Origin of the sequence: Bradyrhizobium stylosanthis (assembly GCF_001641335.1) — a bacterium.
In the GTDB taxonomy this organism is placed as follows: domain Bacteria; phylum Pseudomonadota; class Alphaproteobacteria; order Rhizobiales; family Xanthobacteraceae; genus Bradyrhizobium; species Bradyrhizobium stylosanthis.
This window is the reverse complement of the sequence record NZ_LVEM01000004.1, coordinates 515,153-625,928: the sequence shown is the minus strand read 5'-3', so window position 1 is coordinate 625,928 and position 110,776 is coordinate 515,153. Positions and strand designations below refer to the sequence as shown.

The 110,776-nt window shown below is 65.0% G+C and carries 109 protein-coding genes, 2 tRNA genes, 1 pseudogene and 1 riboswitch (2 of these 113 cut by a window edge); of the genes and pseudogenes, 62 read left to right on the top strand and 50 right to left on the bottom strand.

The window, feature by feature from the left end; translation table 11 throughout:
* A protein-coding gene (locus A7X65_RS29385) for a CaiB/BaiF CoA transferase family protein (RefSeq protein ID WP_063691857.1) crosses the window boundary here: on the bottom strand, positions 1-121 show its 5' portion. The gene continues 1,073 nt to the left of window position 1, outside the view; 121 of the gene's 1,194 nt are visible here — the first part of the coding sequence; the start codon lies at positions 119-121; the stop codon falls past the left edge of the window.
* A gap of 159 nt (positions 122-280) precedes the next feature.
* A complete protein-coding gene (locus A7X65_RS29380; protein ID WP_063691854.1) occupies positions 281-1,210 on the bottom strand; it encodes a glycine/sarcosine/betaine reductase selenoprotein B family protein in 930 nt (309 codons plus the stop codon).
* Positions 1,211-1,242: 32 nt separating this feature from the next.
* Here A7X65_RS29380 and A7X65_RS29375 point away from each other — a divergent pair.
* Positions 1,243-2,109 (top strand): annotated as a pseudogene (locus A7X65_RS29375) (IS5 family transposase); the annotation flags it as partial.
* Between the two features lie 264 nt (positions 2,110-2,373).
* On the opposite strand, the gene A7X65_RS29370 reads toward A7X65_RS29375, so the two are convergent.
* The 4 genes from A7X65_RS29370 to A7X65_RS29355 form a co-directional block, all read right to left on the bottom strand.
* Positions 2,374-2,955 (bottom strand): NUDIX hydrolase, encoded by a 582-nt coding sequence (locus A7X65_RS29370; RefSeq protein WP_063691850.1) that lies wholly within the window; start codon positions 2,953-2,955, stop codon positions 2,374-2,376.
* Between the two features lie 183 nt (positions 2,956-3,138).
* The gene (locus A7X65_RS29365) at positions 3,139-3,579 is read right to left on the bottom strand and encodes a GNAT family acetyltransferase (RefSeq protein WP_063691848.1); all 441 of its coding nucleotides are present in this window, start codon (positions 3,577-3,579) and stop codon (positions 3,139-3,141) included.
* Complete coding sequence (locus A7X65_RS29360; RefSeq protein ID WP_063691846.1) at positions 3,576-5,003, bottom strand: FAD-binding oxidoreductase; 1,428 nt, start codon at positions 5,001-5,003, stop codon at positions 3,576-3,578. The genes A7X65_RS29365 and A7X65_RS29360 overlap by 4 nt, the downstream gene beginning before the upstream one ends.
* A gap of 23 nt (positions 5,004-5,026) precedes the next feature.
* Positions 5,027-6,112 carry an L-threonylcarbamoyladenylate synthase gene (locus A7X65_RS29355; protein WP_082885100.1) on the bottom strand — a complete coding sequence of 362 codons (1,086 nt, stop codon included), beginning with the start codon at positions 6,110-6,112 and terminating at the stop codon, positions 5,027-5,029.
* Between A7X65_RS29355 and A7X65_RS29350 the strand changes: the two genes are divergently transcribed.
* Both A7X65_RS29350 and A7X65_RS29340 read left to right on the top strand, forming a co-directional pair.
* Positions 6,085-6,161: transfer RNA gene (locus A7X65_RS29350), tRNA-Pro, on the top strand. The two genes, A7X65_RS29355 and A7X65_RS29350, sit on opposite strands and share 28 nt — an antisense overlap.
* An 830-nt stretch (positions 6,162-6,991) precedes the next feature.
* Positions 6,992-11,314: a hypothetical protein gene (locus A7X65_RS29340; protein ID WP_063691837.1), complete on the top strand. Its 4,323-nt coding sequence runs from the start codon at positions 6,992-6,994 to the stop codon at positions 11,312-11,314.
* A 44-nt stretch (positions 11,315-11,358) separates the two neighbouring features.
* On the opposite strand, the gene A7X65_RS29335 is transcribed toward A7X65_RS29340, so the two are convergent.
* Together A7X65_RS29335 and A7X65_RS29330 are read right to left on the bottom strand one after the other, a co-directional pair.
* Complete coding sequence (locus A7X65_RS29335; RefSeq protein WP_063691834.1) at positions 11,359-11,685, bottom strand: hypothetical protein; 327 nt, start codon at positions 11,683-11,685, stop codon at positions 11,359-11,361.
* A gap of 313 nt (positions 11,686-11,998) precedes the next feature.
* Positions 11,999-12,223, bottom strand: coding sequence for a hypothetical protein (locus A7X65_RS29330; protein ID WP_063691831.1), 225 nt, complete (start codon positions 12,221-12,223; stop codon positions 11,999-12,001).
* A 250-nt stretch (positions 12,224-12,473) separates the two neighbouring features.
* On the opposite strand from A7X65_RS29330, the gene A7X65_RS29325 reads away from it, so the two are divergent.
* The 5 genes from A7X65_RS29325 (at position 12,474) to A7X65_RS29305 (ending at position 17,574) form a co-directional block, all read left to right on the top strand.
* Positions 12,474-13,430 carry an N-carbamoyl-D-amino-acid hydrolase gene (locus A7X65_RS29325; RefSeq protein WP_063691828.1) on the top strand — a complete coding sequence of 319 codons (957 nt, stop codon included), beginning with the start codon at positions 12,474-12,476 and terminating at the stop codon, positions 13,428-13,430.
* Between the two features lie 1,347 nt (positions 13,431-14,777).
* A complete protein-coding gene (locus A7X65_RS29320) occupies positions 14,778-15,398 on the top strand; it encodes a TetR/AcrR family transcriptional regulator (RefSeq protein ID WP_063691825.1) in 621 nt (206 codons plus the stop codon).
* Positions 15,399-15,451: 53 nt separating this feature from the next.
* Entirely contained in the window at positions 15,452-16,645 is a 1,194-nt protein-coding gene (locus A7X65_RS29315) for an MFS transporter (RefSeq protein WP_063691822.1), read from the top strand.
* 161 nt (positions 16,646-16,806) lie between these two features.
* Entirely contained in the window at positions 16,807-17,226 is a 420-nt protein-coding gene (locus tag A7X65_RS29310; protein WP_063691819.1) for a hypothetical protein, read from the top strand.
* Between the two features lie 138 nt (positions 17,227-17,364).
* A complete protein-coding gene (locus A7X65_RS29305) occupies positions 17,365-17,574 on the top strand; it encodes a hypothetical protein (protein ID WP_063691816.1) in 210 nt (69 codons plus the stop codon).
* A 236-nt stretch (positions 17,575-17,810) separates the two neighbouring features.
* Here the strand turns inward: A7X65_RS29305 and A7X65_RS29300 are convergent, their stop codons facing one another.
* Positions 17,811-18,788, bottom strand: a complete 978-nt coding sequence (locus A7X65_RS29300; RefSeq protein ID WP_063691813.1) for a LysR family transcriptional regulator — start codon at positions 18,786-18,788, stop codon at positions 17,811-17,813.
* A gap of 119 nt (positions 18,789-18,907) precedes the next feature.
* Between A7X65_RS29300 and A7X65_RS29295 the strand changes: the two genes are divergently transcribed.
* The 11 genes from A7X65_RS29295 to A7X65_RS29245 all read left to right on the top strand — a co-directional run bounded on the left by A7X65_RS29295 (position 18,908) and on the right by A7X65_RS29245 (position 31,245).
* Positions 18,908-19,945 carry a class 1 fructose-bisphosphatase gene (locus A7X65_RS29295; RefSeq protein ID WP_063691810.1) on the top strand — a complete coding sequence of 346 codons (1,038 nt, stop codon included), beginning with the start codon at positions 18,908-18,910 and terminating at the stop codon, positions 19,943-19,945.
* Between the two features lie 12 nt (positions 19,946-19,957).
* A complete protein-coding gene (locus A7X65_RS29290) occupies positions 19,958-20,833 on the top strand; it encodes a phosphoribulokinase (RefSeq protein WP_063691808.1) in 876 nt (291 codons plus the stop codon).
* Between the two features lie 16 nt (positions 20,834-20,849).
* Positions 20,850-22,871, top strand: coding sequence for a transketolase (tkt, locus tag A7X65_RS29285; RefSeq protein ID WP_063691805.1), 2,022 nt, complete (start codon positions 20,850-20,852; stop codon positions 22,869-22,871).
* A gap of 14 nt (positions 22,872-22,885) precedes the next feature.
* Complete coding sequence (fba, locus tag A7X65_RS29280) at positions 22,886-23,971, top strand: class II fructose-bisphosphate aldolase (protein ID WP_063691802.1); 1,086 nt, start codon at positions 22,886-22,888, stop codon at positions 23,969-23,971.
* A 38-nt stretch (positions 23,972-24,009) separates the two neighbouring features.
* Complete coding sequence (locus A7X65_RS29275) at positions 24,010-25,470, top strand: form I ribulose bisphosphate carboxylase large subunit (protein WP_063691799.1); 1,461 nt, start codon at positions 24,010-24,012, stop codon at positions 25,468-25,470.
* An 11-nt stretch (positions 25,471-25,481) separates the two neighbouring features.
* On the top strand, positions 25,482-25,889 hold the full coding sequence (locus A7X65_RS29270; RefSeq protein WP_063691797.1) for a ribulose bisphosphate carboxylase small subunit: 408 nt from the start codon (positions 25,482-25,484) through the stop codon (positions 25,887-25,889).
* A 98-nt stretch (positions 25,890-25,987) separates the two neighbouring features.
* The gene (gene cbbX / locus A7X65_RS29265; RefSeq protein WP_063691794.1) at positions 25,988-26,920 is read left to right on the top strand and encodes a CbbX protein; all 933 of its coding nucleotides are present in this window, start codon (positions 25,988-25,990) and stop codon (positions 26,918-26,920) included.
* Positions 26,917-27,654, top strand: a complete 738-nt coding sequence (rpe, locus tag A7X65_RS29260; protein WP_063691792.1) for a ribulose-phosphate 3-epimerase — start codon at positions 26,917-26,919, stop codon at positions 27,652-27,654. The genes cbbX and rpe overlap by 4 nt, the downstream gene beginning before the upstream one ends.
* 179 nt (positions 27,655-27,833) lie before the next feature.
* Positions 27,834-28,985 (top strand): FIST signal transduction protein, encoded by a 1,152-nt coding sequence (locus tag A7X65_RS29255; protein WP_063691790.1) that lies wholly within the window; start codon positions 27,834-27,836, stop codon positions 28,983-28,985.
* A gap of 2 nt (positions 28,986-28,987) precedes the next feature.
* The gene (locus tag A7X65_RS29250) at positions 28,988-30,859 is read left to right on the top strand and encodes a putative bifunctional diguanylate cyclase/phosphodiesterase (protein WP_245323970.1); all 1,872 of its coding nucleotides are present in this window, start codon (positions 28,988-28,990) and stop codon (positions 30,857-30,859) included.
* A gap of 173 nt (positions 30,860-31,032) precedes the next feature.
* Entirely contained in the window at positions 31,033-31,245 is a 213-nt protein-coding gene (locus tag A7X65_RS29245; RefSeq protein WP_063692594.1) for a hypothetical protein, read from the top strand.
* A gap of 19 nt (positions 31,246-31,264) precedes the next feature.
* Here the strand turns inward: A7X65_RS29245 and A7X65_RS29240 are convergent, their stop codons facing one another.
* Positions 31,265-32,101: a universal stress protein gene (locus tag A7X65_RS29240; RefSeq protein ID WP_063691784.1), complete on the bottom strand. Its 837-nt coding sequence runs from the start codon at positions 32,099-32,101 to the stop codon at positions 31,265-31,267.
* 214 nt (positions 32,102-32,315) lie between these two features.
* Here A7X65_RS29240 and A7X65_RS29235 point away from each other — a divergent pair, with 214 nt between their 5' ends.
* Both A7X65_RS29235 and A7X65_RS29230 read left to right on the top strand, forming a co-directional pair.
* Positions 32,316-33,872, top strand: coding sequence for a Do family serine endopeptidase (locus A7X65_RS29235; RefSeq protein ID WP_063691780.1), 1,557 nt, complete (start codon positions 32,316-32,318; stop codon positions 33,870-33,872).
* Positions 33,873-34,116: 244 nt separating this feature from the next.
* Positions 34,117-34,479, top strand: a complete 363-nt coding sequence (locus A7X65_RS29230) for a hypothetical protein (RefSeq protein ID WP_026312964.1) — start codon at positions 34,117-34,119, stop codon at positions 34,477-34,479.
* Positions 34,480-34,491: 12 nt separating this feature from the next.
* On the opposite strand, the gene A7X65_RS29225 is transcribed toward A7X65_RS29230, so the two are convergent.
* Together A7X65_RS29225 and A7X65_RS29220 are read right to left on the bottom strand one after the other, a co-directional pair.
* Positions 34,492-34,773 (bottom strand): DUF6496 domain-containing protein, encoded by a 282-nt coding sequence (locus A7X65_RS29225; protein WP_063691777.1) that lies wholly within the window; start codon positions 34,771-34,773, stop codon positions 34,492-34,494.
* 86 nt (positions 34,774-34,859) lie between these two features.
* Positions 34,860-35,054: a DUF3072 domain-containing protein gene (locus A7X65_RS29220; protein WP_063691774.1), complete on the bottom strand. Its 195-nt coding sequence runs from the start codon at positions 35,052-35,054 to the stop codon at positions 34,860-34,862.
* Positions 35,055-35,169: 115 nt separating this feature from the next.
* Between A7X65_RS29220 and A7X65_RS29215 the strand changes: the two genes are divergently transcribed.
* Together A7X65_RS29215 and A7X65_RS29210 are read left to right on the top strand one after the other, a co-directional pair.
* Complete coding sequence (locus tag A7X65_RS29215; RefSeq protein ID WP_063691772.1) at positions 35,170-35,388, top strand: hypothetical protein; 219 nt, start codon at positions 35,170-35,172, stop codon at positions 35,386-35,388.
* Between the two features lie 18 nt (positions 35,389-35,406).
* The gene (locus A7X65_RS29210; RefSeq protein WP_063691769.1) at positions 35,407-35,616 is read left to right on the top strand and encodes a hypothetical protein; all 210 of its coding nucleotides are present in this window, start codon (positions 35,407-35,409) and stop codon (positions 35,614-35,616) included.
* Positions 35,617-35,709: 93 nt separating this feature from the next.
* On the opposite strand, the gene A7X65_RS29205 is transcribed toward A7X65_RS29210, so the two are convergent.
* Both A7X65_RS29205 and A7X65_RS29200 read right to left on the bottom strand, forming a co-directional pair.
* Entirely contained in the window at positions 35,710-35,943 is a 234-nt protein-coding gene (locus A7X65_RS29205) for a hypothetical protein (RefSeq protein WP_063691767.1), read from the bottom strand.
* 94 nt (positions 35,944-36,037) lie between these two features.
* Positions 36,038-36,307 carry a hypothetical protein gene (locus tag A7X65_RS29200; RefSeq protein ID WP_063691764.1) on the bottom strand — a complete coding sequence of 90 codons (270 nt, stop codon included), beginning with the start codon at positions 36,305-36,307 and terminating at the stop codon, positions 36,038-36,040.
* A gap of 56 nt (positions 36,308-36,363) precedes the next feature.
* On the opposite strand from A7X65_RS29200, the gene A7X65_RS29195 reads away from it, so the two are divergent.
* The gene (locus A7X65_RS29195) at positions 36,364-36,669 is read left to right on the top strand and encodes a hypothetical protein (RefSeq protein ID WP_245323928.1); all 306 of its coding nucleotides are present in this window, start codon (positions 36,364-36,366) and stop codon (positions 36,667-36,669) included.
* On the opposite strand, the gene A7X65_RS29190 is transcribed toward A7X65_RS29195, so the two are convergent.
* Positions 36,666-38,156 carry an HWE histidine kinase domain-containing protein gene (locus A7X65_RS29190; RefSeq protein WP_063691759.1) on the bottom strand — a complete coding sequence of 497 codons (1,491 nt, stop codon included), beginning with the start codon at positions 38,154-38,156 and terminating at the stop codon, positions 36,666-36,668. The genes A7X65_RS29195 and A7X65_RS29190 overlap by 4 nt on opposite strands.
* Before the next feature lie 14 nt (positions 38,157-38,170).
* A complete protein-coding gene (locus tag A7X65_RS29185; protein ID WP_063691757.1) occupies positions 38,171-44,464 on the bottom strand; it encodes a HAMP domain-containing protein in 6,294 nt (2,097 codons plus the stop codon).
* A gap of 297 nt (positions 44,465-44,761) precedes the next feature.
* Between A7X65_RS29185 and A7X65_RS29180 the strand changes: the two genes are divergently transcribed.
* Positions 44,762-45,058, top strand: coding sequence for a hypothetical protein (locus tag A7X65_RS29180; protein WP_063691755.1), 297 nt, complete (start codon positions 44,762-44,764; stop codon positions 45,056-45,058).
* A 6-nt stretch (positions 45,059-45,064) separates the two neighbouring features.
* Here A7X65_RS29180 and A7X65_RS29175 read toward each other — a convergent pair whose 3' ends face one another.
* Positions 45,065-45,574, bottom strand: a complete 510-nt coding sequence (locus A7X65_RS29175; protein WP_063691753.1) for a DUF4142 domain-containing protein — start codon at positions 45,572-45,574, stop codon at positions 45,065-45,067.
* Between the two features lie 94 nt (positions 45,575-45,668).
* Between A7X65_RS29175 and A7X65_RS29170 the strand changes: the two genes are divergently transcribed.
* From A7X65_RS29170 to A7X65_RS29165, 3 genes are all read left to right on the top strand, one after another.
* On the top strand, positions 45,669-45,863 hold the full coding sequence (locus A7X65_RS29170) for a hypothetical protein (protein ID WP_063692592.1): 195 nt from the start codon (positions 45,669-45,671) through the stop codon (positions 45,861-45,863).
* 119 nt (positions 45,864-45,982) lie between these two features.
* The gene (locus tag A7X65_RS43640; RefSeq protein ID WP_257787559.1) at positions 45,983-46,114 is read left to right on the top strand and encodes a hypothetical protein; all 132 of its coding nucleotides are present in this window, start codon (positions 45,983-45,985) and stop codon (positions 46,112-46,114) included.
* 81 nt (positions 46,115-46,195) lie between these two features.
* A complete protein-coding gene (locus A7X65_RS29165; protein WP_063691750.1) occupies positions 46,196-46,402 on the top strand; it encodes a hypothetical protein in 207 nt (68 codons plus the stop codon).
* 152 nt (positions 46,403-46,554) lie between these two features.
* Here the strand turns inward: A7X65_RS29165 and A7X65_RS29160 are convergent, their stop codons facing one another.
* The gene (locus tag A7X65_RS29160) at positions 46,555-46,803 is read right to left on the bottom strand and encodes a hypothetical protein (RefSeq protein ID WP_063691747.1); all 249 of its coding nucleotides are present in this window, start codon (positions 46,801-46,803) and stop codon (positions 46,555-46,557) included.
* A gap of 171 nt (positions 46,804-46,974) precedes the next feature.
* On the opposite strand from A7X65_RS29160, the gene A7X65_RS42830 reads away from it, so the two are divergent.
* The 4 genes from A7X65_RS42830 to A7X65_RS42825 all read left to right on the top strand — a co-directional run bounded on the left by A7X65_RS42830 (position 46,975) and on the right by A7X65_RS42825 (position 48,170).
* The gene (locus tag A7X65_RS42830) at positions 46,975-47,133 is read left to right on the top strand and encodes a hypothetical protein (protein ID WP_167358297.1); all 159 of its coding nucleotides are present in this window, start codon (positions 46,975-46,977) and stop codon (positions 47,131-47,133) included.
* The gene (locus tag A7X65_RS29155; protein ID WP_063692589.1) at positions 47,117-47,308 is read left to right on the top strand and encodes a hypothetical protein; all 192 of its coding nucleotides are present in this window, start codon (positions 47,117-47,119) and stop codon (positions 47,306-47,308) included. The genes A7X65_RS42830 and A7X65_RS29155 overlap by 17 nt, the downstream gene beginning before the upstream one ends.
* A gap of 294 nt (positions 47,309-47,602) precedes the next feature.
* Positions 47,603-47,977: a PRC-barrel domain-containing protein gene (locus A7X65_RS29150; protein WP_063691744.1), complete on the top strand. Its 375-nt coding sequence runs from the start codon at positions 47,603-47,605 to the stop codon at positions 47,975-47,977.
* A 34-nt stretch (positions 47,978-48,011) separates the two neighbouring features.
* A complete protein-coding gene (locus tag A7X65_RS42825) occupies positions 48,012-48,170 on the top strand; it encodes a hypothetical protein (protein WP_167358296.1) in 159 nt (52 codons plus the stop codon).
* A 187-nt stretch (positions 48,171-48,357) separates the two neighbouring features.
* Here the strand turns inward: A7X65_RS42825 and A7X65_RS29145 are convergent, their stop codons facing one another.
* Positions 48,358-48,822, bottom strand: coding sequence for a winged helix-turn-helix transcriptional regulator (locus A7X65_RS29145; RefSeq protein WP_063691740.1), 465 nt, complete (start codon positions 48,820-48,822; stop codon positions 48,358-48,360).
* A gap of 155 nt (positions 48,823-48,977) precedes the next feature.
* Between A7X65_RS29145 and A7X65_RS29140 the strand changes: the two genes are divergently transcribed.
* The 5 genes from A7X65_RS29140 to A7X65_RS29120 all read left to right on the top strand — a co-directional run bounded on the left by A7X65_RS29140 (position 48,978) and on the right by A7X65_RS29120 (position 54,163).
* A complete protein-coding gene (locus A7X65_RS29140; protein WP_063691737.1) occupies positions 48,978-49,715 on the top strand; it encodes an SDR family oxidoreductase in 738 nt (245 codons plus the stop codon).
* A gap of 62 nt (positions 49,716-49,777) precedes the next feature.
* On the top strand, positions 49,778-50,779 hold the full coding sequence (locus A7X65_RS29135) for an NAD(P)H-dependent flavin oxidoreductase (protein ID WP_063691734.1): 1,002 nt from the start codon (positions 49,778-49,780) through the stop codon (positions 50,777-50,779).
* 108 nt (positions 50,780-50,887) lie between these two features.
* A complete protein-coding gene (locus A7X65_RS29130; RefSeq protein WP_063691731.1) occupies positions 50,888-51,310 on the top strand; it encodes a hypothetical protein in 423 nt (140 codons plus the stop codon).
* Between the two features lie 197 nt (positions 51,311-51,507).
* A complete protein-coding gene (locus tag A7X65_RS29125; protein WP_063691730.1) occupies positions 51,508-53,082 on the top strand; it encodes an alkaline phosphatase D family protein in 1,575 nt (524 codons plus the stop codon).
* Positions 53,083-53,344: 262 nt separating this feature from the next.
* Positions 53,345-54,163 carry an aldo/keto reductase gene (locus tag A7X65_RS29120; protein WP_063691727.1) on the top strand — a complete coding sequence of 273 codons (819 nt, stop codon included), beginning with the start codon at positions 53,345-53,347 and terminating at the stop codon, positions 54,161-54,163.
* A 66-nt stretch (positions 54,164-54,229) separates the two neighbouring features.
* Here the strand turns inward: A7X65_RS29120 and A7X65_RS29115 are convergent, their stop codons facing one another.
* Both A7X65_RS29115 and A7X65_RS29110 read right to left on the bottom strand, forming a co-directional pair.
* Positions 54,230-54,457 (bottom strand): hypothetical protein, encoded by a 228-nt coding sequence (locus A7X65_RS29115; RefSeq protein WP_063692588.1) that lies wholly within the window; start codon positions 54,455-54,457, stop codon positions 54,230-54,232.
* A 153-nt stretch (positions 54,458-54,610) separates the two neighbouring features.
* On the bottom strand, positions 54,611-55,063 hold the full coding sequence (locus tag A7X65_RS29110; RefSeq protein ID WP_063691725.1) for a hypothetical protein: 453 nt from the start codon (positions 55,061-55,063) through the stop codon (positions 54,611-54,613).
* Between the two features lie 157 nt (positions 55,064-55,220).
* Here A7X65_RS29110 and A7X65_RS29105 point away from each other — a divergent pair, with 157 nt between their 5' ends.
* Complete coding sequence (locus tag A7X65_RS29105) at positions 55,221-55,493, top strand: helix-turn-helix domain-containing protein (protein ID WP_018648688.1); 273 nt, start codon at positions 55,221-55,223, stop codon at positions 55,491-55,493.
* A gap of 18 nt (positions 55,494-55,511) precedes the next feature.
* Positions 55,512-56,366: a 3,4-dihydroxyphenylacetate 2,3-dioxygenase gene (hpaD, locus tag A7X65_RS29100; protein WP_063691723.1), complete on the top strand. Its 855-nt coding sequence runs from the start codon at positions 55,512-55,514 to the stop codon at positions 56,364-56,366.
* Between the two features lie 7 nt (positions 56,367-56,373).
* On the opposite strand, the gene A7X65_RS29095 is transcribed toward hpaD, so the two are convergent.
* Positions 56,374-57,606: an aminotransferase-like domain-containing protein gene (locus tag A7X65_RS29095; protein WP_063691721.1), complete on the bottom strand. Its 1,233-nt coding sequence runs from the start codon at positions 57,604-57,606 to the stop codon at positions 56,374-56,376.
* Between the two features lie 82 nt (positions 57,607-57,688).
* Positions 57,689-58,216, bottom strand: coding sequence for a DUF3124 domain-containing protein (locus A7X65_RS29090; RefSeq protein ID WP_063691720.1), 528 nt, complete (start codon positions 58,214-58,216; stop codon positions 57,689-57,691).
* A 67-nt stretch (positions 58,217-58,283) separates the two neighbouring features.
* Between A7X65_RS29090 and A7X65_RS29085 the strand changes: the two genes are divergently transcribed.
* The 4 genes from A7X65_RS29085 to A7X65_RS29070 all read left to right on the top strand — a co-directional run bounded on the left by A7X65_RS29085 (position 58,284) and on the right by A7X65_RS29070 (position 63,775).
* Positions 58,284-60,014, top strand: a complete 1,731-nt coding sequence (locus tag A7X65_RS29085; RefSeq protein WP_063691717.1) for a cation:proton antiporter — start codon at positions 58,284-58,286, stop codon at positions 60,012-60,014.
* A 187-nt stretch (positions 60,015-60,201) separates the two neighbouring features.
* Positions 60,202-61,278: a 3,4-dihydroxy-2-butanone-4-phosphate synthase gene (ribB, locus tag A7X65_RS29080; RefSeq protein WP_063691715.1), complete on the top strand. Its 1,077-nt coding sequence runs from the start codon at positions 60,202-60,204 to the stop codon at positions 61,276-61,278.
* A 192-nt stretch (positions 61,279-61,470) separates the two neighbouring features.
* The gene (locus tag A7X65_RS29075; protein ID WP_063691712.1) at positions 61,471-62,685 is read left to right on the top strand and encodes an acyl-CoA dehydrogenase; all 1,215 of its coding nucleotides are present in this window, start codon (positions 61,471-61,473) and stop codon (positions 62,683-62,685) included.
* A 169-nt stretch (positions 62,686-62,854) separates the two neighbouring features.
* Positions 62,855-63,775 (top strand): MBL fold metallo-hydrolase, encoded by a 921-nt coding sequence (locus tag A7X65_RS29070; RefSeq protein ID WP_063691710.1) that lies wholly within the window; start codon positions 62,855-62,857, stop codon positions 63,773-63,775.
* Positions 63,776-63,886: 111 nt separating this feature from the next.
* Here A7X65_RS29070 and A7X65_RS29065 read toward each other — a convergent pair whose 3' ends face one another.
* Positions 63,887-64,741 (bottom strand): DUF1499 domain-containing protein, encoded by an 855-nt coding sequence (locus tag A7X65_RS29065; RefSeq protein ID WP_063691708.1) that lies wholly within the window; start codon positions 64,739-64,741, stop codon positions 63,887-63,889.
* A 193-nt stretch (positions 64,742-64,934) separates the two neighbouring features.
* Here A7X65_RS29065 and A7X65_RS29060 point away from each other — a divergent pair, with 193 nt between their 5' ends.
* Positions 64,935-66,143, top strand: a complete 1,209-nt coding sequence (locus A7X65_RS29060; RefSeq protein ID WP_063691705.1) for an HTTM domain-containing protein — start codon at positions 64,935-64,937, stop codon at positions 66,141-66,143.
* 63 nt (positions 66,144-66,206) lie between these two features.
* Here the strand turns inward: A7X65_RS29060 and A7X65_RS29055 are convergent, their stop codons facing one another.
* Positions 66,207-67,835 carry a fatty-acid--CoA ligase gene (locus A7X65_RS29055; RefSeq protein WP_063691702.1) on the bottom strand — a complete coding sequence of 543 codons (1,629 nt, stop codon included), beginning with the start codon at positions 67,833-67,835 and terminating at the stop codon, positions 66,207-66,209.
* 65 nt (positions 67,836-67,900) lie between these two features.
* Between A7X65_RS29055 and A7X65_RS29050 the strand changes: the two genes are divergently transcribed.
* Entirely contained in the window at positions 67,901-68,983 is a 1,083-nt protein-coding gene (locus A7X65_RS29050; protein WP_063691699.1) for an extensin family protein, read from the top strand.
* A 36-nt stretch (positions 68,984-69,019) separates the two neighbouring features.
* Here A7X65_RS29050 and A7X65_RS29045 read toward each other — a convergent pair whose 3' ends face one another.
* Positions 69,020-69,706: a L,D-transpeptidase gene (locus A7X65_RS29045; protein ID WP_063691696.1), complete on the bottom strand. Its 687-nt coding sequence runs from the start codon at positions 69,704-69,706 to the stop codon at positions 69,020-69,022.
* 337 nt (positions 69,707-70,043) lie between these two features.
* Here A7X65_RS29045 and A7X65_RS29040 point away from each other — a divergent pair, with 337 nt between their 5' ends.
* Together A7X65_RS29040 and A7X65_RS40965 are read left to right on the top strand one after the other, a co-directional pair.
* The gene (locus A7X65_RS29040) at positions 70,044-71,021 is read left to right on the top strand and encodes a magnesium transporter CorA family protein (RefSeq protein ID WP_063691694.1); all 978 of its coding nucleotides are present in this window, start codon (positions 70,044-70,046) and stop codon (positions 71,019-71,021) included.
* 205 nt (positions 71,022-71,226) lie between these two features.
* Positions 71,227-71,460 (top strand): hypothetical protein, encoded by a 234-nt coding sequence (locus tag A7X65_RS40965; RefSeq protein WP_082885098.1) that lies wholly within the window; start codon positions 71,227-71,229, stop codon positions 71,458-71,460.
* Between the two features lie 78 nt (positions 71,461-71,538).
* On the opposite strand, the gene A7X65_RS29035 is transcribed toward A7X65_RS40965, so the two are convergent.
* The 3 genes from A7X65_RS29035 to pdxH are packed head-to-tail and all read right to left on the bottom strand — an operon-like array spanning position 71,539 to position 73,774.
* Positions 71,539-72,312: a class I SAM-dependent methyltransferase gene (locus A7X65_RS29035; protein ID WP_063691691.1), complete on the bottom strand. Its 774-nt coding sequence runs from the start codon at positions 72,310-72,312 to the stop codon at positions 71,539-71,541.
* Positions 72,313-72,329: 17 nt separating this feature from the next.
* Entirely contained in the window at positions 72,330-73,082 is a 753-nt protein-coding gene (locus A7X65_RS29030) for an SDR family NAD(P)-dependent oxidoreductase (protein ID WP_063691688.1), read from the bottom strand.
* Between the two features lie 50 nt (positions 73,083-73,132).
* Positions 73,133-73,774 carry a pyridoxamine 5'-phosphate oxidase gene (gene pdxH / locus A7X65_RS29025; protein ID WP_063691685.1) on the bottom strand — a complete coding sequence of 214 codons (642 nt, stop codon included), beginning with the start codon at positions 73,772-73,774 and terminating at the stop codon, positions 73,133-73,135.
* Between the two features lie 125 nt (positions 73,775-73,899).
* Between pdxH and A7X65_RS29020 the strand changes: the two genes are divergently transcribed.
* Positions 73,900-74,295 carry an RT0821/Lpp0805 family surface protein gene (locus tag A7X65_RS29020; protein WP_347336396.1) on the top strand — a complete coding sequence of 132 codons (396 nt, stop codon included), beginning with the start codon at positions 73,900-73,902 and terminating at the stop codon, positions 74,293-74,295.
* A 110-nt stretch (positions 74,296-74,405) separates the two neighbouring features.
* On the top strand, positions 74,406-75,374 hold the full coding sequence (locus A7X65_RS29015; protein WP_063691681.1) for a DnaJ C-terminal domain-containing protein: 969 nt from the start codon (positions 74,406-74,408) through the stop codon (positions 75,372-75,374).
* A 314-nt stretch (positions 75,375-75,688) separates the two neighbouring features.
* Here A7X65_RS29015 and A7X65_RS29010 read toward each other — a convergent pair whose 3' ends face one another.
* Together A7X65_RS29010 and A7X65_RS29005 are read right to left on the bottom strand one after the other, a co-directional pair.
* Entirely contained in the window at positions 75,689-76,462 is a 774-nt protein-coding gene (locus tag A7X65_RS29010) for an anti-sigma factor family protein (RefSeq protein ID WP_063691678.1), read from the bottom strand.
* A gap of 106 nt (positions 76,463-76,568) precedes the next feature.
* The gene (locus tag A7X65_RS29005; RefSeq protein WP_063692584.1) at positions 76,569-77,057 is read right to left on the bottom strand and encodes a sigma-70 family RNA polymerase sigma factor; all 489 of its coding nucleotides are present in this window, start codon (positions 77,055-77,057) and stop codon (positions 76,569-76,571) included.
* A 173-nt stretch (positions 77,058-77,230) separates the two neighbouring features.
* On the opposite strand from A7X65_RS29005, the gene fabI reads away from it, so the two are divergent.
* The 4 genes from fabI to A7X65_RS28985 all read left to right on the top strand — a co-directional run bounded on the left by fabI (position 77,231) and on the right by A7X65_RS28985 (position 81,262).
* Positions 77,231-78,046: an enoyl-ACP reductase FabI gene (gene fabI / locus A7X65_RS29000; protein ID WP_063691675.1), complete on the top strand. Its 816-nt coding sequence runs from the start codon at positions 77,231-77,233 to the stop codon at positions 78,044-78,046.
* A 13-nt stretch (positions 78,047-78,059) separates the two neighbouring features.
* Positions 78,060-78,659: a histidine phosphatase family protein gene (locus A7X65_RS28995; RefSeq protein WP_063691672.1), complete on the top strand. Its 600-nt coding sequence runs from the start codon at positions 78,060-78,062 to the stop codon at positions 78,657-78,659.
* Positions 78,660-78,903: 244 nt separating this feature from the next.
* Complete coding sequence (gene aroC, locus A7X65_RS28990; RefSeq protein ID WP_063691669.1) at positions 78,904-79,992, top strand: chorismate synthase; 1,089 nt, start codon at positions 78,904-78,906, stop codon at positions 79,990-79,992.
* A gap of 79 nt (positions 79,993-80,071) precedes the next feature.
* Positions 80,072-81,262 (top strand): adenylate/guanylate cyclase domain-containing protein, encoded by a 1,191-nt coding sequence (locus A7X65_RS28985; RefSeq protein WP_063691666.1) that lies wholly within the window; start codon positions 80,072-80,074, stop codon positions 81,260-81,262.
* Between the two features lie 6 nt (positions 81,263-81,268).
* Here A7X65_RS28985 and A7X65_RS28980 read toward each other — a convergent pair whose 3' ends face one another.
* From A7X65_RS28980 to A7X65_RS28950, 7 genes are all read right to left on the bottom strand, one after another.
* Complete coding sequence (locus A7X65_RS28980) at positions 81,269-82,612, bottom strand: FAD-dependent oxidoreductase (RefSeq protein WP_063691664.1); 1,344 nt, start codon at positions 82,610-82,612, stop codon at positions 81,269-81,271.
* A complete protein-coding gene (locus A7X65_RS28975; protein ID WP_082885097.1) occupies positions 82,609-83,619 on the bottom strand; it encodes an ABC transporter substrate-binding protein in 1,011 nt (336 codons plus the stop codon). Before A7X65_RS28975 ends, A7X65_RS28980 begins: the two co-directional genes overlap by 4 nt.
* A 275-nt stretch (positions 83,620-83,894) precedes the next feature.
* The gene (gene clpS / locus A7X65_RS28970; protein ID WP_063691661.1) at positions 83,895-84,200 is read right to left on the bottom strand and encodes an ATP-dependent Clp protease adapter ClpS; all 306 of its coding nucleotides are present in this window, start codon (positions 84,198-84,200) and stop codon (positions 83,895-83,897) included.
* A gap of 44 nt (positions 84,201-84,244) precedes the next feature.
* On the bottom strand, positions 84,245-84,586 hold the full coding sequence (locus A7X65_RS28965; protein WP_063691659.1) for a DUF190 domain-containing protein: 342 nt from the start codon (positions 84,584-84,586) through the stop codon (positions 84,245-84,247).
* Positions 84,587-84,588: 2 nt separating this feature from the next.
* On the bottom strand, positions 84,589-85,017 hold the full coding sequence (gene crcB, locus A7X65_RS28960; protein WP_063691656.1) for a fluoride efflux transporter CrcB: 429 nt from the start codon (positions 85,015-85,017) through the stop codon (positions 84,589-84,591).
* A 6-nt stretch (positions 85,018-85,023) separates the two neighbouring features.
* A complete protein-coding gene (gene crcB / locus A7X65_RS28955; RefSeq protein WP_063691652.1) occupies positions 85,024-85,413 on the bottom strand; it encodes a fluoride efflux transporter CrcB in 390 nt (129 codons plus the stop codon).
* Positions 85,414-85,432: 19 nt separating this feature from the next.
* Entirely contained in the window at positions 85,433-86,569 is a 1,137-nt protein-coding gene (locus tag A7X65_RS28950; protein WP_347336397.1) for an MFS transporter, read from the bottom strand.
* 157 nt (positions 86,570-86,726) lie between these two features.
* A riboswitch (Fluoride riboswitch) is annotated at positions 86,727-86,802 on the bottom strand.
* A gap of 325 nt (positions 86,803-87,127) precedes the next feature.
* Here A7X65_RS28950 and A7X65_RS28945 point away from each other — a divergent pair.
* Together A7X65_RS28945 and A7X65_RS28940 are read left to right on the top strand one after the other, a co-directional pair.
* Complete coding sequence (locus A7X65_RS28945; protein WP_063691646.1) at positions 87,128-87,997, top strand: DUF1194 domain-containing protein; 870 nt, start codon at positions 87,128-87,130, stop codon at positions 87,995-87,997.
* A gap of 148 nt (positions 87,998-88,145) precedes the next feature.
* Positions 88,146-88,781, top strand: a complete 636-nt coding sequence (locus A7X65_RS28940; protein WP_063691644.1) for a hypothetical protein — start codon at positions 88,146-88,148, stop codon at positions 88,779-88,781.
* Positions 88,782-88,804: 23 nt separating this feature from the next.
* Here the strand turns inward: A7X65_RS28940 and A7X65_RS28935 are convergent, their stop codons facing one another.
* Positions 88,805-89,578, bottom strand: coding sequence for an enoyl-CoA hydratase/isomerase family protein (locus tag A7X65_RS28935; RefSeq protein ID WP_063692580.1), 774 nt, complete (start codon positions 89,576-89,578; stop codon positions 88,805-88,807).
* 148 nt (positions 89,579-89,726) lie between these two features.
* Positions 89,727-90,368: a carboxymuconolactone decarboxylase family protein gene (locus A7X65_RS28930; protein ID WP_245323923.1), complete on the bottom strand. Its 642-nt coding sequence runs from the start codon at positions 90,366-90,368 to the stop codon at positions 89,727-89,729.
* Between the two features lie 133 nt (positions 90,369-90,501).
* Here A7X65_RS28930 and A7X65_RS28925 point away from each other — a divergent pair, with 133 nt between their 5' ends.
* Positions 90,502-90,885, top strand: a complete 384-nt coding sequence (locus A7X65_RS28925) for a bleomycin resistance protein (RefSeq protein ID WP_063691639.1) — start codon at positions 90,502-90,504, stop codon at positions 90,883-90,885.
* 27 nt (positions 90,886-90,912) lie between these two features.
* Here A7X65_RS28925 and A7X65_RS28920 read toward each other — a convergent pair whose 3' ends face one another.
* Entirely contained in the window at positions 90,913-91,971 is a 1,059-nt protein-coding gene (locus tag A7X65_RS28920; protein WP_063692578.1) for a class I SAM-dependent methyltransferase, read from the bottom strand.
* 201 nt (positions 91,972-92,172) lie between these two features.
* Between A7X65_RS28920 and A7X65_RS28915 the strand changes: the two genes are divergently transcribed.
* A complete protein-coding gene (locus tag A7X65_RS28915; protein ID WP_063691636.1) occupies positions 92,173-92,775 on the top strand; it encodes a hypothetical protein in 603 nt (200 codons plus the stop codon).
* Between the two features lie 88 nt (positions 92,776-92,863).
* On the opposite strand, the gene A7X65_RS28910 is transcribed toward A7X65_RS28915, so the two are convergent.
* From A7X65_RS28910 to A7X65_RS28875, 8 genes are all read right to left on the bottom strand, one after another.
* Positions 92,864-94,111 carry a class I SAM-dependent RNA methyltransferase gene (locus A7X65_RS28910; protein ID WP_063691634.1) on the bottom strand — a complete coding sequence of 416 codons (1,248 nt, stop codon included), beginning with the start codon at positions 94,109-94,111 and terminating at the stop codon, positions 92,864-92,866.
* Positions 94,104-94,838 (bottom strand): TlyA family RNA methyltransferase, encoded by a 735-nt coding sequence (locus A7X65_RS28905; RefSeq protein WP_063691631.1) that lies wholly within the window; start codon positions 94,836-94,838, stop codon positions 94,104-94,106. The genes A7X65_RS28910 and A7X65_RS28905 overlap by 8 nt, the downstream gene beginning before the upstream one ends.
* A gap of 26 nt (positions 94,839-94,864) precedes the next feature.
* Complete coding sequence (locus A7X65_RS28900; protein WP_063691628.1) at positions 94,865-95,419, bottom strand: nucleoside 2-deoxyribosyltransferase; 555 nt, start codon at positions 95,417-95,419, stop codon at positions 94,865-94,867.
* Between the two features lie 37 nt (positions 95,420-95,456).
* The gene (dxs, locus tag A7X65_RS28895) at positions 95,457-97,385 is read right to left on the bottom strand and encodes a 1-deoxy-D-xylulose-5-phosphate synthase (protein ID WP_063692577.1); all 1,929 of its coding nucleotides are present in this window, start codon (positions 97,383-97,385) and stop codon (positions 95,457-95,459) included.
* Positions 97,386-97,970: 585 nt separating this feature from the next.
* Positions 97,971-98,222 (bottom strand): exodeoxyribonuclease VII small subunit, encoded by a 252-nt coding sequence (locus A7X65_RS28890; RefSeq protein ID WP_014497196.1) that lies wholly within the window; start codon positions 98,220-98,222, stop codon positions 97,971-97,973.
* Between the two features lie 73 nt (positions 98,223-98,295).
* Positions 98,296-99,225 (bottom strand): histone deacetylase family protein, encoded by a 930-nt coding sequence (locus tag A7X65_RS28885; RefSeq protein WP_063691625.1) that lies wholly within the window; start codon positions 99,223-99,225, stop codon positions 98,296-98,298.
* 134 nt (positions 99,226-99,359) lie between these two features.
* The gene (locus A7X65_RS28880) at positions 99,360-101,015 is read right to left on the bottom strand and encodes a bifunctional metallophosphatase/5'-nucleotidase (protein ID WP_063691622.1); all 1,656 of its coding nucleotides are present in this window, start codon (positions 101,013-101,015) and stop codon (positions 99,360-99,362) included.
* Between the two features lie 228 nt (positions 101,016-101,243).
* The gene (locus A7X65_RS28875) at positions 101,244-102,002 is read right to left on the bottom strand and encodes an enoyl-CoA hydratase-related protein (RefSeq protein WP_063691620.1); all 759 of its coding nucleotides are present in this window, start codon (positions 102,000-102,002) and stop codon (positions 101,244-101,246) included.
* Positions 102,003-102,241: 239 nt separating this feature from the next.
* On the opposite strand from A7X65_RS28875, the gene A7X65_RS28870 reads away from it, so the two are divergent.
* On the top strand, positions 102,242-103,495 hold the full coding sequence (locus A7X65_RS28870) for an MFS transporter (RefSeq protein ID WP_063691618.1): 1,254 nt from the start codon (positions 102,242-102,244) through the stop codon (positions 103,493-103,495).
* 191 nt (positions 103,496-103,686) lie between these two features.
* Here the strand turns inward: A7X65_RS28870 and A7X65_RS28865 are convergent, their stop codons facing one another.
* Positions 103,687-105,465: an acyl-CoA dehydrogenase family protein gene (locus tag A7X65_RS28865; protein WP_063691617.1), complete on the bottom strand. Its 1,779-nt coding sequence runs from the start codon at positions 105,463-105,465 to the stop codon at positions 103,687-103,689.
* 260 nt (positions 105,466-105,725) lie between these two features.
* On the opposite strand from A7X65_RS28865, the gene A7X65_RS28860 reads away from it, so the two are divergent.
* The 4 genes from A7X65_RS28860 to A7X65_RS28845 all read left to right on the top strand — a co-directional run.
* Positions 105,726-105,800, top strand: a tRNA-Gln gene (locus A7X65_RS28860).
* Positions 105,801-105,936: 136 nt separating this feature from the next.
* Positions 105,937-107,451 (top strand): metallophosphoesterase family protein, encoded by a 1,515-nt coding sequence (locus A7X65_RS28855; protein WP_082885095.1) that lies wholly within the window; start codon positions 105,937-105,939, stop codon positions 107,449-107,451.
* A 65-nt stretch (positions 107,452-107,516) separates the two neighbouring features.
* A complete protein-coding gene (locus A7X65_RS28850; RefSeq protein WP_063691614.1) occupies positions 107,517-109,448 on the top strand; it encodes an effector-associated domain EAD1-containing protein in 1,932 nt (643 codons plus the stop codon).
* On the top strand, positions 109,445-110,776 hold the 5' portion of the coding sequence (locus A7X65_RS28845; RefSeq protein ID WP_063691613.1) for a pentapeptide repeat-containing protein. Its footprint extends 681 nt past the window's final position; 1,332 of the gene's 2,013 nt are visible here — the first part of the coding sequence; the start codon lies at positions 109,445-109,447; the stop codon falls past the right edge of the window. The genes A7X65_RS28850 and A7X65_RS28845 overlap by 4 nt, the downstream gene beginning before the upstream one ends.

The window sequence follows — 110,776 nt, the reverse complement described above, 5'->3', positions numbered from 1 at the left end:
CCTCGCGCCGCTCGACCTTGATGACGTCCGCGCCTAACAACGCCAGTTGGTAGCTGGCATAAGGACCGGCCAGCACTTGCGTGAAGTCCAGGATCTTCACACCCTCGAACGGTCGCGTCACGTCGCTCTCCCCATTTTGTTTTCGTTGTCGGAGGACGTTAAAGCATGATCCGGACCCGGAGGGCCGCGTTAGCGCAAAGTGCGAAGCGGTTTTCCGGAAAGATCATGCGCAAACAACAATCTAAAGCGCGATGACGATCCATCCGAATCTCATCGCGCTTTAGGCGGCGCGGTTGCCGCGCGCGATCTCCTTCTGCTTGTCGAATTCGGCACGGCGGCGCGCCAGCTCTTCAGGAGAGAGCTGCGCGACGTTGTTGTAGTCGAGCTTCCAGGAGGCGTCCTCGCTCCAGCGCAGCGGCGACTGCATCGTGGTCTGCGGTCCGCTCGCGCTCTCCAGCAGCTTCAACGCGAGCTCCAGCGTCTGCGCCTGGGAAGCGACATCGTGCGGCTTGCCGGCGGAATTGCCGAGCGGGAAATCCGAGAACAGGAAGCGCGGCACGGCGGCGTGCTCGATGATGTCCTTGGCGCAGCCCATGATCACGGTCGGAATGCCGTTGCGCTCGAGGTGCCGCGCCACCAGCGCCGTGGTCTGGTGGCAGACCGGGCAGTTCGGCACCAGCACGGCGACATCCACCTTGTCCGCGAGGCAGCGCGCCAGGATCTCCGGCGCATCGGTGTCGAGCGTGACGCGATGGCTGCGATTGGTCGGTGCGCCGAAGAAGCGCGGTGCCACTTCGCCGATGCGGCCGGAGGCAGACGCCTTCAGGAGCTGCGGCAGCGGAAACCAGGTGCCGTTGTCGGTGGCCGAGGTGTGCTTGCGGTCGTAGCCGATGTGGGAGATGCGAAGGTCGTGCTGTTGCGAGGTGTCGCCGTCATAGACCTGGTAAAACTTCGCGCTGCCGTTATAGGCCGCGCCCGGCCCCTGGTCGCCCTTGGTGGGATCGTAAGGCGCCGCCGTGGTGATGATGGTCACGCGCGACTTCGCCAGCGGCTTCTTCAACGGCTGGAACGGCGCCTCGGTGTAGTGCGCCCAGCGGTAAGCCGTGGTGTAGCCGATCGCCGCGTAATAATCGCGCGTGCGCTGCATGTAGGGGACGGGGGAGTCGTAGTCGGGCGCAAAGCCGAATTCATCGTCGCGCGGAGCGGACATGGGCGCGTCTCCTGGTTCTTGGTTGGGGCCAGATGGTGAAGTGGTATCGGTTCGAGAAGCTGATCGGCCATTTGCGGGACGAGAAAGGACCCGGTCAGCCGGGATACCCGGTGTTGGTGCTGTTTCGGGCGCTGCTGTTGCAATCACTCTATGGTCTTTCGGAACGCGAGCTCGAGGAAGCGCTGGGCGACCGGCTCTCGTTCAAGCGTTTCGTCGGTCTGAGCCTTGAGGATGCGACGCCCGACCATACGGTTCTGAACCGCTTCCGGAACCAGCTCGTCGAACAGGGTCTTCTGGAGAAGTTATTTGGCGAGTTGGATCGCCAGCTTGAGAATGCTGGCGTCATCCTCAAGCGCGGCACGATGCTCGATGCAACCTTGATCCAGGCCGTCTCAGCTCCTCCAAAGGAGGATCGTCCATCAAACGACCCAGATGCCCGGTTCACTAAGCGTCAGGGCAAGGGTGGTTCGACCTTCGGTTACAAGGCCCATATGGGCGTCGATGAGGGATCTGGCCTGATCCGGGCAGTCCTGACGACGCCCGCCAATATCAACGATACAACGCCGGCCGACGAACTGATCCGCGGTGATGAGGCCGTGGTGTGGGCCGATGCGGCTTAYGACACCCATGCCCGGCGGGCTCGGMTAAAAGCGGAAGGCAAGAAGCCCCGCATCGCCCGTCGTCCGAACCGGCATCATCCGGAGTTGTCGCCGAGGCTCAAACGCTACAACCGTCTCATCGCACGACGGCGGGCAACGGTAGAGACCACCTTTGCGACCCTCAAACGCCGGATGCGGCTCACTTGCATCCGCTACGTCGGAATCACCAAGGCAAGCGGACAAGTCCTGCTTGCCTCCATCGCCTTCAACATGAGGCGGTGGGCCACGATCGCCGCGTGAGACGCCCGCCAAGGGCGCCGACTACCGTCTCGGCCTCACAAAAAGACGCAGACGCAGCCCTCTCTCGACGTTTCCTGCCCCAAAAATGCAGTAGCGCAACAGGCCCCTTGTGGGAGAGGGTGGCTCGCCGCGCAGCGGCGAGACGGGTGAGGGGTCTCTATCCTCACGAACGGTCTCGTACGTGGAGAGATACCCCTCATCCGGCGCTTCGCGCCACCTTCTCCCGCAAGGGGAGAAGGTGAAGAAAGGCAGCTCGTCCGGCTCTCACCTGAAAATATGCAGCGCCGCGTATTGCAGCAGCATGATCGCCTTGGCGTCGATGATGCGGCCATCGGCGATCATCGCCAGCGCTTCGTCGATGGAGAGCTCCAGCACCTCGATGTCCTCGCCCTCGTGCTCGAGGCCGCCGCCGTCGCTCACCCGCATGTCCGGCTCGTATTCGGCGACGAAGAAATGCAGCTTCTCGGTCACCGCGCCGGGGCTCATGAAGGCCTCGAACACCTTGTGGACGTGGTGCAGGCGGTAGCCGGTCTCCTCCTCGGCCTCGGCGCGGATGCGCTCTTCCGGCGAGGCATTGTCCAGCACGCCGGCGGCCGCCTCGATCAAGAGGTCGTCGTAGCCGCGGATGAAGGCCGGCAGGCGGAATTGCTTCACCAGGATCACGGTGCGCCGGGCGAGGTTGTAGGGCAGCACGGCGGCGGCGTTGTCGCGCTCATAGGTCTCGCGGTGCTGCGTCTGCCAGGCGCCATCGGCGCGCCGGTACTCGAACGTCGTGGTCTTGAGCGGCGTCCAGTTGTCCGAGAGCACGCGGACGTCCTTGATGCGGACGCGGTCGGAAATGGTCATGAGGTCTCTCTCTTCTTCACCTCTCCCCGCTTGCGGGGAGAGGTCGGATTGCGCAGCAAGCCGGGTGAGGGGGTACAGGTCCCGTCGACGATCTCACGTGCGGAGAGAGGCCCCTCACCCCAACCCTCTCCCCGTAAGAACGGGGCGAGGGGGCGCAGTTGCGTTCGCGGCGGCATCTCGATCTCAGTTGCTGGGCGTGGCGCGGCCGTCGAGCCACTTCTGGAACATCACGGAGGTGGAGAGCTCGAAGCCCAGCGAATTGTAGAACGCATTGGCCTGCTCGTTCTCGCGGCGGACCAGCAGCTGGAGCTTCGATATCCCGGCCGCCCGCAGCCAGTCCTCCGCCGCCGCCATGATCGCTCTTCCATAGCCGCGCTTGCGTCCATCCGGATCGACCGCGACGTAATAGACCCAGCCGCGATGACCGTCATGGCCGACCATGACGGTCGAAACGATAGCGCCGCCATCGCGGCCGACCAGAACAGTGGAATTGTCGCGCCGCCGCGCCAGCGCGATGTCGGCATGCGGATCGTTCCAGGGCCGCGTCAGCCCGCAGCGCTGCCACAGCGCCACGACCGGCTCGACATCGGCGTCGTTGATCGCGTCGATCCTGAGAGCGCTCACAGCACCTTCCCCGGATTCATGATGCCCTGCGGATCGAGCATTGCCTTGATCGACCGCATCAGCTCGATCGCGGTCTTGTCCTTGACCTCGGGCAGCTCGTCGCGCTTGAGCACGCCGATACCGTGCTCGGCCGAGATCGAGCCACCCATGCGCAGCACGATCTCGAACACGACCGCGTTCACCTCGTGCCAGCGCGCCAGATAGTCCGCCGTGTTGGCGCCGATGGGCTGGCTGACATTATAATGAAGGTTGCCGTCGCCGAGATGGCCGAACGGCACCGGCCGCGCGCCCGGGATCAGCTTGACCACGGCGGCATCGGCCTCCGCGATGAAGGCGGGCACGGCGGCGACGGGCACGGAGATGTCGTGCTTGATCGAGCCGCCCTCGGGCTTCTGCGCCGCCGACATCTCCTCGCGCAGCTTCCAGAAATTGTTGCGCTGGGCGAGGCTGGCCGCGATCACGGCGTCGTCGACGATCTCTTCTTCCATGGCGCGGCCGAGGATCGTCTCCAGCGGCGTGCGGGCATCGTCGCCGGGGGAGGACAGTTCCATCAGCACGTACCAGGGATGCTTCTCGGCGAGCGGGTCGCGCACGTCGATGCCGTGGCGGACCGAGAAATCCACCGCCATCTCCGACAGCAGCTCGAAGCTCGTCAGCGTGTTGGCGGCCTCGCTCTGCGCAATCGTCAGCAGCTTCAAGGCGGCCGCCGGCGATTTCAGCCCGACATAGGCGGTCTCGACCGCCCGCGGCTTCGGAAACAGTTTCAGGGTCGCCGCCGTGATGATGCCGAGCGTGCCTTCGGCGCCGATGAAGAGGTTGTGCAGATTGTAGCCGGTGTTGTCCTTCTTCAGCTTCGACAGCACGTTGAGCACGCGTCCGTCGGCGAGCACCACTTCCAGCCCCAGTGCCATCTCGCGCGCGACGCCATAGGCGAGGGCGGCGGTGCCGCCGGCATTGGTCGAGAGATTGCCGCCGATGGTGCAGCTGCCTTCCGCGCCCAGCGACAGCGGAAACAGCCGGTCGACGTCGGACGCCTTCTGCTGCGCGATCTGCAGCACCACGCCGGCTTCGACCGTCATGGTGTTGGAGGCGGTGTCGACCTCGCGGATCTTGTCGAGGCGCCGCAGCGACACCACCACCTCGCCATTGTGCGGCGTCTGCCCGCCGACGAGGCCGGTGTTGCCGCCCTGCGGCACCAGCGCGATGTTGTGCGCGGAGGCGAGCTTGCAGATTTCGGAGACCTCCGCGGTCGAGCCCGGGCGCAGCACCAGCGGCGAGCGGCCGTGGAACAAATTGCGCTCCTCGGTGACATAGGGCTCGATGTCGGTCGCGTCCGTGATCGCGTGGCGATCGCCGACGATCTTGCGGAATTGTTCGATCAGCTCGGGCGCAAGCGGAGGGATGGCGGATTTGTTTATGTTCATTCTCTGGTCTCTTCTCAAGCTTCTTATCGCGCCACCGCCGCCCGGCGCAGCCGGTCGTTGATCGCCTCGCCCAGATCGACTTCGGGAATCGGCATCACTGCGATCGACCGCGGGCTCTTCGCATCCAGGCTGCGAAGATAGCCGAACAGATTGGCGGCGGCTTCATCGAGATCACCGGCGGGCGACAGATTCATGACGGCCGAGGCAGCGTCAAGGCCGGGCAGGCGTGCGGGGCCGAACGCCAGCAGCGCTTCATCAGGCGCAACATCCCGCGCGTTGAGCCGCACATTGGCGCGCGGTGCGTAGTGCGAGGCCAGCATCCCCGGCGCCAGCGGCTGGCTGTCGTCGCTGCCGGCCTCCACCGGGGGCCGCGCCAGCGGCACGCCCAGAACAGCCTCGATTCGCTCGCGCGACAGCCCGCCGGGCCGGAGCAGCATCGGCTCCTCGAAGCAGCCGACGATGGTCGATTCGACGCCGACCGTAACCGGCCCGCCGTCGACGATCAGGTCGATCCGCCCGGCAAGGTCGCTTTCGACGTGCCCCGCCTCGGTCGGGGAGACATGGCCGGAGATATTTGCCGACGGCGCCACCACCGCCCCGCCGAACGCGCGCAGGATCGCCTCGGCGACCGGATGGGCGGGAACGCGGATCGCGAGGGTGTCGAGGCCGGCGGTGGCGAGATCCGCCACCGGGCAGTCGTCGGTCTTCGGCACCACCAGGGTCAGCGGCCCCGGCCAGAACGCCTCCGCAAGCCTTCTGGCGCGGGCATCGAACCGGCCGATCCGCTCCGCGGCCGCGAGATCGGCGACGTGGGCGATCAGCGGATTGAAGGCCGGCCGCCCCTTGGCGCTGTAGATATGGGCAACGGCCGTGGCATTGGCGGCATCCGCGCCGAGCCCGTAGACCGTCTCGGTCGGAAACGCGACCAGCCCGCCGGCGGCCAAGGTCCGGGCGGCGGCTTCCGCGCCGGCCGTGCCGGCCGGTAAAATCAGCGTTTCAAGACCCGTTTTCACAGGGACAAAATTCCTCAACTCGGCCGCTTGCGGTGCGCCAAACCCGACGCTATAAGCCGCCTTCTTGTCGGAGTGTGGCTCAGCCCGGTAGAGCACTGCGTTCGGGACGCAGGGGTCGCAGGTTCGAATCCTGCCACTCCGACCATTCTTCCAAAAGTCGACGTTTTCCAAAGGCTTGGCGGACCGGCCGCCAGGGCCTTGGGACGCCTTTCTGCAACGATTTTCGGGGCGGGTCCACGGCCGATTTGGCTGGGCAGGACGGCATTTGCGGAAAGCACGGCTCCGCGCCGGATCCGACAGCGCGGCTGTTGAGCCAGCGTCGCCGCCTCCGCTCTTGCCGCGGTAGGTCAGAGGACGACCGCCGCGCCAGCCGGCACTTCGATCCGCAACACCATCATCCAGCGTCCGCGCCGGCCCCGTGCACCTTGCCGCGCGCGATCACCATCCAGTGCTGCGTCCGGAACCGGCCTCGTCCACCTGCCATCAACCATCCACTCAATCCGAGGTGAGGTCATCATCTCACTTCGCGCCTCGCGCGAATTGAGGCAAACGTATAGGTTTACAATCTCCGATTGCTCACGCCGCGCGACGACCATCGCGCCTCGCGATCGCCAGCGCAAAGACATCTCGACGTCACGGGATCATCACTCTCTGCGCAAAGTGACATGCGATGGATGTCAGCAACGGGGTGGCGGACAAGATCGGTTCCCTACATCGCTGAAATGATCAGGCTGCTTGCGCAGCAGCGCATTCGGCGTGCCGTCGCATCGGCACAGCGGTGCGTCGATTCGCGCGCGAAGCGAATCTGAATCGTGACAGTTTTGTTCCGTCGCGGAACTCGAATGAAGGAGCATCATAGATGTGCGCGAACAGCTGAAAATTTAGGCGATAGCCTGACAATTTTAGCTTTCTTCAAGTCGGTTTTCTTTAGGAGTGACTGCCAGTCTGCGCTCCATGGAAATGGGGGCGTTCTAAATGTCGAACGAGACGGTTACCACTGCATCGAGCTTTCTGAATTCTCTCGGTATCAACACCAATGCGGGCGCCTACACGGACGCCTACACAAACTCCAGTCTGATCATCAACAGCCTGAACTATCTGGGCATCAGTCACGTCCGCGACTCCTACAACGCAATGGGGCACGCAAACGCTGTCATCGACGCGCTTGCCAATGCGGGTGTCTCCTTCGATTTTCGCGTGGCCTACACGCTGCCGGAGACGGGCAGCGCCGGGCTGGCCGCCTATGTCGCCGCTCTTGCCGAGTTCAAGGCGGAGCACCCGGGCATGCTGCTGTCGATCGAAGGCATCAACGAAGCCAATCTCAACGACTTCTCCTATAACGGGCTGACCTCGCTCGAAGGCGCCGCGGCATTCCAGCAGGCGCTCTACACGGCCGTGAAGGGCAACGCTACGCTCAGCGACGTCACCGTCGTCAATTTCAGCATCGGCTACCAGACCGATGCGACGAACGCCCAGGTCGGCGACATGAGCGCCTATTCGGACGCGGCGAACGCCCACGTCTACGTGCAGACCGGCGCGCTCGCCGACGCCCAGATCGAGGACGACCTCCGTCTGGCGGAAGAAATCTCGACGAACGATCCGGTCATCGTGACGGAAACCGGCTATACGACGTTGACGAGCACCACCGGCATCGGCGCGAACGAGGATGCGCAGGCGAAGCTGGTGCTCTCCAACCTGCTGCTGGCGTATGAGAATGGGTCATCCGCCACGTATATCTACGAGCTGTTCGACTCGCCGTCGTCGGCGACCCGCGGCGACAAGGAAGCCCATTTCGGTCTCTTCAACACCGATGGCACGCCGAAGGAAGCCGCTGTCGCTCTTCACAATCTGACGACCATCCTCGGCCACGGCGACAACGGCACCGCCCATACCGGCACGGATCTGAGCTACACGCTTTCCAACGCGCCCAGCAACACCCATACGATGGTGATGAACAAGTCGGGCAGCGTCAGCGACCTCGTCGTTTGGGCCGATACGCGCGTCTGGGACAGCGCGAGCCAGACCGAGATCGTCACGCCGGTAACGTCCGTGACCATCCAGTTCGGGCAGGTGGAAGGCGTCGTCTACGTCTATGACCCGCTGCAGGGTACGGATCCGATTGCGACCTATTACAACACGAGCTCGATCCAGGTCGGCCTCAGCGATCATCCGCTGGTGATCGAGGTTCGCGCGTCGTCGGCCGTGGGCGAAGCCCCGACGACGGTCGACAGCGAGCTCACGATGACGTCGGCCCAGTTCGTCGCGCAGATGGACACCCTGGTGAATACCAGCGGGCTGGAAAAGGTGACATTGAGCGACTCGCATGTTCTGGCCGTCTCGTCGACCGAGACCATGCAATATGCCATCGCCCATTATGGCAGCCTGCTGTCGAAGATCGACGGCGGCTTTTCCTTCTCCGTCACCTGGAGCGGCGTCGGCTGGACCAAGGAGCAGGATTTCGATGCCGCGGGTACCCTGACCGAGACCACCGTTTGGGGCTACGACAGCAGCGGCGCTCTGGTCTCGAAAAGCATCACGATGGCCGACGGGCAGCTCGACTATTACCACTACGGCATCACCGGCGAGGCCTACACGTCGCAGCACACGGCCTACGACGCGAGCGGCAATGTCACGGTGATCGAGCGCTTCCACGCCGATGGCAGCTATCAGTACAAGGCGACATACAACGCCGACGGTTCCAAGGTTTACGACTATTACAACAGCGCCGGTGCGCTGACCTCGGAAGTCAGCCTGACCTCGTCCAGCACGGTCACGACCACCTATGACGCCGCGACCGGATACAAGCTCCAGGTCCATACCGCCAATGCCGACGGCAGCGCCGACAACAAGGTCTATGCCAACGGCGTGCTGATGAAGGACAACGTCCTTCACACGGACGGCTCGTCCGAGGTCTATGTCTACAACATCGCCGGCCAGGCCTACACGTCGACCCATCAGGTCACCGACGCCAGCGGCAAGGTGACGCTGATCGAGCGCTTCCATTCCGACGGCAGCTACCAATACAAGGCTGCCTATAACAGCGACGGTTCCAAGGTCTACGACTACTACACGAGCACGGGTGTTCTGAGCTCCGAGGTGATCATCACCTCGACCGCCACCACGACGACGACCTATGACACCGCGACGGGCAACAAGCTCGTCGTCTACACGGCCAACGTGGACGGCAGCGCCGACAACAAGGTCTACACCAACGGCGTGCTGACGAAGGACAACGTCCTCCACAAGGACGGCTCGGCCGAAGTCTATGTCTATCAAATCACCGGGCAGTCCTACACCTCGACCCATCAGGTCACCGACGCCAGCGGCAAGGTGACGCTGATCGAGCGTTTCCACGCCGACGGCAGCTACCAGTACAAGGTGACCTACAATTCGGACGGCTCGAAGGTCTACGATTACTATACGAGCGCGGGCGCTCACAGCAACCAGGTGGTCACCACTTCGACCGGCACCACGACGACGACCTATGACACGGCGACCGGCAACAAGCTCGTCGTCTACACGGCCAATGTCGACGGCAGCGCCGACAATAAGGTCTATACCAACGGCGTGCTGATGAAGGACAACGTCCGCAACAAGGACGGCTCGTCCGAGGTCTACATCTACAACATCGCTGGCCAGTCCTACACGACGACCCACCAGGTGAGCGACGCGAGCGGCAAGGTGACGCTGATCGAGCGATTCCACGCCGACGGCAGCTACCAGTACAAGGTGACCTACAACGCTGACGGCTCGAAGGTCTACGACTACTACACCAGTGCAGGCGTTCGCAGCTCCGAGGTGGTGGTCACCTCGACCGCCACCGCGACGACGACCTATGACACGGCGACGGGCAACAAGCTCGTGGTCTACACGGCCTATGTCGGGGGCGGCGCCGACAACAAGGTCTATACCAACGGCGTGCTGATGAAGGACAACGTCCTCCACAAGGACGGCTCGGCTGAAGTCTACATCTACAACATCACCGGCCAGTCCTACACGTCGACGCATCAGGTGGGCGATGCCAGCGGCAATGTGACGCTGATCGAGCGTTTCCACGCCGACGGCAGCTATCAGTACAAGGTGGCCTACAATGCCGACGGCTCCAAGGTTTACGACTACTACACGAGCGCGGGGCTCCACAGCTCCGAGGTGACCGTCACGTCGGCCAGCACCACGACGACGACCTACGACACCGCGACCGGCTACAAGGTCACGGACTACATTGCCTATGCGGACGGCAGCGCGGAAAACAAGACCTACACCGGCGGCGTGCTGACGAAGGACAACGTCCTTCACAAGGACGGCTCGTCAGACGCCTATGTCTACCAGATCACCGGCCAGTCCTACACCTCGACGCATCAGACCAGCGACGCCAGCGGCAACGTCACGCTGATCGAACGCTTCCATGCCGACGGCAGCTACGACTACAAGGCGGTGTACAATTCGGACGGCTCCAAGCTCTACGACTACTACAACAGCGGCGGAAAATTGAGCACGGAGGTCTCGGTCATCTCGACCGGCACCACGACGACGACCTATGACACGGGGACGGGCAACAAGCTGACCGAGTACACGGCCAATGTGGACGGCAGCGCGGAGAACAAGACCTATACGGGCGGCGTGCTGACCAAGGACAATATCGTCCACAAGGACGGCGCGACTGACGCCTATGTCTATCAAATCACCGGCCAGTCCTACACCTCGACCCACCAGGCCTACGATGCCGGCGGGAACGTGACGCTCATCGAGCGGCTCCATGCCGACGGCAGCTACGACTACCTCGAGAAGCACAACACGGACGGCAGCAAGGACATCTCCAACTATTCCAGCACCGGGGCGATCCTCAACCACACGCTGGTCAAGGCCGACGGCTCCCGTGCCGTCGACTATTACAGCCAGGATGGGACCGGCGATGTCCGCACCGACACAATGGATGTCAGCGGTAATCTGACGATGCGCGAATATACGCACACAAGCGGGGCCCACGAGGTCTATGCCTATGCGGACAATCTGAAGCTTGACGGCGGTACGGGCAACGACACCTTCTACTTCCGCACCACCAACGGCGGCACGGTGACCTATCAGGGCGGCAACGACACGATCTACAGCTTCAACACCGATACCTCCGCCGGCACGGACAAGATCGCGATCAGCACCTCGCTAGCCGCGAGCTTCAACGATCTTCACATGGCCCAGCAGGGTACGGATGTGCTGATCACGCTGGACAGCCACGATACGATCTTGATCAAGGGATCCACGGTCGCCAACCTTCACAGCGACTACTTCATGTTCTCGTAACGGCGGGCCGGTACCATGGCCCGGCGCTGTGCGCCGGGTCGGAGTTACCGCCGCGCCACCAGCACGCCGACCAGGAACGCCACCATCAGCGACGGCAGCGGTGCCTCGCGCACCATGCCGCGCACGATGTCGGTCCAGTGCTGCTCCGGAACCAGCCTTGGCGACCTGACTTCAGGCGTCGGCGGAATGTCCCAACTCGAGGCGAGCTCGGCGATCTCGCTTTGCGCCAGCCGCACGCCGTCGCGCACGCGGAAGACGGCGGCCTCCGATCGTTCGCGCGGCGCCAGCGCCATCAGCGTCGCGATCGCCGTGCGCAACGTCATCTCGCCAAAGCCCTGCAGCCTGACCGATTCCTCGGGGTCGGACGTCATGTGATCATCCCCTCACAGCGCGAAGTGGCGCGCGATCGTGAAGGCTGCGGTCGCGCACAGGACCAGCGTGGATACCGCGCCGGCCACGCCGCGCGCGAGATGGGCTCGCGTCAGGTGCCTGGTCATGATCTTGCTCCATGCTCAGCATGGAAATGGCCGTCCGCGCCGTTGGTTCCTTGCGCCAATCGCGGAATCGCTATCCTCGTAGGATGGGTAGAGCCCTTGCGAAACCCCTCAGCTTCGTGCTCTTGCGAGAGGCCGATGGGTTTCGCTTCGCTCTACCCATCCTACGCGCTGATTCGCCTGGGTCAGGCTACTTCCGCAGCAATTCGCTCAACGCGGCCGTCGCCTCGGCGCAGCGGATGTCGTCGATCTCGCGCGAGAGGTTGATCGCGCTCGATCTGAGCTCTTCGAGCCTCCAGCTGGACGGGTGCTGATTTTCGAGTTGGCTGAGACGCTTGTTCAGATCGTCCAGCCTGGACTGGAGCTGCCCGATGCTGGCGGCCCCATTCACTTTCCAAACGCGTTGTGCGCGCATCGTTATTCCCCTGATAGTCTCACGGCGTTGTGAGAGCGGTTCATGGCCGCAATGGGAGTTTCTCTTGTCCGGCTTCAGACAGTGGGGAACCGTTGCAGATTGGCAACGAAAGTTCCTGGACGGCGTGTGCAGGCCGGCTCTCGGTTGCGCGGTGGGCCTCGTCGGCGCGGAATCTGCATGTGCGCGGTCGCGGCGGCGCGGGTAGCGCAGGTCCTGAAGAGCGAAGGCCGGAAGAGCAAAGGAAAGACGCGTGGCGAGATTTGTGAACGTCGCGGCCGGCCAGCTTGGCCCGGTTGCGAGGCGTGAGAGCAGGACCGAGGTCGTGGCGCGCCTGATGGCACTAATGCGGCAGGCCGCGGCCAACGGTTGCGACCTGATCGTCTATCCCGAGCTTGCGCTCACCACCTTTTTTCCGCGCTGGTATTTCGAGGATCAGGCCGAGATCGACCGCTTTTTCGAGCGCGAGATGCCGGGGCCGGAGACGCGCGCGCTGTTCGAACTCGGCCGCGAGCTCGGCATCGGATTTTACCTCGGCTATGCCGAGCTGACGGTCGAGGCCGGTATCGTCAGGCGCTACAATACCTCCATTCTCGTCGACAAGAGCGGCGCGATCGTCGCGAAGTACCGCAAGGTCCATCTGCCCGGCCATGCCGAGCATGAACCGTGGCGCGAATTCCAGCACCTGGAGAAGCGCTATTTCGAACCCGGCAGCGGCTTCGGCGTGGTCGAGGCCTTCGGCGGCGTGATGGGAATGGCGATCTGCAACGACCGCCGCTGGAGCGAGACCTACCGCGTGATGGGCTTGCAGGGCGTCGAGATGGTGATGATCGGCTACAACACGCCGGTGCACAATCCGCCGGCACCGGAGCACGACGATCTCTCGCTGTTCCACAATCATCTGGTGATGCAGTCCGGCGCCTATCAGAACGGCACCTTCGTGGTGGGCGTGGCCAAGGCCGGCGTCGAGGAGGGCGTCGACCACATCGGCGGCAGCTGCATCATCGCGCCCTCGGGCGAGATCATCGCGCGCTGCACGACCAAGGGCGACGAGATCGCGCTTGCCCGCTGCGATCTCGATCTCTGCAATTCCTACAAGCGCACGACGTTCAATTTCGACGTCCACCGCCAGCCGCAGGCCTATGGCATGATCGTGGAGCGGAAGGGTGTGACGACGATGGCGGATGGGACGGCGGTGCGGAAGGGGTGATGCTCTCGTAGCCTGGGTGAGCGCAGCGATACCCCGGACGTCGCTCGCAAAGCTCCCGGATGTCGCTGCGCTCATCCGGGCTACGGACTGGGCTGTATCGCCTCCGGTCAATCCCATCGTGCAAAAATATTCCACTTTACCGAAATTCGGAAATGGCGTACGTGTCGCCCATCCCGGCTCATTCTTGAGGGGCGATCATGTGGTCGTCATTGTCGCGAGCCGGGCTTGCGGTGGACGCGGCAGCGTCGGGCGCGAAGGCCTGAGGGCAGGGCGGATTGCTCTCCGTGAGGCCTCGGCATCGCGCAGACGAACGGCGCTGACAGGTTCGTCTCGTCTGCAGGTTTCCGGCCTTGTCGACAGGGCTGGAAAAACTGCGGCGAACATGGCGGACCGCGCGTACGGCAAAACCGTGTGGTCCTGGCCGTCGTTGCTACGGCCAAGCTCTTGCGGAGGCGGCGATCGCGTCAACTGGCGCGGCGCCGGTGAATTTCGTGAGAGCGAGGGAGGCCAGAAGGAATTCGGCTCCCGGGAGAGCACGGCATAAGCCGTCCGACCATCGCGCAGGGAAGGCCGAGTGATTGGCACCACCTGTATGCTGCTGTGCGGTTCTTCCTGCGCGTGCCTTTTGCGCAGCGGACCGCGGGTGCGAGGTCAGCACCCGGCCTTCCCTGCGCCCTCTTAGCTCAAGAGGGTGGAGTGACCAGGCAAAGCTCGGGCGAATTGCGCCGCGAGGCCGCGAAGGCATGTCTGCACCCAGCCACTCACCGTCATCGCCCGCCTTGTGCGCACTTGCGCACTGGGGCGGGCGATCCAGTACTCCGAGGCGGCAGTCGTAGGATGGGTAGAGCGAAGCGAAACCCATCATTGCATCCGCAGGACCGAGAGTTGATGGGTTTCGCTTCGCTCTACCCACCCTACAAGTGCATGTCGGAGAACCGCAGTGCTGCCACAAACTCCGGCATCGTAGGGTGGGCAAAGCGAAGCGTGCCCACGACTTTGCGTATCGTTACCGGCACGTGGGCGCGGCGCTTTGCGCCTTTGCCCACCCTACGGCACCGCCGTTGCGGAAAGACTCTGGATTGCTTCCGCCTTCGCCAAAGGCTTCGGCGGACAAGTCGCTACGCTCGCAATGACGCGGAGGAGAAAGCGAGCGTCTGACCCCACTCTCGTGCCCCGGACGCAGCGCATCACGGAGTGGTGCGCTGCAGAGCCGGGGCCCATGCATCCGCCTCTTCCCGTGTCGCTGTGGGTCCCGGGAGCAGGCACCGCTGCTAAAGATTCGTCCCATCCCTCCCAATCACAACTCCGTGTCTTTATTCGGAAACGATCATTCCCTATTATCCCGCAATGCAAAAAGTCGCTCGCCGATCGCAAGCTGTCGCCCGTCCGCCCGGTCGTCCCCGGGAGTTCGACATGGATACCGCGCTTGACCGCGCCGTGCGGGTGTTTTGCGAGCGCGGCTATCATGCCACCTCGATCGGCGACCTCACCGCGGCGATGCGGCTTGCCACCGGCAGCGTCTACAAGGCGTTTCGCGACAAGCAGGCCGTGTTCCTGGCCGCGTTCGAGCGCTACGCCACGGTGCGCCGGGAGCAGACCCGCAGTGCCGCCGCACGGGGCGCCAATGGCCGCGAGCGGCTGCGCCACATGCTGCTGTCCTACGTCGAGCACTCCCAGGGCATCGAGGGGCGCCGCGGCTGCATCGTGGTCGGCGGTGCGGTCGAGCTCGCCGCGCTCGATCCGGAAGTCCGCGCCCGCGTCAACGCCCAGCTCGAGACCAACGAAAGCTTCATCGCCGGCCTCATCCGCGAAGGACAGGCCGACGGCTCGATTCCTCGCCATGTCGATGCGGACGATACCGCGCGGCTGATGATCTGCATCACGCAAGGGATGCGCGTCGTCGGCAAGGCGCGCCTGCCGCTCGACGGGGAGCGTCTGGTCGGCGTCGCGCTGAAGCTGCTCGCCTGAATTCATGCCTTATTAGGGAATGAACGTTCCCGATCTTTCGGAGACTGCTTGAAATGACGATGAATGCCACGATCGAGACCGCACCCGAGCCGGATGCGGTGTCGCAGCGACTGACCTTCGTGCTTGCCGCGGCCTGTGGCATGGTCGCCGCCAACATCTACTATGCCCAGCCGTTGATCGCCCCGATCAGCGCCGCGCTCGGCCTGTCGCATGCGGCGGCGGGGCTGATCGTGACCATGACGCAGATCGGCTATGGCGTCGGGCTGCTCTTCATCGTGCCGCTCGGCGACCTCGTCGAGAACCGCGCCCTGATCTGCTCGGTCATCATGCTCGGCGCTGCCGCGCTGCTAGCCGCCGCGTTCTCGACCCATGCACTGCCCTTCCTGGCGGCCGCGCTGTTCATCGGTATCGGTTCGGTCGCGGTGCAGATCATCATTCCCTATGCGGCGCATCTGGCGCCGGAAGCGATCCGCGGCCGCGTCGTCGGTAACGTCTCGACCGGCCTGATGCTCGGCATCATGCTGGCGCGTCCGGTGTCGAGCTTCGTCACGGCGGCCTCGTCATGGCATGCGGTGTTCTTCGCCTCCGCTGCGCTGATGATCGTGCTCGCGACGGTGCTCTGGATGACGCTGCCGCGGCGCAAGCCCGTCGCGCGCATGCATTACGGCACGCTTCTGCTGTCGATGCCGCATCTGGTGCGTACCACGCCGCTGCTGCGGCGCCGGGCGCTCTACCAGGCGAGCCTGTTCGGCTGCTTCACCCTGTTCTGGACGGTGGCGCCGCTCCAGCTTGCCGGCGCATTCGGCTTCTCCCAGCAGGGCATTGCGCTGTTCGCCCTTGCCGGCGTCGCCGGCGTGTTCGCAGCTCCCATCGCCGGCCGGCTCGCCGACCGCGGCCACAGCCGCATCGCGACGCTGGTGGCGATGCTGCTGGCGGCCCTGGGCTTCCTGGCGACCTATATCGGCGCGCCCGGCTCGATGCTGAACCTCGCCTGCCTGGTCGTCGCCGCGATCGCCATCGATATCGGCGTGCAGGGCAACGTCGTGCTCGGCTTCCGCGCCATCTTCGTGCTCGGGCACGAGCAGCGCAGCCGCCTGAACGGCCTCTATATGGCGACGTTTTTCGCCGCCGGCGCGGCCGGCTCCGCGGTCGGCGCCTGGGCCTTCGCACAGGGTGGCTGGACGCTGGCCTCGGCCATTGGCCTTGCGCTGCCCGTCGCGGGACTGCTCTATGCGGTAACCGAGTAACCGCCCGAGGGGCGGGATTGCGCGAGGTGGATGTTTACCAATCCGCGGAGACGTGGGCCCGCCGGGCCTTCGGGGGTGCAATTTCCATCTCGCGGCCGGCCCGCGCTTGTAGTACTTTCGTCGCAAGCGGACCTGGTTAACGGGCTGGCAGGGGGAGGCTGATGAGGCGTGCGGGGCTGTTTGGCGTACCGCGGGTACGGCCATGGTCGTGGCAGGCGTTCCTGCTCGGATTCGTCGTTGTTGCAATGTCGGCCCTGCTCCAGGGCGTCTGCGTCGCGCTCGGCGCGAAGCTCTATTTCGCGGCGTTTCTGCCCAGCCTGTTCGTGCTCGCATTGGTCGCGGGCGCGCCGGCGGCGGCATTCGCCGCGTTGCTCACCATTCCGCTGGTGTGGTGGGCGTTCATACCGCCCTTCTTCGAGTTCGCCCCGCTGACCAGCGCGAATGCCGATTCCGTCAACCTGTTCTGCCTGCTCGCCGTGCTGCTGATCGGCCTTGCCGATCTCTGCCGCGAGACGATGTCGATGATCAGCCGCGGCGGGCTGAAGCCGTCGGGCGAGAGCGCGGCAACGAATTCGCAATAGATCCGTGTTGCGTGGGCGTGCGCGTTGCGCGCGCGCAACAGTCCGGCAACCATGCGCGAGCATGCCGCGCGCCGCTAACTTTTCGAAAAAGATTTGGCCGCAATTTCTCCCCCGGGAATGACGAGGGAGTTTTGAGACATGAACGGCCAGATCAACGGACACGCCATCCTCGAGAACGTGCGCCGCTATCGCGGCATCGCATCGCTCTATCGCCAGACCGCAGCATTCCGCCCGGGCCAGAGCTGGTCGCTGCTGGAGCAGGCGAGGGATTGGGAAGAGCGGGCGCTGTCGGAGCTCGAAGCCTATTTCGCTGCGCGTATCGACTACGCTGCACCGCTCGCGGCCTGATCGTCTGCCGCGTTAGGGCGGGCGCGCGATCGGGGGCGGGCGACCCGGGGCGACTACGGAGTTGTCTCGATGCCCGCTTGTGCTAGCAACACCCCGATCAGGATCTCCTTTACGCAAGGCCCGGGGCGAGCGATGACCACCTTCAACCGCATCTTCACGACCGAGCGCCTGCTTCAGATCATCGTCATTCTGGCGGCGACGATCGCGATGAAGCTGATGGCCTGAGCGCCGGCTGCCTACCGCCCGCCGAACTCGGGCACGTCGGGCAGATAATTCGACCCTTCCGATCCCAGAAAATCGAACATCGCCTGCGCCGGCGGCAGCAGCACCTTGTCGCTGCGGCGGATCACGTACCATTGCCGGACGATCGGCAGGCCGGCGACGTCGAGCACGATCAGCCGGCCCTCCGCGAGTTCATGCGCGACCGTGTGGGCCGAGATGAAGGCGATGCCGAGCCCGGCGATCACCGCCTGCTTGATGGTCTCGTTGCTGCTCATCTCCATGCCGATGATCGGCTCGAGGTCCGACCTCTGGAACATGCCCTCCATCAGCGTGCGCGTGCCCGAGCCGGGCTCGCGGGTGAGGAAGGTCTCGTGCACGAGGTCGGTCAGGCTGAGGCCGGAATCCTTCTCCAGCCAGTGCCCCTTGCGCGCGACGATGACGTGCGGATTGCGCCCGAGCTGTCGGACGTCGACGCTGACGTCGGCCGGCGGCCGACCCATCACCGCGAAATCGAGATCGTAGCCGTGCATGGCCTCGCGGATCTCCTCGCGATTGCCGATGGTGAGCTTGATCTCGATCTTGGGATGCCGCTTCGAGAACGCCGCGATCGCATGCGGCACGAAATATTTCGCAGTGGAGACCGCGCCGAGATGCACCGTGCCGCCGGTGCGCCCCGCGAGCAGGTCGAGCGCGCCCTGGCAGTCCGTGATCGCGGCCTCGACGCGCTCGGCAAGCGCCAGCACTTCCTTGCCTGCCTCGGTGAGCAGCATGCCGTCGCCGGTCCGCTGCACCAGCGGCAGGCCGGCGAGGTCCTGAAGCTGCCGGAGTTGCTGGGTCACGGCCGGCTGCGTCAGGCCGAGATGGCCGGAGGCCGCCGTCACGCTGCCCTTGGCCGAGAGCGCCGCAAGCGAGCGAAGCTGCCGGATCGTCAGATGCCGGAGCTGGACCGCCGCATGGCCGGAGCCATTATAAGAAAATTCTTTGGCGCTCATTATGATTAGAAATTTTCCTTATTAAGTCGCCCCTGTCAATCTCCTGATGCCGGGACTGACCGCACCGACCTCCACCTGGAGGGCAATGGATGCGGCGCCGGCCCAGGGGATGGACGCAGATGACCGGGCAACTCAGGCTGGACGACCACCTTCAACGGTATTCAGAGACCGCACCCCGCGCGCTGGCGGTGGCGGCCGCAGTCGATGCCATCGCGGCGGCGGCGGTCGAAATCGCCGACCTCATCGCCACCGGCGATCTCGCGGACGCCTCGGGCCTGACCACGGGCCGCAACAGCGACGGCGACGTCCAGCGCGATCTCGACGTCCAGGCCGACGCGATCCTGCGCCGTTGCCTCAGCCGGCTGCCGGTCGCGGCGCTGGCGTCGGAGGAGATGCGCGAGCCCCAGATCGGCGACCGCGCGGCAAAGGTCTGCGTGGCGATCGATCCGCTCGACGGCTCCTCCAACATCGACATCAACATGACGGTCGGGACGATCTTCTCGATCCTGCCCGCGCCCGACGATCCCGCGCTCGCCTTCCACCAGCGCGGATCAGTGCAGCTCGCGGCAGGCTTCGTCACCTACGGGCCGCAGACCTCGCTGGTGCTGACGCTCGGCGACGGCGTCGACATCTTCACGCTCGACCGCAAGGCCGGCTGCTTCCGCCTCGCGCGCAGCGGCGTGCAGATCTCCGAGGCCTGCGAGGAGTTCGCCATCAACGCGTCGAACCGCCGGCACTGGGAGCAGCCGGTGCGCGCCTTCGTCGACGAATGCCTCGCCGGCGTCGAAGGGCCCGCCAACCACAATTTCAACATGCGCTGGATCGGCTCGCTGGTCGCGGAGGCCTATCGCATCCTCACCCGCGGCGGCGTGTTCCTCTATCCGTCGGACGCGCGCCCCGGCTATGGCGACGGCCGCCTGCGCCTCGTCTACGAGGCCCACCCGATGGCGATGATCATCGAGCAGGCCGGCGGCTCGGCCTCGACCGGGCGCGAGCGCATCCTCGACCTCTCCGCGCAGAGCCTGCACCAGCGCGTGCCGCTGATCATGGGCTCGAGCAACGAGGTGCGGCGGGTCGAGGAATTGCACTGCGACCCGCTGCTGGTCGCCAGCGTCTCCGCGCCGCTGTTCGCGCGGCGCGGATTCTTCCGGCTCTGAGCGAGGCGTCCCATGTCCAGGAAGCATCCCATCATCTCCATCACCGGCTCCTCCGGCGCCGGCACCACTTCGGTCAAGAAGACGTTCGAGCAGATCTTCTTCCGCGAGAAGGTCAACGCCGCCTACATCGAGGGCGACGCCTTCCATCGCTACGACCGTGCCGAGATGCGCACGCAGATGGCGAAGGAGGCCGAGCGCGGCAACAAGCATTTCAGCCATTTCAGCCCCGAGACCAATCTGTTCGAGGAGCTGGAGCGCGCCTTCCGCGACTACGGCGAGACCGGCTCCGCGGTGACGCGGCACTACGTCCACGACGCCGAGGAATCCGCGCTGCACGGCGCCGCGCCCGGGACCTTCACCGATTGGAAGCAGTTGCCGGAGAACTCCGACCTGCTGTTCTACGAGGGCCTGCACGGCGCCGTCGTCACCGACAAGGTCAACGTCGCGCGCTATGCGGACCTCAAGATCGGCGTCGTGCCGGTCATCAATCTCGAATGGATCCAGAAGCTGCACCGCGACCGCAGCGCGCGGGGCTATTCGACCGAGGCCGTCACCGACACCATTCTGCGGCGGATGCCCGACTACATCCACTACATCTGCCCGCAATTCACGGAGACCGACATCAACTTCCAGCGCGTGCCGACGGTGGACACTTCCAATCCGTTCATCGCGCGCTGGATCCCGACGCCGGACGAATCGATGGTCGTGATCCGCTTCAAGAATCCACGCGGCATCGACTTCCCTTACCTGCTCTCGATGCTGCCGCAGAGCTGGATGTCGCGCGCGAACTCGATCGTGTGCCCCGGAGCGAAGCTCGATCTCGCCATGCAACTGATCCTGACGCCGCTGATCATGCAGCTCATCGAGCGCAAGCGCAGCTTGAAGTGAACGAGGAGAGACCCTGATGAACATCTCCGTCCACGCCGAAGCCGACCTCTATGCCGTCGCGCACAGCGATCTCGCCAATGCGGTCCGCTTCCTCGCAGTCGACGCCATCGAGACCTCGCAGTCCGGTCATCCCGGCCTGCCGATGGGCATGGCCGACGTCGCAACCGTGCTGTTCTCGCGTTTCCTGAAGTTCGACTCGGCGCATCCCAACTGGCCGGACCGCGACCGCTTCGTGCTCTCGGCGGGGCACGGCTCGATGCTGCTCTATGCGCTGCTGCATCTCACCGGCGGCGATGTCAGCCTCGACGACATCAAGGCCTTCCGGCAGTGGGGCTCCAGAACGCCGGGCCATCCTGAGTATGGTCATACGCCCGGCGTCGAGACCACGACGGGACCGCTGGGGCAGGGGATCGCGACCGCTGTCGGCATGGCGCTCGCCGAGCGCATGGCCAATGCGCGGCATGGCGACGGGCTCGTCGATCACTTCACCTATGTCATCGCCGGCGACGGCTGCCTGATGGAAGGCATCAGCCAGGAGGCGATCTCGCTCGCCGGCCATCTCGGGCTCGGCCGCCTGATCGTGCTCTTCGACGACAACGGCATCTCCATCGACGGCCCGACGTCGCTTGCGACATCGGACGACCAGCTCGCGCGCTTCGCCGCCTCCGGCTGGTCGGTGCGCCGCGTCGACGGGCATGATCCCGAAGCCGTCGCTCAGGCGATTGCGGAGGAGCGCGAGACCGCGAGGCCGTCTTTGATCGCCTGCCGCACCATCATCGGCTATGGCGCGCCTGACAGGCAGGGCACCGAGAAGGCGCATGGCGCGCCGCTCGGCACTGAACAGACCGCCGCCGCGCGCCGCGCGCTCGGTTGGGACTATCAGCCCTTCGTGGTGCCGATCCCCGTCGCGAAGGCGTGGCGGATGATCGGGCAGCGTGGACAGGTCGATCGTCTCGCCTGGCTCGATCGCTACGAAGACGCGACGCCGGAGCAGCGCGATATGTTCGTCGAGGGCAAGGCCGTTGCTCTGCCGGCCGCCTATGCGCTGGCAGCGGCGAAACTGCGCGAGCGCTTTGCCAGCGAGCGTCCGAAGCTCGCGACGCGGCAGGCCTCGCAACAGGTGCTCGATGCCATCGCGGGAACGATTCCCGGCCTGGTCGGGGGCTCGGCGGACCTGACCCATTCGAATCTGACGCATGCCAAGGCGCAGGCGCCGGTCAAGAGCGGTGCCTTCGCCGGCGACTACATCCATTACGGCATTCGCGAGCACGGCATGGCGGCTGCGATGAACGGCCTCGCGCTGCACGGCGGCTTCCTCCCCTATGGCGGCACCTTCCTCGCGTTCTCCGACTATAGCCGGCCCGCGATCCGCCTTGCGGCCCTGATGCGGCTGCGCGTCATCCATGTGATGACGCACGATTCCATCGGTCTCGGCGAGGACGGCCCGACGCACCAGCCGGTCGAGCATCTTGCGGCGCTGCGGGTCATTCCGAACCTCCTGGTGTTTCGTCCCGCCGACGCGGTCGAGACGCTTGAAGCCTGGGACTGCGCGCTGGAAGCGGAGGATCGCCCCTCGGTGCTGTGCCTGTCACGGCAGGCGCTGCCGACCTTCCGCAGCGATGCCCGCGGCCGGAACCGCGTCGCGCGCGGCGCCTATCTCATCGTCTCGCCCGACGGCGGCCGTGACGTCACGCTGATGGCGACCGGCTCGGAGGTCTCGATCGCGCTGGAAGCCGCCCGCCTGCTCGCGACCGAGCACGTCCGTGCGGCCGTGGTCTCCGCACCGTGCTTCGCGCTGTTCGAGGAGCAGCCGGACGACTACCGCGCCGCCGTGCTCGGCACCGCGCCGCGCGTCGGCGTCGAGGCGGCCGTCGCCGGCGACTGGCATCGCTGGATCGGCGCCGACGGTGAATTCGTCGGCATGCGTGGCTTCGGCGCTTCGGCGCCGGCGCCGGTGCTCTACCGCGAATTCGGCATCACGTCGCAAAGCGTGGCCGAGGCCGCTCGCAGGGCAATCGCCCGCGCGCGCAAGCAATAACAGGAGGAATTGACGTGGCACGTATCACCCTTCGCCAACTGCTCGATCACGCCGCCAGCCACGGTTATGCCGTGCCGGCGTTCAACATCAACAACATGGAGCAGGGTATCGCGATCATGCAGGCCGCGGCCGAGGTCGACGCGCCCGTCATCATCCAGGCCTCGCGCGGCGCGCGCAGCTATGCCGGCGATCTCATGCTCTCGCACATGATCGACGCGCTGGAGCGGACCTATCCGGACATCCCGCTCTGCATGCACCAGGACCACGGCAATGACGAGGCGACCTGCGCCTCCGCCATCGCCCATGGCTTCACTTCGGTGATGATGGACGGCTCGCTCAAGGCCGACGCCAAGACGGCGGCCGATTACGACTACAACGTCGCGATCACCCGCCGTGTCGTCGATCTCGCCCATTGGACCGGTGCCTCCGTCGAAGGCGAGCTCGGCGTGCTCGGCTCGCTCGAGCATGGCGGCGGCGAGCAGGAGGACGGTCACGGCGTCGAGGGCAAGGTCAGCCACGACCAGTTGCTGACCGATCCGGACCAGGCCGTCGATTTCGTCCGCGCGACGAAGGTCGATGCGCTGGCGATCGCGATGGGCACCTCGCACGGCGCCTACAAGTTCAGCCGCAAGCCTGATGGCGACATCCTGGCGATGCGGGTGGTCGAGGAGATCCATCGCCGGCTGCCGAACACGCATCTGGTCATGCACGGTTCCTCCTCGGTGCCGCAGCCGCTGCAGGACATGTTCAACCAGTTCGGCGGCGAGATGCCGCAGACCTGGGGTGTGCCGGTCGAGGAGATCGTGCGCGGCATCAAGAGCGGGGTGCGCAAGGTCAATATCGACACCGACTGCCGCCTCGCGATGACCGCGGTGTTCCGGAAAGTCGCCGCGCAGACGCGCTCCGAGTTCGATCCGCGCAAGTTCCTCAAGCCCGCGATGGACGCGATGCGTGAGCTCTGTCGCGATCGCTTCGAGCAGTTCGGCACCGCGGGTCATGCCAGCAGGATCAAGGTCATTCCAATGAGCGAGATGGCGCGGCGGTACCGCGCCGGCGAATTGGACCCGCGCATCGGCGCCCGCGAGCCCGTGGCGGCCTAGTCAATCAGGAAGAGCAGAGAAAAGAACAGGAGAGAGACATGAACGTTCATACCGGCACTGTCCGCGGCAAGGAGCGTTATCGCTCGGGCGTGATGGAATACAAGCGCATGGGCTATTGGGAGCCCGACTACACGCCGAAGGACACCGACGTCATCGCGCTGTTCCGCGTCACGCCGCAGGAGGGCGTCGATCCGATCGAGGCATCCGCCGCTGTTGCGGGCGAATCCTCGACCGCGACCTGGACCGTGGTGTGGACTGACCGCCTGACAGCGGCCGAGAAATACCGCGCAAAATGCTATCGCGTCGATCCGGTGCCGGGCACGCCGGGCTCGTATTTCGCCTACATCGCCTACGATCTCGACCTGTTCGAGCCGGGCTCGATCGCCAACCTCTCCGCGTCGATCATCGGCAACGTGTTCGGCTTCAAGCCGCTCAAGGCGCTACGCCTGGAAGACATGCGCTTCCCGGTCGCCTATGTGAAGACGTTCCAGGGGCCGGCGACCGGCATCGTGGTCGAGCGCGAACGGCTCGACAAGTTCGGCCGGCCGCTGCTCGGTGCGACCGTCAAGCCGAAGCTCGGGCTTTCCGGCCGCAACTACGGCCGCGTCGTCTACGAGGCGCTGAAGGGCGGGCTCGACTTCACCAAGGACGACGAAAACATCAACTCGCAGCCCTTCATGCACTGGCGCGACCGCTTCCTCTATTGCATGGAGGCGGTGAACCGCGCGCAGGCCGCCTCTGGCGAGGTGAAGGGGACGTACCTCAACGTCACCGCGGGGACGATGGAGGACATGTACGAGCGCGCGGAGTTCGCCAAGGAGCTCGGATCATGCATCGTCATGATCGATCTCGTGATCGGCTACACCGCGATCCAGTCGATGGCCAAATGGGCGCGGCGCAACGACATGATCCTGCATCTGCATCGCGCCGGTCACTCGACCTACACGCGGCAGAAGAGCCACGGCGTGTCGTTCCGCGTCATCGCCAAATGGATGCGGCTCGCGGGCGTCGACCACATCCATGCCGGCACGGTGGTCGGCAAGCTCGAAGGCGACCCCAACACCACGCGCGGCTACTACGATGTCTGCCGCGAGGAGTTCAACCCGACCAGGCTCGAACACGGCATCTTCTTCGACCAGTCCTGGGCGAGCCTGAACAAGATGATGCCGGTCGCCTCGGGAGGCATCCATGCCGGCCAGATGCACCAGCTGCTCGACCTGCTCGGCGAGGACGTCGTGCTGCAGTTCGGCGGCGGCACCATCGGTCATCCCATGGGGATCGCGGCCGGCGCGATTGCCAACCGCGTGGCGCTGGAAGCGATGATCCTCGCTCGCAACGAGGGCCGCGACTACGTCCACGAAGGCCCGGAGATCCTGGCCAAGGCCGCGCAGACCTGCACGCCGCTGAAGTCCGCGCTCGATGTCTGGAAGGATGTCACCTTCAACTATCAATCCACCGACACGCCGGACTTCGTGCCGACGGCGCTGGAAACCGTCTGAGGAGTTTTGAGATGAAATTGACCCAGGGCTGCTTCTCGTTCCTGCCTGATCTCACCGACGACCAGATCACCAAGCAGGTGCAATACTGCCTCGCCAATGGCTGGGCGGTGAACATCGAGTTCACCGACGATCCGCATCCCCGCAACACTTATTGGGAGATGTGGGGGCTGCCGATGTTCGACCTCCAGGACGCCGCCGGCGTGATGATGGAGCTCGCCGAGTGCCGCAGGGTGTACGGCGACCGCTACATCCGCATCAGCGGCTTCGATTCCAGCCATGGCTGGGAATCGGTGCGGATCTCCTTCCTCGTCAACCGGTCGCCGCAGGAAGCGGAATTCGAGCTGGTCCGGCAGGAGGTGGGCGGCCGCGCGATCCGCTACACCACGGTGCGGAAGCCCGCCGCGCACGCCACGCAATAACGGTTCTCCCTCCGCGCGGAGCACTCCCTGCTCCGTTTCCTTGGCGGACCACTGCTTCGCCGCTTCCCCGCGGCGAAGCTCTTTTCTTCGAGGTACCCATGCTGGATGTCCCCCACGCAACCACGGCCGAACCAGGCGAGACCCAGTTCGATCTCCGCAAGGAGGCCGAGGCGGCCGGTATAACCGAGACGCTGCAACAGCTCGACCAGGAGCTGATCGGGCTCAAGCCGGTGAAGAACCGCGTGCGCCAGATCGCCTCGCTGCTGCTGATCGAGCGCATCCGCCAACGCGCAGGCCTCGCCGCGGCGCCGCCGACGTTGCACATGTCGTTCACCGGAAATCCCGGCACCGGCAAGACCACGGTGGCGCTGCGCATGGCCAAGATCCTGCACGGGCTCGGCTTCGTGCGGCGCGGGCAGGTGATCTCGGTGACGCGTGACGATCTCGTCGGCCAATATATCGGCCACACCGCGCCGAAGACGAAGGAGATCCTGAAGAAGGCGATGGGCGGCGTGCTGTTCATCGACGAGGCCTATTATCTGCATCGCCCGGACAACGAGCGCGACTACGGCCAGGAATCGATCGAGATCCTGCTCCAGGTGATGGAAAACCAGCGCGAGGATCTGGTCGTGATCCTCGCAGGCTATGGCGAGCGGATGACGAGCTTCTTTGCATCCAATCCCGGATTCCGTTCGCGCATCGCTCACCACATCGAGTTTCCCGATTATGCGGAAGCCGAGTTGCTCGTCATCGCCGAGCTGATGCTGAAGGAGCGGGGCTATCGCCTCCCGGCGGCCGCGCGCGAGGCGTTCGAGAAATATATTGCGCTCCGCCGCACCCAACCGTTCTTCTCCAACGCGCGCTCGATCCGCAACGCCGTGGACCGAATCCGTCTGCGGCAGGCCGATCGCCTGGTCTCAGATCTCGACCGCATGCTCGATGTCGCCGATCTCGAAACCATCGACCCCGCCGATGTCCTCGCAAGCCGCGTCTTCAGCGGCGGTGCCGACGCACGGAGCGCAAAGCCATGACGCGCGAAATCCTCATCGCCCCCTCGATCCTGGCTGCGGATTTCGCGCGTCTCGGCGAGGAGATCGCGGCGATCGACGCGGCCGGCGCGGACTGGATCCATTGCGACGTCATGGACGGACATTTCGTCCCGAACATCAGCTTTGGCGCCGACGTGATCAAGGCGATCCGGCCGCTGACGAAGAAGGTCTTCGACGTGCATCTCATGATCGCGCCGGTCGATCCCTATCTCGAGGCGTTCGCGAAGGCGGGCGCTGACGTCATCACGGTCCATGCCGAAGCGGGGCCGCACCTCGATCGGTCACTTCAAGCGATCCGTGCGCTCGGCAAGAAGGCCGGCGTCAGCCTGTGTCCTTCCACACCGGAGAGCACGATCGACTATGTGCTCGATCGTCTCGACCTCGTGCTGGTGATGACGGTCAATCCGGGCTTCGGCGGCCAGGCCTTCATCGAATCCCAGCTCGAAAAAATCCGGCGCATTCGCGGCGTGATCGGCGACCGGCCAATCCGGCTCGAGGTCGATGGCGGTATCACGCGCGACAATGCTGCCGCGGTCGCCGCCGCCGGTGTCGATACGCTGGTGGCGGGTTCCGCCGTGTTCCGCGGCAAGAGCAGTGCCGACTATGCCGGGAACATCGCGGCGATCCGCGTCGCGGCGGAGGCGGGGCGGGTTCCAAAATTGCAGGATAGTTCCGTGCATGCGCTGCGCGGCGGCGAGACCGCGCGCCTCCGGTAGATTACGGAGGCGCGGTACGCGCCCGCGAGATTTCTCCGGGCCGCTACGGGGAATTGATCGCGAATTCGCCGTCACCTTCATGCCGGGGTAACCAACGGTCGCGAAGCCGCGCCTCGATTAACACCGGCGCAATGCGCTGCGTCACAATCTGTGGTTCAAGTGCCGCGGAGACGCGTGGGATGCACATTCAATATCTTCACTGGAATGCGGCCCATGGCTGGCGCGGAGCGGATGCCCTGCGCGAGCCCGCCCAGCTTGTGCTCTATTTCGGCGGCCGGGAGGCGCTGGCGGACGGCGCGCGTTATCGCGAGCTGCGCGGTCTTCATCCCGAAAGCCACATCGTCGGCTGCAGCACCGGCGGCCAGATCCATGGCGACGACATCGCCGATGACGTGATCGTCGCAGTCGCCCTGCATTTCGCGCGCACGCAAGTGCGGGTCGTGAACGAGACGATCGAATCCCGCACCGCCTCGCGGGCCTGCGGCGTGCGTTTCGCCCGCCAGTTGGCGGCGCCTGATCTTGCGGGCGTGTTCGTGCTCTCCGATGGATTGAACGCGAACGGCAACGAGTTGATCGCCGGGATCAGCGACGTGCTGGGACCGGACGTGCTGGTGACAGGCGGGCTGGCGGGCGACGGCACCAAGCTCGAGCAGACATTGGTTGGCGCTGATGGCGAGGCATTGCCGAACCGCATCGCTGCGATCGGTTTCTATGGCGCGTCCTTCCGCTTCGCGCATGGCTGTGCCGGCGGTTGGGACGTGTTCGGCCCTCGCCGCAAGGTGACGAAGTCGGACGGCCCCGTGGTGGTCGAGCTGGACGGCGAGCCGCCGCTCGATCTCTACACGCGCTATCTCGGCGAGGAGGAAGCCGCGGCGATGCCGGGCTCGGGTCTCGCCTTTCCCTTGCGCATTCACGACGAGGCCGCGCCGGATCGGCAGATCGTGCGCTCCGTCTTCGCAGTGGATCGCAACGCCCGCACGCTGACTTTCGCGGCCGACATTCCGCAAGGGTGCACGGCGCAGCTGATGCGCGCGAATTTCGACAGTCTCGCCGCCGGCGCCGGCGAGGCGGGCAGGCAGGCACGCACCGCGCTCCCTGACGCGGTTGAAGGCGACAAGCTCGCGATCCTGGTCAGCTGCACCGGCCGCCGCAGGGTGATGGGGCAACGCACGCAGGATGAGCTGGACGCGGTCGCTGCCGAGCTCGGCGACGACGTCGTCCGCATCGGCTTCTACTCCTATGGCGAGATTGCTCCGCCGGTCGCGTCCGGCCGCTGCGAGCTGCACAACCAGACCATGACGGTGACCATGATTGCGGAGGCAGCCGCGTGAGCATGCATCGCCTGCTGGCAAGACAGATTCGCCAGGCGACCGACGAAGCCGGGCAGGTCGATCTGACCAGGCTCGGCGAGCTCGTCAGCGCGGCCTACGAGGAGAGCGATCGCGATCGCCGCCGCACCGACCGCGCGATCAAGCTGATGATCGAGGAACTCGAGCAGACGCACAAGCGCGCCGAGCAGGATCTGCTCCGGGCGCGCGAATTCCTCGACAGCATCATCGAGAACATTCCGATCGCGGTCTTCGCCAAGGACGCGAGGGACTCCCGCTATATCCTGCTCAACCGCGCCGGCGAAGAGTATTACGGCATGCCGCGCGAGGAGATGCTGGGCAAGACGCCGGAGCAGATCTTTTCGCGGGAGGTCGCCCGCGTCGTCAGCGAGCAGGACCGCCGCGTGGTCGACAGCGGCACCCCCATGGTGCTGGAGGGGCATTCGCTCGAGATCGGCGTCAAGGGCCACGACCGCCTGGTCAACTCGCGCAAGCTGCTGGTTCGCGACGGCAGCGGCGCGCCGCAATATCTCGTCGGCGTCATCGAGGATGTCACCGAGCGGATCACCAACGAGGCGCGGATCAGCCATCTGGCTCACCATGATGCATTGACCGACCTGCCGAACCGCAGCGCCTTCAACGCGGCGCTGGACGAGCGGCTGGAGCGGGCGCAGGAGGGCTCGACCAGCTTTGCGGTGCTCAGCCTCGATCTCGATCGCTTCAAGGAGGTCAACGACGTCTTCGGCCATCCCGTCGGCGACATGCTGATGCGGGCCGCAGCGGAGCGCATTGCTGCCGAAGCCGACGACGCCTTCGTCGCCCGCATCGGCGGCGACGAGTTCATGATCCTGATGCCCGAGGACGCCAGGCGCGAGGACGTGCTCACGCTCGCCGAGCGCCTGGTCGAAGTGATCGGCAAGGAGCTCGAGATCGACGACTATCTCTCCCAGGTGGGCGTCAGCGTCGGTATCGCCGTCTATCCCGACGACGGGGTGGATGCTGCGACGCTGCTCGCCAATGCGGATTCCGCGCTGTATCGCGCCAAGCGCGAGGGCAGGGGCAGGGTCTGCTTCTTCGAGTCCAAGATGGACCAGGAGCTGCGCGACCGCAGGCTGTTGCAGCACGATCTGCGGCAGGCGCTGGAGCAGAACCAGCTCCTGGTCTATTTCCAGCCGCAGGCGCGGATGGACGGCGAAGTGATCGGCTTCGAGGCGCTGTTGCGCTGGAACCATCCGACGCGGGGCTTCGTGCCGCCGGACCAGTTCATTCCGCTCGCCGAGGAGACCGGGCTGATCATCGAGATCGGCGAATGGGTGCTGCGCGAAGCCTGTCGCGAGGCGGCGTCCTGGCCGCGGCCGTTGCAGGTCGCGGTCAATCTGTCGCCGGTGCAGTTCCAGGCCGGCGATCTCGAACGCGCGATCCACCAGATCCTGCTGGAGACGGGCCTTTCGCCGACACGGCTCGAGGTGGAGATCACCGAGGGCGTGCTGATCGGCGATTTCACCCGGGCGCTGACTCTGCTGCGGCGGCTGAAGGCGCTGGGCATCCGCATCGCGATGGACGATTTCGGCACCGGCTACTCCTCGCTGTCCTATCTGCAGTCGTTTCCGTTCGACAAGATCAAGATCGACCGCAGCTTCATCTCCAATCTGGAGGCGAAGCCGCAATCGGCCGAGATCGTTCGTGCGGTGCTGAGTCTCGCCCACGCGCTGAATATCCCTGTCGTCGCCGAAGGGGTGGAGACGGAGGCGCAGCGTGCCTTCCTGGCGCACGAGGCTTGCGAGGAGATGCAGGGCTATCTCGTCGGCCGGCCCGAGCTGATTGAACGCTATCTCGATCTGGTCGGCGTGGCCGTGGAACGCCGGCTCTACGCTTAGCGCCTTCCGGGGCTGGAGTTCCACGCAGCCATCTGGAACTAAATTGCCTGTCGACGTTTCCCCAGAATTAACCGATGCTGGCCGCGTGGCGCCCGCAGCAAATGTTTTGCACAACCGCCATCGGCCTGACGCAAAATCAAGGCATTAAGCCTGTGCACGCGAGGGAGGGTCTCATGGAGAACGTACGTCGCTACCGGGCGCTGGCGTCCCTCTGTCGCCAGCAGGCGGCCTACAGGCCGCTTCAGAACTGGGAACTCCTCGGCCAGGCCGAACATTTCGAACATCTCGCCGAGGTCGCGCTGAAGGCGCATTTCGACGCTTGCAATGCGCAACGTAGCGATGATGCGATCGCCCCCGCGGCATGGGAGGCGCCCGTCGCGGCGTGAGAGCGCCGGGCCGTCTTCGCTAATGCGACATCAGCGTCGGCACTGTCATCGCCTCCAGCATGGCGCGGGTCACGCCGCCGAGGAAGCGCTCCTGCCAGCGCGCATGACCGTAACCGCCCATCACCAGCAGATCGAGGCCTTCGTCGGCTGCCAGCGACAGGATGGTCGGCTGAATCTCGGAGCGCGCCGCTGACAGGCCGACCCTGCGCGGCGTGAGCCCGCGCCGGCCGAGATGCCTCGCCAGCTGGCTTGCCGACACCTCGCCCGGGACCGCGTCGGCCTCGTTGATCGTGATGATCACGATCTCTTCGGCCCGTGCCAGGAATGGCGCTGCGTCGCGCACCGCGCGCGCGGCGAGGCGGCTGCCGTCCCAGCAAAGACCGATCCGCCGCGCCTTGAACGGGCCGCGGAAGGTATAGGGCAGGAACAGCACCGGGCCGCCGGCCTGGAACAGGATCTCGCCGGGCACGTCGTTGTCGAACGAGCCTTGCGCCGGGTCAGGCTGGAGCACGATGCTGAGGTCGTGCAGCCGCGCGATCTCGCCGAGCGCGCCGGCTGCATCCGCGGGAATCGCACCGAGCGGATGGCAGGCGTAGGAAATGCCGGCGTGCGCGGCTTCGCTCTTGAACACTTCGAGTGCGGCCTCGGCCCGCTCCACGGCGCGCTCGCGCTCCAGCTCGAACACGGCCGCCACGGCGGCGCCACCGTCCAGGACGTAGGCCGCGCTGCTTGCGACATAGCCGGCCGCGACCGCATCGAGGTGGGCGTTGAGGTGCTTCGCAAGCGAGATAGCGCCGTCGATCACGGGGCGCATCGGCCGCTCGGTCGGGATGTGGACGAGAATGTCTTTGTACATGGTGCTACCTCCGATCGATATCGTTCGGTGGCCGCAGTTTTTCATCGCCCGAACGCACCGCGTTGAGCTGCATCAAATCTGCATTGGCGATTTTCGCCGGCGGCCGCCGGCCGCGGGACTTTGCCAAGATTTAATCGTGTGGACGGGACGCCGTAAGGTGCGAACGCCCATGTTGGATGCAAGGCGACACCTGACCCAACATGGACATTTCGACATGAACGATCGCGTCAATTCCGACACCACCACGTCCCGGAAAATCCTGAGGCCGCGCCGGCTTGCGCTGCTCGGCACCGTGGCCGCGCTTGGCGTGGCCGTGCTTGCCGCGTCCCCCGGCTATTCGCCCTTCGGCATGACCTCCCTGGTCACGCCCGCGCATGCTGCGGAAACCGCCGCCTCGACGCCGCCGGGCTTTGGCGACCTCGTCGCCAAGGTCAAGCCCGCCGTCATCTCGGTGCGGGTCAAGATCGACCGGGACAACGACAAGAGCGCGATGCTGCAGCAGAACCGGATGGATTCGGACGAGGATTCTTCGCCGCTCGACCAGTTCTCGCGCGAATTCGGCTTCCGCTTCCCGGAGGGCAGGAACGGTGGCATGAACGGCATGCCGCGCCAGCGTCACCAGGTGATCACGGGCGAAGGCTCCGGCTTCTTCATCTCGCCTGACGGTTATGCCGTGACCAACAACCACGTCGTCGATCACGCCGAGTCCGTGCAGGTCACCATGGACGACGGCACGACCTACACCGCCAAGGTGGTCGGCACCGATCCGAAGACCGATCTCGCGCTGATCAAGGTGGACGGCAAGAAGGACTTCCCCTTCGTCAAGTTCGCCGAGCAGAAGCCGCGCATCGGCGACTGGGTGGTCGCGGTCGGCAATCCCTTCGGCCTCGGCGGCACCGTGACGGCCGGCATCGTCTCGGCCAGCGGCCGTGACATCGGCAACGGGCCCTATGACGACTTCATCCAGATCGACGCCCCCATCAACAAGGGCAATTCCGGCGGTCCGGCCTTCGACATGAACGGCAACGTGATCGGCGTGAACACCGCGATCTTCTCGCCGTCGGGCGGTTCGGTCGGCATCGGCTTCGACATCCCGGCGACGACCGCCAAGCTCGTCGTCGCGCAGTTGAAGGACAAGGGTGCGGTGATCCGCGGCTGGCTCGGCGTGCAGGTGCAGCCGGTGACCGCCGAGATCGCCGACAGCCTCGGCCTGAAGGAAGCGCGCGGCGCGATCGTCGACAATCCGCAGGACGGCAGCCCGGCGGCGAAGGCCGGCATTGCGGCGGGCGACGTCATCACCGCCGTCAACGGCACCGCGATCAAGGACTCCCGCGATCTCGCCCGCACCATTGCGACGCTGGCGCCGGGCACGTCCGTGAAGCTCGACGTCTACCGCAACGGCACCAGCAAGACGATGACGCTGGCGCTCGGCGAGTTGCCGAACGAGAAGCAGGCCCAGGGCGGTAAAGCCGACGAGGGCAAGGCGCAGCCGGGCACCCCGCGTCTCGGACTGAGCCTCGCGCCCGCCGCCGAGGTGCAGGGCGCCGGCCAGAAGGGCGTCGTCGTCACCGAGGTCGACCCGCAAGGACCGGCCGCGCAGCGCGGCATCCAGACCGGCGACGTCATTCTCAACGTCGGCGGCAAGGCCGTCGCCAATGTCGGTGAGGTCCGCGCTGAATTGGCGCAGGCCAAATCGTCCGGCAAAAACAGCGTGCTGCTCCAGGTCAAGAACGCCGATGCGACCCGGTTCGTCGCCGTGCCGCTCGCGTAAGTCTCTCGTCTTCAACAGCAATTCAAAAGGCGGCCTGCGGGCCGCCTTTTTCGTGCGCGTCTGGAAGATAGCCGAAGGCCGCCGATAACATTCTCGTCAACGGCAGCATTGGTGACGGGTTCGTCCGAAAAAGCCGCGTTCGCTCGTCAGACTTTGGACTCATATATGACCTGCAGGGGGTGGAGTTCCGAACGTCCGGCCGCTTCGTGGAACCGGCCGGTGTTCGCATTTGATCGGTGCCGACATGGATCGATTGAAGCTTTCGCTGAGACGCGCGCTGCTCGTGGCGCCCCTGGTGCTGTCGGCTGGAAGCGCCCTGGGGCGCGATGACGGCCGTTACGCCGATTCGCCGCTCAAGCCGTGGTTCGACAGTCTGCGCAGCCATCTCGGCCCGTGCTGCTCGGACGCCGACGGCTTTGCGGTCTCCGACCCCGATTGGGAGTCGCACGACGGACATTATCGCGTGCGTCTCGACGGTCAGTGGGTGGATGTGCCGGATGAAGCCGTCATCACCGAACCCAACCGGGCCGGGCGTACGATGGTCTGGCCGGTGAAGACGGCGTTCGGGATTTCGATCCGCTGCTTCATGCCGGGCAGCATGATCTGACGCCGGTCGGCGTCACCGCTTGCTGGATTTGCGCTTCGACGATTTCCTTGTCGTCTTCTTCTTCTTGGATGCCTTCTTCGCCGTCTTCCGCTTGGAGGCCTTCTTCGGGACCTTCTTGCCCTTCTTGCGGGCCTTGGACAGTCCGATGGCGATTGCCTGCTTGCGGCTCTTCACGCGTCCGCCGCGACCACCGCGGCCGCTCTTCGCGGTCCCCTTCTTGTAGCGGCGCATTTCGCTTTCGACATCGCTGCCGGCGCTGCGCGAGTAGCGGCGCTTCTTTGCCTTGCGTGCCATGCATGTTCTCCCTTCGTCGGAAGAAACCGCCCGACAAAGGCATCGTTCCGAAATTGCGTCAGCAAAGCTGCGGAAGTGCGCGCGGCCTAGAAGGAGTTCGCAAGCTCGATCTCCGCCTCCAGCACCTTGATACGCCGCGCGGCTTCGGCAAAGGACAGATCCCGCGCATATTGCGCGGGCTGATACGTCTCTTCGCTCAGCCGCTTCAGCTTCAACCCTTGCGCCCGGGTCATCTGCTCCATCAGAAAAGCCTTGGCGTCGTATTTACCCTGAACCTGCATGTCCGCTCTCCGTTCTGAAATCGTGACTTGACTATATGTTCTTATTTTGTTCTAACAAGACATGGACAACAGAATTAATCAAATCCGACGTAAAATCAGTGCCTTGCGGCTGGAGATGGCCGGCGTCGAGGCGACTGTGCGCGACCTCGTCAACCGCGATCGCGACTGCACGGAAAAGGCCCTGGCGCAGATGGAGCTGCGCCAGAAGATCAATCTGCTGATCGGCGAGTGGAAGGCGGCCGGCGGTAGCGATGTGCTGCCGGATGTCCGCGATCGTGTCCGGCTTCGTCCCCTCAAGAAAGTAGATCCGGCGCACGTGATCGCGCGCCGCTGAGAGCCTTGGGAGCGCGCCATGGAGGAAGACCCGGACACGTACCGGATCCTGAAGCTGCGCGCCGAGATTCTCGAACTGGGCTCCGCGATCCGCCAATTGCAGCGAGAGGGGCTCGACGATGCTGCGGCCCAGCTGCTGATCACGCGCAAGCGGGCGCAGCTCGATCACCTCGTGAAGATGAATTCCGCGAACGGCGGGCTGAACATCACCGCTACGCAACGCGGCTAGCGCGTGCGTGGACGACGTGACGTCAGACGCATTGTGTCGGACACCAAAGCGCGAAGGCCCCGCAGATACGGGGCCTTCGACAATTGTGGCGCCTCACTTCGCGGTGCCCGTGCCCTTGGTCATGGTGCCGCCCTGATCGGAGCCGGGGCCGGAGCCGCCCTGACCGGAAGCATCGGGGCTCTTGGTTTTCGTGTTGGCGCCCGTGGTCTGCGATGATGACATCGAGGATCCGTGTTTCGCCTTGTGCGACTTGGCCTGCGCGGCAAACGGAGCGGCGGCAAGGCCGGTTGCCAACATCACGGCGAGAGCGAGCTTGGTCGTCTTCATGCGCGGGAACTCCCTGGTTAAATTGACGCAGGCAGCCAACTGCCGTTTGTCACGGGAGTTCCCGACAAAGTCGCCCGCACGATTCACGCGCGCTTCAAGATTCCTTGTCCTCGTCGATGATGAACACGAGGCCCGTGAGCGTCGCACCGATCGCGAACGTGGTCACCAATGTGAGAGCGAAGACCAGCATCGCCTGGCTTCCGCCGTGATTGAGCAAATTGGCGACCGCCGGATTGGACAAGGTGAGCGCGAGACCGAATGCGAGCCCGAGAGCTGCGCCCATCATCGCATGCGTGACGAGTTTGATGACGCCAGTGGCAGAGATCAGGCTCGTCGGCTTCTTGGGTGTCTTGTTCGCACGCATGGAACCAACCCTCGATTGCACATGCAACGCGCATGGTGGCCGCGGGTTCCATTCGCATGAAGGAATTGTCATCGACGGCTTCATCCGACGTTCATGCCGGGCTTGCGAGGATGAAGGCCATCAACACGGGAACATTCGCTATGGGTAAGGTCGTCTATCTTTACCGTTCGCTGGCGTACCGGAATGCGGCCGCAGACATGTTGCGCAAGGCGCGCAAGCTGCCCCGCGGAGCCGAGCGCAGCGCCGCGCGCCGTTATGCGAAGGCACTACGTGATCTCGCGCGAACGGAAGCCTGGCTCGAAGGGCGGGTCGCTTGCGAGCCGCGATCGCTGCAGCAGATGACGACGGCCGCGTCCGGCTAACCGGATGCGCGCTGCAACTCGTCGGAGCCGGCGGCCTCGAATTTGTCCGACGTGCTCGTCGCCGCGCTCTTTCGGATCAAGGGCACCTCAAGGCGGCACAACAGGCCCTCGGCGCGCCAATCGAACTGCGCCTGGCCTCCGAGCTGGGACTCCACGCTCGCAAGCAGGCTCCGCGTGCCGAAGCCGCGGGACTTCGGTGTCCTCACCAGCGGACCTCCGGACTCTTCCCATGTCAGCGTGAGGTGGTCGTCCTCGACCTGCCAGCCGATCAGGAGCCGGCCTGACCGCGTCGAGAGCGCGCCATACTTGGCCGAGTTGGTGAAGAGCTCATGCAGCGCGAGCGCCAGCGTCTGCGCCGTCGCCGGCACCAGCTGAACCTCGGGACCTGCCAATCTGATCTGGCCGCCGAGCGAATAGGGCGCGAGTTCCTCGTCGATCAGCTTGGAGAGCTCGGCGCCCTGCCAGCTCGACAGCGACAGGATCGTGTGCACGCGCGCCAGCGCATTGATGCGCCCTTCGACGGCGTTGACATAGGCCTTGACCTCGTCGGCGCGGGTGAGGCGCACGATCGATTGCGCCAGCGCCAGCGCGTTCTTGGCGCGATGATCGACTTCCCGCGCCAGCAGGTTCTGCCGCTCCTCGGCGCGCTTCCGTTCGGTGATGTCCACGGTGACGCCGCTGACGCGCACCACGCGGCCGCTATTGTCGACCGTGGCGGCGGCCGTGCCGACACACCAGCGCACATCGCCGTCGGGCCTGATGATGCGGAACTCCGCCTCATAGGCGCGCGTGCCCTTGTTGAACTCGGCGACGGCCTTGCGCAGCTGATCGACGTCGTCGGGATGCAGCAGGGCCTGGACGTTGGCGGGGTTGACCTCGAAATTCTCCGGGCCGACGCCGAAGATGCGATACTGGCCCTCGTCCCACATCCAGTCGCCGGTGATCCAGTCCCAGTCCCAGGAACCCATCTTGCCGGCGGCGATCGCCATGCTGCGCCGCTCTTCGCTCTCGCGCAGCTTTGCCGTGGAGTTCTCCAGTTCCGCCGTGCGTGCGCGGACGCGATCCTCCAGATCCTGGTTCAACCGCTCGAGCTCGCGGGTCTTGCGGTAGAGCTCGGCAAACACCTTGACCTTGGCGCGCAACACCTCGGGAACGACGGGCACCGGCACGTAGTCGACCGCGCCCATCTCGTAGCCGCGCAAGCGGTCGATGTCGCTGACCTGGATGGCCGAGATGAAGATCATCGCGGTCTTCTGGAAGCGCGGATGCTCGCGGATCATGGCAGCGAGCTCGAAACCGTCGAGTTCGGGCATGCAGACGTCGACCAGGATGACGGCAATCTCGGTCTTGAGCAGCACCTCGAGCGCCTCGCGCCCCGACGAGGCGATCACGAGGTTCTCGCCGAGATCTTTCAAGATCACCTCATAGGCGAGCAGCTTGGCCGGCTGGTCGTCGACGAGGAGGATGTTGACCTTTTCGTGGTCCATTCGCGGATCCAAACTCAGCGATGCAGCCACATGCGGATCGCAAGCAGCAATTGATCGGTGTTGACGGGTTTGGCGAGGTAGTCGGACGCGCCGGCCTCCAGGCATTTCTCACGGTCGCCCTTCATCGCCTTGGCGGTCAGCGCGATGATCGGAAGCCGGGCGAAGGCCGGGTTCTCGCGAATGACGCCGATGGTCTGATAACCGTCCATCTGCGGCATCATGATGTCCATCAGCACGATGGCGATTTCCGGATTGGACTCGACCAGCGTCACCGCCTCGCTGCCGGTGGTCGCCGTCAGCACCTTCATGCCGCGCCGTTCCAGCACGCTCGACAGTGCGAAGATGTTCCGGGCATCGTCGTCGACCAGCAGGGCGGTCTTGCCGATCAGGTCCTCGTCGGAACTGTTCAGCTTCTCCAGCATGCGCTGCTTCTCGACCGGGAGTTCCGTGATCACGCGGTGCAGGAACAGCGCGGTCTCGTCGAGCAGGCGTTCCGGCGATTCCACGCCCTTGACCACGATGCTGCGCGCCATGGTGTGCAGCTCCGCGTCCTCCTCCGCCGAGAGCTCGCGGCCGGTGAAGACCACGACGGGAACGTTCGACAGGGCCTCGTCATTGCGGATCTGATCCAGCACTTCGAAGCCGCTCATGTCGGGCAGGCGGAGGTCGAGCACCACGCAGTCGCAAGGCGCCTCGCGCAGCATCGTGAGTGCGCCGGCTCCGGTGTCGGTCGCCACGATCTCGATGTCGTCGTGATGTAATAGCTCCCGGATCGACATCTGCTCGGCTTCGTTGTCCTCGACGATCAAGAGCCGCTTCCGCCGCGGCCGTGCATATTCCTTGATCTGCGTCAGCGCCGCGGCGACGCCTTCGGTCGTGGTCGGCTTGTTGACGAAGGAGAAGGCACCGCGCGCCAGCGCATGCTGGCGGTCCTCGTCGAGCGTGATGATCTGCACGGGGATGTGGCGGGTCAGCGGATTGTGCTTGAGCTGGCTCAGCACCGTCCAGCCGAGCATGTCGGGCAGGAACACGTCGAGCGAGACGGCGCGGGGCTGGTATTGCTTGGCGAGCTCCAGCGCTTCGGCGCCGCGCGCCGCGACCAGCACCTTGAAGCCCTTGTCGCGTGCGAGATCGACCAGGACGCGCGCGTAATGCGGGTCGTCCTCGACGATCAGCAGGATGGTATCGCCGGGTTCGAGGTTGAGCCGGTCGTCGGGCAGTTGCTCGATGACGCGCTGCTGCTCCGGTGCGGACGGCTGCAGCGCCGGCGGCTGGCTGTATTGTTGCGGCGAGGGCGCGCGCGGCGTCAGCGTCGGGCCGGAATATTTCAGCGGCAGATAGAGCGTGAAGGACGAGCCCTTGCCCGGCGAGCTGCGCAGATGGATCTCGCCGCCGAGCAGGCTGGCGAGCTCGCGGCTGATGGCAAGGCCAAGGCCGGTGCCGCCATATTTGCGGCTGGTGCCGGCGTCGGCCTGCTGGAACGCCTCGAAGATCAGCTTCTGCTTCTCCAGGGGAATGCCGATGCCGGTGTCGGACACCTCGAACGCGATCACGGCGGGTGCGGAGTTCAGCACCGGGTGGTCCGTTCCCCAGCCGCCGACAGCGCCGGCGACCTTCAGGCGCACCTCGCCTTCGGCGGTGAACTTGAAGGCGTTGGAGAGCAGGTTCTTGAGAACCTGCTGCAGGCGCTTGGAGTCGGTGACGATGCTGCGCGCGAGGTTCGGATCGACGTCGATCTTGAACGAGAGGCCGCGGTTCTCCGCCTCGTGGCGGAACGGCCGGCCGACGGTCTCGAGCAGGTTGGCGGTCAGGATCTCCTCGGCATCGACCGTCACCGTGCCGGACTCGATCTTGGAGAGGTCGAGGATGTCGCTGATGAGGTTGAGCAGGTCTGTGCCGGCGCCGTGGATGGTGCGGGCGAACTCGACCTGCTTGCCCGTGAGGTTGCCGTCCGGATTGTCGGTGAGCTGCTGGCCCAGGATCAGAATCGAGTTCAGCGGCGTGCGCAGCTCGTGGCTCATATTGGCGAGGAACTCGGACTTGTACTTCGAGGTCAGTGCCAGCTCGGTCGCCTTTTCCTCGAGCGCGCGGCGGGCCTGCTCGATTTCCTGGTTCTTGCGCTCGACTTCCACGTTGCGCTCGGCGAGCTGCTGCGCCTTCTGTTCGAGCTGGTCGTTGGTCTGCTGCAATTCGCGCTGCTGGGTCTGCAGCTCGCCGGCGAGCTGTTGCGACTGCTTGAGCAGGCCCTCGGTCTGCATCGTTGCTTCGATCGAGTTGAGCACGATGCCGATGGAGTCGGTGAGCTGCTCCAGGAAGGTCATCTGCGAGGTCGTAAAGGAGGTGAGCGAGGCAAGCTCGATCACGGCCTTGACCTGGCCTTCGAACAGCACCGGCAGCACCACGAGGTTCTTAGGGGCGACGCGGAACAGCGCGGAATTGATCGGTACCACGTCCGTCGGAATGTCCGCGACCACGCGCGGCCGCCGGTCGAGCGCGCACTGGCCGATCAGGCCTTCGCCGAATTGCAGCACGCGCTGGTAGGGGTAGATGCCATCGCCGGCGTAGGAGGCGAGCAGCAGGAGCTGCGGATTGTCCTCGTTCTCGATCTGGTAGATCACGCCGGTATGGGCGTTCACCAGCGGCGACAGTTCGGTGAGCAGCAGCCGGCCCACCGTGGCGAGGTCGCGCTGGCCCTGCAGCATGTTGGTGAATTTGGCGAGGTTGGTCTTCAGCCAGTCCTGCTCGGTGTTCACGTCCGTCGTGAGACGGAGATTCGTGATCATCGTGTTGATGTTGTCTTTCAGCTCGGCGAGTTCGCCGCGGGCGTCGACCTGGATCGACGGCGTCAGATCGCCCTTGGTCACAGCGGTCGCCACTTCCGCGATCGCGCGCACCTGCGAGGTGAGGTTGGCCGCCAAGAGGTTGACGTTGCCGGTGAGGTCCTTCCAGGTGCCGGCCGCGCCGGGCACGTCGGCCTGACCGCCAAGCCGTCCCTCGACGCCGACTTCGCGCGCCACCGACGAGACCTGATCGGCGAAGGTCGCGAGTGTCTCGGTCATGTTGTTGATGGTGTCGGCGAGCGCCGCGACTTCGCCCTTCGATTTCACGGTCAGGTTTTGCTTGAGGTCGCCGTTGGCGACCGCGGTCACCACCTTGACGATACCGCGGACCTGTTCGGTCAGGTTGGCCGCCATGAAGTTGACGGTGTCGGTGAGGTCCTTCCAGGTGCCGGCCACACCGGGCACCTGGGCCTGGCCGCCGAGCTCGCCTTCGGTGCCGACCTCGCGTGCGACGCGCGTGACTTCGCCCGCGAAGGCGTTGAGCTGGTCCACCATGGTGTTGATGGTGTTCTTCAGCTCGAGGATTTCGCCCTTCACGTCCACGGTGATCTTGCGGGACAAGTCGCCGCGCGCGACGGCGGTGGTCACTTCGGCGATGTTGCGGACCTGCGTGGTGAGGTTGGCAGCCAGCAGGTTGACGTTGTCGGTGAGGTCCTTCCAGGTGCCGCCGACGCCGGGCACGACGGCCTGACCACCGAGGCGGCCTTCGGTGCCGACCTCGCGCGCCACGCGCGTCACTTCGGCGGCGAAGGAGCGAAGCTGCTCGACCATGGTGTTCAGGGTGTCCTTGAGCAGCAGGATCTCGCCGCGCACGTCCACCGTGATCTTCTTCGACAGGTCGCCGCCGGCAATCGCGGTCGCGACCTCGGCGATGTTGCGGACCTGGGCCGTGAGGTTCGAGGCCATGAAGTTGACGTTGTCGGTGAGGTCCTTCCAGGTGCCGGCGACGCCGGGCACCTCGGCCTGGCCGCCGAGCTTGCCTTCGGTGCCGACCTCGCGGGCGACGCGCGTCACTTCGCCGGCGAAGCCGTTGAGCTGGTCCACCATGGTGTTGATGGTGTTCTTCAGCTCGAGGATTTCGCCCTTCACGTCCACGGTGATCTTGCGCGAGAGGTCGCCGCGCGCCACGGCCGTGGTCACTTCGGCGATGTTGCGGACCTGCGCGGTGAGGTTGCCCGCCATCGAGTTGACGCTGTCGGTGAGGTCCTTCCAGGTGCCGGCGACGCCGGGCACGTTGGCCTGGCCGCCGAGGCGGCCTTCGGTGCCGACCTCGCGCGCCACGCGCGTCACCTCGCCCGCGAAGCGGTTGAGCTGGTCGACCATCGTGTTCAGCGTGTCCTTGAGCTGAAGGATCTCGCCGCGGACGTCCACCGTGATCTTGCGCGACAGGTCGCCGCCGGCGATCGCGGTCGCGACCTCGGCGATGTTGCGGACCTGGGCGGTGAGGTTGCCCGCCATCGAGTTGACGTTGTCGGTGAGGTCCTTCCAGGTGCCGGCGACGCCCGTCACCTGGGCCTGGCCGCCGAGCTTGCCTTCGGTGCCGACCTCGCGCGCGACGCGCGTGACTTCGCCGGCGAAGGCGTTGAGCTGGTCGACCATGGTGTTGAGCGTTTCCTTCAGCTGAAGGATTTCGCCCGACACGTTCACCGTGATCTTCTTCGACAGGTCGCCCTTGGCGACCGCGGTCGCGACTTCGGCGATGTTGCGGACCTGGCCGGTGAGGTTCGAGGCCATCGAGTTGACCGAGTCCGTCAGATCCTTCCAGGTGCCGGCGACGCCGCGCACCTGGGCCTGGCCGCCGAGCTTGCCTTCGGTGCCGACCTCGCGCGCGACGCGCGTGACTTCGCCGGCGAAGGCGTTGAGCTGGTCCACCATGGTGTTGATGGTGTCCTTCAGCTCGAGAATTTCGCCGCGCACGTCCACGGTGATCTTCTTGGACAAGTCGCCGCCGGCGACCGCGGTCGTCACCTCGGCGATGTTGCGAACCTGCGCCGTCAGGTTCGACGCCATCGAGTTGACGCTTTCGGTCAGGTCCTTCCAGGTACCGGCGACGCCGAGCACGTTGGCCTGGCCGCCGAGCCGGCCCTCGGTGCCGACCTCGCGCGCGACGCGCGTGACTTCGCCGGCGAAGGCGTTGAGCTGGTCCACCATGGTGTTGAGCGTTTCCTTCAGCTGAAGGATCTCGCCCGAGACGTTCACCGTGATCTTCTTGGACAAGTCGCCGCCCGCGATGGCGGTCGCGACGTCGGCGATGTTGCGGACCTGAGCGGTGAGGTTCGAGGCCATGAAGTTGACGTTGTCGGTCAGATCCTTCCAGGTGCCGGCGACGCCGGGCACCTGGGCCTGGCCGCCGAGCTTGCCTTCGGTGCCGACCTCGCGCGCGACGCGCGTCACTTCCGAGGCGAAGGAGTTGAGCTGGTCCACCATGGTGTTGATGGTGTCCTTCAGCTCCAGGATCTCGCCGCGCACGTCCACCGTGATCTTGCGCGAGAGGTCGCCGCGCGCCACGGCGGTGGTGACGTTGGCGATGTTGCGGACCTGTGCGGTGAGGTTGCCGCACATCGCGTTGACGGAGTCGGTGAGGTCCTTCCAGGTGCCGGCGACGCCGGGGACGATGGCCTGGCCGCCGAGCTTGCCGTCGGTGCCGACCTCGCGCGCCACGCGCGTCACTTCCGAGGCGAAGGAGCGGAGCTGGTCCACCATCGTGTTGATGGCTTCCTTGAGCTGAAGGATCTCGCCGCGGACGTCGACGGTGATCTTCTTCGACAAGTCGCCGTTCGCCACCGCGATCGTCACCTCGGCGATGTTGCGAACCTGGTTGGTCAGGTTGTTCGCCATCGAGTTGACGCTCTCGGTGAGGTCCTTCCAGACGCCGGTCACCTCGTGCACCTGGGCCTGGCCGCCGAGCTTGCCCTCGGTGCCGACCTCGCGCGCGACGCGCGTCACCTCGGAGGTGAACACGCCGAGCTGCTTGATCATGGTGTTGACGATGTTCGCCGACTGCAGGAACTCGCCGCGGAGCGGGCGGCCGTCGACGTCGAGCTTGACGGTCTGGAGCAGGTCGCCTTGCGCCACCGCCGCGACCGCCCGCGTTACCTCGCGCGTCGGCCAGAGCAGATCGTCGATCAGCGTGTTGACCGAGCCTTCCATGTCGGCCCAGGAGCCGGAGGCGAGGCCGAACTTGACGCGCTGCCGGGTCTTGCCTTCGCGGCCCACGACCTGGCCGACCAGCTCGAGCTGCTGCGCCATGCGCTGGTTGGCGGCGATGATCTCGTTAAAGGTGTCGGCGATCTTGCCGTCGATGCCGAGATAGTCGCCGCTCATCCGCACCGAGAAATCGCCGCTGCGCATCGCCTGGAGCGCGAGAAGCAATTCCGGCCGGGAGTCCGGCTCCGACATTCCGTTGGTTTTAGGCTTTGGGACGCGACGACCGGACCGTGATGCAGTTCCGGGATCGAGGTCGCTCATACTGATTCCCCCGCAAGCGTCGGCCGAATCCGCCGCACGACGCAATTGATCAAACTAGAGCGTCAGCCAAATTCGAAATCAAGCGCCAACGTCGCGGCGCTTCGAAATGGAACCTGCTCTGCTCAGCCCGGCCAAATTAACTGCGCTCATTCGGGTTGGTTCCAATCGGTTCCCAAAAAGTTTCGGCCTTGGCTAAGGGTTCGTTGCCGCCGATCTCGACTCCTGGGGGACTGGGACTTGGGGACGGAACGGAGCAACAGGCCCCCGGTTAGCAGGGACAGGGAGAGCGCCATGCATATGAAAGCAGCATTTATAGCGATCGCGACCATCGCCTTGCTCGCCGGTCCGGCCTTCGCACAGGGTGGCGAGCCCAGCGGCCGCGGCGCGGTGACCGGCGATCCCGCCGCAAGCTCCGCCACCCCGCGGGCGGATACGCCGACCACGGGGGCAGCGACCCGGTCGAACCCCAGCGGCAGCGGCACGTCGACCTCGGGAGGCAAGGACGACAATGGGGATGCGGGCCGGGACAAGATGCCGGAGAGCAATCGCACGGTGCGGCCCGAGAGCCAGCAGCATCATCCCAACGACAAGTGAGGGCGGCTACTTGTCCGCCATGGTGCGCTCGGCGTCCTTGACCTGCGCGCGCAGCACCGGAAGCTGCTCGCGAGCAAAGGCTGCGAGCGTCGCATTGTCGGGCCCCTTCAGGTAGCGTTCGAGCAGGGTGATGGCGGTCTCGTATTCGGGGATCTGCGCGGCATAGAAGGTGCGTATGTAGGCGGGGCCCTCGGAGGAGTCGGGCTCGGCGAGGCTTGCGCCCGCGGCCGTCTTGCCGACGTGCGGCTCGGCGCCGATCGCCGCCTGGATCTCCTTCAGCGTCTTGTCGCGTTTTGCCGCCTCCTCGGCGCGCAAGGCGGCGAGGTTCTTCACCTCCGCATTGCCCTTCAGGTCGGTGCTCTCCAGAAGGCCCTGCTGAAAGCGGCTGAAAGCATAGAGGCCGCTGATGACATCGGTGGCCGTCGGCGCACGGCCGTCCGGCCGCTGCTCGCCGGTGTTGTCGGCAAGCGCGGCGGTGCTGATGAACATCAGGACGATCGCGACAAGAACTCGCATCCCTGACAATGACCGATGCCGTGCGAAGTTCCCCGGACGTTACGATGCGGTAAGGGCGGTTGCGATGCAGGAGTTCCGACCCCACGTCTTGTCGATGAAACAGTCTGACATTTTCAGGGATAACGCCGACAACTGCCTGCAGCTTGCCGAACGTGCGGAAGGGCAGCCCGCCTACAAGCGCTACTCGCGCATGGCGGACGCCTGGACGGCGCTCGCGGAGGAGCAGGACTGGCTCGACGGTGAAGTCCCGCCCGTGAAGGTCCGTATCCCTCGGACGCAGGAGGCATAGGCGACCCCGCCGCCGTGAATCCGCGTGTGAGGCCGCGCACGGACTAGAAGTGACCGATCCAGGATCATCCGGGAACAAGTCAATCGTGCCGATTTGCGATTCCAGAAGGAGATTTTGCAATGGCTCCGCGTCTCGCTCTTCTTTCGCTCATTCTCGCCTTTGGCGTCTCGGTCGCGTTCGCGACGGTGACGACGGTGCGGCAGGTGCATCTCGAGAACGCATCTGCCGCGGTCCATGCGGCGCATAGCTAGCGCCCGACCTCGCGCGCGCCGGAACGTTCGACGGTCCTGCGCGTAAACGCCTCGAGAGATTCACAGAGGCGAGAGGACAGCATGGCGAATTCTCATCATGGCATCGTCAGGGACGAACGCGGCGAGGAGCAGCCGCGCGACAAGCAGCGTGCCCAGGCCGTGCACAAGGCAGGTTCGAAGGGCTCGCCGTCGCGCGAAGCAACGCGCGATCCCGAGTTAACCGACAAGAGCAAGACGCCGGGCTCCGGCGTGATGCCGGACGATTCCGGCGACGCTCCGACGAGCTAGGTCGCAAAGGAACGAATCCGCGCGCGACGAGTCGACGGATTGCTTCCGGTTGTCATACCCCCGGTGAGCCGGAAGCAATCTCCAACGACGGCCCTGGCACTCAATCAAAGTGCCGGGGTCGTTTTTGTCTTGCCGGATGTGGGGATTGGGGATCAGCCTTCTTTGCCGTCTTCAGGCTCGCCTTGAGTATGGCCTTCGGGTCCGCGGCCGAAGACGCCGAAGCTGCTCGACTTCACGCCGGCGCCCGCATCGACGCCAACTGCCGCCAGCCCGAACTTCAGCAGTTCGCGGACCGCCGCAGCGCGGGTCGGCATACGGTGCTTGAACCGGAAATCGTCGACTGCGGCCAGCTCTTCGGGGGAGAGCATGACCTGGAGGCGCTCGGCGCGAAGGTCATTCATGGTCGTCACACACAATGAGTAAGATGAGTAGTTTGCTCAACGAACTCATTGGGCGAGAGTTCCGCAAGAGTCGGCAAAATGCCCAAATGAGTAAAAAACTACAGTAAAATCAATAAGTTATATTGAAACGAGTCTCGCGCTGGTGCATTCTCCTTCAAAGGGAGATTGGCCATGACGGAAGAAGTCAGGTTGCCCCGCAAGCTTTCTGACGAGCCTGAAGCGCCGAAACCGGTGCGGCCGAGCCACCAGAAGGTGATCGATCAGGTCGAGCGCTGGGCCAACAGCCCGGGCCTGCAACCGCCGAGGACAGATGATGCGAAGACGCTCTGAACCCCACACTTTCGAACAACGGCTCGACGCGCAGAGGCTGCGGCTCGAGCACGAGCTTGCAAATCTGCCGGTCGGCGTTCAGCGCGACTCCGTGGCCGCGCGCATCGAGCAGCTTCAGACCGCCGCCGAGATGTTCGAGTTCCTGAAGCTACGGGACGCTCCGGCGGTGCGCTGATCGCGACGAGGCTGCGGGCGAGGGGTGACGAGAGACGGTGCGCAATTTCCGCCTCAACCACCACGCCGAGACTGACGCCACAACCCAGGCAAAGATAGCAGCGGCAAAGCCGCTGCACTGCTCACGGAAACCGTGACGTAGAAGGCGGCGGCGGAGGCGACAAGGCCGGCGACATCCCTGAACATCGAGACGGGTTCGTGTTCCTGCCGATAGCTCTCGCCGCGCGCGAAGTGCGCCGGAACGTTCGCTTGCCTGTCCGGTTGGTCCACACAATGGCTGGAGTGGAGAATTGACATGCTCAATCAAGGCGAGCTGGACCGCAGCGAGATGGGCCGTTTGATCGGCAGCGACAAGGTCGAGGGAACGTCGGTTTACGGGGCCGACCGCAATCGCATCGGTTCGATCGAACGCGTGATGATCGACAAGGTCAGCGGCAAGGTGTCCTACGCCGTGCTCGGTTTCGGCGGATTTCTGGGCCTCGGCAACGACCACTATCCCTTGCCCTGGCAGTCGCTGAAATACGACAGGGAGCTCGGTGGCTACGTCACCGGCATCACGGCCAAGGAGCTGGAAGGCGCACCGAAATACGGTGAGAGGAGCGATTGGAACTGGGGCGACGACGCCGCCGTTCGCGGCATCAACTCGTACTACGGTGTCCCGTTCGCGTAAGGCGCTTCACGCAAGGAGATGCCAAGGAGATTCCATGAGCAAGGAACGGCCCAACGACGATCCCCGGCAGCAGAGTGACTGGGGATCTCATGCTCAGACGGACAAGCCCTGGAAGGGTAATCCGGAGAAGGAGCAGGGATCGGGCAAGGTAAAACCCGATCTCGAGAAATGGCACGAGACAAAGACGCACTGAGCGAAGCGCGTCGGGAATGACAACCGAAGCAAGCGCGGCACGATAAGTGCCGCGCTTGTTTTTTGAGCGGTGCAATCACGAATGGCGGTGGATAGATCACGCGGTATGGGTCCCGGCCTTCGCCGGGACGACACCGGAGGTGTGGCATCGCCCTCAGGTCCAATGACCGAGCGAGCGCCAACACCGCTCACCCCACCGCTTCCTTCCGTCCCGGGCCGGAATGTACATGCACCTGCTTCGCATGCAGCACCTCGCCGCATTCCGAGCACACCATCACGGGGTCGAACAGCTTGCCGCAAGTCTTGTGCTCGTGCAGCAGCGGGCGGCCGCGCTCGTCGCCCATGTGGGTGTCGCCCCAATGCACCATCGCCATGATGATCGGGTAGAGGTCGAGACCCTTCTGCGTCAGGATGTATTCGTAGCGCTTGGGCGCCTCGGAATAGGGGACGCGGCGCAGGATGCCGAAGCGGACCAGCTTCTTCAGCCGCTCCGAGAGCAGATGCCGCGTGATCTGGAGCGAGGACTGGAACGCCTCGAACCGGCGCACGCGCAGGAAGCACTCGCGCAGGATCAGCAGCGTCCAGCGATCGCCGACCACCGCGACGGTGCGGGAGAGCGAGCATTGCTCCTCGTCCAGCGTGTCCCACTTCATCATCCGGTCTCCGGCCAGCGTCAGTCAGAAAAAGGAACTGACTTGAACAATCAGTGCAATTCGGAGCCAAACCTAGCATTTAGCCCAAAAGTTTGACAGTTCTATTTTAGAACTATAGCCTTCCGCCCAATCACACGCTCACCGGAGGAGGCGACATGCCCAAGCGAAACGCGACAGCCGCCGTGATCGGGGCCGGCGATTTCATCGGCTCCGAGATCGCCAAGAAATTCGCCGCCGAAGGCTTCACCGTGTTTGCCGGCCGCCGCAATGGCGACAAGCTGGCGCCGCTGGTGAAGGACATCGAGGCAGCCGGCGGCGAGATCCATGCGCGTTCGCTGGACGCGCGGAAGGAAGAGGAAGTCATCTCCTTCCTTGGCGATGCCGACAAGCACGCGCCGCTCGAGGTCTGCATCTTCAACGTCGGCGCCAACGTCAACTTTCCGATCCTCGACACCACCGAACGCGTGTTCCGGAAAGTCTGGGAGATGGCCTGCTATTCCGGCTTCCTCGCAGGCCGCGAGGCGGCGCGGCTGATGCTGCCGCGCGGCGGCGGCAACATCTTCTTCACCGGTGCGACGGCGTCCTTGCGCGGCGGCAGCGGTTTTGCCGCCTTCGCCAGCGCCAAGTTCGGCCTGCGCGCGGTGGCGCAGGCGATGGCCCGCGAGCTCGGGCCGAAGAACATCCACGTTGCCCATCTCATCATCGATTCCGGCGTCGACACCGAATGGGTGCGGCAGCGCCGGCTCGAGGCGCTCGGGCCGAACGCGCTCGACAATCCCGACCTGCTGATGCCGCCGTCGGCCGTCGCCGATTCCTATTGGCAGCTCTACCAGCAGCCGAAGAGTGCCTGGACCTTCGAGATGGAGATCAGGCCGTTCGGAGAGAAATGGTGACCGCAGCGGAAAAGTCCGGCTAGACTGATCCCAACATCAAGCAAATTCCGGGAGGTACTTAAGTGAAGACCGCGATCACCGAACTGTTCGGCATCGAGCACCCCATCATCCAGGGCGGCATGCATTTCGTCGGCTTTGCCGAGCTTGCCGCCGCCGTCTCGAATGCCGGCGGACTCGGCATCATCACGGGCCTCACGCAGAAGACGCCGGAGCTGCTCGCCAAGGAGATCGCGCGCTGCCGCGACATGACCGACAAGCCGTTCGGCGTGAACCTCACCTTCCTGCCGACGTTCGCGGCGCCGCCCTATCCGGAATATATCGCCGCCATCGTGGAGGGCGGCATCAAGGCGGTGGAGACCGCTGGCCGCAGCCCCGAACAGTACATGCCGGCGCTGAAGGCGGCCGACATCAAGGTGATCCACAAATGCACCTCGGTGCGCCACTCGCTGAAGGCCGAGCGCATCGGCTGTGATGCCGTCAGCGTCGACGGCTTCGAGTGCGGCGGCCATCCCGGCGAGGACGACATTCCGAACATGATCCTGCTGCCGCGCGCGGCGGAGGAGTTGAAGATCCCGTTCGTTGCCTCCGGCGGGATGGCCGACGGGCGCAGCCTCGTCGCGGCACTGTCGCTGGGCGCCGCCGGCATGAACATGGGCACGCGCTTCATCGCAACCAGGGAAGCCCCGGTGCATCAGAACGTGAAAGACGCGCTGGTCGCCGCTACCGAGCTCGACACCCGCCTGATCATGCGCGCGCTGCGCAACACCGAGCGCGTGCTGAAGAACGCCAATGTCGATCGCCTGCTCGAGATCGAGCGCGAGAAGGGCGCCAAGCTGACCATCGACGACATCCATGACCAGGTCGCCGGCGTCTATCCGAAAGTCATGCTGGACGGACAGATGGACGCGGGTGCCTGGAGCTGCGGCATGGTCGCAGGGCTGATCCACGACATCCCCACCTGCAAGGAACTCATCGACCGCATCATGGGCGAGGCGGAACAGATCATCCGCAGCCGCCTGCTGGGGTTCCTGGACGGGACGGGTGCGACGCGAAAGGTCGCCTGAAACCGCCAAACTTCTTAACCACGGCGGCAATCCGCCGCTGGAAATGCGCGCGACGCCTCCTAAATAGGGGTAAATTACCCCTTAATAATTCAATTTCAGGAGGCGTCCGTGGTCCTGAAAAGCGTTCCTTTTGCAGTTGCCGTCGCCCTCGTTGTGGCGTGCGGTAGCATTGCGCGCGCTGACGACTACAAGCCTGACGAATATCTCGGTCTCGATCTCTCCAAGGCAGTCCTGTCGCCAAAGCGGCTCGGACCGGAGACGCAGTTCGCCCCGGTCGCGCTCGAAGCGAAGGGCGGCAACGAAGCGCAGGCCCGCGCCGAGCCGATGGACGTGCCCAGGAAGGTCGCTGCCGAGCGCGTGCACGTGGCCGAGCCCAAGGTCGCGCATACCACCAGGAGCCCGCAGCCGCGCGGTGCCGCCCGCGCCAAGCTCGCCCATCGTCGCGGCAATCCGCTCGACGCGCAGGCGAGGGATACCCGCATCCAGACCTGGCCCTGCCGCTCCGGCGGCATCTGCAACTGGCAGCGTTAGGCCGGAGCTGATCTCACCTAAATCGAGTGCGATGTCGCTTCACCTCTCCCCGCAAGCGGGGCGAGGGAGTGCACCTTTTTCGCCGCGCGCTCGTCATCCCCGCGTCGCAAAACCGTAGGCTCCGAGTCAAGAAACCGTCAGGGTAGCCGTCAACCGGCGCAGGCACCTTCCGTCGCGATTCGACGAAGGTCTCCTGAATGGCATCGCTCCGCGCCCAGCGCGCATGGACCCGGCGGCAATTCCTGGTCCGCTCCACCTCCAGCCTCGCCGTTGCCTCGCTCGGCACGCTCGCAAAGCCCCGCATCAGCCGTGCCGCCGACCGCCCGCAGATCGCGGGCGGCATCCAGTCCGGCGACGTTTCGGATGGCTCCGCCGTCGTTTGGGCGCGCGCCGACCGGGCCGCGCGGATGCACGTCGAATGCTCGACCGTCGAGAGCTTCAAGACCATCGTCGCATCGGCATCGCGCGACGCCTTGCCCGATGCAGACTTCACCGCAAAGCTGCAGCTCCACGACCTGCCGGCCGGGCAGGACATCTTCTATCGCGTCCGGTTCGACGATATCGCGACCGGCATCGCCGGCGAAAGCCGCATGGGTCATTTCCGCACGGCGCCGGCAGCCAACCGGTCGATCTCGTTCGTGTGGTCCGGTGACGTCGCGGGGCAGGGCTGGGGCATCGACATTTCGCGCGGCGGCTATCGCAGCTATCGCACCATGCTGGACAACCGCCCCGACTTCTTCATCCATTCCGGCGACCACATCTACGCCGACTGCGCGATTCCATCGGAGCAGAAGCTCCCGAACGGCGAGACCTGGCGCAACATCGTCACGGATGAGAAGGCCGAGGTCGCGCATACGCTGACGCAGTTCCGGGGCAATTACAAATACAACCATCTCGATGAACATTTCCGCGCGTTCCACGCGGAGGTGCCGATGCTTGCGCAATGGGATGACCACGAGGTCACCAACGATTGGTCGCCGGCCGGCAGCTACGACGATGCGGGCTTCGAGGACGACGGCACGCCGCGCCTGATCGCGCGCGCCCGCCGCGCCTTCTTCGACTTCATGCCGATCCGCGACATCGGTGCGCGGCAGGGCCGGGTCTATCGCAGGATCGCCTATGGTCCGCTGCTCGACGTCTTCATGATCGACATGCGCAGCTATCGCGACGACAGCTGGAACAAGGGCAACGATCATCGCGGCTGGGTTCTCGGCGCCGAGCAGCTCGCCTGGCTGAAGCGCGAGCTCTCCGTCTCGCGCGCGACCTGGAAGGTGATCGCGGCGGACCTGCCGATCGGCCTCGTCAGCCTCGACGCCGTCGCGCTCGGCAATGGGGCGCCCGACCGGCGCGAGCACGAGATCGCCGATCTGCTGTCGTCCATCAAGCGCGCGGGCGTGCGCAACATCGTCTGGCTCACCGCCGACATGCACTACACGGCCGCGCACTACTACGATCCGAACAAGGCGCAGTTCCAGGATTTCGAGCCGTTCTGGGAGTTCGTCTCAGGCCCGCTTCATGCCGGCACCTGGGGCCCGGGCGAGCTCGACAATACGTTCGGTCCGGTCGCGATGTACCAGAGCGGCTGCAGCGAGGCGCAGGGCGAGAACCTCGCGCCGTGCTTCGGCCTGCAATTCTTCGGCCGCGTCGACATCGATGGCGCGAGCGGCGTCATGACCGTGACGTTGAAGGATGTCGACAACCGCGACCTCTGGTCCGTCGACATCGTGCCGCAGCCGCAGCCGCGCCCGGCCGTGGTGGCGCAGCACTCGTGAGAGCCCCTGTCGTCGTGCCCGGGCTTGTCCCGGGCATCCACGTTCTTTGCGCCGCGCAGCAAGGCGCGGATGGCCGGGACAAGCCCGGCCATGACGTCGGGGATGCATGGTGCACCCCAAAGCTAACTCGATCTTGATTGGCCGCTTCTGCCCCTTCCGCGCTATATTGGCCGTTCCCGCCACCTCTTTTCCATCACCGAAGAGTTTGTCCCCGCGGCCTCACCGCGCGTCCGGCGGGTTGAATGACGTCAGGAGTTTACTTATGGACAATCTGAAGACACAGGGCATCAGCATGCCCAAGCTCGGCCTCGGCACTTTCCGCATGCAGGGCGATGCCTGCCGGGCGGCGGTCGAAAGCGCGCTCGCGATCGGCTATCGCCACATCGACACCGCCGAGATGTACGCCAATGAAGAGGCGATCGGCGCCGCGCTCGCCGCGGCCCGGCTGCCGCGGGGCGAGCTGCACGTCACGACCAAGGTCTGGCACGAGAATCTTTCGCCGGACGCCATCCGCCGTGCCTTCGACGCCAGCCTGACCAAGCTGCGGCTCGACCATGTCGATCTCTATCTGGTGCACTGGCCGTCTAAGTCGGCGAACTGGGGTGCGGTGTTCGAGACCTTGATGAAGCTGAAGGAGGAGGGGCGTACGCGGGCCATCGGCGTTGCGAATTTCACCACGGCGCTGCTCAAGATCGCCGTCGAGGACGTCAAGGCGCCGATCGCCTGCAACCAGATCGAATATCACGCCATGCTCGATCAATCGAAGGTGCTGGCCTATCTCAACGCGAAGTCGATTCCGCTGGTCGCCTATTGCCCGCTCGCGCAGGGGCGCATTGCTTCGGATCCCGTGCTGGCCGAGATCGGCGCCAAGCACAATGCAACGGCCGCGCAGGTCGCGCTGAAATGGCTGCTCGACCAGAACGGCGTCGCGGCGATCCCGAAGGCGTCGCGCCGCGAGAGCCAGCAGGCCAATCTCGATGCGCTCAAGATCACGCTCGACGATGCCGATCGCAAAAAGATCGCCGCGCTGCCCAAGGACAGGCGCTGCGTCAATCCGGGCTTCGCGCCGGCGTGGGATTAATCAAAGGCGTATCGCAAACGCAAAGAAATGGCCCCGCGAGGGGCCATTTCCGTGCTGCGTTGCGCATTAGTCCCAGTGGTGACGATGGCCGCGCTTGACCACGACGACCCGATCGCCGTGATGACGCCAGCCACGATGCCAGCCGTGGTCACGATGCATGCCGTACTCGGCACGCGCGCCATACGGGCCGTGGTGATGACCGCGCTTGATCACGACCGTCTCCGCGCTGGCGAGCGTAGGCGCCGCGATCGCGAGAGCGCCGAGGGCCGCAACCACATAACCAAGCTTCTTCATGATGTCCTCCTCCAATCGAATGCCAATCTAAACGGCGCATTCGCGTGAACGTTCCGGAGGAGTCGCAGGAGAATTCTGAACGCCTGTTCAGACAGAGTGCGGTGTGACCATGCGCGACTGAATCTTCGCAAGATCGCGCGCAAATCACGGTCTTTAATCGCAGCGTTGCTGCGCCGGTGTCGGCGCGCCGGTCGCGACGTACTTGCCGTCCCTGATCGTGTACTCGCCGCGATCGCTGCGATTGTAGATCGCGCGCAGGCTGCCGTCCTTCAGGAGCAGCAGCCCGAACTCGCGGGTCTGATGCAGCGAGGGGAAGTACACCATCACATTGAGCAGGCCTTCGGCATTGATGGTGGCGGACACCACCTCGTTCTCGTCCCTGGCGTCGCCAAAATTACGCCGGTACATCACCCTTCCGTCCTTCCGGATTTCGTAAGTCAGCAGCGCGCCCTTGTCGCGGTCGGGCCGCGCCGCGCAATCGACCGCCCATGAGCCGAGCAGGCCCCATTGCTCGACAGTCGCCGCAAGCGTCTCCGCGCGCGCCGAAGGCACCAAGGCAACCCATAGCAATACAACCGTGGTCCAGCGGCTCAAACAACGCGTCATGTCCTGAAAAGCCCCGCCTCGAAGAATTCCAAAGTGTAGCATCCCGCCGGCGTCCGTCCACGGCCGCCGCCGATCGCGCGCGAATTTGATCCGCGTCAATGAGGCCGGGCCTGGCAGGGGTAGGATGGCCGCTCCGAAGGCGAACGTGGATAGACCAATGCTGAATCAAGTCATGGATTTTGCGGGCGAGGTGCTGCCGGGAAGCTGTGCCGTGCCGCCCTATTCGGAGACCGCGTTTCTGGCCGAGCTGGGCGACCGCCTGAGATCCTCGCGCACCCGCTGCGACCTGTCGCGCCGGGAGCTCGCCCGCCGCTCCGGGATCTCCGAGCGCTACATCGCCCAGATCGAGGCCGGCAAGGGCAACGTCTCGATCGTGCTGCTGCTGCGGCTGGCGTCCGCGATCCACAGCAGCCAGCCCCAGGCGGCTTGACGCTGCGAGGTGACCGTCATGGGGCAGCTCGTACTCGCGGCCAAGGTCACTCACGTTCCATCATTGATGCTGTCGGAGCAGCCCGGCAGCCCGTTGCGTGCGGCGCGCCAGGCTGCCGTCGCGTCTCTGCGCGAGCTCGGGCGGCGGGCGAAAGAGCGCGGCGTCACCAGCTTCGTGGTGTTCGATACCCACTGGCTCTCGAATTTCGGCTATCACATCAACGCCAATGCGCGGCATCGCGGCTCGTTCACCAGTCACGAGGCGCCGCAGATGATCCAGGATCTCAGCTACGATCTGCCGGGCGATACGTGCCTCGCCCAGGCCATCGCGGGCAGGGCGGCGGATACCGGTCTCAACGTCATCGCCCATGAGGTGGCGAGCCTAGGGCTCGAATACGGCACCATCGTCCCGATGCATTACATGAATCCGGACGGCTTCGCGAAGGTCGTCTCGGTCGCCTCGCCGCTGTTCACCTCGTTCGAGGAGAGCCGGATTCTCGGCGAAGCGACCCGCCGCGCTATCGACCAATCCGGCGAACGGGTCGCGATTCTCGCCAGTGGTTCGCTCTCGCACCGGCTCTGGCCGAACAAGAAGCTTGGTCCGGAGGCGTGGACGTCGGTGGCCAGCGAATTCAATCGCCAGGTCGATTTGCGCGTGCTTGAGCTGTGGCAAGGCCGCCGCTACCGCGAATTCCTCGACATGCTCCCGGACTACGCCACCAAGTGCAACGGCGAGGGCGGCATGGCCGACACCATCATGCTGTTCGCGGCGCTCGGCTGGACCGACTACAGCGGCCCGGCTGAGCAGCTCTGCGACTATTTTCCGTCGTCCGGCAGCGGTCAGGTCAACGTGGAATTCCACGTCGAGGCCTGAGGCGCGATCAGGCCCGCTTCTCGACATTGGCGCTGCGGGCCGGCACGCCGAACTCCTTGCGGCACACTTCGGCCAGCACGGCGACGCCTTCGCGGATCTGCTGATGCGTCGGGCTCGCAAAGCAGAGCCTGAGGCGCGAGCTCGAATGGCTCTTGCTGGTCGACCATTCCGGTCCCGGATTGATCGAGACGCCGGCGGCGAGCGCGGCCTGATAGAGCTTGAGCGTATCGACCTGGTCGGGCAGCTTGACCCACAGGAAGATGCCGCCCTTGGGCTCCTCGAACTCCGCCGCCGTTCCGAACTGCTCGTTGAGCGCTTCCATCAGCGTGTCGAGCTTGGTGCGCAGCGTCTTCGTCAGCGCCGGCACGTGGGTCGCAAAATGCGGCTTGCAATAGGCCGCCAGCACCATCTGCTCCAGGGCGCCGGAGCCGGCATCCGTCTTCAGCGACAGCATCCGCGACATCACATCCCAGGGCGCGACGATGAAGCCGACGCGCAGCGCCGGCGCGATCGACTTCGAGAACGAGCCGATATGGATCACGCCGCCGCTCGGGCTCATCGCATGGATCGCGGGCGGTCGGTGTCCGGACCAGACCAGATCGGCATAGCAATCGTCCTCGAAGATCGGCACGCCGTATTCGCTCGCCAGCCGCACCAGCTCGGCGCGGCGGCTCTCCGGCATGATGCTGCCGGTCGGGTTCTGCACCGTCGGGATGGTGTAGATGTATTTCGGACGGATGCCGCGGCTCTTCAGGTCGGCGAGCGTCGAGGCCAGCACGTCCATGCGCATGCCGTCGCTGTCGAGGGGGATGCCGACCACGTTGACGCTAAGCCGGGTGAGGCGGTTCAGCGAGCCCTGATAGCTGTCCTGCTCGAAGATCACGGTGTCGCCGCGCGTCAGCAGCGTGTTGTTGACGAGGTCGAGCGCCTGCAGCGAGCCGGAGACGATCAGGAGATCGTCGACCGTGCAGTTGATCCCGGCGTCCCGCTTCAGCTTGGTCACGAGGAATTCCCGCAGGGGAAGGTAGCCCTGCGGCCCATGCGCCAGCCCGTAAGTGGCGAGCGAGCGGCCCTCGCGCCGCAAAACAATGTTGGTGGCCTCGATCAGCTCGTCGAGCGGCACCTGCTCGGAATCATTGTTGCCGCCGACGAAGCTGTATTTGGCCAGGCCCGTCCAGCGCGCAGTCGGGGCCGGCAGCCCCGCGGGAAACAGGGGGGCGAAATCGAAGCTGGACGTCATGGGAGCTTTCCTCGTTTTGTTCTTGTCGAGCGGCCGGCTTTGCACCGGCCTTGCGTCTTGGGGCCGTCCGGGGTGGACGGTCCTATTTCCTTCCGGCCGTCCGGGTCGGACGGCCCTGGCTGATGAAAGCGTAATGCGCATTGGCGACGCCGCCAACCATCAAGGCTTCGACCACCGGTTCGGAGATGTCGCCGGTTGCGGCCCAGTCGACGATGAAATTGGCTCCGGTGCCGCCGCGCACGTCGTCGGTCGGGACGAAGATCGAGACGGTGGCGAGCGGCTTCAAGGCCACCGGCGCCTTCAGATAGCTCTCGACCTGCTTGCCTGAGGTGTCGAAATAGGCGATGCGTTTGACCACCAGTGGCTGGGTCTCGGAGGCGTTGTGGACGCTCAATGTCACCGAGAAATCGACGCGCAGCTTGCCCTGGCTCATCGCAACGCTGGAATAGGCCGGCACGTAGAACCCGCCGGACACCGCGAGTTCCTCTTTCGGCAGTGCGGTGAGCGAATCGGCAAAGTTTTGTTCGATATTGACCTTGGATTGCGCGGCTGCGGGCGCGGCACAGGCAAGGGGACATAGCAGCAATGCTGCGAACAGCCCCTTCCGCATGTGACGAATTGCTCGCTTGCCGCGCCGCAACCCGCCTCTAGGGTGCGGCGAAACGGACCAATTTGGTATGCACGAGCTCATTCGCGACATCACTCTCTGTATTCTGTTTGCCTGGATGCTGGGCCTGCTCGCCCATTTTTCCCGGCAGCCGCTGATCCTGGCCTACCTTATCGCCGGCTTTTGCATAGGTCCATTCGGTGCCGGCTGGGTCCATTCGCAGGAATCGATCAGCGTCATCTCCGAGCTCGGCCTGATCTTCATGCTGTTCATGATCGGGCTCGAGATCGACCTGAAGAAGATCGTGCGGGCGGGCAAGGTGATCCTGTTCGCGGCCGGCGGCCAATTGCTCGGCGGCTGCCTGCTCGGGGTGCTGTTCTTCGTCGGCATCGGCCTGTCGCTCGGCGGCGGGCACTTCGACGCCGTCTATCTCTGCGTCGCCTGCGCGCTGTCGAGCACGGTCATCATCGTCAAGGTGCTCTACGAGAAGCGCGAGCTCGACACGCTGCCGGGCCGCATCACCCTCGGCGTGCTGGTGCTCCAGGACATCTTCGCCATCCTGTTCCTGGCGGTGCAGCCGAGCCTTGCCAATCTGGAAGTCACCGTCATCCTGCTGTCCATCGCCCGTGTCGCGGTACTGGTCGCGGCCGCGCTGCTGGTCAGCCGCTATGTGCTGCCGCGCGTGTTTCACCAGATCGCCCGGCGGCCGGAGCTGATCCTGCTCGGCGCGCTGGCCTGGTGCTTTCTCGTCGCCGAAACCGCCGAGCGGCTGTCGCTGTCGCGCGAGATGGGCGCGCTGATCGCCGGCGTCTCGCTCTCGACCTTTCCCTACGCGCTCGACGTCACCGCCAAGGTCACCACGCTGCGCGACTTCTTCATCACCCTGTTCTTCGTCGCGCTCGGCATGACCATTCCGGTACCCGGCCTCTCCGTGATCGGGCTTGCCCTGATGATCGCGGCGTTCACGGTGGTGAGCCGCCTTGTCACCACCTTCACGCCGCTCTATTTGATGAGGCAGGGGCTGCGCGCCAGCCTGCTACCGGCCCTCAACCTGGCGCAGATCTCGGAATTCTCGCTGGTGGTGATCCAGACCGGCGTCAGCGACCACCACATCGCGGCCGAGACCGCGAATGCGGCCTCCTTTGCCTTCGTCGTGCTCGCCGTGCTCTCGACCTTCGCCATGAGCCGCAGCGACGAGATCACCCGCTGGGCGATCGGCCCGTTGAAGCGGATCGGCCTGCGCGATCTCGACCATGGCAACGGCCATGCCGAGGAGGGCCACGAGGCCGGCCATGGCGAGGCCCGCCGCATCGTCATCCTCGGCTTTTTCCGTGCGGCGAGCGCGCTGCTGGCGGAAATCGAGCGGCAGGCCCCGGTGCTGCTGGAGCAGATCACGGTGGTCGATTTCAACCCCAATGTATACCAGACGCTGGTTTCACGCGGTCTGCACGTGATCTATGGCGACATCAGCAGCGCCGACACGCTGCTCCATGCCGGCGTCGGCAAGTCCGAGATGATCATCCTCAGCGTGCCGGATTCGCTCCTGAAGGGCGCCAGCAACGAGAAGCTGGTCCGCCACGTCCGTACCCTCAATCCGACCGCCATGATCGTTGCCACGGCCGATCTCCTGTCGGATGTGGGCGAGCTCTACGCGGCGGGCGCCAGCTACGTCACGGTGACCCGGCTCAGCGATGCTCATGAGCTGTTTACCGTGATCGAAGCCGCCCAGGCCGGTCTGCTCGCCGACAAGCGCGCCGAGCTTGACCAGCGGCTCGGCGAGCGGCGCGAAGTGTTGCCCTGACGCGGCCAGCCGTCTTCCGTCCGGGGCCTGCGCGCCTATATCCCTGGTATCTTCGGTGCAAGCCTGAGGCGCGCGGGCCGGCCCGCCGTCAGGCATATGCGGTTGCGTCCAGGACACTAGCGCTTGGGCCCAAGTCCGGCTAAGGCGTCCGGCAAGCCTCCGGCCCCTAACCGATAGAGATTGGGACATGCCCGATACCGTCCAGGAAGTCTTGCAGGCCTTTGCCAGGGGCGAGCTCGTCGTCGTGACCGACGACGACGACCGCGAGGGCGAGGGCGATCTGATCGTCGCCGCCTCGCTCTGCACCGCCGAGAAGATGGCGTTCATCATCCGCCATACCTCCGGCATCGTCTGCGCCCCCGTGACTACCGAGGATGCGCGCCGGCTGCGGCTCGATCCGATGGTGGCCCACAACGATTCCGCGCACACCACCGCGTTCACGGTCTCGATCGACTACAAGCCCGACGGCGGCACCGGCATTTCCGCCGAGGAGCGCGCCTCGTGCTGCCGCGCGCTCGCCAATCCCAATGTCGGCGCCAACGATTTCGCCCGGCCCGGCCACATCTTCCCGCTGATCGCCAAGGACGGCGGCGTGCTGCTGCGCTCCGGCCATACGGAAGCCGCCGTCGATCTCTGCAAGCTCTCCGGCCTGCCGCCGGTCGGCGTCATCAGCGAGCTGATGAACGACGACGGCAGCGTGATGAAGGGCGAGCAGGTCGCGCAGTTCGCTGCCAGGCACAAGCTCAAGCACGTGACCATCGCGGACATGATCGCCTACCGCCAGGCGCGCGAGAAGCTGATCGAGCGGGTCTCGACCTTCGTCACCGAGAGCCCGATCGGACCCCTGCAGGGCTATGCCTACCGCTCGCCGTTCGATTCCATCGCCCACGTCGCCTTCGTCTATAACGGCGTCGGCGACGGCAAGAACGTGCTGACGCGCTTCCACAAGCCGAACATCGTCAAGGACACCTTCACCGGCCACAAGCGCATGGCCGCCGTGCTCGAGCATTTCAGGAAAACCGGTCGCGGCGTCCTGGTCTATTTGCGCGACGGCGCCGCCGGCGTGCCGGTGTCCCCGCTTCCGGACGAGTCGTCTACGGAAGCCGACCGCAACCGCCAGTGGCGCGAGATCGGCGTCGGCGCGCAGATCCTGCGCGATCTCGGCGTCACCTCGATCCGGCACCTCACCTCCTCGGTGCACGACTACAAGGGCCTGTCCGGCTTCGGCATCGAGATCGTCGCCAACGAGCAACTCGAGATCTGACCGCATTGTCGTTCCGGGATGGCGCTGAAAGCGCCAGACCCGGAAGCTCGAGGTTGTGGACCCAGAAATTCCGGGGTCGCGCCGGGTGCGCGATCCGGAACGACTGAAACCAGGATGCAATTGCACTTGTTGCCGCGGCGCTTTAATTTGTCGGGCAATTTTTAGACGGAACCAGACGCGAAAGGACGTTTCATGAGCGTGCGCCCTCAGACCAAGGACAAGCCGGCTGCGGCTTCCTTCCAGTGGGACGATCCGTTCCTGCTCGACGAGCAACTGACCGAAGACGAGCGCATGGTGCGCGACACCGCGCGCGCCTATGCCCAGGACAAGCTGCTGCCGCGCGTCACCAAGGCCTATCTCGAAGAGAAGACCGACCGCGAGATATTCAACGAGATGGGCGAGCTCGGCCTGATCGGCATCACGCTGCCCGAGGAATATGGTTGCGCCAATGCGAGCTACGTCGCCTATGGCCTCGTCGCGCGCGAGATCGAGCGGGTCGATTCCGGCTATCGTTCGATGAACTCGGTGCAGTCCTCGCTGGTGATGTATCCGATCTATGCCTATGGCGACGAGAACCAGCGCAAGAAGTACCTGCCGAAGCTCGCCAGCGGCGAGTGGGTCGGCTGCTTCGGCCTGACCGAGCCCGACGCCGGCTCCGACCCGGCCGGCATGAAGACCCGCGCCGAGAAGGTCTCGGACGGCTATCGCCTCACCGGCAGCAAGATGTGGATCTCGAATGCGCCGATCGCCGACGTGTTCGTGGTCTGGGCCAAATCGGCTGAGCACGACAACCAGATCCGCGGCTTCGTGCTGGAGAAGGGCATGAAGGGCCTGTCCGCGCCGAAGATCGGCGGCAAGCTCTCGCTGCGCGCCTCGATTACGGGCGAGGTCGTGATGGACGGCGTCGTGGTCCCCGAGAGCGCGCTGCTGCCCAACGTCTCCGGCCTCAAGGGCCCGTTCGGCTGCCTCAACCGTGCCCGCTACGGCATCTCCTGGGGCGCGCTCGGCGCTGCCGAGGACTGCATGCATCGCGCCCGCCAGTACACGCTCGACCGCAAGCAGTTCGGCAAGCCGCTTGCCGCGACCCAGCTGGTGCAGAAGAAGCTCGCCGACATGGAGACCGAAATCGCGCTCGGCCTGCAGGGCTCGCTTCGCGTCGGCCGCCTGATGGACGAGGGCAAGTTCGCGCCCGAGATGATCTCGATCATGAAGCGCAACAATTGCGGCAAGGCGCTCGACATCGCCCGCGTCGCCCGCGACATGCACGGCGGTAACGGCATCTCGGCCGAGTACCACGTGATGCGCCACGTCCATAACCTCGAGACAGTCAACACCTACGAGGGCACCCACGACGTCCACGCCCTGATCCTCGGCCGCGCCATCACGGGCATCCAGGCGTTTTTCTGAGCGCTTGAGAATACGAGGCAGGAGGACTCTCCTACGTCATGGCCGGGCAAAAGCGCGAAGCGCGTCTTCGCGCTAGATGTCCCGGCCATCGACGTCTTAGGCCACGCGAAGAACGTGGATGCCCGGCACAAGGCCGGGCATGACGAAGTCAGCAAGGTACGAGCAAGCCATGTCCGACAACGACGACGTCCCGTTCAATCGCAACTTTCCGCTCAAGCCTGGAATCGTCGAGGAAGTCCGTCCCGGCGTGCGGCGCGTGCTCTGTAACAATCCGAGCCCGTTCACCTTCACCGGCACGGTCAGCTACATCGTAGGCCGAGGCAACGTCGCGATCATCGATCCCGGTCCTGACGATGCGGCGCATGCGGCCGCGCTGCTCGAGGCCGTGCGCGGCGAGACCGTGACGCATATCTTCGTCACCCACACCCACCGCGACCATTCGCCGAACACGGCGCGGATCAAGCAGGCGACCGGTGCGCCGGTTTATGCCGAAGGCCCGCACCGCGCCTCGCGCCCGCGCTTCGAGAGCGAGAAGCACAATCCGGAATCCGGCGCCGACCGCGATTTCGCGCCCGACATCAGGATTGCCCATGGCGACGTCGTCGAGGGCGACGGCTGGCGTCTGGAGGCGGTGGCGACGCCCGGCCACACCGCCAACCATCTCGCCTTCGCCTGGCCGGAGCGGAAGTTCAACTTCGTCGGCGATCACGTCATGGGCTGGTCGACCTCGATCGTCGCGCCGCCCGACGGCTCGATGATCGACTACATGGAGTCGCTGGATCGTCTCGCCGCACGCGAGGAGGATCTCTATTTCTCCGGCCACGGCCCCGAGATCCCGGACGGCCCGCGCTTCGTGCGCTTCCTGATCCGGCACCGCAAGGCGCGCGAGGCCTCGATCCTGCATCGCCTCGCCAAGGGCGAGACCGACATCCCGACCATGGTGCGCGCGATCTATATCGGCATCGACCCGCGCCTGACGACGGCCGCAGGCTATTCCGTGCTGGCGCATCTGGAGGACCTCGTCGCGCGCGGCGTGGTGGCGACGGATGGCGATCCCGTGATCACGGGCACCTACAGGATGGCAGGCTAGGCCCTGTCGTCATTCCGGGGCTCGCGAAGCGAGAACCCTGACTCTCGCGCTATACGATATCGAGATCCCGGGTTCGCCGCTCTGTGGCGCCCCCGCGATGACGCCAGCGCGTCACTTCTTCACCGTCTTCGCAGGTGCCTTCGGCGGCGCCACCGGGGTCTTCTTCACCGGCTTGAGCGCATCGGCATCTGCGGCGGTGTTGAGGTCGTCGATAAATTTCGTCACGCGCGCGGCATTGCTGCCGAGGTCGCTGTCGAAATAGCGCGAGGCGGAACGGATATCGACGCGGGAATCCTCGCCGTCCGGCACGACCCTGATGGAAATGTCCTCGCGCAGACCCATGATCGGCGTGCGGGCCACCGCCTCGATGCGGCCGATGCGGCGCGGCGGCTGCGGCGCGCGCTCGTCGATGACGAGCCATTTGCGCTTGTTGACCAGTTGAAGCGCGATCGCATAGGCGCGATCGACCGGGATCTCGAGCTCGATCGGTTCGATGTCGGGATAGAAGTGGCGCTGCTGCTCGGCCGAATAGAGGCCGGCATAGACGGCGCTGTTGGCGCCGTCGCCGGTGCGCAGGCGGGCGAGGGCGTCGAAGCGCGGCGGGTCGATCGGGTCGGTGGTGATGTCGTGGATCGCCGGCAGCTTGCGGTATTGCAGGGCGAGATAGGCGGGGTAGGCGAGGATCGCGCCATCGATCAGGAAGGCGAGCAGAATGCGCGCCATGCCGCGCGAGCCGTTCTGCCAGATCGCGGCGAAGCCGGCGAGGCCGAACAGGATGGAGAGCCCGGCGATCGCAAGGCCGCCGAAGAAGGTGACGAGGGCAGGCTTCGGCTCAAGGAAGCCGAAACGAACGACGAGGATCGACACCAGGACGGCCACCACCGCGAACACGGCGAGATTGCGCGCCCAGCTGGCGAGGCTGGACACGGGCTCCGTCTGGTAGGGAGCGGAAAACCTGCGGGCCATGCTGTTCCATCACCGGTGTGAGTCGCCGGGCGAGGGGACGGGCGACGGGAGCAAGCTGACCTAGCGCATTTTCCGCAGCGCTGTGAAGCGGTTTATCCCGGTTCTGAGCCGGTGAAAGTCCGGGGACATGGCGGTCGAACCAACCGCCCGCGACGCGCCACATAGGTGTGTATTGCGGTTCGCGGGGAAGGCCATGGAGAAGCCCGGGAAGGCCGGCAAGGAAGGTCGTGCGAAGGATGGCGGCGCGGCCCTGCCGCGACGGCTGTTTCTGCTCCGGTTGACGATCCTTGTCGCGTTTTCGATCGGGCTCGCGATGTCTCCGGGACTATGGATAGGGCCCCGGTCCTATCCCGAGGTGCCGGTCTGGTCGCTGCTGCCGCCGATCGAGGGTGCCGTGGCGGCCGCGCTCTATGGCGCACTGTTCGTGCTGGCCGGGATTGCCGCGATCGTTCCGCGCGCGCGCTGGCCGATCGCGGGCTTCCTCGCCGTCATCGTCGCGTTCTGTCTTGCCGACCAGACGCGGTGGCAGCCGTGGGTGTTTCAATACAGCTTCCTGCTCGCGGTCGTCGGGCTCGCGCGCGATGATCGCGCTGCGCTGGCCGACGATCTCCAGACGCTGAACATGGCCCGCCTGGTCATCGCCTTCACCTACGTCTTCTCCGGGCTGCAGAAGGCCAACCTCAACTTCATGGAGAACGAGTTCTCCTGGATTATCACGCCGATCACCAGCCTGCTCCCGTCGATGGCCACCCCTCTCGATGCCCTCGGCTTTCTGGTCCCCTTCGTTCAGGTGGCGTTTGGCCTCGGTCTGCTGACCCGGCGCTTCCGTCGCGCCTCGCTCGCGGCCGCGGTTGGCATGCACATCTTCATCCTGGCGATGTTCGGTCCGTTGGGCTTGAACTGGAACGACATCGTCTGGCCCTGGACCGCGGCCATGGCGCTGTTCGACGTGCTGCTGTTTTCGGGGCGCGATGACTTCACCTGGCTCGACATCGTCTGGAACGTGCGCGACCTTCGCCATGGCGCGGCGATGGCGCTGTTCGTCGTGCTGCCGGCGCTGAGTTTCTTCAATCTCTGGGATTCCTATCTGTCCTCGGCGCTCTATTCCGGCAATCTCACCGAGGCGCAGATCTATCTCAGCGACCTCGGTGCGGCCTCGACGCCGGACGGCGTCCGTCGGTATCTGGTCCATACTTCGGAGAACACCAACGTGCTCAATCTGCAGCGCTGGGCGATCGCGGATCTCAACGTGACGCCCTATGCGGAGACGCGCGTGTTCAAGACCATTGCCGGAGATCTTTGCCACGCCCTGGGCGATCGCAACCAGCTCGTGCTTGTGGTGAAGGAGCAGCGCCTGTTCTTCAGCCGCCCCGAGATCGGCTTTCGCTGTTCGCAATTGTAAGCGGCCCAAAAACAATGCGGCCCCGCGAGGGGCCGCATTGCCGACGTCGTTGCGGTGTGGGGCTCAAGCCGCCGCGTTTGGGAAGCGGTAATCCTTGAACTGGTCGCGCAGCGCCGTCTTCAGGATCTTGCCGGTCGCCGTATGCGGGATGCCGTCGACGAAAGCCACGTCGTCGGGCATCCACCATTTGGCGATCTTGCCGTCCATGTATTTCAGGATGTCCTCGCGGCTGGCCTGCTGGCCCTGCTTGAGCTGCACGATCAGCAGCGGCCGCTCGTCCCATTTGGGGTGGAACACGCCGATCACGGCGGCTTCCGCCACGGCGGGATGGCCGACCGCGAGGTTTTCGAGGTCGATCGAGGAGATCCACTCGCCGCCGGACTTGATCACGTCCTTGGAGCGGTCGGTGATCCGCATGTAGCCGTCCTCGTCGATGGTCGAGACGTCGCCGGTGTCGAAGAAGCCTTCCTCGTCGAGGATGTTGGCGTCCACGCGGTAATAGGCCTTGGCGACGGCAGGCCCTGAAACCTTGAGGCGGCCGAAGGTCTTGCCGTCCCAGGGCAGTTCCTTGCCGGCATCGTCGGTGATCTTCATCTCCACCGCGAAGGGCGCATAGCCCTGCATCTGCAGCACGTCGAGCCTGGCGTCGCCGGTCGCGTTCTGGAACGGCGGCTTCAGTGCCGCGACGCTGCCGATCGGGCTCATCTCGGTCATGCCCCAGGCGTGGCGGACGTTCGCGCCCATGTCGAGGAAGGCCTTGATCATCGAGCGTGGCATCGCCGAGCCGCCGCAGATCACCATCTTCAGGTCCGGCAGCTTCAGATTGTTGGCGGTCATGTGCTGCAGCAGCATCAGCCACACCGTGGGCACGCCGGCGGTATGCGTCACCTTCTCGGTCGAGAGCAGCTCGTAGACCGAGGCGCCGTCGAGCTTGGCGCCCGGCATGACCAGCTTGGTGCCCTGCGAGGGCGCGGAGAAAGCGATGCCCCAGCTGTTGGCGTGGAACAGCGGCACCACCGGCAGCATTGTCTCGGAGGCGCTGGTGCCGAGCGCGTCGACATTGTTGGCCATCAGCGCGTGCAGCACGTTGGAGCGATGCGAGTACAGCACACCCTTCGGATCGCCCGTGGTGCCGGAGGTGTAGCACATCGCGGCTGCCGTGTTCTCGTCAAAGTCCTTCCATTTGAAATTGCCGTCGGCCTGGGCGATCCAGTCCTCGTAGGCCATCGCATTCTTCAGCGTGGTCTGCGGCATATGCGCCTTGTCGGTGAGCACGATGAAGCGCTCCACGCTCGGCAGCTTGTCGGCGATCTTCTCCAGGATCGGAACGAAGGTGATGTCGGTCATCACGATGCGGTCCTGCGCATGGTTGATGATCCAGGCGATCTGCTCGGGGAAAAGGCGGGGATTGACGGTATGGCAGATGGCGCCGATGCCCATGATGCCGTACCACACCTCCAGATGGCGCCAGGTGTTCCAGGCGATCGTGGCGACGCGGTCGCCGAGCTTGATGCCGTCGCGCTCCAGCATCTGGGAGACCTTGAGCGAGCGCTTGTGGATCTCGGCATAGGTGGTGCGATGGATCGGTCCCTCGACCGATCGGGTGACGACCTCCTGCTTGCCATGAATCCTGGCGGCGTGTTCGATGATCCGGTGGCAGAGCAGGGGCCAATCTTGCATCAAACCAAGCATTCCGACGTTCCTCCGAGAAGTCGCTGGGCGCGTTATCGCTCTCAGCGTTGGGCCAAAGAATTGTCATGAGTTTTAGCCTGCCGGACTTTCGCCGCAAATGGTCTTGTCGCGGCTATATGTCCGCCCGCGCGGCAATGGTTACCGTCGCGCTGGGGCTGTCGCTTGTGCTCGCCGAGAGGGCAGAGGCGCGAAAATATGCTGCGCCGCTCGATATCTTTGGTCTTGGAGCACCGCCGAGGCCGCGCGCAGCAGCTCATTCCAGCAAGATACCGCTACCAAAGCCCCGTCCGGAGGAAGCCCCCAAAGCAACCGACGAGGCCGCGCCCGAGACCGACGGCAAGCCTGCTCCCGACAAGCCGAGCGGCAAGCCCGCCGAGGCCGCGCCGCCGCCCGAGAAGCAGCTCTCGGCCTGCCGCCTCGCGCTGACCGAGGAGATCGCGGTCGCGCCCTCCATTCCCGATATCCGCGGCCCCGGCGCCTGCGGCGGCGAGGATCTGGTGCGGCTCGAGGCCATCGTGCTGCCGGACAAGCGCAAGGTGGCGGTGAAGCCGGCGGCGATCCTCCGCTGCACCATGGCCTCCGCGATCGCCGATTGGGTGCGCAAGGACATGGTGCCGCTGGCCACGAGCCTCGGCACGACCGTCAGCGATCTCGACAATTTCGACAGTTTCGAGTGCCGGGGCCGTAACCGCATCGCCGGCGCGATGCTGTCCGAGCACGGCAAGGCCAACGCCCTCGACGTCCGTGCCATCAAGCTGGCCAACGGGCAGTCGATCGGGCTCACCGACCGCACCCTGTCGCGCGAGGTGCGCGAGCGCGTGCTGCATTCGGTCTGCGCACGCTTCTCCACGGTGCTCGGCCCGGGCTCGGACTGGTACCACGAGGACCACATCCATCTCGATCTCGCCCAGCGGCGCAACGACTACCGGATCTGCCAGTGGAACGTCTGGGACCCGCTGCCGCAGGTCGCGCCGCTCTTGCCGGCGGAGCGCCCCGAGGAGGCGCCGCCGCGCGAGGTCGCGGCAAAGCCCGACGCCAAGGAAGGCGCCGACGACGAGGCGGCGGAGAAGTCCTCTTCGCCCGAGGACAAGCCGGTGTCCGGGAAGAAGGATCAGCCGCACAAGCCGGCAACAAAAAAGCGCCGGTGAAACCGGCGCTTTTGGATCTTTGGGATCAGGAACTGATCAGTAGCTGCCGGCCTGGCCGGTCTGGCTGCCGCCGAGCGCGAGGCGCGAATTGTACGGCGAGTCGCCATGCTTGGGCTCGAGCACGACCACGATCGTGCCGACCTTGACGCGATCATAGAGATCGATCGCGTCCTCGTTGGTCAGGCGGATGCAGCCCGACGAGATCGAGGCGCCGATATATTCCGGCTGGTTGGTGCCGTGGATGCGGAACAGCGTGTCTTTCCCACCCGAATAGAGGTAAATCGCGCGAGAGCCCATCGGATTGTCCGGGCCGGGTGCGACGTAGGTCGGCACGCCAAGGCGCGAAATTTCGCCGGGGGTGGGGTGCCATGCCGGCCACTCGGTCTTGCTGCCGACCTTGGCGATACCCGACCAGGCCATGGCTTCTTCGCCAACGGTGATGCCGTAACGGATCGCCTTGCCGCCATCCTGCACGTAATAGAGGTAATGGTTGTCGGAATCGACCACGATCGAGCCCGGGGACTCCTTGCGGTGGTAGTCGACGATGGCGCGGCGGAACGGCTCGGCGACCGGAGTGTTCTCGTACCGAACCTTGGCAAGGAGTTCCTTGTCCTTCGGCTTGAATGCCTTGGTGTCCGTCGCCTCGAAATGCGTGGCCTGCATGCAGCCCGACAGCATCAGGCCAGCGGCCAAAATTCCCAACTTAACTTTCAGCGACGACATGGTTTGGTTCCAATCAAACAAATACCGTGCGGAAGGCCCGAGCCTAGCGCCCAAGTTCCTCGACTCCGTTAATCCCATTATCGTTGAAATCTGCCACAATTCCAGCACTGAAGGCCTTATCCCGCGCTGCGAGACCCAAGCTGTGGCTTTTCTGCCGCAAGTTTTGCGTTGCTGTGGGGGTTTTAGGGCAGGGATGGCCGGGACTGTCGATTCCGTGCCACAGTTGGGCCATCGCGGCGCCACAAATGCAAACTCTCCGTTAATGCAGTTGTCATCGTGATCCTGTCAGAATCGCGCTAAGGGCTGTCATTCTGACGCAGGTCCTCTGGAGTCGTTCATGTTTTCGGTGTTTGTTCCCTCCGAGGGCTCCCTCAAGAAGGCGGTCATCGACGATCTTGCGGCGCTGCCGGAGAACGCGGTCTGGATCGACCTCGTCAATCCCTCGGCCGTCGAGGACAAGGCCGTGGAGCGGCTGGCGGGCATCGCCATCCCGACCCGGGAAGACATGCAGGAGATCGAGATCTCCAGCCGCCTCTATATCGAGAACGGCGCGCGCTACATGACCGCGACGCTGATGTGCCACTCCGATACCGATATGCCCAGGACCACGGCGGTGACCTTCATCCTCGGCGACCACCGCCTGGTGACGGTCCGCTACGACCTGCCGAAGCCCTTCGCGCTGGTGGAAGCCAAGCTGGCCCGTTCCTGCACGCCCTCCATCACCGGCGAGATGGTGCTGATGGAACTGCTGGACGCCGTGATCGACCGCTGCGCCGACATCCTGGAGCGCTGCGGCGCCGAGATCGACCAGGTCAGCCACGACATCTTCGAGCCCGAGAGCGAGCGCCACGGCCACGCCAAGCAATACTCCCAGATCCTGATCTCGATCGGCCGCAAGGGTGACCTGACCTCGAAGGTTCGCGAGAGCCTGGTCTCGATCGGCCGCGTCGTCACCTTCCTCTCCGCCGTGGTGGAGGGCGTGAAGTGGTCGAAGGACATGCGCGAGCAGCTCAAGACCATGCAGCGCGACGTGGCGTCGCTGACCGACCACGCTTCCTATCTCTCCAACAAGATCACTTTCGTCCTCGATGCCATGCTCGGCGTCGTCAATCTCGAGCAGAACAACATCATCAAGCTGTTTTCGGTCATGGCCGTTGTCCTGATGCCGCCGACGCTGATCGCCTCGATCTACGGCATGAACTTCAAGGCGATGCCCGAGCTCGAATGGGCGCACGGCTATCCGATGGCGCTCGTGATGATGCTGGCCGCCGCCATCGTTCCGTACTGGATCTTCAAGTGGAAGAAGTGGCTGTAATCCTGGCCGCTCTCGGAAAATAGTGACCGAGACCTTACGCCGGTCGCAGAGACAGGGCGCATCGTGTCGCAGAATAGAGCGGGATTGCGGCGTCGCGGTGATGTGTGCGCGCCGCCCCAATTCCTCCGGTAAAATTTGAGCGGTGGGCTGAACGTTTGCGCGAAACTTGTCTGCGATAAGCAGTGCGTAGCCGCGAGGAACAGCCATGGTTGAAAAACACATAACGTCGCCCCGCAACGTCATCGATCTGGCGAACTATCGTCAGGTCCTGGCGAGCGGCAAGGCGTCGTCGATGTCGGCGCGCATGTGCCGGCACTGTGGTGCTCCGCTGCTCGATGGCGAGAATGACGACGACTGCTCGACTGCATTCAATGCCGCAGCTCCAAATGCTGCGACGTCGAGGCTGCGCGATCGGTCGCGTCGGATTCGAGTCGATTGAGGAACGGAAGGAAGGGCGGGCGATCCAGGTCTTGCGGCGGCGTTGTCTGGATCGCCTTGCTTCCCTTGTTCGGCAATTTCAAGAGCGATTCACGATCTGCGCCGTCGAGACGATCGTCTCGGCGATGCCACCGTCGCGGCTGAAGGGCGCCAGATGCTGCCCGACATCGCGCAGCAGCGCATCGACATTTTCGCCCAGCACTTCCGGCGATGACGACGAATAGGTGAGCGTACGCTTCGCCAGATCATGCAGGCCGACCAGGTGGCTGGTCTCGACCGTGACGAGCTCGGTGGGCTGAAACGAGCTGCCGCGAAAGAAGGCGGGAAGATCGCGGTGTGTCCGCGTGCCCCGGCCGGCCTCCTCCCACAGCTTCGCCGGCGACCATCGGCGCCGGATCTCGTTGTAGCCGTCGAGCCAGGCGTTGCTGCCGTCGGTGGCCGAGAACGAGGCGCAGATCGCAATTGCTCCGTCCTGCGCGACCAGCTGGTCGAGCCGTGCAAGCGTCGGCTCGCGGTCCATCCAGTGCAGGGCGCGCCCGATCGTCACGATGTCGAAGCTGCCGATATCGGCAGCGAGCGTCTCGGCCTTGCCTTCGATCAGCGTGACATGTCGACCCGCGCGCGAAGCGGCAAGCCGCGCGGAGTCGAGCATCGCAGGCTCCGGATCTACGCCGACGACACGGCCGACATAAGGGCCGAAGCCCAGCGCCAGCAGCCCGGGTCCGGTACCGAGATCAATCAGGCTGCTCTGTTTGGTGAGACCGAGCCGATGCGCCACGCTGCGGAAAAATTCCGCCGGGTAGGGCGGCCGCAAATGCTCGTAGAGTGATGCCGTGCTCGCGAAACGGCCCATGCTTTCGTCGTTCTGGCCTAGACGTGCTGGCCGCCGTTGATGTGGATCTCGGCGCCGTTGACGTAGGAACTGGTGTCCGTGCACAGCACGTAGATGATCTTGGCGACCTCGTCGGGCGTGCCGAGGCGGTGCATCGGGATCTGCTGGTCGACGATCTTCTCGGTGCCCGGCGACAGGATCGAGGTGTCGATCTCGCCCGGCGCGATCGCGTTCACGCGCACGCCGACGCGTCCGAAGTCGGAGGCCATCTCGCGCGTCAGCGCGGCGAGCGCGGCCTTCGAGGTCGCATATGCGGCGCCCGCGAAGGGATGCACGCGCGAGCCCGCGATCGAGGTGACGTTGACGACCGAACCCTTGGCCGCCTTCAGTTCCTCGATCAGTCCGCGCGCAATCATGATCGGCGCGAAGAAGTTGACGTGGAAGACATGCGTCCAGGTCTCCAGGTCAGTGTCGACCGAGCCGAGCCGGGAGCCGCCGGGGCCCTTCGGCGAGATCGCGGCGTTGTTGACCAGCGCATGCAGCACGCCGCCTTCGAGCCGGTTGCGGATCTCGGAGATCGCGCGCGCGGTGTCCTCGGGATCGCCGAGGTCGACCTGGATGTGGTCCTCGGGGCCTGCGTCCCACGGGCAGTCCTCGGGGAAGGCATGCCGCGAGCAGGTGATGACGCGCCAGCCCGCGGAGGAGAAGCGGATCACGGTGGCGTGGCCAATGCCGCGGCTCGCGCCGGTCAGAAGCAGCGTACGACGCGGCAGGTTGGACGAATGCGGCATGGACATCTTTCAGGTCGATCCGAAGCGCGAGACCAGGTTCGAGACAGGGCTCAAGGATACATCCGCGTCTTGGACCACTTCTGGCCGGCGGCGTCACGACGAAATTCGATGCGGTCGTGCAGGCGGAATGGGCGGTCGTGCCAGAACTCGATGCGGGTGGGCGCGATGCGCCAGCCGCTCCAGCCCGGCGGCCGCGGCACCTCGCCGATGACGTGTTTGGCCGCGACCTTTGCGATCGCCTGCTCGAAGGCGAAGCGGCTCTCCAGCTCCTGCGACTGCTTGCTTGCCCAGGCACCGATCTGCGCCTGCTTCGGCCGCGTCGCGAAATAGGCGTCGGCCTCGGCATCGGTCACCGGCGTCACGTTGCCGCGGATGCGGACCTGACGGCGCAGCGACTTCCAGTGAAAAAGTAACGCTGCCTTAGGATTTGCGGCGAGTTCGCGGCCCTTCTGGCTCGCGATGTGGCTGTAGAAGACAAAACCCTCGGTATCGAAGCCCTTCATCAGCACCATGCGCACGTCGGGAAGCCCATCGGGGTCGACGGTTGCGAGCGCCATGGCGTTCGGATCGTTCGGTTCGCTCTTGATCGCTTCGTTCAACCAGGCCTCGAACAGCGCAAAAGGCTCGTCGGCGGCGGTGAAATCACCGGATGTTAAGGGTGTCTGGTGTTTCATCGAGGTCGTGTCGGTCATGTCCGGAGTCCGAGTTGCGTCCCGCGGCCCAAAACGCGTTGTTGTCCGCTACCGCCCTATATAGGGCATGGGGACGCGTTGGCCTATCGGCGATCCGGCCGTCCAGCCTTGTCACGACGATCATTTTGATCGGGCTCGGCGCCGGCGGCTGCAGCTTTTCCCGTGGTGACAAGAGCGCCTACGCCAAGGCCGAGGACAGCGACCTCACCGGCTCGATCGCGCGGCCGGCGAAGGACGCCGCGCCGACGGAGACCGATCTCGCCTTCGCCCGCAACGCCGCCACCGACGTGCTGAGCAAGGGCGACAAGGATTCCAGCCAGCACTGGGAGAATCCGGAGACCGGCGCCCGCGGCTCGGTGACGCCGATCGCGCAATCCTATGCCGCCGAGGACGGCCGCAAGTGCCGCGATTTCCTGGCGAGCTACGTCAACGGCAGCACCGAGAGCTGGCTCCAGGGCGCCGGATGCCAAAGCAGCCGTGGCCGTTGGGAGATTCATACGCTAAAGCCGTGGCGGAGCTAGGATTCGGCTAGCCTGACTAGTTGCAAAAATGCCACTCCCACCCCACATGGATCGCAGATGGGGGCGGGGAGCCCTTTGAACAATTCGAATTCCTGAAGGAGACGTGACGGATGCGCGACCCCTATGAGGTCTTGGGGGTGCCGCGGAGCGCCAACGCTGCCGCGATCAAGAGCGCCTATCGCAAGCTTGCCAAGAAGCACCATCCCGACAGCAACAAGGACGACCCGAAGGCTGCCGAGCGCTTCTCCGAGATCAACTCGGCGAACGAGATCATCGGCGACGAGGACAAGCGCAAGCAGTTCGACCGCGGCGAGATCGACGCCGACGGCAAGCCGCGCTTCCAGGGCTTTCCGGGCGGCGGCGGGCCTCGCGGCCGCGCGGGTCCCGGCGGATTCGAGAACTACACGTTCCGGAGCGGTGGCACGGGCGGGCCCGGCCAGGGCGGAGGCGCGTTCGAGGACATCCTCAACAGCATGTTCGGCGGCGGGGTGCGCGGTGCGCGGCCCGGGGCCGGCGGCGGTGCCCAGTTTGAATTCGACACCGGCGGGATCGGGCTCGATCTCGACGTCAATGTCGCCATGTCGGTCTCGCTGGAAGAGTCGGTCAACGGCGGCGAGAAGCGGGTCCGGCTGCCGAACGGCAAGGAGCTCAACGTCAAGATTCCGGCCGGCGTCACCGAGGGCCAGCAGATCCGGCTGCGGGGGCAGGGCGAGAGCGCCCAGGGCCATCCGCCCGGCGATCTCCTGATCACCATCAGCATTGCGCCGCATCCGCACTTCAAGGTCGAGGGCGCGGACTTGCGGATCGATCTGCCGGTCACGCTCTACGAGGCCGTGCTCGGCGCCAAGGTCCGCGTGCCCACCCTCGGCAATGCCGTGGAACTCTCGGTCCCCAAAAACACCTCCAGCGGCCGGACCTTCCGTCTCAAAGGTAAGGGCTTGCCGAAATCCGGCGGAACCGGGGATCTCTTCGTCACTATCAGGATTATGCTACCGGACGGGAACGACGCCGAGCTTGAAGCATTGATGGAGAAGTGGCGGGACCAGCACCCCTACAATCCACGTAGCGGGCTTGGTTAGGGCGGCGAGAACTGAAGGGGTTTTTCCTAAAGGCCTAGGGCATCTTCGAGGAGATGATGCTCATCATACACGCGAGGCGTGGTAGCGCTTCGACTCGACGTGTCGGCTGTCCGGCGGGGCAGCCGATAAAAAGGTGCGGCCTCGAGAGGGGGACCAGCGCGGTACCAAAAACCCCAATCGAGGCCGCCCGCGTCGATCGGCGGATCGAACGCACCTCATAATCGCGTGAACACCCGGTGCGATAATGAGACGCACGCATGTCTTGATTCCAAATTTTCAATGACGGAATCAGGGCACGGCGTTTGCGCGGTTGTTTAGCCGCCGCTTTTCTCTGCTTGGTCGTACACGGCCTGTGCGACTTTGGTCAGCCGCTCGCGGTCGCTGCCGCCGCCGCTGACGACGTAGCCGACGCCGCGCTCGGCCCAGAACAACGCACCGTCCTTGTCCGTCCTGGCGTAACGCATTTGCGTCGCACCATTCTCGGTCTTGGCGGAGTAGATCGTGTATCGCTCGCCCGAGGCGCCCTCATACATCAGGAACGACGCCGGCCCGCTCGGTCCCGGCAGCAGCCGGCCGCCGACCAGCTTCAGCCCGCTCGCCTCCAAATTCGGCGCGAACACGGTCCAGCCGCAGCGCCTGGTCAGCCAGGCCTGCAAATGGTCGCGCTCGTTGCCGCCGACCTCGACGGGATGGCGAACCTCGACGACGTAGAGGCGGTGGGCGTCGAGCGCATCCGCCGTGAAGCTCTGGAAGGCCGAGGGCGCGTTGGCGGCGCCATGCGCCACCCAGCCGGCGGTGCCGCCGGCGACGAAGGCCACGAGCACGGCCGCGGCGGCGCCATAGAGCCATTGCCGGGGGCGGCGCTCCAGCCGTTCGAGCTCGAGCCGCGCCGGCACCGGCTCCTGGACAACCGAATCGTAGCGGGCGTGCAGCATCTCCGCCATGGTCCGCCAGGACTGCACCCGCTCGGCGTCCTCGGGGTGGGCGGCAAGCCAGGCTTCGACGTCGGCGCGTCGCTCGGCCGGCAATTCGCCGTCGACATAGGCGTGCAGTTCGTCTTCGGTCACGGGAATATTGTGGTCGTTCATATCGGTCGTCTCTGGCTCTGCGGCCCAAAAGATCTTTCGTGGTTCAACGTCGCCTCGCTCGCCGTCGGGCGCGCGGGTGGACTTGCGCGATGCATCAACCCTGCCATCATTTCACCCGTCTGAGCGCCGGGCGCTCACCCTCCAGTGACGCTTTAACGTGTGCGCGGGCGCGCGCCAGTCGGGACATTACGGTGCCGATCGGCACGCCCTGGATGTCGGCGACCTCGCGGTAGCTCATGCCTTCCAGCATCACCAGCAGCAGTACCGAGCGTTGCTCCTCGACCAGCGTCGCCAGCGCCTTCTCGATGTCGCGCCCCTCGGCTTCGGTCCCGCTGGCGTCGGGATTGTTCTCCGTCAATTGCGTGAATTGCGGGCGCCGCGCCAGCGAGCGCCGCCGGTTCTTGTTGAGGTTGGTCAGGATCGTGTACAGCCAGCTCCTGACGTCGCCTCCGAGAAACAATCGCTCCGAACGCAGCGCACGCACCAGGGTGTCCTGCACCAGATCGTCGGCCGCATCCGCATCGCGCGTCAGCGCGCGGGCGTAGCGGCGCAACGCCGGGATCATGGCTTCCACACTCTGGCGAAACGCACTCATTGCCGTCTTGACGTCCCTCGCGTTCGGCGCATGCGCCTCTACGATCATAACACCCGAATGGAACGGCTATTCCGGCGCTCGAAACAGCGTTAACGCCGCGTATTAGGGCTGTACCGCAGGGGAGGGCTGGTGTACCTCCAGACCTCAACGAGAGCTCGACGGGACGTTCAAAAATGGCGCAGAATTCAGGTCTGATGCAAGGCAAGCGCGGGGTGATCCTCGGCCTCGCCAACAACCGTTCGATCGCCTGGGGCATTGCCAAGGCATGCCACGCCGCCGGCGCCGAGCTCGCCTTCACCTATCAGGGCGATGCGCTGAAGAAGCGCGTCGAGCCGCTCGCCGCCGAGATCGGCGGCCTCGTGCTCGGCCATTGCGACGTCACCGATGCCGCCACCATCGACGCCGCCTTCGCGGTGCTGAAGGAGAAGTGGGGCAAGATCGACTTCCTGGTGCATGCGATCGCCTATGGCGAGCAGCTCGACGGCCGCTACGTCGACACCACGCCGGAGAACTTCTCCAAGTCGATGCTGATCTCCTGCTATTCGTTCACGGCGGTGGCGCAGCGCGCCGAGAAGCTGATGACCGACGGCGGCTCGCTGATCACGCTCTCTTACTACGGCGCCGAGAAGTGGATGCCGCATTACAACGTGATGGGCGTCGCCAAGGCCGCGCTGGAAGCCAGCGTGCGCTATCTCGCCGCCGACCTCGGCGAGAAGAACATCCGCGTCAACGCCATCTCGGCAGGTCCGATCAAGACGCTCGCCGCCTCCGGCATCGGCGACTTCCGCTATATCCTGAAGTGGAACGAGAACAATGCGCCGATGCGGCGCAACGTCTCGATCGAGGACGTCGGCGGCAGCGCGCTGTATTTCCTTTCCGATCTCTCGCGCGGCGTCACCGGCGAGGTGCACCACGTCGATTCCGGCTACCACGTGCTCGGCATGAAGCGGCCGGACGCGCCGGACATCTCGTTCGGCAGCAAGGACTGACATCTCACCCGGAATGCCCGTGCCTACGATCTATTACCTTCGCCACGGCGAGACCGAGTGGAATGCGCTCGGCAGGCTTCAGGGCACCCAGGACATTCCGCTGAACGCGCGCGGGCGCGGCCAGGCCGCGCAGGCAGGCCTCGTGCTGGCTGATCTGTTCAGGCGCGACGGCCGCGACAAGGCGGCGCTGCCCTATGTGTCGAGCCCGCTCGGCCGTGCGCGCCAGACCATGGAGCTCGCCCGCGGCAAGCTCGAACTGCCGCCTGCCGACTACGCGCTCGACGACCGCCTGCGCGAGATCGGCTACGGCAAATGGGAAGGGCTGACGCTGGCCGAGAGCGAGGCCGCCGATCCCGACGTCTATGCGCGGCGCCTCGCCGATAAGTGGACGGTGGGTCCAGCGGGCGGGGAGACCTACGCCGACGTGCAGGTCCGCGTGCGCGCCTGGTACGACCAGCTCGAGGTCGATACCGTCGCGGTGGCCCATGGCGGCACCTGCCGGGCCCTGATGGTGTCCCTGGGGCTTGAGACCCCCGCCAGCGCCGCCGAGCTCTATATCGAGCAGGGCGCCGTCTACGTGTTCCGCGACGGGCGGCTGGAGAAGTTCAGTTAACGGCGGCGCGCCGCACTCCGCCGTCATGCCCGGGCCTGTCCCGGGCATCCACGTACTTTCGTGCTTGCGGCTCCCAAGAACGTGGGTGGCCGGGACATAGGCGAGCGGAAGCGACGCCGTCCTTCGGACGGCTATGCCCGGCCATGACGACCGTGGTGGGCATTTGACCCCCCAACCAGATCGCGTTACGTCACGTTGTCATTCAACATAAGCGTTGTCATTCAGCGCTAGACGGCAGTTCGGCATGTCCTTCAACACCTTCGGCCATATGTTCCGCGTCACCACCTTCGGCGAGAGCCACGGGGTGGCGATCGGCTGCGTGGTCGACGGCTGCCCGCCGATGATCCCGCTCACCGAGGCCGACATCCAGCAGGACCTCGACCGGCGCCGTCCCGGCCAGTCGCGCTTCACCACCCAGCGCCAGGAGCCGGACCAGGTGAAGATCCTGTCCGGCGTGATGGCGCATCCCGAAACCGGCGTGCAGGTGACGACGGGCACCCCGATCGGGCTGCTGATCGAGAACACCGACCAGCGCTCGAAGGACTATTCGGAGATCAAGGACAAGTTTCGCCCCGGTCACGCCGACTTCACCTATGAGGCGAAGTACGGTCTGCGCGACTATCGCGGCGGCGGCCGCTCCTCGGCGCGCGAGACCGCGATGCGGGTTGCCGCCGGTGCCATCGCGCGAAAGGTGTTGCCCGACGTCAAGGTGCGCGGCGCGCTGGTGCAGATCGGACCGCACAAGATCGACCGCGAGAAATGGGACTGGGACGAGATCGCGAAGAATCCGTTCTTCTGTCCGGACAGGGACAAGGCCGCGTTCTTCGAGACCTATCTCGACGGCATCCGCAAGAGCGGTTCCTCGATCGGTGCAGTGCTCGAGATCGTTGCCGAGGGCGTGCCGGCCGGCCTTGGTGCGCCGATCTACGCCAAGCTCGATTCCGATCTGGCGGGCGCGATGATGACCATCAACGCGGTGAAGGGCGTCGAGATCGGCGCCGGTTTTGGCGCGGCCGAGCTCACCGGCGAAGAGAACGCCGACGAGATGCGCACCGGCAATGACGGCACGCGTTTCCTGTCCAACCATGCCGGCGGCGTTCTGGGCGGCATCTCCACGGGCCAGCCGATCGTGGTGCGCTTTGCGGTGAAGCCGACCTCCTCGATCCTGCAGCCGCGCCTCACCGTCGACCGCAAGGGCGCCGACACCGAGATCTTCACCAAGGGCCGCCACGATCCCTGCGTCGGCATCCGCGCCGTCCCCGTCGGCGAGGCCATGATGGCCTGCGTGCTGGCCGACCATTTCCTGCGCGACCGCGGGCAGGTCGGGCGCTAGCAGCCAGTAGGACCTCGTGCCGCGGTACTAGCCCACCGCGCAGCTTGACGTCCGCACAACTTCGTCCGCAAATGCGCGCATGGAAAGCTCCGAGCTCCAGCGCATCACCAACTGGCTGATCGACGGCGCGAGGTCGTCGGGAACCCCGACCGAGATGATCGCCGACGTCTGCGAGCGTCTGGTCGAAGCCGGTTTGCCGCTGGCGCGCTTCGGCATCTTCATCCGCACGCTGCATCCAGAAATCTTCGGCCGCAACTTCATCTGGCGGAAGGGCCAGGAGGTCGAGATCGGCACGGTCGATTTCGAGATCCTCGAGACGCCCGAATTCGCCAGGAGCCCCTTACGGATCGTGTTCGAGCAGGGGATTGAGGTCAGAGGCCGCATGGATGATCCCGCCAGCAGGCGGTTTCCATTCCTCGACGACATGCGTGCCGAAGGCGTGACCGATTACATCGCCGTGCCGATGCCCTTTCTCGATGGTTCAGTGCATGCGACGAGCTGGGTCACGCGCGATCCCGGCGGCTTCAGCGACGACGACATCGCGGCGATCCGCTCCATCGTAACGCCGCTGGCCCGCGTTGCCGAGATCATCAGCCTGCGCCGCACCGCCGAGATGCTGCTCGACACCTATGTCGGCAACCGTGCCGGCGCGCGCATCCTCGGCGGCCAGATCCGCCGCGGCCACAACGACACCATGCAGGCCGCGATCTGGCTCTCGGACCTTCGCGGCTTCACCGCGCTGTCGGACCGGCTGCCGGCCGAGACCGTGGTCGAGATCCTCAACCAGTATTTCGACTGCCAGGTCACCGCGATCCGCGGCCATGGCGGCGAGGTGCTGAAATTCATGGGCGACGGCCTGCTCGCGGTGTTCCCGATCGACGAATATGTCGGCGATGCCGCCCATGTCTGCGGACGCGTGCTGGAGGCCGCGCGCGAATCCCGCGCCAGCGTCGAGACGCTCGCCTTTCCGGTCGGCGAGATCATCGAGCGCTTCCGCTTCGGCGTTGCGCTGCACGTCGGCAACATCCTCTACGGCAATATCGGCGGCGGCAACCGGCTCGACTTCACCTGCATCGGCCCCGCCGTCAATCTCGCCGCGCGGCTGGAGAAGATCGCAGGCCGGCTGGGCCGCACCGTCGTGGTCTCGGAAGTCTTCGCCAACGCCTGCCGTCACGACTGGCGCGAGCTCGGCGAATTTCCGATCGCTGGATTTTCCAAGGCGCAGCGCGTGTACGGGCTCGGCGAGGAGACGCCGCTGGTGATGGCCTGAGGGCGTTCAGTCCGTTCGTTCCAGATTGTCGCGCACGCGCCGCTTCAGTGCATCGATGTCGATCTGATGCACGCTGCCGCTGCCGGCGAGGTCCAGCGCGTGCGCAGCGGCGGCGCCCATCGCCATGCAAGGGCCCATCACCCGAACGCTGGAGAGCGCGGCCTTGTCGGCATCGATGCAGCGGCCGGCGGCGACGATGTTATCGGCCTCCTGCGGCGTCAGGCTGCCGAACGGCACATAATGGACGTGGTCCTTGTCGAAGACATGCCAGTGATGGCCGGAGCCGTGGTCGTGCAGTTCGATCGGCCACGCGGTGCGGCCGATCGCGTCTTCGAATTTGGTGCCGGCGCGGACATCGTCGACCGACAATTGCTGGCGGCCGACGATCCAGCGCGTTTGGCGGATCCCCGGAAAGCCATAGGCGCGGATGCGTGCGTTGCCGAAGCAGGCGGGGAATTCGTTCCTGAGAAAGGCGAAGGCGCGGTCGGCCTGGTCCTTGCCCTCGATGCCCTTGCGGCTCGCCTCCAGCGGCTCCAGCGGCGTCTCGACATGGGTCATGTTCATGGCGGCAACGCCGCGGCCGGGAATGACGAAGGACAGGCCCTCGCGCCGCAACAGGCCGTAGTCGCCCGCTTTCTCTCGCATACGCGCCGGCAGCTCCTCGCGGCTCGGCACCTTGCTCTCGTCGATATTCTCCACGATCAGCATTTGCGTGCCGTAGATCGGGCCGTCGTCCGGCTCGCGGCAGGCAAAGCCCGCCTGCCACACCAGCGCGGCGTCTCCGGAGGCGTCGACGAAGCCGTTCGCCTCGACCTCGACGTCGCCGTAGCGGGTCGACAGATCGATCCCGGTCACGCGCCGGCCGGCGACGCGGACGTTGCGCATGACGGCGCCGACGATCACGGTGACGCCTGCCGCGAGCATCGCCTTCTCGACCCAGCGTCCGAGCGCGACCTCGTCGTAATAGACCACGGTGGTGTGCGGTCCACGGCGGTAGAACAGCGCGTTTTCCTGCGCACCGAGGTCGCCGAGGAGATCGTCGGCGATGCCGTGGGTGAACTGGTAACCGTCGCTGCCGTTCGAGAACAGGCCGCAGAAGGTGCCGATGATGGAGTTGACCGCCTGGCCGCCGAGCGCGGGCAGGCTGTCGACCAGCACCACCTTGCGTCCGGCGCGTGCGCCCTCGATCGCCGCCGACATGCCGGCCGCGCCCGAGCCGACCACGCAGATGTCGGCGACAACGCGCGACGGCTTCTGGTTCGCGGCACGCCGGACGATCTTGGTGCCTGCCGTGACTTCGCTCGCGTTCATGGATCGCTCCGTGTTCTTGTTGTTGTCGTCATCGGTCATTTCGGCGTCGTTGGCCGGTCCGGGACGAAGGATTTGTCGATGATCTTCTCGGCGTCGACGTCGGGTTCGACCATCTTCTGGCGCTTGAACCAGGCAATCTGGCGAGCGATGTCGGCGCTGTCGAGCGCGGGATCGACAACCGAGAGCCCGATGCGAAGTTGCTCGACCTTCTGCTCCGTGTATTTGGAGATGATCGCGAGCATCGCGTCACCTTCCTCGCTGCGGACGAATTTACCGTCTGCATCGCGCTTCAACAGCACGCGCGCGTAATCGTCGGCGCCGCGGCGATAGGCGGACAGCACCTTCTCGACCAGCTTGCGGTTCTTCTCGATCGTCGCGGTCGAAGCCACGACGCAGCCGAGCATCCAGGGCGTCTCGTCGCCGACGAAGCCGAGAACGATTGCGTCACCGGAGGCGACCACCGGGCTGATCGTGGTCGTGGCGGTGAGTGCCGCATCGAGCTGGCCGCCCTTGATGGCAGCGGCGACATTCGGCAGGGATTGCAGCGGAACGACCCGGACAGAGGTCAAGTCGAATTTCAGCCTGTCGGCGATCAGGCCGAGCGAATAATGGAAAGTCGAGCCGATCTGCGTGATGCCGACGGAATGGCCGGGCAAATCCTTGAGCGTCTTCAGGCCGGATTCATATGCGCGCTTGGAGGCAACGTAGGCCGTGTTCTGGAAGCCTTGTGCCTCGCGCGCCGTGCCGGCAATCACCTTCAGTCCGCCCTTGCCGGCGAGGTTGTAGAATGCGGCCGTGAAGCCGGTGAAACCGATGTCGATATCGCCGGAAACGCTGGCCACCGCGATCGGCACGGCGGCGTCGAAGAATTTCAGATCGGCTTCGATTCCCTCCTGCTCGAAATAGCCGCGCTCCTTGGCGAGGAACAACGGGGCGGCGGAGGAGAGCTTCAACAGCCCGATGCGGACCCGTTCGGCCGCTTGCGCCATGCTGCCAGCGAGGAAAGTGATCGCCGCCAGCGTCAGAACCAGACGGCCTGCCGTCACGAAGCTTCTTCCTGATACGCCCACTTCCGTCGTTTCCCCGCTTGCTTATTGTCCGGCGCACGCCGCTTTTGCCACATTGTCGGCGATATCAGGCAGGAATGCAAAGTCGGAAAAGCGCGGATGACGTCAAGAGCGGCGCGACATTCTTGCGATCACCGCGCCGCACGCGAGAGCATGGCTTAATAAGCGACTTTCATCGCCAGCGTCGCGATCACGATGGCGCCGCCGACACGCCCAAGCCAAGTGCGCCCGCGTCGCGGCCGCGCTCTAGCGCCTCACTCCTCCGGCTCGGTCGTGAACAGCAGCGGATAGCCCTTGGCGCGGCCGGCATCGGTGGCGCGCGTCGCCTTGGTCTCGGCGACGTCCCTGGTGAACACGGCAACCACGCAGGCGCCCAGCTTGTGCGCGGTGATCATCACCTTGTAGGCCTGATCCTCGGTCATGCGGAATTCGGCCTTCAGCACCATGGTGACGAATTCGCGCGGGGTGAAGTCGTCGTTGATCAGGATGACCTTGTGCAGCCGCGGCCGCTCGACCTTGGTCTTCGTCCTGGTTTTCGGCTTGGTGACGGTATCGTTCATTCCGCCTCCTGGATACGGCGGGCTCTGGTTTCCCGCCGGGGCGATCAGCCCGCGGCCTTCTCACCATATTGCAGGACCTGCACCTTCTCCAAGGTGATCAGCCCGCTCGACATCATGCCGTCAAGGATGGGCAGGAATGCATTGATGTTGTCCTCGCTGTCGACGATCTCGATCAGCAGCGGCAAATCCTCGGACAGCCGCAGGATCTTCGAGGTGTGCAGCCGGCTCGACTTGCCGAAGCCCATGGGGCCGCGCAGCACGGTCGCGCCGGCGAGGTGCAGCTCGCGCGCCCTCATCACGATTGCTTCATAGAGCGGCTTGCCCTGGAAATGGTCGCTCTCGCCGATGAAGATGCGGAGCGAAACAGCCTGATTGGGAATTTGCATGGTCAGCTCCTTTTCAAGCGGTTGTAGCGGCTCGCCAGCATATGCCCGGCCCATACCGACACCAGCCAGCAGACGACAGAGGCCGCGACATAGGCGAGCGCAGTGTATTTCATGCCGCCGTGGAACAGGCGGAAGGTTTCCAGGCTGAAGGTGGAGAAGGTGGTGTAGCCGCCGCAGAACCCGGTCATGACGAATTGCCGGTGCTCGGGCCGCGCCAGCAGGCGGCCATCGGGGCCGGTCAGCGTCGCGTAGAAGCCGATGATCAGCGAGCCGGTGGCGTTGATGAACAGCGTCGCGGTGGGAAACCCGGGTCCGGTATCGAGCGCGAGCCCGACCAGATAGCGCGTCAGCCCGCCGACGATGCTGCCCGCGGCAACCCAGGCATAGAGAACCGCGCTGCGCCGGCGCTCGGCGGAGGAGGGGACGTTCATATGCGATTACCCTCCAATCCTGTCGACAAGCAGGAAGCCGCAGGTCACGGCCGTGAGGCACAGGCCGACCGAGAACACGATATTGCCGAGCGCATGCAGGGGCTCGCCGTTGCGGGCGAGCGTCAGCGTCTGCAGGCTGAAGGAAGACACCGTGGTGTAGCAGCCGAGGAACCCGGTCACCGCGAAAAGCCAGGGATTGGGCGCGGCGAACAGCGAGCCCGGGTGGGTCGCCAGCGCGCCGAAAATGCCGATCAGGAAGGCGCCGGTGACGTTGATCGTCATGGTGCCCCACGGAAACGTCTCGCCCAGCCGCCGCGCGATGGCGCCGGAGACGAAATAGCGCGCGCAGCCGCCGAGCACGCTGCCAACCACGATTGCGATCACTCCGCTCAACACGATGAAGAATCCCCCGCTCTCATTTGCCCTCCGCTGCCAGCCCGTTGCCGATCGCGAGCAGTCCCACCAGCGACACCAGCGCGAAGCCGAGCCCGGCCAGGAACGTGCCTGCCGGACCATAGGCGTCCCACAGCGCGCCGGCGATCACGCTCGCGGCCAGCAGCGCCAGGCCGGTGAACAGGTTGAAATAGCCGAACGCGGTGCCGCGCAGGCTCGGCGGCGCGGCATCGGCGACAAGTGCCGAGAGCAGGCCCTGCGTCAGCCCCATATGCAGTCCCCACAGCACGACGCCGAGCGCGAGGCCGCCGAGGCTCGGCAGCAGCGCGAGCGCAAGATCGGCGCCGGCGAGAAAGACGAGGCCGAGCGCGAGCAGGCCGGTGCGGTTGATGCGGTCCGACAGCACGCCGGCCGGATAGGCCGAGAGCGCGTAGGCGACGTTCATCAGCACCAGCACCGCCGGCACCCACATCGCATTGAGGCCGATGTTCTGTGCGCGCAGGATCAGGAAGGCCTCGCTGAAACGGGCGAGCGTGAACACGACGCCGACCGCGACGACGCGCCAGTACACCGGTCCGAGCTGCCGCATCGCGGCGGTGTTAAGCGGATTCTTCGCAGGCGGCCGGCTCGGGTCCGGTGCCGGCTCGTGCACGGCAAAGGCGATCAGGCCGAACGAGAGGAAGGCCGGCAGCACGGCGAACCAGAACACCAGCGTAAAATTGTCCGCCGTCCACCACATCAGGCCGACCGCGACCAGCGGGCCGAGGAAGGCGCCGACGGTGTCGAGCGACTGGCGCAAGCCAAAGCTCGCGCCGCGCAAACCCACCGGGGCGATGTCGGCGATCAGCGCATCGCGCGGCGCGCCGCGGATGCCCTTGCCGACGCGGTCGATGAAGCGCGCCGCCACCAGCCAGGCGACGCTCGGCGCGAGCGGGAACAGCGGCTTGGTCAGCGCCGCAAGACCATAGCCGAGCGCGGCGAGCATCTTGCGGCGGCCGAGCCAGTCCGACAGCGCACCGGAGAAGATCTTGGTGATCGAGGCGGTGGCCTCCGCAATGCCCTCGATGAAGCCGACCGTGAGCGTGGACGCGCCGAGCACGGTGACGAGATAGACCGGCAGCAGCGCGTGGATCATCTCGGAGGAGATGTCCATCAGCATCGAGACGAAGCCGAGCACCCAGATCCCCCTGGGCAGCCGGCTGCGCGCAGCATCCGATGTCGTCGTCACGCCTTCTCCTTCCTTCAGGCAACAAAAAACCCGCCATCGGCGGGTTTATCCATGCTCCCGCCAAAGGCGGAGGCTCGTGATTGCCCCACCTCAAGCAGGAGTCATCAGCCCACTACGGTCAAGCCGCCGGGCGGTTGTCGGGGGACTCCATCCCCATCTGTACGGCCAGCCTAGCATGGAAATTGCGCCGGACAAGTGGGCGGGGGGAGCGTGCTCACCAACGCCGTCATGCCGGGGCTCGCGAAGCGAGAACTCTGGCGCGCCTCGAACGCCTGAGAATCTCGAGCTTCCGGGTTCGGCTCGTCGAGCCACCTCGGAATGACCGTGCCTGTGAGCGCGCATGTTCCCGGTGACGCAAGCGCGGCAACAAGGCGGCAGCTTTGCGCGAGGTACGTAAATTCCTAACTCGAATGTGAAGCACAAGCGATCTTCGCGCTTTGCGGCAAGACGATTGCATGTCACCATCGCGTCATACGACGGGAGACTGCGATGCGCTTGCTGTTCTCGATCGGGGCTGTGCTGGTGGCCGGCGTGCTTGCCGGGGGGGACGTCGCGGGCATCGCGGCACCAGGGCCGAAGTTTGAACCGCCCGGAAATCAGCCGCAGCGGCTGGCGGCCGACAGGGATGCGCAGACAGTCGATGTCGAGCTGATCCTGGCCGTCGACGTATCCTACTCCATGGACATGGACGAGCTCGCGATCCAGCGCGAAGGCTATGCGCAGGCGATCCAGTCGAAGGAGTTCCTGCAGGCGCTGAAGCTCGGGCCGAACGGCCGGATCGCGGTGACCTATTTCGAGTGGGCCGCCTCGACCGACCAGAAGATCATCATCCCCTGGCGGCTGATCGACGGACCGGAGACTGCGGACGCGGTCGCGGCCGAGATCATGAAGACGCCGATCCGCCGCGCCTCGCGCACCTCGATCTCCGGTGCGATCACGTTCGCGATGCCGCTGTTCGATGAGGATCCCTATCGGGGCCTGCGCCGCGTCATCGACATCTCGGGCGACGGCCCCAACAACAATGGCAGCCCGGTCACGGTGGCGCGCGATGCCGCGCTCGAGAAGGGCATCGTCATCAACGGCCTGCCGATCATGGTCAAGGAGCCCTCCTACTCGACCATGGATATCGATAATCTCGATTACTATTACGAGGACTGCGTCATCGGCGGTCCCGGCTCCTTCGTCATCTCGATCAAGGACCGCGAGAAGTTCAAGGAAGCGATCCGCACCAAGCTGCTGATGGAAGTCGCCGGCCGCATGCCCGAGCGCCCCGTGGTGCGCGTTGCCGACAAGGACAAGGAGCCGCGCGTCAACTGCATGATCGGCGAGAAGATCTGGTCGGACCGCTGGGGACGCTAGCAGCGCGCGCCCCGGTGAGACCTTTTGCCCGTCACGTCCGGTGGTTGAATTTAACCGCTCGTTAACCGGCCTGCGGGCCTAATCGGATTGTTTCTGCTCGTTTCCGCGAGCCGAAGGCGGGCGTGTCAGCCCGTGTCCGAGCAACCCAATGGCCATCGTCACCTCGAGCACCAGCCAGATCTCGCCCGCCAACGAGCGGGTGTTCCACCAGAGCCGGCTGGTCGGTGAGTGGAAGGGCAATTGGGTCGGCAACAATCAGGATGTCAGCTTCAAGGTCGTGAACATCCGGGGGGCCCGGGCGCAGGTCGAGTACACCCATAACGGCCACACCGAGCGCGGCTTCGGCGAGGTCCAAGGCTCGCTGATCACGTTCGGCGGGGTCACGGTCGGCACCAAGGACGGCAAGAACATGGTGCTGCTGTTCTCGGTGGGCGGTGCCGGCAAGCAGACCGCGAACCTCGAGAAGCAGGACCCGCCGGCGTCCGACAGCCGCCTGATGGGAAGCTGGGGTGGCTATTCCAGCGACAACGGCAAGAGCGCGAGCTTCAAGGTGCTCTCCGTCGACGGCAAGGAGGCGCAGGTCAGCGTCACCACCGACGGCGTCACCCGGCAGGGCACCGGATACGTCTACAAGAACGTCATCATGTTCGGCCAGGCGCAGATCTCGACCGACGACGGACAGAACGGCAAGATCATCTACCAGGTCGGCACCAAGTCCTTCCTGGTGCCCGTGACGAAATATCCGCCGGCGGATTCATCCTCTTCGGTCGACAAGACCGCCTGAGGGCGTCGCGCGACCGGCGCTCCTCACCAGTTCGGCGCCCGCTTCTCCACGAACGCCCGCAAGCCTTCCTGAGCCTCGTCCGACGTCGCGACGTTGCAGAAATCGTCCACGGCGCTGGCAATGCTGCGCCGGTAGTCGAGATCGATCTGCCGCATGAAGGCGGCGCGGCCCATCCGCAGCACCGCGGCCGATTTGGCGGCGAACTGCAACGCGAGCCTCTCGGTCTCCGCCTCGAGCTCGGCATCGGCGACGACACGGTTCACCACGCCAAGCTCGCGCGCCTCCGCAGCGCTGAACACGCGGCCGGTGAACAGCAGCTCGAAAGCGCGGTGACGCCCAACGATGCGCGGCAGATGTGCATAGTGGATGGCGGGAATGACCCCGACGTCGATCTCGGGATAGCCGAACGTCGCGCTCTCGGAGGCCAGCACCACGTCGCACGACACCGCCATGGTCATGCCGCCGCCGCGCGCCGCGCCACCGACCGCGGCGATCGACGGCTTTCCGAGCCCGTACTGGGCGTCATAAAGATCGATATAGAGCGCCTGGAGGAATTCGCGGATCTGGGCGCCGGACTTGCCGAGCAGGATGTCGAGATCGAGCCCCGCCGAGAAGCGCTTTGCAATCGCGCTCGCCAGCACGACGACACGTGCATCGGTGTCGTCGGCAGCCCGCCGGAGCGCGGCCACCACCGCGCGGATGACCTCGAGGCTCAGCGCGTTGACGGGCGGACGGGACAGCGTGATGCGGGCGATGTTGCCGACGCGTTCGTAGGTGACGGGATTGTCGGATGTCACTGGGGTCTCCGTATTCAAGATGAACAATGGCTGCGCCCACATCGTCATTGCGAGCGCAGCGAAGCAATCCAGGGTCTTCCCGCAGAACTAGTCTGGATTGCTTCGCTGCGCTCGCAATGACGGCTCTGGAAAGAGTGGTGCGAGCCGGCTACTTCGCCGCGAGCGGCGGCAACGGGGGCACGCTGTCGTTCGGCGCTTCGGCCTGCATCGTGATCAGCGTCATCGAGACCAGGTCGTAATAACCGATCAGGCCGATGATATCCAGGATGCCGCGCTCGCCGAACTTCTGCTGCGCGGCGCGGTAGACCTCGTCGGACACCTTCTTGTCGCGATAGGGCGCCATCGCAAGCTCGTAGAGCGCGGCCTCGTCGTCCTTCATCGTCTGGGGCCGCACGCCGTTGGCGACGTCCTTGGCGACTTGCGGATCGAGCCCGGCCTTCATCGCGAGCGGGTAATGCGCGAACCATTCATACTGCGCCGTCCACTGCCTTGCGGTGATCAGGATGGCGAATTCGCTGAGGCGCGCCGGCAGCGACGAATTCCAACGCAGATAGTCCGACATCGCCGAGAGCTTCGGCGCGAGCTCGGGATTGCGGATATAGGCGCGATAGGGCGGATTGATGAACTTGGCGTTGCGCGGCGGCACCGCGATCGCGTCCGCCCATTCCTTCTGCGGCGGCGTGAGCTCCTCCGCCTTCAGTGGCGTGAAGCGGGTCGGCTCGGCGGCACGGCCGGCGTTCGAGATCGTCACGGCGAACAGCGCGACCAGCGCCAGGCCAACATATCGCATCGTCATCCTCCCGTTACGGCGGACTCGCGCCGCCTTGTTCGCCGGCAGCTTACGTTGCGGGACGCGTGGTGCAAGGCCTCGGGAATGCATGCTAGGTTGCGTGCCGGAGATTGCTTGCGACCGAGGGAGGCCCATGACTGACGAACGCCCAATGATGGTGGGCTCTGCGACCGTCTTCGTCGTCGCCGACATCGCCGCCAGCCTCGCCTACTATCGCGACGTGCTCGGCTTCGAGGTCACCTTCGAATACGGTGAGCCTGCGTCCTATGCCTGCCTCTGCCGCGACGAGGTTGGCCTGCATCTGCTCGCGGCAAACCGGACGAAGCGGTCGCCCGGACAGGGCGGCCTCTGCATTTTCGTTAGGGACGTCGATGAGCTCTATGCCGAGATCTCGGCGCGCGGCACCAGGCTGCTGAACCGGCCGGAGGACCGCGACTACGGCATGCGCGATTTCGACGCCGTCGATGCCGACGGCAATCAGATCACCTTCGGCATGGGGACGGACGCCGCGGCCTGACGTCGCCGCCGTGGCGTCCGTGCCGGGTCAGATCCGCGCCTCCAGGATCAGGTTGAACGGCGTCTCCGCGGCGCGGCGGAAGCGCGACAGGCCGCCTTCGGCCGCGACCTTGCGCAGCCTTGCTTCGCCGGCCTGGGCGCCGAGCGCGAGGCCCACCTCCTGGTCGAGCGAAGCCGGCGTGCAGATCATGGTCGAGGCCGCATAATAGACGCGGCCGACCGGATTGAGATTGTCCTCGAGACGATCGCCCGCGAACGGCTCGACCAGCATGCAGGTGCCGTCCTTGGCCATGGTCTGCCGCACATGGCTGATGGCGCCGACGGGATCGCCCATGTCGTGCAGGCAATCGAAGAAGCAGACGAGATCGTAGCCCTCGGCCGGATAGGTCTTGGCCGAGTGAACGGCGAAGGAAACCCGGTCGCCGAGCTTCGCCTCGCTGGCTGCCTTGCGCGCGGCCTCGATCGAGCCCTCGTGATAATCGAAGCCGTAGAAGCGCGAATTCGGGAACGCTTCCGCCATCAGCCGCGTCGAGACGCCGTGGCCGCAGCCGACGTCGGCGACCTTGGCGCCGCGCCTGAGCTTGTCCACGACGCCGTCGAGCGCGGGCAGCCATTCCTGCACCAGATGGTGCATATAGCCGGTACGGAAGAACCGCGCGGTGCCGCAGAACAGGCACTCGCTGCGCCGGTTCCAGCCGACGCCCTTGCCGGACTTGAACGCCTCCGTGATCTTGGGCTCGTCGAGAAACGCCGCGGCAATCACGTTGCCGACCGCGCCGAGAAACACCGGGCTGTCCGGGTCGGCAAGCGCCATCGCCTGCTCCGGCAGCATCGAGAATTTCCCGGAGGCGGTATCATATTCGACGTAGCCGGACGCCGCCTGGCTCGAGAGCCATTCGCGGACATAGCGCTCGGTCGTTCCGGTCGCGCTCGCGAGCTCGGCGGAGTTCATCGGCCCCTTGGCGGCGAGGGCGCGATACAGGCCGAGCTTGTCGCCCAGCAGGACCAGCGATGCGTTCATCGCCGCCCCGACCTCGGTGATCATCTTGCCCATAAAGGCATTCAACCTGTCGGCATTGACCTCCATGACAGCCTCCATGCGATGGCATTTTCAAAGGTGTTCGGAGCAAGGCAAGCGCGTAGCTTGCACGTCCCCTTAAATGGGTCCGTCCGCCCCCGGGCAGGTTCAACACGTCAGGAAAAGGTGATTGGAACTGGGCGAGGACCGCGTGGCTGGCAATCCTGCGGTCCTGCGGCTATGATCTCCGGAGTTCTGACGGTTACACGAATGCCAGGCTTTGCTTCTTCACGCGCGCTCGCGACCCTCTTTGCCCTGCTTTGCTGCTGCGGTGCCCCCGCTCAGGCACAAGTCGCGCCTCTGAGATATTGGATCCCGGGCGGGCCCTTCGGTCTCGGCGGCAGCGACGGCCAGAGCGCCGACACTTACGGCAATTTTGCGGGCTTCAATGCCGGCGACGCAAGCTCGCGCACCAGCTTTGCGAACGGCTTCTTCGTCGGAAGCCAGCGCGGCAATCTCAATTGGAGCGGCCTCGGCCAGACTGGCCTCGCCGGCAATTTCAACGCGCTCTCCTATGACAGCACGCAGTTCGGCTACAACACCAAGACGGCGGGCGGCTTGCCGGTCACGTTCTTTGCCGGTTTCGACACGCTGAAGTTCGGCAACGGCATCGGCAGCTCGATCGCGCCGCTGACGTCTGGCGCCGCACCGGGATACAGCGCATTCGCTGGCGTCGAATTCAAGCCGACCTCCAACCTCAGCCTGTCCTTCGGCGCCGGTTTCACCCAGCAGGACTCCGGCCGCATGGACAGCGATATCAGGTCGAACATGCTGCCCGGTGAATCGCCGGCGCTCGGCGGGCTGCGGCGATAGAGCATGACCCGGGAAAGTGTGTAGCGGTTTCCCCTCGCGACAAACGCGGAACGCGTTTGCGCGGAGGTCATGCTCAGAAAAAGAAAACTCAGCGCGTGAACTTCGCGACCAATTCCACATGCGGCGTGTGGCGGAACTGGTCCACCGGCACCACGCTGTCGATCTTGTAACCGCCGTCCGTCAGCAGCCGCGCATCGCGGGCGAACGTCGCGACGTTGCACGAGACCGCGACGACGACGGGCACCTTGCTCGCGGCGAGCTTCAGCGCCTGAGCCTGCGCGCCCTGGCGCGGCGGATCGAACACCACCGCATCGAAATCGCGCAGCTCCGGCGGCACCAGGGGGCGGCGGAACAGGTCGCGCGGTTCGGCCTTGATCGGCTTGAGCCCCGGCGTGCGCGCAGCTTTCGCCAGCGCTGCGATCGCGCCGGCATCGCTGTCATAGGCGGTGACGCGCGCCTTCTCGGCGAGCCGCAGCGCAAACGGTCCGACGCCGCAGAAGAGGTCGAGCACCTCCTTGGCCTTGCCGACGCGCTCGGCGACCAGCGCAGCGAGCGTCTCTTCGCCGGCGACGGTGGCCTGCAGGAACGAGCCCGGCGGCAGCGTCACATCCGCACGGCCCATCTTCACGACCGGCGCGAGGCGCTGCAGCACCAGCTCGCCATGCCGCGTCAGCCGGGCTAGGCGATGCTGCTCGGCAGCGCGCGATAGTGCCGTCACCAGCGGCGTCGGCAGCGGGCCGGAGCCGCGTACGTCGACGTCGAGGCCGTTGACGGTGGCGGTGACCTGGATGTCGAGCGGCTTGGTCACCGGCATCTTCGATGTCAGGGGCTCGGCGATGGCCCAGGCGGCATCGAGCGCGCCCTCCAGCGCGGGATCGAGGATCGGGCAGCGATGGATCGGGATGACGTCGTGCGAGCTCGTCGCGGAAAAGCCGACCTTGAGCACGCTATGCGTGCCGAAGCGGCCATGCAGCGTAATGCGCCGGCGCCCCGCGCCATGGGCATCGACCAGCGGCGCCACCTCGCAATCGATGCCGGCCTGCGCCAGCGTCTCGACCACGATGCCGCGCTTCCAGGCGTGATAGGGATCGGCGGCCCAGTGCTGGATCGCACAGCCGCCGCAGACGCCGAAATGCGGACAGAACGGTTCGATGCGCTCGGGGCTTGCGACCTCCACCGCCAGCAGCTTGCGGCGGTCGGGATGATGGCCCGCGACGTGATCGACCTCGACGGTCTCGCCGCCAAGCGTGTAGGGCACATAGACCGCATCGCCCGTGGTGAGCGAAACGCCGTCGCCGCGATGGCCGACGTGATCGATGGTCAGGCGCTCAACCACGTCGTGCGCCCAGGAAGAATTCGACGTTGCCGTCGCCGCCCGTGATCGAGGAGGGGAACACCTCGATGTCGGTGCAGCCGAGCGAGGCCGCGAAGCCTGCGATGTCGTCGCAGATCTCCCGATGCACGGCGGCGTCGCGGATGATGCCCTTCTTGTTGTGCTTCCGCTCGGCTTCGAATTGCGGCTTGATCAGCGCCAGCAGGCTCATCGGCGCGGCCGCCAGCGACAGGGCCACCGGCAGCACGATCTTCAGCGAGATGAAGCTGACGTCGATGACGACAACATCGGGCCGCGCCGGCAGCCGCTTGCCCTCGTAGCTGCGGATGTCGGTCTCTTCCATCGACACGATCTTGGGATGGCCTCGCAGCGAGGGATGCAGCTGGCTGGTGCCGACATCGATGGCGAAGACAAGGCTCGCCCCGTTCGCCAGCAGCACCTCGGTGAAGCCGCCGGTGGAGGCGCCGACGTCGAGGCAGACGTGATCCTCGATCTCGATCGGGTAGCGCTCCAGCGCGCCGGCGAGCTTGACGCCGCCGCGCGAGACATAGGGGTGCGCCGGCTCGGCCCGGATCACCGCGTCCTCGGCGATCGTCTCCGACGGCTTTGCAACCTGCTTGTCGTCGGCCGTGACGAGGCCGGCCTCGATGGCCGCGCGCGCCCGCGCCCGGCTCTCGAACAGGCCGCGCTCGACCAGCAGAACATCCGCGCGCTTGCGGGCAGGGGACATTGATTTCTCCGGAAGCGACTGAGCGCTTATCTAGCGATCAATCGCGCGGCCGCCATCCGGACGCAAGTCTCGAACGCGGCAAGATCGTGCCAGACGTCGATGGGCATCGCGGCCGGTGTCACCAGCGGGCAGCCGTGCAGCTCCAGCGCATGGATCATCATGAGATTGTCGACGAGGCCGAAATCCTCAACCGTCAGGCCCTGCGCATCGACCAGCCGCCCGTCCTCCGACGTGACCTCCATGAAACGGCCGACGCGGTCGGCATAGGCGGCCCCGTCGTTGGAATAGGCGAGGCAGAATTTGCGGCGGCCGGCCATGTAGCCGAGCTCGTAGACGGTGCCGGGATCGGCACCGGCGCCGCGGAACGGGGTGAGGTTGGCAATGATGGCGTCGGCCGCGTCCATCATCGCCTCGTTGCCGCAGAAGATCTGCCTGGAGGCGTCGGGTGCGGCGAGGTCGATGAGGTTGTCGAGGGGATAGAGGCCGGTGAGGCCATGGGCGGCGCAGATCTCGACCTTGCGCCGGCCGATCTCAAAGGCATCCGGCAGGAACACATCGGGACCTGCCAGATAGATTTTCATGGAAGCCGCGCTGCTTCGGAAGGGTCGAAGCTCGCCCTTAGGCGAGCTTGACCGTCTCGGCCTTCACGTCCTTGCCGAGCGCTTCGAACACCTTGGCGACGATGCCCTTGGCGTCGAGACCGGCGCGGGCGTACATCGCGGCCGGCGTGTCGTGGTCCTGGAACACGTCGGGCAGCACCATCGTGCGGAACTTGACCATGCCGGTGTCGAGCACGCCCTGGTCGGTCAGGAACTGCGCGACATGCGAGCCGAAGCCGCCGATCGAGCCTTCCTCGACCGTGATCAGCACGTCGTGGTCGCGGGCAAGCTTGAGCACCAGCTCGGTGTCGAGCGGCTTCATGAAGCGCGCGTCGGCGATCGAGGTGGAGAGGCCGTGAGCGGCGAGCTCGTCGGCCGCCTTCTCGCACTCGGCGAGGCGCGTGCCGAACGAGAGCAGGGCGATCTTGTTGCCCTGGCGGATCATGCGGCCCTTGCCGACTTCCAGCGGAATGCCGACTTCGGGCATCTCGATTCCGCGGCCTTCGCCGCGCGGATAGCGCAGCGAGCTCGGACGGTCGTCGATCGCGACCTGGGTCGCCACCATGTGCACCAGCTCGGCTTCGTCCGCCGCCGCCATGATCACCATGTTGGGCAGGCAGCCGAGATAGGCGTTGTCGAACGAGCCGGCATGCGTCGCGCCGTCGGCGCCGACGAGGCCGGCGCGGTCGATGGCGAAGCGGACGGGCAGGTTCTGGATCGCGACGTCATGCACGATCTGGTCGTAGCCGCGCTGCAGGAAGGTCGAGTAGATCGCGCAGAACGGCTTGTAGCCTTCGCTGGCAAGACCGGCGGCAAACGTCACCGCATGCTGCTCGGCGATGCCGACGTCGAAGGTGCGGTCCGGGAACGCCTTGTTGAAGATGTCGACGCCGGTGCCCGACGGCATCGCCGCGGTGATGGCGACGATCTTGTCGTCCTTCTGCGCTTCCTTGACGAGGCTCGCGCCAAACACGTTCTGGTAGGCCGGCGCGTTCGGCTTGGCCTTGGCCTGCGTGCCGGTCGCGACGTCGAACTTGACGACGGCATGGTACTTGTCGGCGGAGGCTTCCGCCGGGCCGTAGCCCTTGCCCTTCTGGGTCACGACGTGGACCAGGATCGGGCCTTCCTCCATGTCGCGCACGTTCTTCAGCACGGGCAGGAGGTGGTCGAGGTTATGGCCGTCGATCGGGCCGACGTAATAGAAGCCGAGCTCCTCGAACAGCGTGCCGCCGTCCATCATGAAGCCGCGCGAATATTCCTCGACGCGGTTGGCGCGGTTGGCGATGATCTTGGGCAGGCGCTTGTTGATCTGCTTGGCCGCATCGCGCAGCGTGCGATAGGTCTTGCCCGAGTAGAGGCGCGACAGATAGGCGCTCATGGCGCCGACCGGCGGCGCGATCGACATGTCGTTGTCGTTGAGGATGACGATCAGGCGCGAGTTCATCGCACCGGCGTTGTTCATGGCTTCATAGGCCATGCCCGCCGACATCGCACCGTCACCGATCACGGCGATAACGTTGTTCTTGCCGCCGGAGAGGTCGCGCGCCACGGCCATGCCGAGGCCGGCGGAGATCGAGGTCGAGGAATGCGCCGCGCCGAACGGATCGTAATCGCTCTCGCTGCGCTTGGTGAAGCCGGACAGGCCGCCGCCGGTGCGCAGGGTGCGGATGCGGTCGCGGCGTCCGGTGAGGATCTTGTGGGGATAGGCCTGATGGCCGACGTCCCAGATCAGCCGGTCGCGCGGCGTGTCGAAGACGTAATGGATCGCGGTGGTGAGCTCGACCACGCCGAGGCCCGCGCCGAAGTGGCCACCGGTCACCGAAACGGCATCGATGGTTTCCTGCCGCAGCTCGTCGGCGACCTGGCGAACCTGCTCGACCTTGAGCTTGCGCAGGTCTTCCGGCGTCCGGATGGTGTCGAGAAGCGGCGTCTTACTGTATGCGTTCACGGCGATTTCCAATTTGTCAGCGCCGGAAGATCGTTCCGGTGCGCGATGGGTTTGCACAATATCGGCGCAGCGCGAGTCCTAAAACCGTCGGAGCCACCTGCCTGGGGCAAGGCCCCGTCTTCAAGCTTAGGTGAGCCTAAGTGCGCTCCGGTTCAGTCTCTGTGATCCCTGTCACTTAGATCGGCTTCGTCCGTCCCAGCCAATTTCATTAGCAGTTTGAAGCGCTTGTCGTTGGTAATCGGTCCCCACGTCAAGGCTAACAAAAAGCCACACTGCGCGCAGCTTTACACCAAACCTTGGCCCAAAGCCAACCCGCTGGACCGATTACAGGCATACCAGTGCAACCCGCGGGCCAGAGTGGTTAACTGCGGGGCGGGCGGAGGCGTTCCAGTCTTGCCCGGTTCCCTAGCAGGATTTTGGGTGGGAGCGAGGCTTTTTTGGACGGATTCGGCAGGCCGGAGGCCGTCCGACAGGGTTCCCTTGGAACTCGTGGGGACTGCAGGGCCGCGACAACGGAATCAGCGGCGTGCGATCATGAAAAAATGCAGCCGGCCGATGCTTGGAACGGGCGGCTTCGACCGGCCCCTACTGGACGTCGAGCGGCGCCGTTCCGGCGGCCTGGCCGCTGGCATCGGTGGTGATCTTGTCGACCCGCGCCTCGGCCTGGCGCAGCAGTTCCTCGCAGCGGCGCTTCAGCGCCTCGCCGCGCTCGTAGATCGTCACGGATTCCTCGAGCGGCACCTTGCCGTCCTCGAGCCGCTTCACGATCGTTTCGAGTTCCTCGATCGCGCGCTCGAAGGTGAGCCTGGAGACGTCGACTTGAGTGTTTTCGGCCATATCCGCTTCCGATTGCCCGATTCGCTTTCCCTGGAGTGAAGGCGGGTTTTGCGGGCTTAATGTGGCGAGTACTTCAGGCGCCCATCAGGGCGCCGACATGCGCCGTAACAGATTCTTTCAATCCTTGCAGGTCATAGCCGCCTTCGAGCACCGAGACAACGCGGCCCCCGGCGGACTTGTCGGCGAGGTCCATCAGTTTGCGCGTCACCCAGGCGTAGTCTTCCGCGCGCAGATTCAGCGAGGCCAGCGGGTCGCGGTAATGCGCATCGAAGCCGGCGGAGATGATGAGCAGCTCCGGGCTGAATTTTTCGAGCTGCGGCAGGATCAGATTCTCGAACGCGATGCGGAATTCCGGTCCGCCGTCTTCGGACGCCAGCGGCGCGTTGACGATAGTGTCGTGGTCGCCGCGCTCGCTCTTGGCGCCGGTGCCCGGAAACAGCGGCATCTGATGCGTCGAGCAATACATCACGGTCGGGTCGGACCAGAAGATGTCCTGCGTGCCGTTGCCGTGATGCACGTCGAAATCGACGATGGCCGCGCGCTTGATGCCGTATTTGCGCTGCGCATGGCGCGCGGCGATCGCGACATTGTCGAAGAAGCAGAAGCCCATCGGCTTGCCGATCTCGGCGTGGTGGCCGGGCGGGCGCACCGCGACGAAGGCGTTGCGGTGCTCGCCGTTCATCACCGCTTCGGTCGCCGCCACCGCGCCGCCGACACCGCGCATCACCGCTTCCCAGGTACCTGGGGACATCGAGGTATCGCCGTCGATATAGACCTGGCCGCTGGTCGGCGCGATGTGGCGCAGCTCGGTGACGTAATGCTCGTTGTGGCAGAGCGTGACGAGATCGAGATCGCCCTCCGGCGCCTGGTCGCGCACGAGAAACTGGAAACGCTCGTGCGACAGCGCTTCCTCCACCGCGCGCAGGCGATCGGGCCGTTCAGGGTGTCCCGGCGGCGTGACGTGGTCGAGGCAGGCCTTGTGGGAAAGAAGAAGCGTGCTCATCAGGTCGGCCTCATGGGATGCGGGCTCTTGACGTCGCTTGGCGCATCCGGCGCCAAAACGCAATGCCAAACGCAATCTATGCGCTTGGGTACAATTGGCAAAGGGTTGTCCCGTTCCGGCCGGTTTGATCCGGATCAATTCACGCGCAGGATACGGCTCAGCGGCAGCGGGCCAATCGGCCCATGCGCCCGGAAGAACGCGAACAGCGCATCGGCGTCGTAGCCGCCATATTGTGGCGCCGTCCCTTGCTTTGCGACCGTGAAGCCGTCGCCGCCGACGGCGAGATAGTCGTTGAGGGTGACGCGGTAGCCGGTCCCGGCCTCGATCGGCCTGCCGCTCAGCGTCATCTTCTCGAGGCTGACGCGTTCGCCGTTCGGCTTCGACGCATCCCAGCTGTAACTGAATCCGTTCGACACCTGGAGGATCCGCGGCCGCTTCGGATCGAGCCATTGCTGCTCCAGGAGGTCCTTGAGCTGGCTGCCCGTGAGCGTCATGGTGACGAGGCGGTTGCGGAACGGCTGGCTGGCGAACACATCGCCGAACGTGATCGCGCCGTTCTCCTTGGGAACGATGTCGGTGCGGATGCCGCCGGGATTGGTGAGCGCGATGACAGCGCTGCCATCCTTGGTGTCCCTGGTCGCGGCGAGCTGCGCGTCCGCGATGATGTCGCCGAGCGCGCTCTCGCCGGCCTCGTTCGGTACGCGCGACAGCGTCTGCGTCACCGATCCGGCCGGCCGGTTGGCGATCGGCGCCGAGACCTTGTCATAGGCCTCGATCAGCGCGGTCTGCTCGGGGTCCCTGGCGAGCGATGCGTTGGCGACGATGACGTTCTCGGCCTTTGCGCTGACGATGTCGCGGCTCGCCGGATCGAGCTTGAGGTCGATCGCGGTGACCAGCGTCCCGTATTTGTCGCCGCTGGTGACGAGGCGCCCGTCGATCTGGCAAATGTAGGCGCGGTGCGTGTGACCGCTGACGACGACGTCGACGGCGCGATCGAACTTCTTCACGATGTCGACGATGGGCCCGGTGATGGCAGGGCATTCATTGTAGTCGCCCGCGGGCTCGCCGCCCTGGTGGATCAGCACCACGATCGCCTCGACGCCGCGCGCCTTCAACTGCGGCACGAGCGCGTTCACCGTCTCGGCCTCGTCGCGGAATTCGAGCCCGGCAATGCCCGAAGGCGAGACGATGCCGGAGGTCTCCTTCAAGGTCAGCCCGATGAAGGCGACGGGGATGCCGTCGAACTCGCGGATCTCGTAGGGCGGCAGCACGCTCTTGCCGGTCGCGGTCTCGATCGTGGAGGCGGCGAGATAGTGGAATTTGGCACCGGTGAAGGGATGCGGTCCCTGGCAGCCGTCGACAGGATGGCAGCCGCCGTTCTGCATGCGCAACAGCTCGGTCTTGCCTTCGTCGAACTCGTGATTGCCGACCGAGGTGATCGCAAGTCCCATCATCGAGAGCGCCTCGACGGAGGGCTCGTCGTGGAACATCGCCGACAGGAACGGGCTTGCTCCGATCAGATCGCCGGCGGCAACGAAGATCGTGTTCTTGTGTCCTTCGCGCAGCTGCTTGACCAGCGTCGCCATGTATTCGGCGCCGCCGGCGGCGACCATCACCTTCTTGGCTCTATCCTCGGGGTCATTGATGCGGATGCCGCCCGGCGGCGGCCGCAGATTGCCGTGGAAATCGTTGATCGCGAGAATGCGCAGCTCGACCGGCGCAGCGGTCTGGGCGGAGGCGGGCAGGGCGCAGATCAGCGCGAGCGCGGCAAGGATGGATCGGTATGGCATGGAACCAGACTAGACGTTCCGCGCGAAGATTTCACGAAGCATTGTCGTGAACGGGCTGCGGCTTTCTTCCCTTCTTCCCTTGTGGGAGAAGGTGGCGCGAAGCGCCGGATGAGGGGTTCTATCCGCGAATAACAATGTTGAGAGGTGCTCGTGGAAACAACCCCTCACCCGTCTCGCCGCTTGCGGCGAGCCACCCTCTTCCCACAAGGGGAGAGGGGAAGAGCACCCCTACCGCTTCTTCCTGTTCGCAAACGCGTTGAACGCGGCCACGGCGTCGTCCGATTTCAACCGCTCGCCGAACAGATGGGCCTCCTGGTCGATGCGGCGGGTCAATTCCTCCGGCGGCGTGCGCAAGAGCTTGCGCGAGGTCGCGACGGCCTCGGCGGGCAGCCGGCAGATCTCGCGCGCGACCTTGCGCGCCTCGACCTCGGTATGTCCCGGCGAGACCACGGTGTTGACGAAGCCGGAAGCGTGGGCCTCCGCCGCGCTGAAGGTCCGCCCCATGATCAGCATCGCGAAGGCGCGCTGATAGCCCATCGTGTTCGGCATCAGGAGGCTGGACGCGCCGACCGGCACGAGCCCGAGATGAATGTAAGGTGCGGAGAAGGTCGCCGCGTTCGAGGCGAGCACGTAGTCGCAATGAAACAGCATCACCGTCCCCATGCCGATCGACGCGCCGTCCACGGCGGCGATGATCGGCTTGGTGTTGAGGGCGAGCGAATAGAGAAACTTGGCGCCGTTCGACAGCGTCTCGGGGCGCGCCGTGTCGGCGTGGAGGAAATCGTCGATGTCGTCGCCCGCCGTGAACACGCCGGAGCCGCCGGTGATGATCATGCAGCGGATATCGGGATTGTTCTGCGCGGTGTCGATCGCGTGGCTCATCTCCCGGTACATGTCCTGGGTGATCGCGTTCTTCTTGCCGGGGCGGCGCAGGGTGATCACACGCGTTCCCCGCTCTTCGGTGACCACGATATTGCCGTTCGGCATGAAATTCCCCCTGCGTCGCTGCGGGTCTCGCGCGCCTCAGCCTACATCATCTTGTTGACGTGCCAATGCGTCCGCTCGACCTTTTCCAGCCTGAACTCTGCGTGACGGCGCCCATGGCGCGTCACATTGTCCGTCACGCGCTGTTGCGCGTCGCAACAAATGGCTACAATGTTTCATTTGAAAAACCAGTGGTTGTAGTGCACGATCCTGCCCGGTTCCATCTGGCGACGGCTCGATTGATGATCGCCGCAACTGGCGTTGACGAATCTTCGCTGTCCTATCGCGGCTGGCGCGTCGTGCTGGCCTGCTTTCTGATGGCTTTCTTCATGTTCGGCTTCGGCCTCTACGGCCAGGGCGTCTATCTCGCCGAGCTGCAGCGCGCCCATGGCTGGCCCGGCACGCTGGTCTCGGCAGCTAGCACCTTCTCGTTTCTCCTCACCTCCGTCCTCGTCATCTTCACCGACGATCTGCTCGACCGCATCGGGCTGCGGTCGCTGATCCTGTGCGGGCTTTCCGCGCTGGGCGCCTCGACCGTGCTGCTGGCCCTGATGCAGACGCCCTGGCAGCTCTATCTCGCCTACGCGCTGATGTCGGTCGGCTGGACCGGTATGGGCACCGTGGTGATCGCGACCGTGCTCAATTCATGGTTCGACCGGCGCCGCGGCCTTGCGCTCAGCCTCGCCTTCAACGGGGCGACCTGCGGCGGCATCGTCCTCGTTCCGCTTCTGCTGTCGCTGACCGGCAGCATCGGCTTCCGCTCGGCGATGCTGGCGGCCACCATCGCGATGGTGGTGCTGGTGCTGCCGGTGGTCGTCGGCTTCATCGGCTGGCCCGCGGGGACATCACTGGCTTCAGGGAAACGTCAGTCCGGCGGCGCGGTGGCCCGTCCTGCGCATTCGCGCCGCGCGCTGCTCGCCAATGCCGCGTTCTGGACCATGGTGCTGCCGATCGCGATCGCGCTGCTGGCGCAGATGGGATTCATCATCCACCAGGTTTCGTTTCTCGAGCCGCTGATCGGGCGCGCCAGCGCCGGTCTTGCCGTGACCCTCATGGCGGCGATGGCGGTGGTCGGGCGCCTGTCGCTCGGGCTGTTCGTCGACCGGCTCGATCCGCGGCTTGCCTGCTCGGCGTCGATGACGAGCCAGGCGGCCGCGCTCTTCGTGCTGATTCAAAGCACCAATCCGACGGTGCTGCTGATGTGCTGCGCCGTCTACGGCTTCTCGATCGGCAACATGATCACGTTCCCGCCCTTGATCATCCAGCGCGAGATCGGATCTGCCGCCTTCGCCGCCGCCATGGGATTGGGCACCTCGATCAGCGGCATCGTCAGCGCCTTCGGCCCCGGCATCGTCGGCCTCGTGCGCAGCTTCACCGGCAATTACACGACGGCGTTTGCGATGTGCGTGGCGCTGGATCTGGTCGCCGCGGGCGTGGTGCTGTGGCGGCCGGGGAGACGCGGGCACACCACAAGTGAAGGCGTGTCGGCAAGCTGAGGCACAAGCGCGCGCGGCAATCTCGGTGTCGTCCCGGCGAAGGCCGGGACCCATACCGCGTGACTGGTCGACGGAGTTGCGATCGGAGTACCGCGGGAGGACCGCTTAATTGACAATCCTCGCCAAACTGCTCCCGGTGGTTATGGGTCCCGGCCTTCGCCGGGACGACACCGGTTGTGTGGTAGGCGCTCTTACCCCAACAACACCGCATCCGCCGCCGCAACCGACTCCGCGCTCTCCGTTACGGTGCGTTCCAGCGCGCCGGCCTGCACGCTGATGTTCTCGGCAAAGAAACGCGCCAGCGAGACGTAGCGCGCCGCGTCCGTATTGCCGTCGGCCTTGGCGGCGAGCGCTTCGGAGGCCAGCATGCAGCCGCCGAGCGTCGATCCGAACTGCTGCAGGTAGGGCGTCGCGCCGGCCAGCGCCTCGTTCGGCGCGGACGTCACGCGCTCCAGCAGCCATTTGCTGGTGCGCGTCAGCGCCTCCAGCGCCTCGCGCAGCTTTGCGCCCGTGGTGCCGAAGGCCGGATCGTTCGAGGCCTCCACCTGCTTGACGGTCGCCGAGAGTTCGTCGATCAGCGCCCACACCGCAGCGCCGCCATTGGCCGCGAGCTTGCGCGTGACGAGGTCGATCGCCTGGATGCCGTTGGTGCCCTCATAGATCGCGGTGATGCGCGCGTCGCGATAATGCTGCGCGGCACCGGTCTCCTCGATGAAGCCCATGCCGCCATGCACCTGCACGCCGAGATAGGCGACCTCGTTGCCGATGTCGGTGGAGTAGCCTTTTGCCATCGGCGTCAGCAGCGCGGCGCGCGCGGCGGCGTCGGCGCGAACCTTCGGGTCCTTGGCGCGCATCGAGACGTCGATCGCCACTGCAGTGGCGTAGCAGATGGTGCGCGCGGCGGCGGTCTGCGCCCGCATCCGCATCAGCATGCGCTTGACGTCGGGGTGCACGAAGATCGAATCCGAGCCCTCGCCCTTCTTGCCGATGGCGCGGCCCTGCTTGCGCTCCTGCGCATAGGACAGCGCCTGCTGATAGGCACGGTCGGCGACGCCGACGCCTTCCAGGCCGACGCCGAGGCGGGCCTGGTTCATCATCGTGAACATGCAGCGCATGCCCTGGTTCTCTTCGCCGATCAGAAAGCCGATCGCGCCGCCATGGTCGCCCATGGTCATGGTGCAGGTGGGCGAAGCATGCATGCCGAGCTTGTGCTCGACGCCGCTGGCAAAGATGTCGTTGCGTGCGCCCAGCGAGCCGTCGGCGTTGACCATGAATTTCGGCACGAGGAACAGCGAGATCCCCTTCGTGCCCGCGGGCGCGTCGGGCAGGCGCGCCAGCACGAAATGAACGATGTTGTCGGTCATGTCGTGCTCGCCATAGGTGATGAAGATCTTCGTCCCCTTGATGCGATAGGTGCCGTCGGCCTGCTTTTCGGCGCGGGTGCGCAGCGCGCCGACGTCGGACCCGGCCTGCGGCTCGGTGAGCTGCATCGTGCCGGTCCATGCGCCGGAGACCAGCTTTTCGAGATAGATGGTCTTCAGCTCGTCGCTGCCATGCGCATCCAGCGCCTCGATCGCCGAGGCCGTCAGCAGCGGGCAGAGGCCGAAGGCGACGTTGGCGGCGCTCCAGATCTCGGTGCAGGCCGCGTTGATGGCGAGCGGCAGGCCCTGGCCGCCGAAATCCTCCGGTCCCGACACTGCGTTCCAGCCGCCCTCGGTCCAGCGCTTGTAGGCATCGGGCCAGCCCGGCGCGGTCGTGACTTTGCCGTCGTCAAGCTTGATACCGTGCTCGTCGCCGACCTTGTTGAGCGGCGCCAGCACGTCGGTTGCGAACTTGGCGGCTTCCTCCAGCACGGCGGCGGTGATGTCGGCGTCGAAATCGCCGTAATGGCCGGCTTCCAGGGCGGCCTTGAGGCCGGCGCCATGGTTGAGAGACAGCAGCATGTCAGAGATCGGCGCGCGGTAGGTCATGGCTCACTCCCGTGGACAGATATTGGCGCCGTATTCCCATGAAACGGGCAAGGTCTCAATGGCCGCGATACGGTACCGCATCGGGATTTTGCCGGGGCCTGTAAAACGGAGCCCATAATTATAATAAGGTGTGGTGCGGCCGATCCCGGCTGCTGTGGTATTTTGCCCCTGCAGGCGGTTGAAATGCCGCGCCGCACCCTATAGACCGGCAGCATTCGAGGGAATCTGCGGTAGCCCGGTCTTCCGTCGTTCCCCGCTGTTGGGGCGTAGCCAAGCGGTAAGGCAGCGGATTTTGATTCCGCCATTCGGAGGTTCGATCCCTCCCGCCCCAGCCAGCGCTGCGCTCCCAATCCGTCGCATTGGCCGATTTCGTCTGACCCAGCAGATTGATGGAAGAGATTGACGGTAACTACCTCAGGTCGCACAATCTGGTTTTACTTTCCCTTCGGAACGCATGCAGCGAGATTTCGGATGCGCCGAGTTCGTATTATTTCCGATCTGCATTTGGGAGGCACGTATCCAGTTCCGCCGGCCCCAGGGAAGCGCGGCTTTCGCTTGTGCACCCGCGCCGACCAGATCGTTCGCTTCGTCGAGGACTTGGCTCAGGAGATTGCCGCGAAGGGCCCAAGCGAGCTCGTTCTGAACGGCGATACGGTCGACTTTCTCGCCGAACTCGATGGAGAGCAGGCCGACAGCTGGGCGCCCTTCACTGCTGATCCCGGCCAGGCGGTCAGCAAGTTCAAAGCCATCGTCGAGAGGGATCCGGGCGTCTTCGCTGCGCTCAACCGCTTTCTGGATGTGGGAGGTCGGCTGACCATTCTGCTCGGCAACCACGACATCGAGCTGAGTCTTCCTCCCGTGCGGGCCGAACTGCGCAAAGCGCTGGGCGTCAAGCCCGGACACGATTTCGAATTCATCCATGACGGCGAAGCCTATGTGACTGGCGATGCGCTGATCGAACACGGCAATCGATACGATGCGTGGAATCAGGTCGACCTCGACGCCTTGCGCCGGGTCCGGTCCCTGATGTCCCGCCGGCAGGAAGTGCCCAAGCAGTATCAGTTCGTTCCGCCGCCCGGCAGCCAGATGGTCACGTCGGTCATCAACAAGATCAAGCGCGACTACGCGTTCGTGGACCTGCTCAAGCCGGAAGATTCCGCCGTGGCGCCGATCCTGCTTGCCCTCGAGCCAAGTTATCGAAAGCGGTTTGGCGAGTTGGCGCGCTTTTGGTACTGGACCCGGAGTCATGGGCTCGAGGGTCCTGTTCTTCCGAAGTTCGGCGGTGACATCAAAGCGGACGTCGTCGCGAACAAGAAGCCGTTCGGCCAGGACATCAGGGCCACGGTGGCTCCCGGCATGGGCTCGGCGCAGTCGATTCTCGCCGGTGTTGACAACGATGCCACGCTGAAGGTTGCGATCGGCGATTCGCTCGGCGGCGCCGGAGCGGACTTTCTCCGCCAGCTCGACGACGATTCCCGGGGCGCGCACCCGGGAATGGGAACGGATGTCAGCGCCAGTGAAACGTTCAATACTGCGCTGGGGTTTTTCAATCTGGCCTTCGGCTCGAGTGCTGCCGACAAACGCATGCGGGCGCTGCTGACTGCGATTCGAGGACTGCAGAAGGAAGGCAGCTTTGATGAAACCAGGGAGACGGCAAAGGAATATCTGGATGGCGCGAGCGAGCTCGTGAAGGGTGGCTTTCGCTATGTGGTGTTCGGCCATACCCACCAGGCGAAGCGGGTCAGCCTTGGCGATGGGCGCTGGTATTTCAATTCGGGCACATGGGCCGACGTGCTGCGCTTTCCGAACGAGATATTGACGCTGCCGGAGCCCGATGCGCTCAAGCAGCTGGATCGCTTCGTTCAAAAGTTGAAGGCCGGCGACTTCTCGGAATGGACGCTGTTCCGGCCAACCTATGTTCTGCTCGACATCGACGATAACGACAAGGTTGCGGACGCGAAATTGTGCGCGGCGCCGACGTCATAGACGATCGGGACAGTGAGTTTTTTCAGCGTGCCGGCATGTTGTGACATGTATTGCGGGAAGGCGGAATGGACGAGAGCACGCGTGCGGTAATCGCCCAAGTGACCGCGACGAGTCCAGCGGGCTCGGTGCGTGGAACGGCTTTTCTCGTCGCGCATGATCTTGTGGCGACGGCTCTGCACAACGTTGCCGATCGCAACCAGGAAGAGGCCGTTTTCTTCCAGGACATCAAATTGACGTTCCCCGGCCACGAGACCGCGGCTACGCCGGTGAAGTGGGATCGGATTGCCGACTGCATGCTGCTCCGTTGTGGGGTCCCGCCGCCCTCCGAGACACATACGCCGCTGGCGCTACGCGAGCTGCACCGTTCGGGCGGCGAATGGGAGACTTACGGCTACGCAAACATGCAGCCGGCGGATGGACTGACGGTCAGTGGTGACGTGACCAATCATGCCGGCGAACTGTTCGGCGGGCCGGCGATTCAGCTCTACAGCAAACAACTGGCTGGCGGGATCGGCGGCGACGCCCGAGGGCTGTCCGGTGGCCCGGTGCTGATGCGGGACGTCGTGGTTGGTCTGATGCGGTTCGCGTTGGGTGACGAAGATCACACCATCGGCGGTGTCGTCTATGCCTGTCCCGTGAAGTTCTTCGCAGTTCTCGACCCTGTGCTGTCGGTTCAGCAGATGCCGACGGTGCAGACGGTTCTCAACGACGATCAGGTCAAAGAGCTCATACCCATTTACGTAAAGGAGTTCTCCGCCGCGGATAACGCGATCGGAACGATCGTAAAATACTCGCTGGGTCTCGAGCTGGACCAGGTGACCAATCCGGGCCAGCCGTTCGAGACCATCGTCACATACCTTCTGACATGGGCCAATCAGCAGGGGAGCGGTCCGATGGAAGCGCTCCTGAATGCGACCTTGAGGGCGCGCCCGGCGAACAACGACTTGCGGGAGCTGTGCAGGAGGTACGCGCCGGGCGTGCTGAACCCTCCCGATACGGGCGGAATGATCTACAAGGCCGCGCGAGCGCTTGAAGTGTTGTCGACCCTGGTCCAGACGAACGCGCCGGCAAACGCTATCGCCTGCAGCTATCGTGGCGACGTGCTGATCATCCTGCAACAGGTTCATGTCGTAGAACAATACAAGGCGCTTCACAATATTCTGCACAATCTCCAATTCAAGCTGGAGGCGATCGAGCTGGCGCTCAGTTCGCCCGCGAGCGATCCCAGGGCCAACGCGGCGCTGGAGCGTTTCGCGGAGGAAATCCACGATTATGCCCAAGATGCCGAGGAGAAGATCCGCGGACTCGATACCGAGCAGGTGGAGTTGGGCTGGATCAACCCGCTCAAGGCGCGCAGCGATGAAATGCGCGAAGTCGCGGACCCTGCCGCAAGCATGAACGATCGCGGTCAGGTTTACACCACGCTGCGATCGGCGGTTACGACGGCGGCCCCGCAGATCAACCGTTCCCTGGCGGAAGCCGCCGGAAAGCTTGGTCTTCTCGCCCTGATGACCATGATCGACGAGGTGGTCAGCGTGTCGGACCCGGCCCCGGCGGAGGCGAAAGACCTGGCGAGCGGTGCCGCGGCAGTGGGTACGATTCGCGTCTCCGTTGCTGGCCTGATCAAGGAGCACTTCGCCTGGCAAGCTGTCAGCACCGAAGTCGACGGAGCGATGAATTCGATCCGGCATCAGCCGCAGGGGAAGATCTTTCAGTGGCCTCTGTTCGAGAAACGGCTGCGCGCGCTGTGCGCCATGTATCCGGAAGAGCTCTGGTCGAAGCGGTTGCTGGAGCGCCTCGATAAGTGGATCGCGGCAACGCCAAGCGCGCGGCCGGATGCGATCGAACGAGAACAAGGTAAGATCGCGCTGCTTGCCTTTTCCGGCTCCTGCGACGATCGGTTCTATCGTCTCGATGAATCGGTCAAGTCGATGTCGGAGAAGATCGTGCAACTGGCGCCGTCGCTCAACCGCCTGCTTGGAGCATTGACGTCATGATGGCCGCCAATCAGCATCACGAACCGTATCTTTCGATGGACGCGCTGCGGCGTGCGCACGAGTACCTGTTCGACAATCTGCCGATCAACGAACGCACCGGATCGCTGACGGAATCGGGGGCAAAGCAGATCGAGGAGTTCATCTCGCGCGCGATCGTGACCGGCGCCGTGCTCGATACGTTGGTCGACCGGAGGGAGGCCCAGGGACTGATCGACTATTGGGTCGCCAGCGCATTCACGAAACTCCAGCCAGGCAGTGTTGCGCAGGCATCTGAATCCAAGAGCGCCGATTCGTCGGTGGTCACCTCGCAGCGGGATCCGACATACCAGGATCGGCCCGACAATCAGCTCGAGCCGTTCGATCCGGCTGTAGTCGACGCTGCCGCCAAACGGGCAGATGATTTCATTCAAGGGCTTTCCACCAAGGAGACAGACCTCGTACGGCGCGTCTTGCTGGGCCTCCTCAATTTTCCGGAACACGATGAGGAGATCAGTTCGAAGCCGACGCGTCGCGAAGAGCTCAATAAGTTCGGCAAGGAAGTCGACGAGTTGCTCGATGGATTGAAGAATGCCGGTATTCTCGTCGAAAGACCGACGGGGGAGAGCGAGGAACTCTCGCTCGCCTATCTCGCCTTGACGCGCCGATGGTCTTGGCTCGCCAAGGAAATCGACAAGCGCCAAAATCTGAGCGATCTGGCCTTGAGCTGGATCGGCAGCAACCGTTCAAGCGGAGCCCTGCTCGACTGGCGTCTGATCCGTCGCTTCCGCGAATACGGCAATCTCAAGCAATGGGAAACCGATTTCATCAATGCGAGCAGCCGGTGGAATTTCATAAAGCTGTGCGTGGCGGTCACCGCCGCCCTCGTCATCGGTGTAGTTGCCCTGGCCAGCTCGTCTGCCTACGAGAAGCTATACGTCCCAATAAAATCCCCGTCGGTCGTGCAGGAAATCGACGACAAGGGAACACCGGACGCAACGAAGGCAGAAGACATACGATGGCTGACGACGTATCACCAGAAGCTGGAAGTACAAGGCCTAAGGCTTGTTGAGAAGGCAAGTAAGGATCTGCACGGAATCGCGGCCGCAGGTGCTCAATTCAAGGATTCGAAACTGAGAAATGTGGTTTTCGACGAAGCCGCGCTCGCTTCTGCCTCATTCAGTGGTGCCGTCCTTGACAACGTCAGTTTCAAGAAAACAAAACTTTATCGGGCGAACTTCGATGGCGTCTACCTGTGTGGGCAAGCGGATTTTTCCGGCGCCGACATCACGGGCGCGTCATTCAAGCGTATCAAGTTTCGGGACGACAATGTTCCAATTTTTGCCGATGCG

What these genes read in the sequence shown, in the direction of transcription:
- A7X65_RS29380 (WP_063691854.1), bottom strand. Translation starts at nt 1,210, where the DNA reads ATGTCCGCTCCGCGCGACGATGAATTCGGCTTTGCGCCCGACTACGAC.
- A7X65_RS29370 (WP_063691850.1), bottom strand. Translation starts at nt 2,955, where the DNA reads ATGACCATTTCCGACCGCGTCCGCATCAAGGACGTCCGCGTGCTCTCG.
- A7X65_RS29360 (WP_063691846.1), bottom strand. Translation starts at nt 5,003, where the DNA reads ATGAACATAAACAAATCCGCCATCCCTCCGCTTGCGCCCGAGCTGATC.
- A7X65_RS29340 (WP_063691837.1), top strand. Translation starts at nt 6,992, where the DNA reads ATGTCGAACGAGACGGTTACCACTGCATCGAGCTTTCTGAATTCTCTC.
- A7X65_RS29335 (WP_063691834.1), bottom strand. Translation starts at nt 11,685, where the DNA reads ATGACGTCCGACCCCGAGGAATCGGTCAGGCTGCAGGGCTTTGGCGAG.
- A7X65_RS29330 (WP_063691831.1), bottom strand. Translation starts at nt 12,223, where the DNA reads ATGCGCGCACAACGCGTTTGGAAAGTGAATGGGGCCGCCAGCATCGGG.
- A7X65_RS29320 (WP_063691825.1), top strand. Translation starts at nt 14,778, where the DNA reads ATGCAAAAAGTCGCTCGCCGATCGCAAGCTGTCGCCCGTCCGCCCGGT.
- A7X65_RS29315 (WP_063691822.1), top strand. Translation starts at nt 15,452, where the DNA reads ATGACGATGAATGCCACGATCGAGACCGCACCCGAGCCGGATGCGGTG.
- A7X65_RS29310 (WP_063691819.1), top strand. Translation starts at nt 16,807, where the DNA reads ATGAGGCGTGCGGGGCTGTTTGGCGTACCGCGGGTACGGCCATGGTCG.
- A7X65_RS29305 (WP_063691816.1), top strand. Translation starts at nt 17,365, where the DNA reads ATGAACGGCCAGATCAACGGACACGCCATCCTCGAGAACGTGCGCCGC.
- A7X65_RS29300 (WP_063691813.1), bottom strand. Translation starts at nt 18,788, where the DNA reads ATGAGCGCCAAAGAATTTTCTTATAATGGCTCCGGCCATGCGGCGGTC.
- A7X65_RS29295 (WP_063691810.1), top strand. Translation starts at nt 18,908, where the DNA reads ATGACCGGGCAACTCAGGCTGGACGACCACCTTCAACGGTATTCAGAG.
- A7X65_RS29290 (WP_063691808.1), top strand. Translation starts at nt 19,958, where the DNA reads ATGTCCAGGAAGCATCCCATCATCTCCATCACCGGCTCCTCCGGCGCC.
- tkt (WP_063691805.1), top strand. Translation starts at nt 20,850, where the DNA reads ATGAACATCTCCGTCCACGCCGAAGCCGACCTCTATGCCGTCGCGCAC.
- A7X65_RS29275 (WP_063691799.1), top strand. Translation starts at nt 24,010, where the DNA reads ATGAACGTTCATACCGGCACTGTCCGCGGCAAGGAGCGTTATCGCTCG.
- A7X65_RS29270 (WP_063691797.1), top strand. Translation starts at nt 25,482, where the DNA reads ATGAAATTGACCCAGGGCTGCTTCTCGTTCCTGCCTGATCTCACCGAC.
- cbbX (WP_063691794.1), top strand. Translation starts at nt 25,988, where the DNA reads ATGCTGGATGTCCCCCACGCAACCACGGCCGAACCAGGCGAGACCCAG.
- rpe (WP_063691792.1), top strand. Translation starts at nt 26,917, where the DNA reads ATGACGCGCGAAATCCTCATCGCCCCCTCGATCCTGGCTGCGGATTTC.
- A7X65_RS29255 (WP_063691790.1), top strand. Translation starts at nt 27,834, where the DNA reads ATGCACATTCAATATCTTCACTGGAATGCGGCCCATGGCTGGCGCGGA.
- A7X65_RS29250 (WP_245323970.1), top strand. Translation starts at nt 28,988, where the DNA reads ATGCATCGCCTGCTGGCAAGACAGATTCGCCAGGCGACCGACGAAGCC.
- A7X65_RS29245 (WP_063692594.1), top strand. Translation starts at nt 31,033, where the DNA reads ATGGAGAACGTACGTCGCTACCGGGCGCTGGCGTCCCTCTGTCGCCAG.
- A7X65_RS29240 (WP_063691784.1), bottom strand. Translation starts at nt 32,101, where the DNA reads ATGTACAAAGACATTCTCGTCCACATCCCGACCGAGCGGCCGATGCGC.
- A7X65_RS29235 (WP_063691780.1), top strand. Translation starts at nt 32,316, where the DNA reads ATGAACGATCGCGTCAATTCCGACACCACCACGTCCCGGAAAATCCTG.
- A7X65_RS29230 (WP_026312964.1), top strand. Translation starts at nt 34,117, where the DNA reads ATGGATCGATTGAAGCTTTCGCTGAGACGCGCGCTGCTCGTGGCGCCC.
- A7X65_RS29225 (WP_063691777.1), bottom strand. Translation starts at nt 34,773, where the DNA reads ATGGCACGCAAGGCAAAGAAGCGCCGCTACTCGCGCAGCGCCGGCAGC.
- A7X65_RS29220 (WP_063691774.1), bottom strand. Translation starts at nt 35,054, where the DNA reads ATGCAGGTTCAGGGTAAATACGACGCCAAGGCTTTTCTGATGGAGCAG.
- A7X65_RS29215 (WP_063691772.1), top strand. Translation starts at nt 35,170, where the DNA reads ATGGCCGGCGTCGAGGCGACTGTGCGCGACCTCGTCAACCGCGATCGC.
- A7X65_RS29210 (WP_063691769.1), top strand. Translation starts at nt 35,407, where the DNA reads ATGGAGGAAGACCCGGACACGTACCGGATCCTGAAGCTGCGCGCCGAG.
- A7X65_RS29205 (WP_063691767.1), bottom strand. Translation starts at nt 35,943, where the DNA reads ATGAAGACGACCAAGCTCGCTCTCGCCGTGATGTTGGCAACCGGCCTT.
- A7X65_RS29200 (WP_063691764.1), bottom strand. Translation starts at nt 36,307, where the DNA reads ATGCGTGCGAACAAGACACCCAAGAAGCCGACGAGCCTGATCTCTGCC.
- A7X65_RS29195 (WP_245323928.1), top strand. Translation starts at nt 36,364, where the DNA reads ATGAAGGAATTGTCATCGACGGCTTCATCCGACGTTCATGCCGGGCTT.
- A7X65_RS29190 (WP_063691759.1), bottom strand. Translation starts at nt 38,156, where the DNA reads ATGGACCACGAAAAGGTCAACATCCTCCTCGTCGACGACCAGCCGGCC.
- A7X65_RS29185 (WP_063691757.1), bottom strand. Translation starts at nt 44,464, where the DNA reads ATGAGCGACCTCGATCCCGGAACTGCATCACGGTCCGGTCGTCGCGTC.
- A7X65_RS29180 (WP_063691755.1), top strand. Translation starts at nt 44,762, where the DNA reads ATGAAAGCAGCATTTATAGCGATCGCGACCATCGCCTTGCTCGCCGGT.
- A7X65_RS29175 (WP_063691753.1), bottom strand. Translation starts at nt 45,574, where the DNA reads ATGCGAGTTCTTGTCGCGATCGTCCTGATGTTCATCAGCACCGCCGCG.
- A7X65_RS29170 (WP_063692592.1), top strand. Translation starts at nt 45,669, where the DNA reads ATGAAACAGTCTGACATTTTCAGGGATAACGCCGACAACTGCCTGCAG.
- A7X65_RS43640 (WP_257787559.1), top strand. Translation starts at nt 45,983, where the DNA reads ATGGCTCCGCGTCTCGCTCTTCTTTCGCTCATTCTCGCCTTTGGCGTC.
- A7X65_RS29165 (WP_063691750.1), top strand. Translation starts at nt 46,196, where the DNA reads ATGGCGAATTCTCATCATGGCATCGTCAGGGACGAACGCGGCGAGGAG.
- A7X65_RS29160 (WP_063691747.1), bottom strand. Translation starts at nt 46,803, where the DNA reads ATGAATGACCTTCGCGCCGAGCGCCTCCAGGTCATGCTCTCCCCCGAA.
- A7X65_RS42830 (WP_167358297.1), top strand. Translation starts at nt 46,975, where the DNA reads ATGACGGAAGAAGTCAGGTTGCCCCGCAAGCTTTCTGACGAGCCTGAA.
- A7X65_RS29155 (WP_063692589.1), top strand. Translation starts at nt 47,117, where the DNA reads ATGCGAAGACGCTCTGAACCCCACACTTTCGAACAACGGCTCGACGCG.
- A7X65_RS29150 (WP_063691744.1), top strand. Translation starts at nt 47,603, where the DNA reads ATGCTCAATCAAGGCGAGCTGGACCGCAGCGAGATGGGCCGTTTGATC.
- A7X65_RS42825 (WP_167358296.1), top strand. Translation starts at nt 48,012, where the DNA reads ATGAGCAAGGAACGGCCCAACGACGATCCCCGGCAGCAGAGTGACTGG.
- A7X65_RS29145 (WP_063691740.1), bottom strand. Translation starts at nt 48,822, where the DNA reads ATGAAGTGGGACACGCTGGACGAGGAGCAATGCTCGCTCTCCCGCACC.
- A7X65_RS29140 (WP_063691737.1), top strand. Translation starts at nt 48,978, where the DNA reads ATGCCCAAGCGAAACGCGACAGCCGCCGTGATCGGGGCCGGCGATTTC.
- A7X65_RS29125 (WP_063691730.1), top strand. Translation starts at nt 51,508, where the DNA reads ATGGCATCGCTCCGCGCCCAGCGCGCATGGACCCGGCGGCAATTCCTG.
- A7X65_RS29120 (WP_063691727.1), top strand. Translation starts at nt 53,345, where the DNA reads ATGGACAATCTGAAGACACAGGGCATCAGCATGCCCAAGCTCGGCCTC.
- A7X65_RS29115 (WP_063692588.1), bottom strand. Translation starts at nt 54,457, where the DNA reads ATGAAGAAGCTTGGTTATGTGGTTGCGGCCCTCGGCGCTCTCGCGATC.
- A7X65_RS29110 (WP_063691725.1), bottom strand. Translation starts at nt 55,063, where the DNA reads ATGACGCGTTGTTTGAGCCGCTGGACCACGGTTGTATTGCTATGGGTT.
- A7X65_RS29105 (WP_018648688.1), top strand. Translation starts at nt 55,221, where the DNA reads ATGCTGAATCAAGTCATGGATTTTGCGGGCGAGGTGCTGCCGGGAAGC.
- hpaD (WP_063691723.1), top strand. Translation starts at nt 55,512, where the DNA reads ATGGGGCAGCTCGTACTCGCGGCCAAGGTCACTCACGTTCCATCATTG.
- A7X65_RS29095 (WP_063691721.1), bottom strand. Translation starts at nt 57,606, where the DNA reads ATGACGTCCAGCTTCGATTTCGCCCCCCTGTTTCCCGCGGGGCTGCCG.
- A7X65_RS29090 (WP_063691720.1), bottom strand. Translation starts at nt 58,216, where the DNA reads ATGCGGAAGGGGCTGTTCGCAGCATTGCTGCTATGTCCCCTTGCCTGT.
- A7X65_RS29085 (WP_063691717.1), top strand. Translation starts at nt 58,284, where the DNA reads ATGCACGAGCTCATTCGCGACATCACTCTCTGTATTCTGTTTGCCTGG.
- ribB (WP_063691715.1), top strand. Translation starts at nt 60,202, where the DNA reads ATGCCCGATACCGTCCAGGAAGTCTTGCAGGCCTTTGCCAGGGGCGAG.
- A7X65_RS29075 (WP_063691712.1), top strand. Translation starts at nt 61,471, where the DNA reads ATGAGCGTGCGCCCTCAGACCAAGGACAAGCCGGCTGCGGCTTCCTTC.
- A7X65_RS29070 (WP_063691710.1), top strand. Translation starts at nt 62,855, where the DNA reads ATGTCCGACAACGACGACGTCCCGTTCAATCGCAACTTTCCGCTCAAG.
- A7X65_RS29065 (WP_063691708.1), bottom strand. Translation starts at nt 64,741, where the DNA reads ATGGCCCGCAGGTTTTCCGCTCCCTACCAGACGGAGCCCGTGTCCAGC.
- A7X65_RS29060 (WP_063691705.1), top strand. Translation starts at nt 64,935, where the DNA reads ATGGAGAAGCCCGGGAAGGCCGGCAAGGAAGGTCGTGCGAAGGATGGC.
- A7X65_RS29055 (WP_063691702.1), bottom strand. Translation starts at nt 67,835, where the DNA reads ATGCTTGGTTTGATGCAAGATTGGCCCCTGCTCTGCCACCGGATCATC.
- A7X65_RS29050 (WP_063691699.1), top strand. Translation starts at nt 67,901, where the DNA reads ATGAGTTTTAGCCTGCCGGACTTTCGCCGCAAATGGTCTTGTCGCGGC.
- A7X65_RS29045 (WP_063691696.1), bottom strand. Translation starts at nt 69,706, where the DNA reads ATGTCGTCGCTGAAAGTTAAGTTGGGAATTTTGGCCGCTGGCCTGATG.
- A7X65_RS29040 (WP_063691694.1), top strand. Translation starts at nt 70,044, where the DNA reads ATGTTTTCGGTGTTTGTTCCCTCCGAGGGCTCCCTCAAGAAGGCGGTC.
- A7X65_RS40965 (WP_082885098.1), top strand. Translation starts at nt 71,227, where the DNA reads ATGGTTGAAAAACACATAACGTCGCCCCGCAACGTCATCGATCTGGCG.
- A7X65_RS29035 (WP_063691691.1), bottom strand. Translation starts at nt 72,312, where the DNA reads ATGGGCCGTTTCGCGAGCACGGCATCACTCTACGAGCATTTGCGGCCG.
- A7X65_RS29030 (WP_063691688.1), bottom strand. Translation starts at nt 73,082, where the DNA reads ATGCCGCATTCGTCCAACCTGCCGCGTCGTACGCTGCTTCTGACCGGC.
- pdxH (WP_063691685.1), bottom strand. Translation starts at nt 73,774, where the DNA reads ATGACCGACACGACCTCGATGAAACACCAGACACCCTTAACATCCGGT.
- A7X65_RS29015 (WP_063691681.1), top strand. Translation starts at nt 74,406, where the DNA reads ATGCGCGACCCCTATGAGGTCTTGGGGGTGCCGCGGAGCGCCAACGCT.
- A7X65_RS29010 (WP_063691678.1), bottom strand. Translation starts at nt 76,462, where the DNA reads ATGAACGACCACAATATTCCCGTGACCGAAGACGAACTGCACGCCTAT.
- A7X65_RS29005 (WP_063692584.1), bottom strand. Translation starts at nt 77,057, where the DNA reads ATGAGTGCGTTTCGCCAGAGTGTGGAAGCCATGATCCCGGCGTTGCGC.
- fabI (WP_063691675.1), top strand. Translation starts at nt 77,231, where the DNA reads ATGGCGCAGAATTCAGGTCTGATGCAAGGCAAGCGCGGGGTGATCCTC.
- A7X65_RS28995 (WP_063691672.1), top strand. Translation starts at nt 78,060, where the DNA reads ATGCCCGTGCCTACGATCTATTACCTTCGCCACGGCGAGACCGAGTGG.
- aroC (WP_063691669.1), top strand. Translation starts at nt 78,904, where the DNA reads ATGTCCTTCAACACCTTCGGCCATATGTTCCGCGTCACCACCTTCGGC.
- A7X65_RS28985 (WP_063691666.1), top strand. Translation starts at nt 80,072, where the DNA reads ATGGAAAGCTCCGAGCTCCAGCGCATCACCAACTGGCTGATCGACGGC.
- A7X65_RS28980 (WP_063691664.1), bottom strand. Translation starts at nt 82,612, where the DNA reads ATGACCGATGACGACAACAACAAGAACACGGAGCGATCCATGAACGCG.
- clpS (WP_063691661.1), bottom strand. Translation starts at nt 84,200, where the DNA reads ATGAACGATACCGTCACCAAGCCGAAAACCAGGACGAAGACCAAGGTC.
- A7X65_RS28965 (WP_063691659.1), bottom strand. Translation starts at nt 84,586, where the DNA reads ATGCAAATTCCCAATCAGGCTGTTTCGCTCCGCATCTTCATCGGCGAG.
- crcB (WP_063691656.1), bottom strand. Translation starts at nt 85,017, where the DNA reads ATGAACGTCCCCTCCTCCGCCGAGCGCCGGCGCAGCGCGGTTCTCTAT.
- A7X65_RS28950 (WP_347336397.1), bottom strand. Translation starts at nt 86,569, where the DNA reads ATGCTGATGGACATCTCCTCCGAGATGATCCACGCGCTGCTGCCGGTC.
- A7X65_RS28945 (WP_063691646.1), top strand. Translation starts at nt 87,128, where the DNA reads ATGCGCTTGCTGTTCTCGATCGGGGCTGTGCTGGTGGCCGGCGTGCTT.
- A7X65_RS28940 (WP_063691644.1), top strand. Translation starts at nt 88,146, where the DNA reads ATGGCCATCGTCACCTCGAGCACCAGCCAGATCTCGCCCGCCAACGAG.
- A7X65_RS28930 (WP_245323923.1), bottom strand. Translation starts at nt 90,368, where the DNA reads ATGCGATATGTTGGCCTGGCGCTGGTCGCGCTGTTCGCCGTGACGATC.
- A7X65_RS28925 (WP_063691639.1), top strand. Translation starts at nt 90,502, where the DNA reads ATGACTGACGAACGCCCAATGATGGTGGGCTCTGCGACCGTCTTCGTC.
- A7X65_RS28920 (WP_063692578.1), bottom strand. Translation starts at nt 91,971, where the DNA reads ATGGAGGTCAATGCCGACAGGTTGAATGCCTTTATGGGCAAGATGATC.
- A7X65_RS28915 (WP_063691636.1), top strand. Translation starts at nt 92,173, where the DNA reads ATGCCAGGCTTTGCTTCTTCACGCGCGCTCGCGACCCTCTTTGCCCTG.
- A7X65_RS28905 (WP_063691631.1), bottom strand. Translation starts at nt 94,838, where the DNA reads ATGTCCCCTGCCCGCAAGCGCGCGGATGTTCTGCTGGTCGAGCGCGGC.
- A7X65_RS28900 (WP_063691628.1), bottom strand. Translation starts at nt 95,419, where the DNA reads ATGAAAATCTATCTGGCAGGTCCCGATGTGTTCCTGCCGGATGCCTTT.
- A7X65_RS28890 (WP_014497196.1), bottom strand. Translation starts at nt 98,222, where the DNA reads ATGGCCGAAAACACTCAAGTCGACGTCTCCAGGCTCACCTTCGAGCGC.
- A7X65_RS28885 (WP_063691625.1), bottom strand. Translation starts at nt 99,225, where the DNA reads ATGAGCACGCTTCTTCTTTCCCACAAGGCCTGCCTCGACCACGTCACG.
- A7X65_RS28880 (WP_063691622.1), bottom strand. Translation starts at nt 101,015, where the DNA reads ATGCCATACCGATCCATCCTTGCCGCGCTCGCGCTGATCTGCGCCCTG.
- A7X65_RS28875 (WP_063691620.1), bottom strand. Translation starts at nt 102,002, where the DNA reads ATGCCGAACGGCAATATCGTGGTCACCGAAGAGCGGGGAACGCGTGTG.
- A7X65_RS28870 (WP_063691618.1), top strand. Translation starts at nt 102,242, where the DNA reads ATGATCGCCGCAACTGGCGTTGACGAATCTTCGCTGTCCTATCGCGGC.
- A7X65_RS28865 (WP_063691617.1), bottom strand. Translation starts at nt 105,465, where the DNA reads ATGACCTACCGCGCGCCGATCTCTGACATGCTGCTGTCTCTCAACCAT.
- A7X65_RS28855 (WP_082885095.1), top strand. Translation starts at nt 105,937, where the DNA reads ATGCGCCGAGTTCGTATTATTTCCGATCTGCATTTGGGAGGCACGTAT.
- A7X65_RS28850 (WP_063691614.1), top strand. Translation starts at nt 107,517, where the DNA reads ATGGACGAGAGCACGCGTGCGGTAATCGCCCAAGTGACCGCGACGAGT.